Annotated in this window: 117 protein-coding genes, 12 pseudogenes and 1 other annotated feature (2 of these 130 only partly in view); of the genes and pseudogenes, 83 read left to right on the top strand and 46 right to left on the bottom strand. The window is 41.5% G+C overall.

Annotated elements, in window-relative coordinates:
* The 3 genes from ssb to AC4MDD_RS13930 all read left to right on the top strand — a co-directional run.
* Positions 1-31, top strand: partial view of a single-stranded DNA-binding protein gene (gene ssb, locus AC4MDD_RS13940; protein WP_491881889.1) — the end only. It extends 296 nt beyond the left edge of the window; 31 of the gene's 327 nt are visible here — the last part of the coding sequence; its start codon lies beyond the left edge, outside the window; its stop codon occupies positions 29-31.
* Between the two features lie 2325 nt (positions 32-2356).
* Positions 2357-3502: a phage integrase central domain-containing protein gene (locus tag AC4MDD_RS13935; protein ID WP_178927756.1), complete on the top strand. Its 1146-nt coding sequence runs from the start codon at positions 2357-2359 to the stop codon at positions 3500-3502.
* Positions 3503-3839: 337 nt separating this feature from the next.
* Positions 3840-5183, top strand: coding sequence for an aspartate aminotransferase family protein (locus tag AC4MDD_RS13930; RefSeq protein WP_096911423.1), 1344 nt, complete (start codon positions 3840-3842; stop codon positions 5181-5183).
* A gap of 68 nt (positions 5184-5251) precedes the next feature.
* Here AC4MDD_RS13930 and qhpR read toward each other — a convergent pair whose 3' ends face one another.
* The gene (qhpR, locus tag AC4MDD_RS13925; protein WP_491881888.1) at positions 5252-6286 is read right to left on the bottom strand and encodes an AraC-like transcriptional regulator QhpR; all 1035 of its coding nucleotides are present in this window, start codon (positions 6284-6286) and stop codon (positions 5252-5254) included.
* Positions 6287-6384: 98 nt separating this feature from the next.
* Positions 6385-7389 (bottom strand): phosphotransferase enzyme family protein, encoded by a 1005-nt coding sequence (locus tag AC4MDD_RS13920; RefSeq protein ID WP_178927754.1) that lies wholly within the window; start codon positions 7387-7389, stop codon positions 6385-6387.
* A gap of 181 nt (positions 7390-7570) precedes the next feature.
* Here AC4MDD_RS13920 and eat point away from each other — a divergent pair, with 181 nt between their 5' ends.
* From eat to AC4MDD_RS13895, 5 genes and pseudogenes are all read left to right on the top strand, one after another.
* Positions 7571-8992: an ethanolamine permease gene (eat, locus tag AC4MDD_RS13915; protein WP_491881887.1), complete on the top strand. Its 1422-nt coding sequence runs from the start codon at positions 7571-7573 to the stop codon at positions 8990-8992.
* A gap of 333 nt (positions 8993-9325) precedes the next feature.
* Positions 9326-9832, top strand: a complete 507-nt coding sequence (locus AC4MDD_RS13910; RefSeq protein WP_491881886.1) for a hypothetical protein — start codon at positions 9326-9328, stop codon at positions 9830-9832.
* Positions 9807-10549: pseudogene (locus AC4MDD_RS13905) on the top strand (IS3 family transposase); the annotation flags it as partial. The gene AC4MDD_RS13910 and the pseudogene AC4MDD_RS13905, both read left to right, overlap by 26 nt.
* Positions 10082-10198, top strand: a sequence feature (AL1L pseudoknot). Its footprint overlaps the pseudogene before it by 117 nt.
* A 504-nt stretch (positions 10550-11053) precedes the next feature.
* Positions 11054-12295 carry a group II intron reverse transcriptase/maturase gene (gene ltrA, locus AC4MDD_RS13900; protein ID WP_004826931.1) on the top strand — a complete coding sequence of 414 codons (1242 nt, stop codon included), beginning with the start codon at positions 11054-11056 and terminating at the stop codon, positions 12293-12295.
* 79 nt (positions 12296-12374) lie between these two features.
* Positions 12375-12860: pseudogene (locus tag AC4MDD_RS13895) on the top strand (IS3 family transposase); the annotation flags it as partial.
* A 302-nt stretch (positions 12861-13162) separates the two neighbouring features.
* Here AC4MDD_RS13895 and rarD read toward each other — a convergent pair.
* Positions 13163-14068 (bottom strand): EamA family transporter RarD, encoded by a 906-nt coding sequence (gene rarD, locus AC4MDD_RS13890; RefSeq protein WP_491881885.1) that lies wholly within the window; start codon positions 14066-14068, stop codon positions 13163-13165.
* Between the two features lie 108 nt (positions 14069-14176).
* Between rarD and AC4MDD_RS13885 the strand changes: the two genes are divergently transcribed.
* The 6 genes from AC4MDD_RS13885 (at position 14177) to AC4MDD_RS13860 (ending at position 19543) form a co-directional block, all read left to right on the top strand.
* Entirely contained in the window at positions 14177-14638 is a 462-nt protein-coding gene (locus AC4MDD_RS13885) for an Lrp/AsnC family transcriptional regulator (protein ID WP_125275109.1), read from the top strand.
* Between the two features lie 295 nt (positions 14639-14933).
* A complete protein-coding gene (locus tag AC4MDD_RS13880) occupies positions 14934-15755 on the top strand; it encodes a hypothetical protein (RefSeq protein ID WP_317113535.1) in 822 nt (273 codons plus the stop codon).
* A gap of 69 nt (positions 15756-15824) precedes the next feature.
* Positions 15825-17477, top strand: coding sequence for a nitrite/sulfite reductase (locus tag AC4MDD_RS13875; protein WP_491881884.1), 1653 nt, complete (start codon positions 15825-15827; stop codon positions 17475-17477).
* A 1-nt stretch (position 17478) separates the two neighbouring features.
* Positions 17479-17895 (top strand): CidA/LrgA family protein, encoded by a 417-nt coding sequence (locus tag AC4MDD_RS13870; RefSeq protein ID WP_491881883.1) that lies wholly within the window; start codon positions 17479-17481, stop codon positions 17893-17895.
* Complete coding sequence (locus tag AC4MDD_RS13865; RefSeq protein WP_491881882.1) at positions 17888-18598, top strand: LrgB family protein; 711 nt, start codon at positions 17888-17890, stop codon at positions 18596-18598. The genes AC4MDD_RS13870 and AC4MDD_RS13865 overlap by 8 nt, the downstream gene beginning before the upstream one ends.
* Positions 18599-18616: 18 nt before the next feature.
* The gene (locus AC4MDD_RS13860; RefSeq protein WP_491881881.1) at positions 18617-19543 is read left to right on the top strand and encodes a hypothetical protein; all 927 of its coding nucleotides are present in this window, start codon (positions 18617-18619) and stop codon (positions 19541-19543) included.
* Positions 19544-19676: 133 nt separating this feature from the next.
* Here the strand turns inward: AC4MDD_RS13860 and AC4MDD_RS13855 are convergent, their stop codons facing one another.
* From AC4MDD_RS13855 to pdxR, 8 genes and pseudogenes are all read right to left on the bottom strand, one after another.
* Entirely contained in the window at positions 19677-21083 is a 1407-nt protein-coding gene (locus tag AC4MDD_RS13855; RefSeq protein ID WP_491881880.1) for an aminotransferase-like domain-containing protein, read from the bottom strand.
* 79 nt (positions 21084-21162) lie between these two features.
* A complete protein-coding gene (locus AC4MDD_RS13850) occupies positions 21163-21285 on the bottom strand; it encodes a hypothetical protein (protein ID WP_004694789.1) in 123 nt (40 codons plus the stop codon).
* Positions 21286-21299: 14 nt separating this feature from the next.
* Positions 21300-22304, bottom strand: a complete 1005-nt coding sequence (gene cydB / locus AC4MDD_RS13845; RefSeq protein WP_491881879.1) for a cytochrome d ubiquinol oxidase subunit II — start codon at positions 22302-22304, stop codon at positions 21300-21302.
* A pseudogene (locus tag AC4MDD_RS13840) lies at positions 22297-23756 on the bottom strand (cytochrome ubiquinol oxidase subunit I). The gene cydB and the pseudogene AC4MDD_RS13840 overlap by 8 nt, the downstream one beginning before the upstream one ends.
* Positions 23757-24306: 550 nt before the next feature.
* A pseudogene (locus tag AC4MDD_RS13835) lies at positions 24307-25001 on the bottom strand (alpha/beta hydrolase).
* 444 nt (positions 25002-25445) lie between these two features.
* Positions 25446-27554, bottom strand: coding sequence for a TonB-dependent receptor family protein (locus AC4MDD_RS13830; protein ID WP_491881878.1), 2109 nt, complete (start codon positions 27552-27554; stop codon positions 25446-25448).
* Between the two features lie 399 nt (positions 27555-27953).
* Positions 27954-29399, bottom strand: coding sequence for an amino acid permease (locus tag AC4MDD_RS13825; RefSeq protein WP_058952237.1), 1446 nt, complete (start codon positions 29397-29399; stop codon positions 27954-27956).
* Between the two features lie 413 nt (positions 29400-29812).
* Entirely contained in the window at positions 29813-31315 is a 1503-nt protein-coding gene (gene pdxR / locus AC4MDD_RS13820; RefSeq protein ID WP_279676802.1) for a MocR-like pyridoxine biosynthesis transcription factor PdxR, read from the bottom strand.
* A 578-nt stretch (positions 31316-31893) separates the two neighbouring features.
* On the opposite strand from pdxR, the gene gabT reads away from it, so the two are divergent.
* Positions 31894-33156, top strand: coding sequence for a 4-aminobutyrate--2-oxoglutarate transaminase (gene gabT / locus AC4MDD_RS13815; RefSeq protein WP_491881877.1), 1263 nt, complete (start codon positions 31894-31896; stop codon positions 33154-33156).
* Positions 33157-33172: 16 nt separating this feature from the next.
* On the top strand, positions 33173-34621 hold the full coding sequence (locus AC4MDD_RS13810) for an NAD-dependent succinate-semialdehyde dehydrogenase (RefSeq protein WP_491882626.1): 1449 nt from the start codon (positions 33173-33175) through the stop codon (positions 34619-34621).
* A 205-nt stretch (positions 34622-34826) separates the two neighbouring features.
* On the opposite strand, the gene AC4MDD_RS13805 is transcribed toward AC4MDD_RS13810, so the two are convergent.
* Positions 34827-35759 carry an IS5 family transposase gene (locus tag AC4MDD_RS13805; protein ID WP_490792120.1) on the bottom strand — a complete coding sequence of 311 codons (933 nt, stop codon included), beginning with the start codon at positions 35757-35759 and terminating at the stop codon, positions 34827-34829.
* A 56-nt stretch (positions 35760-35815) separates the two neighbouring features.
* Here AC4MDD_RS13805 and AC4MDD_RS13800 point away from each other — a divergent pair.
* Together AC4MDD_RS13800 and AC4MDD_RS13795 are read left to right on the top strand one after the other, a co-directional pair.
* A pseudogene (locus tag AC4MDD_RS13800) lies at positions 35816-37909 on the top strand (membrane-bound PQQ-dependent dehydrogenase, glucose/quinate/shikimate family); the annotation flags it as partial.
* Between the two features lie 94 nt (positions 37910-38003).
* Complete coding sequence (locus AC4MDD_RS13795; protein WP_491882625.1) at positions 38004-40169, top strand: TonB-dependent receptor domain-containing protein; 2166 nt, start codon at positions 38004-38006, stop codon at positions 40167-40169.
* Positions 40170-40268: 99 nt separating this feature from the next.
* Here AC4MDD_RS13795 and AC4MDD_RS13790 read toward each other — a convergent pair.
* Positions 40269-40550 (bottom strand): annotated as a pseudogene (locus AC4MDD_RS13790) (carboxymuconolactone decarboxylase family protein); the annotation flags it as partial.
* Positions 40551-40738: 188 nt separating this feature from the next.
* On the opposite strand from AC4MDD_RS13790, the gene AC4MDD_RS13785 reads away from it, so the two are divergent.
* Positions 40739-41878 (top strand): tyrosine-type recombinase/integrase, encoded by a 1140-nt coding sequence (locus AC4MDD_RS13785; RefSeq protein WP_491881876.1) that lies wholly within the window; start codon positions 40739-40741, stop codon positions 41876-41878.
* On the opposite strand, the gene AC4MDD_RS13780 is transcribed toward AC4MDD_RS13785, so the two are convergent.
* The 11 genes from AC4MDD_RS13780 to AC4MDD_RS13730 form a co-directional block, all read right to left on the bottom strand.
* Entirely contained in the window at positions 41862-42140 is a 279-nt protein-coding gene (locus AC4MDD_RS13780) for a pyocin activator PrtN family protein (RefSeq protein ID WP_491881875.1), read from the bottom strand. The genes AC4MDD_RS13785 and AC4MDD_RS13780 overlap by 17 nt on opposite strands.
* A complete protein-coding gene (locus AC4MDD_RS13775) occupies positions 42137-42544 on the bottom strand; it encodes a hypothetical protein (RefSeq protein ID WP_491881874.1) in 408 nt (135 codons plus the stop codon). Before AC4MDD_RS13775 ends, AC4MDD_RS13780 begins: the two co-directional genes overlap by 4 nt.
* Entirely contained in the window at positions 42541-42750 is a 210-nt protein-coding gene (locus tag AC4MDD_RS13770; protein ID WP_491881873.1) for a hypothetical protein, read from the bottom strand. Before AC4MDD_RS13770 ends, AC4MDD_RS13775 begins: the two co-directional genes overlap by 4 nt.
* Positions 42743-42928 carry a hypothetical protein gene (locus AC4MDD_RS13765; RefSeq protein WP_491881872.1) on the bottom strand — a complete coding sequence of 62 codons (186 nt, stop codon included), beginning with the start codon at positions 42926-42928 and terminating at the stop codon, positions 42743-42745. Before AC4MDD_RS13765 ends, AC4MDD_RS13770 begins: the two co-directional genes overlap by 8 nt.
* The gene (locus AC4MDD_RS13760; protein WP_491881871.1) at positions 42921-43274 is read right to left on the bottom strand and encodes a hypothetical protein; all 354 of its coding nucleotides are present in this window, start codon (positions 43272-43274) and stop codon (positions 42921-42923) included. The genes AC4MDD_RS13765 and AC4MDD_RS13760 overlap by 8 nt, the downstream gene beginning before the upstream one ends.
* A gap of 81 nt (positions 43275-43355) precedes the next feature.
* Entirely contained in the window at positions 43356-43553 is a 198-nt protein-coding gene (locus tag AC4MDD_RS13755; RefSeq protein WP_104852049.1) for a hypothetical protein, read from the bottom strand.
* Complete coding sequence (locus AC4MDD_RS13750) at positions 43553-43897, bottom strand: hypothetical protein (protein WP_491881870.1); 345 nt, start codon at positions 43895-43897, stop codon at positions 43553-43555. Before AC4MDD_RS13750 ends, AC4MDD_RS13755 begins: the two co-directional genes overlap by 1 nt.
* Entirely contained in the window at positions 43897-44202 is a 306-nt protein-coding gene (locus tag AC4MDD_RS13745) for a response regulator (protein ID WP_308954791.1), read from the bottom strand. The genes AC4MDD_RS13750 and AC4MDD_RS13745 overlap by 1 nt, the downstream gene beginning before the upstream one ends.
* Complete coding sequence (locus AC4MDD_RS13740) at positions 44199-44480, bottom strand: hypothetical protein (protein ID WP_491881869.1); 282 nt, start codon at positions 44478-44480, stop codon at positions 44199-44201. The genes AC4MDD_RS13745 and AC4MDD_RS13740 overlap by 4 nt, the downstream gene beginning before the upstream one ends.
* Entirely contained in the window at positions 44477-44695 is a 219-nt protein-coding gene (locus tag AC4MDD_RS13735) for a hypothetical protein (RefSeq protein ID WP_428871395.1), read from the bottom strand. The genes AC4MDD_RS13740 and AC4MDD_RS13735 overlap by 4 nt, the downstream gene beginning before the upstream one ends.
* Positions 44692-45369, bottom strand: coding sequence for a 3'-5' exonuclease (locus AC4MDD_RS13730; protein WP_491881868.1), 678 nt, complete (start codon positions 45367-45369; stop codon positions 44692-44694). Before AC4MDD_RS13730 ends, AC4MDD_RS13735 begins: the two co-directional genes overlap by 4 nt.
* A gap of 62 nt (positions 45370-45431) precedes the next feature.
* Here AC4MDD_RS13730 and AC4MDD_RS13725 point away from each other — a divergent pair, with 62 nt between their 5' ends.
* Complete coding sequence (locus AC4MDD_RS13725) at positions 45432-46460, top strand: IS701 family transposase (protein ID WP_007116247.1); 1029 nt, start codon at positions 45432-45434, stop codon at positions 46458-46460.
* A 27-nt stretch (positions 46461-46487) separates the two neighbouring features.
* Here the strand turns inward: AC4MDD_RS13725 and AC4MDD_RS13720 are convergent, their stop codons facing one another.
* Genes AC4MDD_RS13720 through AC4MDD_RS13705 form a run of 4 tightly spaced genes read right to left on the bottom strand, consistent with a single transcriptional unit; the run spans position 46488 to position 48549 of the window.
* Positions 46488-47225 (bottom strand): hypothetical protein, encoded by a 738-nt coding sequence (locus tag AC4MDD_RS13720; RefSeq protein ID WP_130234750.1) that lies wholly within the window; start codon positions 47223-47225, stop codon positions 46488-46490.
* 30 nt (positions 47226-47255) lie between these two features.
* On the bottom strand, positions 47256-47930 hold the full coding sequence (locus AC4MDD_RS13715) for a hypothetical protein (RefSeq protein WP_058869364.1): 675 nt from the start codon (positions 47928-47930) through the stop codon (positions 47256-47258).
* Between the two features lie 44 nt (positions 47931-47974).
* A complete protein-coding gene (locus tag AC4MDD_RS13710; protein ID WP_491881867.1) occupies positions 47975-48283 on the bottom strand; it encodes a hypothetical protein in 309 nt (102 codons plus the stop codon).
* Positions 48283-48549 (bottom strand): hypothetical protein, encoded by a 267-nt coding sequence (locus tag AC4MDD_RS13705; RefSeq protein WP_491881866.1) that lies wholly within the window; start codon positions 48547-48549, stop codon positions 48283-48285. Before AC4MDD_RS13705 ends, AC4MDD_RS13710 begins: the two co-directional genes overlap by 1 nt.
* 581 nt (positions 48550-49130) lie before the next feature.
* Here AC4MDD_RS13705 and AC4MDD_RS13700 point away from each other — a divergent pair.
* Complete coding sequence (locus AC4MDD_RS13700; RefSeq protein ID WP_279742705.1) at positions 49131-50393, top strand: N-6 DNA methylase; 1263 nt, start codon at positions 49131-49133, stop codon at positions 50391-50393.
* Positions 50394-50416: 23 nt separating this feature from the next.
* Here the strand turns inward: AC4MDD_RS13700 and AC4MDD_RS13695 are convergent, their stop codons facing one another.
* The 4 genes from AC4MDD_RS13695 to AC4MDD_RS13680 all read right to left on the bottom strand — a co-directional run bounded on the left by AC4MDD_RS13695 (position 50417) and on the right by AC4MDD_RS13680 (position 53662).
* Positions 50417-51340: an MAE_28990/MAE_18760 family HEPN-like nuclease gene (locus AC4MDD_RS13695; protein ID WP_279742706.1), complete on the bottom strand. Its 924-nt coding sequence runs from the start codon at positions 51338-51340 to the stop codon at positions 50417-50419.
* Positions 51337-52581, bottom strand: coding sequence for a GmrSD restriction endonuclease domain-containing protein (locus AC4MDD_RS13690; protein ID WP_279742707.1), 1245 nt, complete (start codon positions 52579-52581; stop codon positions 51337-51339). Before AC4MDD_RS13690 ends, AC4MDD_RS13695 begins: the two co-directional genes overlap by 4 nt.
* Positions 52582-52691: 110 nt before the next feature.
* On the bottom strand, positions 52692-52907 hold the full coding sequence (locus AC4MDD_RS13685; protein ID WP_279742709.1) for a hypothetical protein: 216 nt from the start codon (positions 52905-52907) through the stop codon (positions 52692-52694).
* A 2-nt stretch (positions 52908-52909) separates the two neighbouring features.
* Positions 52910-53662 (bottom strand): S24 family peptidase, encoded by a 753-nt coding sequence (locus AC4MDD_RS13680; protein WP_431189703.1) that lies wholly within the window; start codon positions 53660-53662, stop codon positions 52910-52912.
* A gap of 94 nt (positions 53663-53756) precedes the next feature.
* Between AC4MDD_RS13680 and AC4MDD_RS13675 the strand changes: the two genes are divergently transcribed.
* The 46 genes and pseudogenes from AC4MDD_RS13675 (at position 53757) to AC4MDD_RS13450 (ending at position 90026) form a co-directional block, all read left to right on the top strand.
* The gene (locus AC4MDD_RS13675) at positions 53757-53945 is read left to right on the top strand and encodes a helix-turn-helix domain-containing protein (protein ID WP_078425844.1); all 189 of its coding nucleotides are present in this window, start codon (positions 53757-53759) and stop codon (positions 53943-53945) included.
* A 58-nt stretch (positions 53946-54003) separates the two neighbouring features.
* Positions 54004-54504, top strand: coding sequence for a phage regulatory CII family protein (locus tag AC4MDD_RS13670; protein ID WP_062034641.1), 501 nt, complete (start codon positions 54004-54006; stop codon positions 54502-54504).
* 166 nt (positions 54505-54670) lie between these two features.
* The gene (locus AC4MDD_RS13665) at positions 54671-54907 is read left to right on the top strand and encodes a hypothetical protein (protein ID WP_491881865.1); all 237 of its coding nucleotides are present in this window, start codon (positions 54671-54673) and stop codon (positions 54905-54907) included.
* Between the two features lie 65 nt (positions 54908-54972).
* Positions 54973-55908, top strand: a complete 936-nt coding sequence (locus AC4MDD_RS13660; protein ID WP_491881864.1) for a replication protein — start codon at positions 54973-54975, stop codon at positions 55906-55908.
* Positions 55905-56648 carry an ATP-binding protein gene (locus tag AC4MDD_RS13655; RefSeq protein ID WP_491881863.1) on the top strand — a complete coding sequence of 248 codons (744 nt, stop codon included), beginning with the start codon at positions 55905-55907 and terminating at the stop codon, positions 56646-56648. Before AC4MDD_RS13660 ends, AC4MDD_RS13655 begins: the two co-directional genes overlap by 4 nt.
* On the top strand, positions 56645-56875 hold the full coding sequence (locus tag AC4MDD_RS13650) for a hypothetical protein (protein WP_178905409.1): 231 nt from the start codon (positions 56645-56647) through the stop codon (positions 56873-56875). The genes AC4MDD_RS13655 and AC4MDD_RS13650 overlap by 4 nt, the downstream gene beginning before the upstream one ends.
* Positions 56872-57300, top strand: coding sequence for a hypothetical protein (locus AC4MDD_RS13645; protein WP_491881862.1), 429 nt, complete (start codon positions 56872-56874; stop codon positions 57298-57300). The genes AC4MDD_RS13650 and AC4MDD_RS13645 overlap by 4 nt, the downstream gene beginning before the upstream one ends.
* Positions 57297-57881 carry a hypothetical protein gene (locus AC4MDD_RS13640; RefSeq protein WP_491881861.1) on the top strand — a complete coding sequence of 195 codons (585 nt, stop codon included), beginning with the start codon at positions 57297-57299 and terminating at the stop codon, positions 57879-57881. Before AC4MDD_RS13645 ends, AC4MDD_RS13640 begins: the two co-directional genes overlap by 4 nt.
* Before the next feature lie 165 nt (positions 57882-58046).
* The gene (locus AC4MDD_RS13635; RefSeq protein ID WP_491881860.1) at positions 58047-58442 is read left to right on the top strand and encodes a DUF559 domain-containing protein; all 396 of its coding nucleotides are present in this window, start codon (positions 58047-58049) and stop codon (positions 58440-58442) included.
* Between the two features lie 4 nt (positions 58443-58446).
* Entirely contained in the window at positions 58447-59142 is a 696-nt protein-coding gene (locus tag AC4MDD_RS13630) for a metallophosphoesterase (RefSeq protein WP_131230216.1), read from the top strand.
* 11 nt (positions 59143-59153) lie between these two features.
* On the top strand, positions 59154-59651 hold the full coding sequence (locus AC4MDD_RS13625) for a hypothetical protein (RefSeq protein ID WP_125273144.1): 498 nt from the start codon (positions 59154-59156) through the stop codon (positions 59649-59651).
* Positions 59652-60634: 983 nt separating this feature from the next.
* The gene (locus AC4MDD_RS13620) at positions 60635-60808 is read left to right on the top strand and encodes a hypothetical protein (RefSeq protein ID WP_165382154.1); all 174 of its coding nucleotides are present in this window, start codon (positions 60635-60637) and stop codon (positions 60806-60808) included.
* Positions 60809-61073: 265 nt separating this feature from the next.
* Positions 61074-61703, top strand: coding sequence for a putative metallopeptidase (locus AC4MDD_RS13615; protein WP_130234767.1), 630 nt, complete (start codon positions 61074-61076; stop codon positions 61701-61703).
* 46 nt (positions 61704-61749) lie between these two features.
* Complete coding sequence (locus AC4MDD_RS13610) at positions 61750-62217, top strand: DUF2280 domain-containing protein (protein WP_130234768.1); 468 nt, start codon at positions 61750-61752, stop codon at positions 62215-62217.
* Positions 62207-63610, top strand: coding sequence for a phage terminase large subunit (gene terL, locus AC4MDD_RS13605; RefSeq protein WP_279731191.1), 1404 nt, complete (start codon positions 62207-62209; stop codon positions 63608-63610). Before AC4MDD_RS13610 ends, terL begins: the two co-directional genes overlap by 11 nt.
* Position 63611: 1 nt before the next feature.
* Positions 63612-65048 (top strand): DUF4055 domain-containing protein, encoded by a 1437-nt coding sequence (locus AC4MDD_RS13600; RefSeq protein ID WP_491881859.1) that lies wholly within the window; start codon positions 63612-63614, stop codon positions 65046-65048.
* 2 nt (positions 65049-65050) lie between these two features.
* On the top strand, positions 65051-66175 hold the full coding sequence (locus tag AC4MDD_RS13595) for a minor capsid protein (protein WP_491881858.1): 1125 nt from the start codon (positions 65051-65053) through the stop codon (positions 66173-66175).
* 128 nt (positions 66176-66303) lie between these two features.
* The gene (locus AC4MDD_RS13590; RefSeq protein WP_491881857.1) at positions 66304-67002 is read left to right on the top strand and encodes a hypothetical protein; all 699 of its coding nucleotides are present in this window, start codon (positions 66304-66306) and stop codon (positions 67000-67002) included.
* A gap of 111 nt (positions 67003-67113) precedes the next feature.
* Positions 67114-67863 carry a DUF6651 domain-containing protein gene (locus AC4MDD_RS13585; RefSeq protein WP_491881856.1) on the top strand — a complete coding sequence of 250 codons (750 nt, stop codon included), beginning with the start codon at positions 67114-67116 and terminating at the stop codon, positions 67861-67863.
* A gap of 20 nt (positions 67864-67883) precedes the next feature.
* Positions 67884-68840: a major capsid protein gene (locus tag AC4MDD_RS13580; protein WP_491881855.1), complete on the top strand. Its 957-nt coding sequence runs from the start codon at positions 67884-67886 to the stop codon at positions 68838-68840.
* A 50-nt stretch (positions 68841-68890) separates the two neighbouring features.
* Positions 68891-69517, top strand: a complete 627-nt coding sequence (locus tag AC4MDD_RS13575) for a HeH/LEM domain-containing protein (RefSeq protein WP_491881854.1) — start codon at positions 68891-68893, stop codon at positions 69515-69517.
* A gap of 4 nt (positions 69518-69521) precedes the next feature.
* Complete coding sequence (locus AC4MDD_RS13570; RefSeq protein ID WP_491881853.1) at positions 69522-69896, top strand: hypothetical protein; 375 nt, start codon at positions 69522-69524, stop codon at positions 69894-69896.
* Complete coding sequence (locus AC4MDD_RS13565; RefSeq protein ID WP_491882624.1) at positions 69896-70270, top strand: glutamate 5-kinase; 375 nt, start codon at positions 69896-69898, stop codon at positions 70268-70270. The genes AC4MDD_RS13570 and AC4MDD_RS13565 overlap by 1 nt, the downstream gene beginning before the upstream one ends.
* Positions 70267-70524, top strand: coding sequence for a hypothetical protein (locus AC4MDD_RS13560; RefSeq protein WP_491881852.1), 258 nt, complete (start codon positions 70267-70269; stop codon positions 70522-70524). The genes AC4MDD_RS13565 and AC4MDD_RS13560 overlap by 4 nt, the downstream gene beginning before the upstream one ends.
* Positions 70525-70526: 2 nt before the next feature.
* The gene (locus AC4MDD_RS13555) at positions 70527-70901 is read left to right on the top strand and encodes a hypothetical protein (RefSeq protein ID WP_491881851.1); all 375 of its coding nucleotides are present in this window, start codon (positions 70527-70529) and stop codon (positions 70899-70901) included.
* Positions 70898-71389: a hypothetical protein gene (locus tag AC4MDD_RS13550; protein WP_491881850.1), complete on the top strand. Its 492-nt coding sequence runs from the start codon at positions 70898-70900 to the stop codon at positions 71387-71389. The genes AC4MDD_RS13555 and AC4MDD_RS13550 overlap by 4 nt, the downstream gene beginning before the upstream one ends.
* A 66-nt stretch (positions 71390-71455) precedes the next feature.
* Positions 71456-72370 (top strand): phage tail tube protein, encoded by a 915-nt coding sequence (locus AC4MDD_RS13545; RefSeq protein WP_491881849.1) that lies wholly within the window; start codon positions 71456-71458, stop codon positions 72368-72370.
* A gap of 41 nt (positions 72371-72411) precedes the next feature.
* Positions 72412-72918, top strand: a complete 507-nt coding sequence (locus AC4MDD_RS13540) for a phage-derived protein YdaY family protein (RefSeq protein ID WP_491881848.1) — start codon at positions 72412-72414, stop codon at positions 72916-72918.
* Between the two features lie 332 nt (positions 72919-73250).
* Positions 73251-73772, top strand: a complete 522-nt coding sequence (locus AC4MDD_RS13535; protein WP_491881847.1) for a hypothetical protein — start codon at positions 73251-73253, stop codon at positions 73770-73772.
* An 86-nt stretch (positions 73773-73858) separates the two neighbouring features.
* Positions 73859-77839, top strand: a complete 3981-nt coding sequence (locus AC4MDD_RS13530) for a tape measure protein (RefSeq protein ID WP_491881846.1) — start codon at positions 73859-73861, stop codon at positions 77837-77839.
* On the top strand, positions 77836-78177 hold the full coding sequence (locus tag AC4MDD_RS13525) for a phage tail protein (protein WP_491881845.1): 342 nt from the start codon (positions 77836-77838) through the stop codon (positions 78175-78177). The genes AC4MDD_RS13530 and AC4MDD_RS13525 overlap by 4 nt, the downstream gene beginning before the upstream one ends.
* A gap of 51 nt (positions 78178-78228) precedes the next feature.
* Positions 78229-78465 carry a hypothetical protein gene (locus AC4MDD_RS13520; protein WP_491881844.1) on the top strand — a complete coding sequence of 79 codons (237 nt, stop codon included), beginning with the start codon at positions 78229-78231 and terminating at the stop codon, positions 78463-78465.
* A gap of 9 nt (positions 78466-78474) precedes the next feature.
* On the top strand, positions 78475-78630 hold the full coding sequence (locus AC4MDD_RS13515; protein ID WP_491881843.1) for a hypothetical protein: 156 nt from the start codon (positions 78475-78477) through the stop codon (positions 78628-78630).
* A 20-nt stretch (positions 78631-78650) separates the two neighbouring features.
* Positions 78651-79901, top strand: a complete 1251-nt coding sequence (locus tag AC4MDD_RS13510) for a formylglycine-generating enzyme family protein (protein WP_491881842.1) — start codon at positions 78651-78653, stop codon at positions 79899-79901.
* Positions 79902-79970: 69 nt separating this feature from the next.
* Positions 79971-80315, top strand: a complete 345-nt coding sequence (gene avd, locus AC4MDD_RS13505) for a diversity-generating retroelement protein Avd (protein ID WP_491881841.1) — start codon at positions 79971-79973, stop codon at positions 80313-80315.
* Positions 80316-80606: 291 nt separating this feature from the next.
* Entirely contained in the window at positions 80607-81695 is a 1089-nt protein-coding gene (locus tag AC4MDD_RS13500) for a reverse transcriptase domain-containing protein (RefSeq protein ID WP_491881840.1), read from the top strand.
* Positions 81695-82138, top strand: coding sequence for a hypothetical protein (locus AC4MDD_RS13495; RefSeq protein ID WP_491881839.1), 444 nt, complete (start codon positions 81695-81697; stop codon positions 82136-82138). Before AC4MDD_RS13500 ends, AC4MDD_RS13495 begins: the two co-directional genes overlap by 1 nt.
* Before the next feature lie 12 nt (positions 82139-82150).
* The gene (locus AC4MDD_RS13490; protein ID WP_491881838.1) at positions 82151-82948 is read left to right on the top strand and encodes a phage minor tail protein L; all 798 of its coding nucleotides are present in this window, start codon (positions 82151-82153) and stop codon (positions 82946-82948) included.
* Positions 82948-83697 carry a C40 family peptidase gene (locus AC4MDD_RS13485; RefSeq protein ID WP_491882623.1) on the top strand — a complete coding sequence of 250 codons (750 nt, stop codon included), beginning with the start codon at positions 82948-82950 and terminating at the stop codon, positions 83695-83697. Before AC4MDD_RS13490 ends, AC4MDD_RS13485 begins: the two co-directional genes overlap by 1 nt.
* On the top strand, positions 83681-84259 hold the full coding sequence (locus tag AC4MDD_RS13480) for a tail assembly protein (protein WP_491881837.1): 579 nt from the start codon (positions 83681-83683) through the stop codon (positions 84257-84259). Before AC4MDD_RS13485 ends, AC4MDD_RS13480 begins: the two co-directional genes overlap by 17 nt.
* A 14-nt stretch (positions 84260-84273) precedes the next feature.
* Positions 84274-84540 carry a hypothetical protein gene (locus AC4MDD_RS13475; protein ID WP_436905885.1) on the top strand — a complete coding sequence of 89 codons (267 nt, stop codon included), beginning with the start codon at positions 84274-84276 and terminating at the stop codon, positions 84538-84540.
* Positions 84541-84597: 57 nt separating this feature from the next.
* Positions 84598-87132: pseudogene (locus AC4MDD_RS13470) on the top strand (TipJ family phage tail tip protein); the annotation flags it as partial.
* An 884-nt stretch (positions 87133-88016) separates the two neighbouring features.
* The gene (locus tag AC4MDD_RS13465) at positions 88017-88580 is read left to right on the top strand and encodes a DUF4376 domain-containing protein (RefSeq protein ID WP_491881836.1); all 564 of its coding nucleotides are present in this window, start codon (positions 88017-88019) and stop codon (positions 88578-88580) included.
* Positions 88581-88622: 42 nt separating this feature from the next.
* Positions 88623-89177 carry a coiled-coil domain-containing protein gene (locus AC4MDD_RS13460; RefSeq protein ID WP_491881835.1) on the top strand — a complete coding sequence of 185 codons (555 nt, stop codon included), beginning with the start codon at positions 88623-88625 and terminating at the stop codon, positions 89175-89177.
* Positions 89174-89461, top strand: coding sequence for a DUF7940 domain-containing protein (locus tag AC4MDD_RS13455; RefSeq protein WP_279042716.1), 288 nt, complete (start codon positions 89174-89176; stop codon positions 89459-89461). The genes AC4MDD_RS13460 and AC4MDD_RS13455 overlap by 4 nt, the downstream gene beginning before the upstream one ends.
* On the top strand, positions 89442-90026 hold the full coding sequence (locus tag AC4MDD_RS13450) for a glycoside hydrolase family 19 protein (protein WP_491881834.1): 585 nt from the start codon (positions 89442-89444) through the stop codon (positions 90024-90026). The genes AC4MDD_RS13455 and AC4MDD_RS13450 overlap by 20 nt, the downstream gene beginning before the upstream one ends.
* A gap of 174 nt (positions 90027-90200) precedes the next feature.
* Here AC4MDD_RS13450 and AC4MDD_RS13445 read toward each other — a convergent pair.
* The 5 genes and pseudogenes from AC4MDD_RS13445 to AC4MDD_RS13425 all read right to left on the bottom strand — a co-directional run.
* Positions 90201-90323: pseudogene (locus AC4MDD_RS13445) on the bottom strand (carboxymuconolactone decarboxylase family protein); the annotation flags it as partial.
* A gap of 253 nt (positions 90324-90576) precedes the next feature.
* The gene (locus AC4MDD_RS13440; protein ID WP_491881833.1) at positions 90577-91224 is read right to left on the bottom strand and encodes a CoA transferase subunit B; all 648 of its coding nucleotides are present in this window, start codon (positions 91222-91224) and stop codon (positions 90577-90579) included.
* Positions 91225-91226: 2 nt separating this feature from the next.
* A complete protein-coding gene (locus AC4MDD_RS13435; RefSeq protein ID WP_491881832.1) occupies positions 91227-91931 on the bottom strand; it encodes a CoA transferase subunit A in 705 nt (234 codons plus the stop codon).
* Between the two features lie 235 nt (positions 91932-92166).
* Positions 92167-92292, bottom strand: a pseudogene (locus AC4MDD_RS13430) (LysR family transcriptional regulator); the annotation flags it as partial.
* Between the two features lie 43 nt (positions 92293-92335).
* Positions 92336-93266 (bottom strand): annotated as a pseudogene (locus AC4MDD_RS13425) (IS5-like element ISAba12 family transposase).
* 346 nt (positions 93267-93612) lie between these two features.
* On the opposite strand from AC4MDD_RS13425, the gene sbmA reads away from it, so the two are divergent.
* From sbmA to AC4MDD_RS13405, 4 genes are all read left to right on the top strand, one after another.
* A complete protein-coding gene (gene sbmA, locus AC4MDD_RS13420; protein WP_178928804.1) occupies positions 93613-94806 on the top strand; it encodes a peptide antibiotic transporter SbmA in 1194 nt (397 codons plus the stop codon).
* Between the two features lie 143 nt (positions 94807-94949).
* Positions 94950-96002 (top strand): hypothetical protein, encoded by a 1053-nt coding sequence (locus AC4MDD_RS13415; RefSeq protein ID WP_491881831.1) that lies wholly within the window; start codon positions 94950-94952, stop codon positions 96000-96002.
* Positions 96003-96061: 59 nt separating this feature from the next.
* On the top strand, positions 96062-96925 hold the full coding sequence (locus tag AC4MDD_RS13410) for a hypothetical protein (RefSeq protein ID WP_491881830.1): 864 nt from the start codon (positions 96062-96064) through the stop codon (positions 96923-96925).
* Positions 96926-97035: 110 nt separating this feature from the next.
* A complete protein-coding gene (locus AC4MDD_RS13405; RefSeq protein ID WP_491881829.1) occupies positions 97036-97554 on the top strand; it encodes a hypothetical protein in 519 nt (172 codons plus the stop codon).
* A gap of 172 nt (positions 97555-97726) precedes the next feature.
* Here AC4MDD_RS13405 and AC4MDD_RS13400 read toward each other — a convergent pair whose 3' ends face one another.
* Both AC4MDD_RS13400 and AC4MDD_RS13395 read right to left on the bottom strand, forming a co-directional pair.
* Positions 97727-98305 carry a DJ-1/PfpI family protein gene (locus AC4MDD_RS13400; RefSeq protein WP_491881828.1) on the bottom strand — a complete coding sequence of 193 codons (579 nt, stop codon included), beginning with the start codon at positions 98303-98305 and terminating at the stop codon, positions 97727-97729.
* 224 nt (positions 98306-98529) lie between these two features.
* Complete coding sequence (locus tag AC4MDD_RS13395; RefSeq protein WP_491881827.1) at positions 98530-99003, bottom strand: hypothetical protein; 474 nt, start codon at positions 99001-99003, stop codon at positions 98530-98532.
* A 243-nt stretch (positions 99004-99246) separates the two neighbouring features.
* Here AC4MDD_RS13395 and AC4MDD_RS13390 point away from each other — a divergent pair.
* The 5 genes and pseudogenes from AC4MDD_RS13390 to AC4MDD_RS13370 form a co-directional block, all read left to right on the top strand.
* Positions 99247-99783, top strand: a pseudogene (locus tag AC4MDD_RS13390) (IS5 family transposase); the annotation flags it as partial.
* A 35-nt stretch (positions 99784-99818) separates the two neighbouring features.
* Positions 99819-100124 carry an IS630 transposase-related protein gene (locus tag AC4MDD_RS13385; RefSeq protein WP_000122230.1) on the top strand — a complete coding sequence of 102 codons (306 nt, stop codon included), beginning with the start codon at positions 99819-99821 and terminating at the stop codon, positions 100122-100124.
* A gap of 47 nt (positions 100125-100171) precedes the next feature.
* Positions 100172-100666 (top strand): IS630 family transposase, encoded by a 495-nt coding sequence (locus tag AC4MDD_RS13380; protein ID WP_491881826.1) that lies wholly within the window; start codon positions 100172-100174, stop codon positions 100664-100666.
* A gap of 2 nt (positions 100667-100668) precedes the next feature.
* Positions 100669-101067: pseudogene (locus AC4MDD_RS13375) on the top strand (IS5-like element ISAha2 family transposase); the annotation flags it as partial.
* Entirely contained in the window at positions 101064-101411 is a 348-nt protein-coding gene (locus AC4MDD_RS13370) for a hypothetical protein (protein ID WP_491881825.1), read from the top strand. The pseudogene AC4MDD_RS13375 and the gene AC4MDD_RS13370, both read left to right, overlap by 4 nt.
* Before the next feature lie 48 nt (positions 101412-101459).
* On the opposite strand, the gene gatB is transcribed toward AC4MDD_RS13370, so the two are convergent.
* From gatB to gatC, 3 genes are read right to left on the bottom strand one after another with little or no spacing between them, the layout of a single operon-like run.
* A complete protein-coding gene (gene gatB / locus AC4MDD_RS13365) occupies positions 101460-102935 on the bottom strand; it encodes an Asp-tRNA(Asn)/Glu-tRNA(Gln) amidotransferase subunit GatB (protein WP_491881824.1) in 1476 nt (491 codons plus the stop codon).
* Positions 102935-104413 (bottom strand): Asp-tRNA(Asn)/Glu-tRNA(Gln) amidotransferase subunit GatA, encoded by a 1479-nt coding sequence (gene gatA, locus AC4MDD_RS13360; RefSeq protein ID WP_491881823.1) that lies wholly within the window; start codon positions 104411-104413, stop codon positions 102935-102937. Before gatA ends, gatB begins: the two co-directional genes overlap by 1 nt.
* 53 nt (positions 104414-104466) lie before the next feature.
* Positions 104467-104781 carry an Asp-tRNA(Asn)/Glu-tRNA(Gln) amidotransferase subunit GatC gene (gene gatC, locus AC4MDD_RS13355; RefSeq protein WP_004694671.1) on the bottom strand — a complete coding sequence of 105 codons (315 nt, stop codon included), beginning with the start codon at positions 104779-104781 and terminating at the stop codon, positions 104467-104469.
* Positions 104782-104914: 133 nt separating this feature from the next.
* On the opposite strand from gatC, the gene AC4MDD_RS13350 reads away from it, so the two are divergent.
* From AC4MDD_RS13350 to AC4MDD_RS13325, 6 genes are all read left to right on the top strand, one after another.
* The gene (locus AC4MDD_RS13350) at positions 104915-105961 is read left to right on the top strand and encodes a rod shape-determining protein (protein ID WP_004694670.1); all 1047 of its coding nucleotides are present in this window, start codon (positions 104915-104917) and stop codon (positions 105959-105961) included.
* Positions 105962-105976: 15 nt separating this feature from the next.
* Entirely contained in the window at positions 105977-106834 is an 858-nt protein-coding gene (mreC, locus tag AC4MDD_RS13345) for a rod shape-determining protein MreC (RefSeq protein WP_004694667.1), read from the top strand.
* Positions 106821-107312: a rod shape-determining protein MreD gene (gene mreD, locus AC4MDD_RS13340; protein WP_176537295.1), complete on the top strand. Its 492-nt coding sequence runs from the start codon at positions 106821-106823 to the stop codon at positions 107310-107312. Before mreC ends, mreD begins: the two co-directional genes overlap by 14 nt.
* Positions 107300-107866: a Maf family nucleotide pyrophosphatase gene (locus tag AC4MDD_RS13335; RefSeq protein ID WP_491881822.1), complete on the top strand. Its 567-nt coding sequence runs from the start codon at positions 107300-107302 to the stop codon at positions 107864-107866. The genes mreD and AC4MDD_RS13335 overlap by 13 nt, the downstream gene beginning before the upstream one ends.
* A gap of 38 nt (positions 107867-107904) precedes the next feature.
* Positions 107905-109359 carry a ribonuclease G gene (gene rng / locus AC4MDD_RS13330; RefSeq protein WP_004981336.1) on the top strand — a complete coding sequence of 485 codons (1455 nt, stop codon included), beginning with the start codon at positions 107905-107907 and terminating at the stop codon, positions 109357-109359.
* A gap of 131 nt (positions 109360-109490) precedes the next feature.
* A complete protein-coding gene (locus tag AC4MDD_RS13325) occupies positions 109491-109664 on the top strand; it encodes a PA1571 family protein (protein WP_004981331.1) in 174 nt (57 codons plus the stop codon).
* A gap of 63 nt (positions 109665-109727) precedes the next feature.
* Here AC4MDD_RS13325 and AC4MDD_RS13320 read toward each other — a convergent pair whose 3' ends face one another.
* On the bottom strand, positions 109728-111107 hold the full coding sequence (locus AC4MDD_RS13320; protein ID WP_125274523.1) for a WS/DGAT/MGAT family O-acyltransferase: 1380 nt from the start codon (positions 111105-111107) through the stop codon (positions 109728-109730).
* A 162-nt stretch (positions 111108-111269) separates the two neighbouring features.
* A complete protein-coding gene (locus tag AC4MDD_RS13315; protein ID WP_491881821.1) occupies positions 111270-112004 on the bottom strand; it encodes a phosphoadenylyl-sulfate reductase in 735 nt (244 codons plus the stop codon).
* Between the two features lie 202 nt (positions 112005-112206).
* Between AC4MDD_RS13315 and thrH the strand changes: the two genes are divergently transcribed.
* Positions 112207-112824, top strand: coding sequence for a bifunctional phosphoserine phosphatase/homoserine phosphotransferase ThrH (gene thrH / locus AC4MDD_RS13310; protein WP_279731468.1), 618 nt, complete (start codon positions 112207-112209; stop codon positions 112822-112824).
* Between the two features lie 78 nt (positions 112825-112902).
* Here the strand turns inward: thrH and AC4MDD_RS13305 are convergent, their stop codons facing one another.
* On the bottom strand, positions 112903-114063 hold the full coding sequence (locus AC4MDD_RS13305; protein WP_491881820.1) for an OmpP1/FadL family transporter: 1161 nt from the start codon (positions 114061-114063) through the stop codon (positions 112903-112905).
* 329 nt (positions 114064-114392) lie between these two features.
* On the bottom strand, positions 114393-115343 hold the 3' portion of the coding sequence (locus tag AC4MDD_RS13300; protein ID WP_491881819.1) for an OmpP1/FadL family transporter. The gene runs 321 nt beyond the window's last position; the window shows 951 of its 1272 coding nt (coding positions 322-1272); the start codon falls outside the window, past its right edge; the stop codon is at positions 114393-114395.

Below are 115343 nucleotides of genomic sequence, written 5' to 3'. Positions count from 1 at the left end.
GATTCGAGCCGATGAGCTGCAATTGCTTTAATCGAAGCTCCCTAAATATGGGGAGCTTTTTTATTGGCTGAATGGTCAAGATAACCATGCAGATTCAACTATCACGGAAATCGTGACAATAGAATAAACAGCTTTAGATCGGTGCAGTCTAATTAGATTAAAAGCATCTCTTTCATAGGGTGAGTTTTGCAAAAAATCATTTCTTCCATAGGGTTTGTTTCGCAAAAGCATTTCTTTCATAGGATTGTTTCGCAAATTGAAGAAATAGAGTGATTGCACCCCCTATTTTGTATAGCTACGTAAAGAATTTCTTGTGTTACAGCACCACATTAAAAAGACTATGAAAACCATGCTCAAAACTAAGCACAGCAAGGTTTACGCCGTTTTTGAGGAATACCTATCTTGTATCACTACGTATCACAAATATCAGGTTTTATAAGGTTTAATCGTTGGGTTTTGCTGGGTTCTAATTTCAAGTTTTATCAGGTTCAAAGGTTAAGTTTTGTTAGGTTCAATCTATCAGTGACGGCTAACCAGTCGGGGGGGAGCTGATAAGTTGAGGGATGACATAAAGCGGATACCACTCCCAACCGCACCAGCAAAAAAAATTCTGTTTTAGCTAATAAGTTAAAGTTGTTAAAGTTAAAAAATCACTACAAAGGCTTATATATAAAGGATTTACCTAGTTGTGAGCCGATTTTCAAAAGTTAAAATAATGTTAAAGGTACTTACTATTGCTTACAGCTACGGCGTTCTAAATGTCAGGTTTTGTCAGGTTGTGAACTTAGGATTACTTAGGATTTACGCTGCTTGCAATGTTAAGTTTTGATAAGTCAGAGCAGTAAACGGAAAGTAGTATTTTGTAGTAGTCCAAACCATAACAATTGATAACAGCATGGCATTTTTGAATAACAAGTTTTAACAGGTTTACCTTTTTTAAAGCAGTCCGAAAAACTGAAGTTTTATGAAGTCCTAATATTAGGTTTTATAAGGTTCTATTCTCTTTTAAAGCAGTCCGCAAAACTAACATTTACTAACAGTATGACGGCGCAAAATTGCGCTGGCTAAATCCATGTTTTAAAAGCAAAGCTCAAAATTGAGCAACGGTATTCACTGGACGAAAACTTGACCACACTTCAAACGCGACCAAGTGAGTAACTTAAAGTAACTCAGTCAACAAAACGCGCGCGCGCGCGAGGGATGGGCGGAAATGTGGTTTTAAGGCTTAAAATCCCAATAGAATTACAGCATGATTATTCGTGCGGTTTACTGCTACAAATAGCCTGAACATAGGACTACCCCCCACTGGGGGATATAAGCAAAATTGCGTTGGCTAACCTGAGTTTTCCGTAGTAGTGATGAACTACGAAACTTTCGTACAGTCATACAGTGTGGTCATGGTCAAGATGACCACCCCGATACAGGATTTCCTGTACTGATACCGATAGCGGATTTCCATTATCGCTATGCCCATGCTCAAAAGTGAGCAACGGCATTCAGCCAGCGCAAAATTGCGTTCAGTGGGTGCGTCCAAATATGGACAGACCTCAAAAGTGAGTTTTGCGCGTGACTATCGGTCACTCACAAAGATAACCCCAGCTTTGGGGGAATCCCTTAACTACCTTTAAAGTGTAGTAGCGGATCGGGAACATTTACCCCACTGGGGGATATGCTCAAATTTGAGCGCATCTAAACAACCTAGCTACTTAATCAACCACTTGGACGGCTAAGTTAATTTAGGATTACGTTATCGTTTCGGCAACCACCGAAACCCATGCAAGTGAGTAGCTCAAAGATACTCAGTGAGTAACTGAGTTACTTAAAGTCACTCAGTCCAACATGCCTGATCTTATGGGAAAGCCTGCAACATACCAACTCACAGTGGGTAAGATTCTAAATCTAATCCTACCTTAGCCACCAATAAGATGAGCAGATCGAATATTTAGTTTTTCGCTCCACCAAAAGGAGGAAGCCAAATAACGAGCCTCATAATTCGATCCGCTAAAAGGAGTGTTTTTAACTCCTGAGTTTGTCACCCAACATGGCAACTAAACTCAGGGAAATGGCCTAGCAACAGATAATCTGTACACTGTGGTGTACACTGAGATTTTTGTATAAATATTAAATTACATAAAACAGCTATTTAGCAAATTTGTTCAATTGACGCCACCCCAAAATTCTTTCCGAAGTAGTCCATCGGAATATAAAAAAGCCTTTAAACTCAATGTTTAAGGGCTTTTTTATTGGCTGTATTGTCCGATACTGTCCTAAGCGATTTGACCCTATTTTTGCTTTGTGTGGGTAAAAATTGGCAAAATTTACCCAGAAATTAACACAACAAATTCTGGTTAAAGATATGTCACTCACAGATGCAGAATGTAGAAAAGCTCAACCGAAAGACAAGCAATATCGTCTATCAGATTCACATGGTTTATCGCTGATTATTACGACTAAAGGTCAGAAGTATTGGAATGTCCGCTATACTGTTCATGGGCAGCGTCAATCTGAGTCACTAGGACCATACCCAGAACTTAGTTTGAAAAAAGCTAGAGAAATGGCTTATGAACTTAAGTATAAACATTCAAAATCAGTACTTCATGAGGACATAAAGCCTTTCTTTAAAGAAGTAGCTGAAGATTGGTTTGAGAATCAGAAAGAAACGTGGTCCCCGAAGCACATTAGCAATGTCAGAGCATCTCTAGATGAATTGTATCTTTCATTAGAAAATAAGCGTATTAATCAGATTCAAGCACCTGAAATTTTACAGATCATAAAAAAGATTGAGGCAAGAGGCTCACTTGAAGTAGCCAAACGTACCTTATCTCGCTGTGGCATGGTCATGAAGTACGCTATTGCACACGGCTATCGCTACGATAATCCTGCAGGTGATTTGGTCTATGCACTAAAAAATAAGCGTGTGAAAAATTTAGCATCATTACCTGCTTCAGATATGCCTGAATTTCTAAGAAAAGTTAGAGCTTATCCAAGTGATGCTCAGACACATCATGCCATCATTTTAATTATGCTGACTGGTGTTCGAGTCAGTGAGTTACTACAAGCACATTGGGATGAATTTGATTTGGAAGGGCGTAAGTGGGATATTCCTGAAGACCGCATGAAGAACCGATTGCCACATCGTGTGCCATTGACGGACATGATGATTGAGGAACTGAAAGCTTTAAGACTTACTCATAATCAGGAACTGCTATTTCCACATCGTTTAAATAATAAAGAGCCTATGCGTAGTGAATCGATCTTAGCTGTGATTAAGCGTTCAGGTTATGTAGGACGAATGACTACACATGGGTTCAGATCATTATTTAGTACTGTCGTGAATGAGTCCAATTTATTTAACCCAGATGCCATTGAACGCCAGCTTGCCCACGTGCCACAGAACAGAATCCGCTCAGCCTATAACCGTGCGCAATATTGGGATGAGCGGGTAAGGTTGATGGAATGGTACGGGGAGCAAGTAAAAAATTGGATGAGTATTGCTAAATAGCTCAAAGTTCAGTTTGTATGTTGATAAATGAACATTACTAATATAGAGCCTGTAAATAAATTTCAGTAGTTTTATCATTTATTAGGGATGATGGAATTCAATTTTATTTTTTGTCAGGCTTCTTTAGCGAATTCATTTAAAGACTATTTATTCACTTTTTATAGTAAAAGTGCTCAGATAGATATCCTATCGCTCGTATTGTGAAGAAATTATCTTATAAGATTTGACTTCAAAAATTACATATCGCGCTCTAAAGTCAAGTCTTTAAAATGAGCACTGTGCAATATAAAAATCATTCAAATGCACTAAAAAACAGTTTGTGAGAGAGGAATAGTAGATGAATACACGATCTACCATTATGGATACCAATAGCTTCCGTGCTGAGCATGCGAGTGCACTAGATTCTGAAACCCGAAAACTGACCGATCGACGTAGTCAAAATTTAGGCGAATCTTACCGCCTGTTTTATCGAAACCCTGTGCATCTCGTAAAAGGTCAAGGGCAGTATCTTTGGGATGCCGCAGGCAATCAATATTTGGATGCTTATAACAATGTTGCCAGTATTGGGCATTGTCATCCTGCGGTCATCAATGCTGTCAATGAACAAATGCAGATGTTAAATACACATACTCGTTATTTACATGAGCGCATTTTAGATTATACCGACGAGCTTTTAGCGACCACACCGACTGAAATTAACAAAGCCATGTATATGTGTACGGGTTCTGAGGCGAATGATTTGGCTATTCGTATTGCCCGTGAATACAGTGGTGGTACGGGCATTATTGTGTCTCAAGAAGCCTATCATGGTACTAGTGATCTTACTTCGGGCTGTTCGCCTGCGCTTGGTACAGGACAGACCTTAGCTGCTACAACTCGTTTGGTGTCAGCACCTGATCAATATCGTTTTGAGGGCGAAGATTTAGGTGACTGGTTCGCCGCGCAAATTCAAGCACAAATTGATGATATGAATGCCAATGGCATTAAGTTTGCGGGCTTCTTAGCCGATTCCATTTTTTCATCAGATGGGGTAATGCCAAATCCTATTGGTTTCCTGAAAAAAGCAGTGGATGTAGTGCATGCCAATGGTGGTATTTTCATTGCTGATGAAGTACAGCCTGGTTTTGCTCGTACAGGCGATTCTTTTTGGGGTTTTGGGCGTCATGGTGTGGTGCCCGACATCATTACCACAGGCAAGCCTATGGGCAATGGTATTCCAGTATCAGGTTTACTCGCGAAAGATCATGTGTTGTCTGCCTTTAGTCAAAAAATCCCTTATTTCAATACCTTTGGGGGGAATCCTGTGGCGATGGCAGCGGCGCAGGCCGTGCTGAAAACTATTCAAGAAGAAGAGTTACAAGCCCATAGTCAGCGCCTTGGTGGTCTACTTTTGACAGAATTGCGTAAGCTGATGGAAAAGTATGACTGTGTTGGTGATGTGCGTGGTGCTGGTTTATTTATTGGTTTCGAATTGGTACAAGATCGTTTCACCAAAATGCCTGATAAAGCTCTGGCACTGGATTTGATTGAAGAATTGCGTAATACGCATCGTGTGCTGACCTCTGTTGCGGGACCATATGGCAATGTCTTGAAGTTACGTCCACCATTGGTGTTCCAAGAAAAGGATATTGATTGGTTGGTTGGAGCGTTGGATCAAGCCTTAAGTAAACTGCAAAAATAAACTTAAATGTCATACATATTTAACCCCGCTCAATGAGCGGGGTTTCTTTTTTATTGATGTCTTACCACTTAATGTCGTAATTGGCGTGGTGTACAGCCAAACCAACGCTTGAATGCACGGGAAAAGGCACTGACTTCGGAATAGCCTAATAAAAATGCTACTTCAGAAATCGGTAAATTCTTCTGTTGAATATAGTGTTTGGCCAGTTCATAACGAACTTGATCAATTAGTTGAGTAAAGGTGATGTCGTGTGATTTTAAGCGCCGTGATAAGGTACATGGACTCATATGTAAATCTAGTGCAACTTTTTCCAAGTTGGGTTCACCATGAATCAAATCTTGCTGAATGTGTGCACGGACTTGATTGGTTAAACTTTGTGACTGCGATTGCGTATTCAGAATTTTTAAAGTGTCGAGCATCATGGTGAGCAGCAACGGGTCTGACTGTGGCATTGCGGTTTTAAGGTCTGATTTGGCAATCAAAATTGAATTGAATGGCTGATCAAAAAACACTGATGCATTAAACAGTTTACTGTGTTCTTGCCAAAACTCGGGACGTGGGTGTTCAAAATGAATTTCGCGTGGTGAATAGTGTATGCCCAAGACTTCACGAATTACATTCATAAACATGCCCACTGTGAGTTCGGCATCTTGTCGTCGCGATAAAATTGCACCATGCTGGACTTGGTAGTCGAAACGATAGGCATCATTGACTTCAACCATACGGCATAAAGTATCTTTTTGATGCAGATTAAAATGTGAGGTCATGTTCTTTAATGCATCTTCCAGCGATGCTGAACATAAACCAATATAGCCAATCAGTCCTAAAGCTTTGGGATGAAATTGCTGTCCATAATGCAGTCCGAAATTATCGCAATGTGATAGTTTTGCGGATTGTTCCAAGACTTCGCAATAATTGGTGAGTTGCAAACTGAGGGTGGGGCTGAGCAATAATTCAGGATTAATACCACTGATCCCAAAAATGCGATCGACATCGGCACCTTTCTGCAGAATAAAGTCACTTAGGCCTGTCGCGGCAGCTGATAAAATGCCTTGGTTGCTGATGTCTTGAGCGTTGATGGAGAGAGGATTAAATTGAATCATGCATAGCCTCTTTTAATACAGAACCGATATTGTTCTAAATTAAGCAAGAGCTATGCCATTCAATGCTTTACGGTTTGGTTCTGCCTACAGGTATTTTTTTATATACCTGCTGGAATTTGGTTGTTAAGATATTTTTTGCAAAGTCGCACAGTTTCATCCGACCATTGCGCTCCCAAACTTTTGGCCATGTCGGTATAGGCATGTGAACCGAACCAAGCCATCAATTGGATTCTACGTTGCATAATAAAGGTGGGAACCAACGCATACTCTTCTGCACTCACATGCCCAATTTTTTCATAACCATTCAACCATTGTTCGACCCACTTGGGTGCAGCAGTATAGTGTTCATTAAAACTAATTGCTGCAGCTAAGTCATGCATAAACCAGCCCATGCCGCAGTCGTCAAAATCAATCACACCCACCTTTTTTTCATTCAACAACAGATTGGTAAGTCTGAGGTCAGCATGGATCAGCCCATAGTGATCTTTGGACTTCCCAAATTGATTTAGCTCGGTGGCAACACGGCAAATTGCCTCATCAATCACGGCATGATCTACCGATTTTAACTGTGGGGCATGACGCCAGTCACCCCAATGTCCATCGGCAAAAACCATACTTTCATGATCCCAAACAATACGTTGGAAGTCGGCTGGCATCTCCCATGTTTTACTGTGCAGGTGCAGTTGTGCTGTGATTTCACCCAACTGCTTAAAATCACATGGATCGACATTATCTGCTGTAGGCATTACACCTTTCACCCAATGAAAGAGCACTGCATGCCTTGAAATATCTGGACTGAGTGCCAATGTTTGGACTTTATCTCCATGACAGTCGGCAATGGCAATCGGCACCGCGATGCCATGCGCATTTAACGCATCTAACCATGCTAGTTCACTTTCGATTTGTTGTTTGGAATGATAATTGGGACGATGAATGCGTAGTGCATATTGTTGTTGAGCGGTTTTCACAACAAAGGTGGCATTTTCAGATTGGCAGAGTAATTTGATCTCGCCTTGATAGCATGCTGGATAGGTTTGCATGGCTTTTTTTGCCAATTCGTAGAGTTGTTGAATGCTTAAATATTCATTTTGTTGGACGCTCATGTTGTACTCCTTTTCATGCTGATCTTGGGTGCGGAGTCCCAGACTTTGAGCTGATCTTATAAAAGAAAAAAAAGAGCAACTTGACTTCAAGCGACTATGCTCATGATTTATTGTCAAGTTTAAAGCCGATATTTCACCGATATTAAAGTGGTCGAATTTGGTGAAAAGGTGATCGAGCATCATGAAAAATGAAATGATAATGACGGAGAGTGTCGCAGATAACACCGAATATTTTGCCCAACGCCAACTGAAAAAGGGTGCCGTCGGTTGGTTACTGTTGGTGGGGTTAGGGGTGTCTTATGTGATTTCGGGTGACTTCGCAGGTTGGAATTTTGGTATTGCGCAAGGTGGTTGGGGCGGATTATTTGTTGCTACGATTGTAGTGGCATTTATGTATCTATGCATGAGCTTGTCGATGTCAGAAATGTCGACCATGCTGCCAACAGCAGGCGGGGGCTATAGTTTTGCGAGAGTGGCGTTTGGGCAATTTGGTGGTTATCTTACAGGGACTGCAATTCTGATTGAATATGCAGTCGCACCTGCCGCAATTGCTGTTTTTATTGGCAATTATTGTGAAGCTTTATTTGGCATAGGTGGCTGGCCGATTTATCTGTTTTGCTATGTGTTTTTCATGGCAATTCATTTAAAAGGTGCAGGTGAGGCTCTGAAAATAATGTTTGGCATTACCGCAATTGCTTGTGTGGCGCTGTTGGTGTTTATAGTGGCAATGGTTCCACACTTTAATGCTGCCAATTTATTTAATATTGCAGTAATGCCAAATACTGCGGGGGCGAGTTCATTTTTGCCTCTCGGTTACATGGGCATTTGGGCTGCTGTCCCGTTTGCAATCTGGTTTTTCCTTGCAGTTGAGGGCGTGCCTTTGGCTGCTGAAGAAGCCAAAGATCCAGTCAAATCTTTACCACGTGGTTTAATTGGTTCAATGTTGATTCTGGCTGCATTTGCCCTGCTGATTTTGTTTTTAAGTGCTGGTGCGATGGGTGCAGAGCAAGTGAAAAACTCAGGAGCACCATTGGTTGATGCATTAATTGCAGTCTATGGACAGCATTCATGGATTGCCAGTTTTGTGAATTTTGTGGGATTAGCAGGTTTAGTAGCAAGCTTCTTCTCGATTATTTATGCTTATTCGCGTCAAGTGTTTGCCCTATCGCGTGCGGGTTATTTACCGAAAATATTATCGCTCACCAATAATAAACATGCGCCGAAATGGGCGATTGTGATTCCTGGGGGAATTGGCTTTGTATTGTCATTAACGGGTGAAGGAGATTTGCTGATTTTGATTGCGGTGTTTGGTGCCACCATTTCTTATGTGTTGATGATGATGTCGCATATTAAATTGCGTTTTTCCCGTCCAGATTTAGCACGACCATATAAAACACCCGGCGGCATCGTCACTTCAAGTATTGCATTGGTTTTGGCCTGTGCTGCAGTGGTTGCTGGTTTAATGGTTAATCCAAAAGTATGGTGTTTGGCAGCACTAATTTATGGTTTATTCATTCTGTATTATCTGCTGTATAGCAGACATCATCTAGTGGAAGGCACGCCTGAACAAGAGTTTGCATCTATTGAAATCAGAGATGAATAGTTGAGTGAAATTTACCTAATTTTTAAGAATATCAAGCCCATTTTTAATGGGCTTGATATTCTTAAATGCTCATTAAATTATTTATGGATTGATTCAACGACATTAGCTGTTTGTAAAAACCAGCGAATGTAACAGCATAAATTCCAAGTAGTAATTGCAATCCGTAGTAAAAATCTATGGAGTAATTCTTTGGTTATAGGCGGCATGTACTATTGTGGGCAAATCGATTTTACATTGTTTCAATAAATTCGGAGTCATTTTTCGATTAATTTTCCTTTTATAATCAGAAATTAGAGATTAAATTATAACGAAACGAAATGGTTTTATTACGCTATGCTGAAACATAAACGCTATCAGGTTGATGCTAGCCATCAGATCATTAATGATATTTCGAAAATTTCTGAAATACTGGGGCACTTGTCTTTAGGTGATGTTAATGACTCAAAACATCAACAATATATTTCAATTCATCCCTCAACTCAGAATCTAAAACAATTGTTCTTAAAGTTTGGTGTTAGAGTTTCAAATAAAAATGTTGCCACATTTCTTGAAAAAATGAGCAATTGGAAACTTACAAATTTTGATGACTTTTTAGAAGCTGCAAGAATTATTGCTAATCGTGATCATCTTCTATTTAAGCAAGTTGAGGTTCCTTATCAAGTTGCACATCGGGGCTTTTCGCAGATGTCTAGAATGAATAATAGTTCACCTGATTTTAGTGGTATTTTTCAAGTGTTAGACAAGCAAGATTATCATCCATTAATTGAACCGTACCAGGTTTGTCGGAGAGTCAATATTCTGAGAGACTATCCCGATGACAAAATTAAAATATACCCCTGAAATCAGAGAAAGAGCGGTTCAATTACTAATTGAATCTGAAAAAGATTATCCTTCTACTTGGGCAGCAATCACAGCTATTGCTCCTAAGATTGGTTGTACTCCTGAAACATTGCGTGTTTGGTATTTAAAGCATATGGATCAACTAAATCCTGCCAAAGTACAACAGATATCTGACCAAGAAAAAATGAAGCAAATGGAACGTGAAATTAAAGAATTAAAGCGTGCCAATGAAATTCTACGTAAAGCAGCCGCTTTTTTCGCCCAGGCGGAGCTCGACCGCCCATACAAATAATGGTGGATTTTATCCATAACAATAAAGATCGATATGCTGTTGAAGCGATTTGTAGAATTTTACCGATCGCAGCTTCAACCTATTACCGAACTTTAGATCTCGCTGACAATCCAGAACATCGAGCGAAACGAGATCTACATGATGAGCATCATGCTGAACAAATTAAACGAATTTGGAAGGAAAGTTCAGGTCGATATGGTGTACGTAAAGTTTGGCAAAAATTGAAACGTGAGGGTTATGTTATTGCACGTTGTACAGTTGCTCGATTGATGCAAAAGCTAGGTATACAAGGTGTTTGGCGTGGTAAGAATAAACAAACCACATGTAGTAGAGATGATCAAAAAAGAGCACCTGACTTGGTGAAACGGAATTTTAGAGCTGATCAGCCTAATCACTTGTGGGTTGCTGACTTTAGTGTGCCGCAGCAAGCGGCGTAAGAGATGAGGGTATGGCCCCTCGCTATCGGCTTGCAGGAGCAGGTAGCAAACCACCATAAGCGGCTTGGATCAAAAGTCCCGGTCGTGAGCGTTATGGAAAAGGTATCGTAGAGATGTCAGGTAAGAATTAGGAAGGCGAACAACAGTGAACTGCCGTTCAAGTGTCGAAAGTACTCAAATGACATCAAAACCGGGGATGGAAGTTACCCCGCGATTAGTTTGGCCGTTACCTGCTTACGGGCCATTCGGTGTCCGGCGTAGAGGCAGCGCGATCCTAATTCAGGCTCTTACGTTGAACTGCGGGAACCTTCGGTGGCGATGTCAAGCGAAAGGCACAAGCTCAAAAGGCAAGGCTGATAATAGCAATGCGTCACCAAGGGGCGGAGCAACTCGTAGTAGTGTTGAAGTTACTGTAATGGTAATGGAGCGAAGGGGTTGCATTATCCAGGTCTACGGATTTGTCAACTGTGCAAGCAGGAGGAGCAAAACTTTATGACCAAACCATTTAATATTCCTAAAGCGTTAATTTGGGAGGCATTTAAAAAAGTCAAAGAGAATGGTGGCGCTCCAGGCGTTGATCATGAATCTATTGAGCAATTCGAAAAGCATTTAAAGAACAACCTATACAAACTATGGAATCGACTTTGTTCTGGCAGTTATTTTCCACCGCCAGTTAAGGCTGTTCCGATTCCAAAGAAGTCAGGTGGCGTGCGTATACTAGGTATTCCAACAGTTGCAGATCGAGTCGCGCAAACAGCAGTTAAGCTCTTATTAGAGCCGAAAATTGATCCATTATTTCATCCAAACTCATATGGATATCGTCCGGGGCGTTCTGCCCATGATGCAATTGCGATAGTGAGGAGACGAAGTTGGGATTATGACTGGGTTGTGGAATTTGATATCAAAGGTCTCTTTGATAACATCGACCATGATTTACTCATGCGTGCACTCAAGAAACACTGTGAAATTCCATGGATTCTTTTATATGTGCAACGTTGGTTAAAAGCACCAATGCAACACATAAATGGCCATCTTTTAGAAAGGAATCGCGGCACACCACAAGGTGGTGTTGTGAGTCCTTTATTGGCGAATTTATTTATGCATTATGCTTTTGATATGTGGATTACGAAACATCTTCAAAGTGTACGGTTCTGCCGTTATGCAGATGATGGCGTAATTCATTGTCGGAGTTTATCTCAAGCCAAACTTGTTTTACAAAAGATCGATGCACGATTTCGTGAATGTGGTCTCGAATTGCATCCAGACAAGACAAAGATTGTTTATTGCCAAGATATTAATCGTCGTAAAGCATATCCCGATGTTCAATTTACTTTTCTCGGGTACACGTTTAGGCCCCGTAAGGCTGTGGACAAGTATAAAAGAGTTTATGTAAATTTCTCTCCTGCAGTCAGTCGTGATGCACTTAAAGCAATGCGACAGACTATTCGGAAATGGCATCTACATCTGATGTGTAATCGCGAATTAAGTGATTTATCTGCAATATTCAATCCAATTCTTCAAGGTTGGCAGCAATACTATGGTCGATTCCATGGTTCAGCAATGTCAGCGATCTGGCAACACATGAATGCTTATCTTATACGCTGGATGAGGCGTAAGTATAAAAACTTGGCCCGTCATAAAAGACGGGCTAGATATGCCTTAGGGCGACTTGCGCGTGATTTTCCAAATGCCTTTGTGCACTGGAAAATGGGATGTTTACCATCGGTTGGATAATGGGAGCCGGATGAGCTGAGAGGTTCATGTCCGGTTCTGCGAGGGGCTAAGGGTGAAATTCCCTTGGTCTACTCACCCGTATATTCAAACAAATTCAGGCTGGGTATATACCGCATTTGTTATTGATGTGTTCTCACGAGCAATTGTTGGATGGAAAGTATCTACACGGATGAATACAGATATGGTGCTTGATGCATTAGAACAAGCATTGCATGATCGAGGTATGCCAAAGAATGTGATTCATCATTCAGATAGAGGTGTTCAATATCTTTCTATTCGCTATACCAATCGTTTAGAAGCAGCAAATTTACGAGCATCAGTCGGTACAACTGGTGATTCATACGATAATGCTCTGGCTGAAACGGTGAATGGCTTATACAAAACAGAGGTGATTGAATATTTAAAAGCAGATTGGCAAGGTTTAGCGGATGTACAACTTGCGACATTAAATTGGGTAGATTGGTTCAACAAAAAGCGTGTACACAGTGCACTGGGTTATGTATCGCCTTTTGAGTTTGAAGCAATGTACTATGATAAGATTAATCCGTTAGGTCAGGTGGCCTAACTTAAATAAAAAAGCCTCCGACAAACCCGGTACGGTTCAGTATTGCCTTCAAGGCAGATTTGCATAGCCAACCTGCAATCAATTTTTCCAGCTTATTGAATAGTATTGTGAGGCAGCATCATCATTTAAAAGGTTCACTGTAATTCACTCTATGTCGTTTTAAATATGAATTGCCAGCACGTAACTCGCGGAGTCAAATAGCCATTTAAATACAATCAGATAGTCAGTTCTCGATTCAGCACCAAAACATGTCTAGACGGCTAAATTTGAGTAATCTAGAGTAAAATATGCATAAAAAATGCCTATGTCGCTAATTTACGATTCTTTTTAAAGCTGCGTAATCCTTCCAGCATGAGGGTAAAAACTGCGAGCCAAATGGCGATATAGGTTGGCCATTCTGCTGAAGTAATGCTTTCCCCTAAGGCGATTGAAACGGCCACTAACAATATCGGTTCAACATAAACCAACAGTCCAAACAGGCTTAAGTTTAAATGCGGGGCAGACAAGGACTGAAATGCCAAAGCCAGTGCACTGATTAGTCCAAGTCCTGAAATGAGCCAAAGCGTATGTGAGCTTTCAGATAGGCTTTCTGTGACGATACTGCCTTGCATGATAAAGAAAATACAAACAGGGAGGCTCAACATCATGTCAAACCAAAGTCCGCCTATATTATTCGTCTCCGTTTTTTGTCTGAGCCAAAAATAGATTGGATAGCCTAAGCAAATCAGCAGAGTGGGCCAACTCAGTGTTTGAGAAATCGCCAAGAGGTTCAAGATCCCCAGCACTGCAAAAATACAGGACAGTTGCTGAAAGCGTGACATTCGCTCTTTAAAGGCAATCCGACCGACAATCACCATGCTAATCGGCATCATAAAATAACCGAGTGAAACATCCAGTCCATAGCCATGACTGGGTGCCCACATAAATAGCCACAACTGAATCCCAATTAAAAACGAAGATAAAATTCGCGTTAAAAAGAAAAAGCGCTCTTGGTAGAAGCGGCGATAAATAACAACCACTTGAGACCAATTGCCTTTGAGCCAAATAAAAAGTGTTAGACATGGAATAGTCAATACAATGCGCCAGCCGTATATTTCTGTACCCGCCAACGTGCCCAAAAGTGAGGTATAGGCAAACATTAAAGCAAATAATACCGAGGCCGTGACATTTAAGCTAATGCCAAGTGCTGTATTGGGATGCGTAGACATAGGTGGTTCTAAAACTGTATGTATAGATGCTATTTTATTGCAATACTCTTGATAAAATAGCTTGTAATCATTAGCTTGAATGAGAAAATTTCTCGTAGGACGCTACTCATGCAATTGGATAAATTTGATTTCGCTTTATTGGAGCATTTGCAAAAAGATTGCTTAACGCCACTTCGAGAATTGGCAGATTTAGTTCATTTATCAACGGCCTCGGTACAACGTCGCATTCAAAAATTAAGAGACAGTGGCTATATTATTGGTAATACCGCGGTGCTTGATCCAGACAAATTGGGACAAGTGATTACGATTTTTGTCGAGGTTCGCGTCAACCAAACCCACGTGACAGACCTTGAGGAGTTGAAAGCAAGTTTTTCAATTCCAGAAGTACAGCAGTGCTATTACGTAACAGGTGAGGCGGATTTTATGTTGGTACTTTTGGTGCCAAGTATGAGTCGGTTTCAAGCCTTATGTGATCAGCTTTTTCATCATAATGCCAATGTGCAATGGTTTAAAACCACTGTTGTGTTAGAGCGTATCAAAACAACTTTAGAGGTGTCTTGTCAGCCCTAAATTTTGTTTTCATTTCTATCTTCCACTTTAGATTCAATGGCTAAACAGTCAGCTTGAAATAGGAAAAGAGAAGAGTAGTTTCTGAATTTTTAGGGACTCAAAATAACGCCATGATAGGATTGCCTTCTATTTATATAACGAATTTATTTTTCTAATTTTTATGGTTTTGTGTCCATAAAACTTGAGAAGACGGCATGCTGTTATAGTTTTTTCAAGCCTTACTGTAGCTACTCATCCACACCAAACTAGCTGAAAATTTGACTCAAGAAGGGATCACAATCTTGATGGTGGCGTAATGTTTATAACACAGCAACTAAATACAATTTCTGAATTGGTTGAGGGGCAGGGTCTATCAGACCAACTGCAACATCTACTTGCGCAGCAGTATTTAAACTTAGAAGCGACTTTGTTACGTGCTAAAGTTTTACGTGATTTTTCAAGCGCTAAAGTTCAGTATATTGTGCAGTCTGCCATTCAAGCAGAACATGCCGAGGTCGCATTTTTATTTGCGCCTTTTATCTTGGCAAATTTGAACCATCCTGTGATTTATAGCAGCCCTGCAACGCCAACCGTACTCAATATCCTCAATCGTTACTATCAAGCAGAGCAAAAACAAAACCTAAAAATAGATGATGTGCTTGAGGCACTCAATGTTTATTTAGATTTGAGTGATAGCATATTCAATGATGTCGATTTTTTCTATTTTTCATTGATCAAAGCACTATGTCGAACTGATGTCTCTCAGATTTTTTTGGTGACATCATTAGCGCTCAATACACAAAAACTTGCGGAGCTGGAACAGTTTTTTAAAATCAAAATTAATTATATTTCTACCCATCCACAAGATGCCATCATCGACAGTAGGGAATGGAATATGCGGAAATTGTTCTTTAAAAACAAAGATCAGCAATATATCGATTTATGTGAAAAATTCGCCACATTGAATGCGCAGTTACTGTTGAGTTATGGCAGTTATAACCAGCAGCAAGCGACCCAGTTGGTTGAAGATATGTTCTATGCCGAGCATATTTATGAAAAGTTATCGGTCTATGCCGAGTATATGCAGACCTGTCTACAACATGGCGTGTCCCGAAAGCAGGCGACTTTCTTCGCCTAACTTGCATTTTTGATCTCCCATTCAAAACAGCTTTTCTTTCATATTGATGCATATACCTAGGTCATCCCCATGTTTTTATATACAGACTTTGATCAAAATTTATTGAATGAACGTGTCGCACAGTTTCGCGACCAAACCCAGCGTTATTTAGAGGGAAAACTGACTGAAGAAGAATACCGTCCCTTACGCTTACAAAATGGTTTGTATGTTCAACGCTATGCACCCATGCTACGTTTGGCAGTGCCTTATGGCTTAATGAACTCAGTACAATTGCGTAAGGTGGCTGAGGTTGCGCAGAAGTATGACCGTGGTTATGCGCACATTTCTACACGTCAAAATATTCAACTGAATTGGCCGCAGCTTGCAGATGTCCCAGATATTTTGCAGGAACTCGCTACGGTACACATGCATTCTATTCAGACCAGTGGCAACTGTATTCGAAACACCACGACAGACCAGTATGCAGGTGTCGTTGAAGAGGAGCTCACAGACCCGCGTCCCACCTGTGAACTGATTCGCCAGTGGAGTACCTTCCATCCTGAGTTTTCATTCCTTCCACGTAAATTTAAAATTGCGGTTTGTGCACACCCTGAACAAGACCGTGCTGCCACGACTTTTCATGATGTTGGGGTCTATCTGGTTAAAAATGAGACTGGAGAGTTGGGTTATCAAATTAAAGTCGGTGGTGGACTTGGGCGCACCCCTTTAGCGGGACATGTCATTAAACCATTTTTAGCCCGTGAAGATTTAATTGCTTATTTAGATGCCATCATGCGCGTATATAACTTGCATGGTCGCCGTGATAATAAATACAAAGCGCGTATTAAAATTTTAGTGAAAGCCCTCACTCCAGCGGGCTTTGCGGAAAAAGTTGAAGCTGAGTTTGCACATACTCAAACACTGCTCAAAGTTCAGCCTAGTGTTTTAGCGCAAATGGATGCAGTATTTCGACCGTTTGCCTATGAATCTTTAGATGCGGAAAATTTTGAGGCGTTGTTCCAACAGTATCCGAAGTTTAAACACTGGTTCAATATCAATACCCAAGCACATAAAGTCACGGGCTACCGCATAGTCACAATCAGCTTAAAACGGGCGGGTGTAGCACCGGGGGATATGACTTCCGATGAAATGCGTTTAATTGCAGATTTGGCTGACCAATATACCTTTGGTGAGCTGCGAACCACGCATGAGCAAAATATTGCCTTAACCGATATACGTCAAAAGGATCTGTTTGAACTGTGGCAAGTCTTAGATCGTGGCAATTTGGCTCGTGCGCATATTGGCTTTCTGACTGACATGATTTGCTGTCCAGGTGGCGATTTTTGCTCCTTGGCAAATGCCAAATCTATTCCGGTGTATGAAGCGATTGTTCGCCGTTTTGATGATTTGGATGCTTTATATCAGTTAGGCAAGGTCGATTTGAACATTTCAGGCTGTATGAATGCGTGTGGACACCACCATGTCGGCAATATTGGCATTCTAGGTGTCGATAAAAAAGGCGCTGAATATTACCAAATTAGTTTAGGCGGTAACTCAGATCATGATGCATCCATCGGTGATATTTTAGGACCATCATTTCCTGCAGAAGATATTCCCGATGTGCTTGAAGAAATTCTGAATACTTATGTGGATTTGCGTTTGGAGCATGAATCTTTTTTAGAAACCTACAAACGTGTCTCGATCCAGCCGTTTAAAGAGCGGGCTTATGCGGACATAAATTGAGATGTTGCATGACCCAACTCGGCTGAAGAAGTTAAAAACTGCGAGCTACCAAATCATCATTATTTTGGCCGTTTGGAGCTGTGCTGATGTCTTACAAAAGTTGCTGAATTTGCCTGTGGCATCAGGGGTACTTGGGTTTTTTCTGCTGTTGTTTTTACTTGAAATGAAATGGTTGAAATTAGCCCACGTTGAACGCGGTGCCGATCTGTTACTGGCTGAACTGCTGCTGTTTTTCATTCCGCCAGTGGTTGGCGTGATTCAATATCAGGATTTATTGATTGCCAGTGGTTGGAAAATTCTGCTGGTGATTTTAATCAGCACCGCTTTGGTGATGATGGTTTCTGTATATAGCGTGCGGTTGTTGTTAAAGCAGCCAGTGCTAAATCAAGAACCAAAACTGGAAGATCAGTATGACTGAATTCTGGGGAATTTTTTACTTGGTTTGGACCGTGCTGTGCTATTTCATGGCAAAGCAGCTTTTTGTTCGAACACAAAAAATCTATTTATCCCCCATTATTGTTGTTCCTAGCTTGAGCATCGTACTGATCTTTCTTTTACAGCATCAGTTCCAAGACTATTACTTTTATACACAATATTTGGTGGCCTTGCTCGGCCCAATCACGGTGGCTTTTGCGATTCCTGTATTTCGTTATCGCCGCATGATTCAGCAACATTTTAAAGTGTTGCTCTTCAGTTCCAGCCTCGCCATGTTGGTGGGTATTTTCAGCAGTTGGTTTTTGGCGAGCCTATTGGACTTTGATGACATCGTTAAAAATAGCCTGTTGGCGCGTTCCATTTCGATTCCTTTTGCTTTGGTGCTCACCGAAAAAGTGGGGGGCTCTATCAGCCTGATTCCACTCTTTACCGTGATTACAGGTTTGGTCGGTATGTTGTTGGGAGACCTCCTCTTGCTTTGGATCAAATATAAAAATCACCTTGCCTCAGGTGCAGCACTGGGTAATGCCGCACATGCTATGGGCATAACTCGGGCAAGACAGCGGCATGAATTGGAAGGCGTCATTGCCAGTCTTTCGATGATTATTTCAGGAATCATTATGGTGCTATTTGCGCCATCGCTGATAGCAGTGACGAAGTATTTACTTGGCTTTATATCGTTTTAAATCAATAAGGAATCGAATATGAATCCTATGTCACATGCAAAGGCACTCTTAAACCCCAAAAGTTATCTCGCGGCCTTTGTCTTTATAGGTCTTATAGTGGCGGCTGCCTATGGACTGAATGATCGTGAAATTATTCTGCCTGAAATAGCGGCGATGGCCGTTGGACTATGGGTCTATCGAGATAAACAGTGGCTCAATCAGCCAGATAAAATTTTTATTTTACCCAGTTTGACCGCTGTAATCGGCTTCAGCATTAACTTAATGCCAATTTCATATTTGTTCAAACTGGTTTTGGTTCTCTGTGCTATGTTGCTCGTGATGCGGATGTTTAACTATATATTACCGCCCGCACTGGCCACGGGTTTCTTGCCGATTGTGACCCAAGCCTATGAAATATCGTTTTTGATTTCGATTTTTGCCACTAGTTTTATCCTAATGTTGGGCGTTGTAATCTTTAAACTAAACCAAGGCGTAGAAAGGAAAGACAATTTTGATCGACGAAAAATAGGTGTGTATGCCATTATTACTTTAATCGGTTTTGCACTCGCTGCTATTTTCAAGATTGAAGCGATGGCACTGATCCCACCCATTACAGTAGTGGTGTACGAATCATTAAATATGATGATGTATTCGTTGAAAATGTGCCTTAAGCAGGTTGCTGTGTTGACACTGTCGATTTCAATTGCCGTGCTTATGCAGTTGTGGATTCAAGATTGGATACTGCTCGCCCTAATATACATACCCTTGATGTTTCTTTTGCTCAAGCTCTTTGATATGCGCATTCCTGCGGTATATGCCTTTCCATTTTTGGTTTTTGTCTTTCCACAAGACAGTGTGATGCATTTACCTATGGCATCTGGCCTGATGGCTGGGTTTTCACTTGGCTGTGTCTATATCTATCGCACCTATTTTCAAAATATGAGTGCTGAGAAATCTTATACCTAGCTTGAGAGGAATGACATGATCCGATCTGATCATGTCATTTTATCTCTGGGATAGTGATATTTGCAGTATGGGCAGTGAGTCTCTTCAAATAAAAAGATGGTTTAAATCAGTCTGGATTTAAACCATTCAACTTTTATTCAAAGGCTTCTGGATAAATACATTGGATCAAGGCATCTAAGGCATTTTGAATACGTTCATTGCTTTCAAATGAACAATTGATCCGAATATGATGTGGAATATTATCCGTTTGATAAAATAATGAACCGGGCGCAATGCTGATATTTTTCTCTAAAAGCTGCTCATAAATCAAATTTCCATTGATCTGCTCGGGCAAAGTAATCCATAAAAAATAGCCCGATGGATAATAATGAATTTGATAATCTTCAGACAAATGTTCAGATAAATAAGTGTAATACTGATTTTTGAGACGTTTTAAGGTGTTACGCAAAGTTTTTAAGTGCTTTTCATAGTGTCGATGCGATAAATAATCGACCAAGGCATTTTGAATAAATGAGTTGACGGAAAGCGTGCTCATCAGCTGTAGATGCTGAATATGCTCCGAAAATTTACCCGCATAGACCCAACCAATCCGAAAACCCGCACCTAAAGTTTTTGAAAAAGAAGAGCAGTGTAAAACCAAATTTTTCTGATCAAAGTATTTCATCGACAGCGGTTTTTTATGATCAAAATAAAGCTCTTCATACACATCGTCTTCAATTAAATAAATATCGCGTTCGTGCAGTAGCTTTGCCAGTTGGTATTTGATGTCATCACTGACCGTAAAACCAATAGGGTTGTGACTGTTGAGCATCAGCAAACAGACTTTAATTGGATAACGTTCAATTGCATCTTTAAACGCCTCAAGGTCAATACCATGTTCTTCATGTTCAGGAATACTAATGACTTTCAAACCCAGATGTTCAGCCGCTTGCCAAGCGCCATAAAATATTGTTTTTTGGAGTAAAATGTAGTCGCCGGGTTGGGTCATGGCTTGTAAGGAGAGGTTTAAAGCATCCAAACCGCCCGAAGTAATTACGATATCGGACGGGTCTGTTGGGATCCCTTGCATGCAGTAGCGCTGCGCAATCAGTTTTCGCAGTTCAAAGTTCCCCGGAGGTAAACTTGGCATCTGTTCATAACTAAGACGGTGTTTGGCACGTTGTCCCAACGTTTGCATCAGCTTGGCAGAGTAGAGCAGTTGGCTGTTGGGAAAGGCAATGCCAAAGGGAACCATTTGTTCAGATTGGATCGATTTTAAATATCTGAAAATTTTAGAGTTGATTTCAATTTTTTCGTTGAGGATGACGCTATTGGAGTTGCTTTCTGAGCGTGCATCACCTGTCACAAAGTAACCGAGTTTTTCTTGTGAATAAATCAGACCTTGCGCTTCGAGTTCCTGATAGGCATTCATCACGGTCATCAGGCTAAAACCCGATGTTTCAGCTTGTTGACGGAGTGAGGGCAGTTTATCGTTGGCTTTCCAAAAACCACTTTCGATCAAATGTTTCAGGCTGAGCGCAAGTTTTTCTGATTTATACATATGGGTTCGCTGCAATTAAAAGGCACAGGACATGTATTGAAAGTCCCGTGCCTAATTCATAAAAAAAGTTTGGCTGGCTTTAGTAAGCAAAACTCAGCAACAGCTTAAAGAAACCCGCAATCAGTGCGAGAGAAATAAAGCCAAAGCACCACAATAAAATAAACCATAATCGTGGGCTGAGTCGATCAACAAATTTTTTCATGTCTATCTCCTCAATTAATGATAACCCTGATCCCCTATACGTACTTTGTCACGGAACACCCAATAGGACAAGAAGGTATAGGCAATGATGATTGGGATTAAAATTGCAGCTCCGACCAAGGTGAACTTTAAACTTGACTCAGGTGCAGCGGCCTGCCAAATAGTGACCGATGGCGGAATAATATTGGGCCATAAGCTGATGACGAAGCCAGTAAAAGCCAAAAAGACTAAGGCCAAAGTATAGATAAACGGTTTTAGTTCATGCTGCTTTTTGCACGCCGATAGAATCAAGCCAACAAACAGTAAAACTAAAATTGGCACGGGGCTAAAATAGTATAGATTCGGCAGAGAGAACCAACGCTGCGCAATTTCAGGATTGGTCAGTGGCGTATATAAACTCACGGCACCGAAGATAATGAGTAAAGCAATAATCAGCCGAGGCATGAGATGAAACATCCGCTGCTGTATCTCTTTTTCGGTTTTCCAAATGAGCCAACCACACCCTAAAGTGGTATACATCACCACGACACCTAGACCGGTAAAACATGTAAATGGCGTGAACCAGTCCCATCCACCACCACTGTAAATACCATTGGTGGTCTGAATACCTTGGATATACGCCCCTAAAATCACGCCTTGGAAAAAGCTCGATAAGATAGAGCCCCAGATAAACGCGAGATCCCAGAGGTATTTAGTGCGCGTGGCTTTGAAGCGAAACTCAAAAGCCACACCGCGGAAAATTAAAGCCACCACCATAAAGATAATCGGTAAATACAGTGCCGATAAAACGGTTGAATAGACCAAAGGAAATGCAGCGAATAAGCCAGCACCACCTAGGACCATCCATGTTTCATTACCGTCCCAAACGGGCGCGACGGTATTCATCATCACATCGCGTTCTTGCGTTCCGTTCATAAAGGGAAACAGAATGCCAATGCCTAAGTCGAAACTATCCATGACCACATAGATGAGTACCCCGAGCCCGATAATACCGACCCAAACCAAAGCGAGATCAATCATGTGGTTTCTCCTTACTATTTTGAGCAGAGGGATCAGTGGTATCGATAGACTCTTCAACAGCACTGAGTGGACGTAGAGGGGTTTTAAAATGCCCCGGGCCAGTATCTTGTACGGCATCTAAAGGCGTAGAAAAAGCAGGGCCTAGTTTGATCAAGCGCAGCATGTAGTAAATACCCGCGCCAAAGACGACGGTATAGACCAGAACAAAAATAATCAGGCTCAAGCCGACTTGATCTGCGGTGACTGTATGCGATAAACCGTCTTTAGTTCGAATCACGCCATACACCACCCAAGGCTGGCGACCAACTTCTGTAGTGACCCAACCTGCTAGGAGCGCGATATAACCTGTAGGCCCCATGATGATGGCAAATTTATGAAACCAACTGCTTTCATATAAAGAGCCTTTTTTACGCAGCCACAGCGCTGTTAATGAGAGTAAAACCATTAACATACCCAAGCCAACCATGACACGGAAACTCCAGAATACAATCAGTGCATTCGGACGGTCTTCAGCTGCGAAGTCTTTTAAACCAGTGACCTGACCCTCTAGGGAATGCGTCAGAATCAAACTACCCAGATTGGGAATACCAATCTCAAGATCATTCGATTCTGTTTCCATATTCGGTAAAGCGAACAGTAATAAAGGCATGCCATGATCACGATTGGTTTCCCAATGACCTTCAATGGCTGCCAATTTTGCAGGTTGGTGTTTTAAGGTATTTAAACCGTGGTTGTCCCCAATCACAACTTGTAAGCAAGACGTGACCAGGACCATCCATAAGCCCATGGAAAAAGATTTTTTCACTAACTCATCACGACGACCTTTCAGCAAATGCCATGCTGCGGTGCCGACCACTAAAAGTGATGAGACTAGGAAGGCCGCTGCTGCCATATGGGCAAATCGGTAGGGGAAGAATGGGTTAAACACAATTGCCCACCAATCTGTGGGGACAATAATGCCATTTTCAATGGCAAAGCCTTGAGGTGTCTGCATCCAACTGTTGGAGGATAAAATCCAGAACATGGAAATACAAATACCGATAGCGACCATTAACGTGGCAAAAAAGTGGGCTTTGGGGCTGACCCGTCCCCAACCAATAGCATAATGCCCAAGAAACCGGCTTCTAAAAAGAAGGCGCTCATGACTTCATACGTGAGCAATGGCCCTGTGACGCTGCCTGCGATGCGTGAAAACTCACTCCAGTTGGTGCCGAACTGGTAGGCCATGACAATGCCTGAAACAACTCCCATAGCAAATGCCACGGCAAAAATCTTAATCCAATACTTAAATAAGTCCTTATAAATTGGATTTTGGGTGCGCAGCCACTTCCATTCCAGCATGGCAAGAAAGCAGGCTAAACCAATAGAGGTTGCAGGAAAAATAATATGAAAGGAAACAGTAAAGGCAAATTGAATTCTTGCCAACTCAAGTGCGGTTAATCCGAGGCTCATTGCATCCTTCATGGCTGGCAGGAATATCGACGGTTCGATACCCAGTTGCTGTCTAGATCGGAATGATAAAAAAGCATAGATCGTTTCATTAAAAACTACCTACTTAAAATACTGATGATGATCTTGCATCAGGATGTCGAGAAGATGTAGGTACAAGAATTGGAGAGAAAAAATATAACAAAATAGAAAATTGCACTTAGTCTGTTATATTTTTTGAACTGTTTTTATGATCTATTCATTTTTATTACTTCATTAAAATATACAGAAAGTTTGGACGCTGAGTTAGTTAAAAAATGTTATTCAAAACCCGCATAACGTATGGTTTGAAATAGCGTCGTTTGAAGCGAAACTTTAACGAGGGAACTTCATTATGAAGGACAGCTTCAGTAGCAAAAGCTGAGGTTTTGCTGAAGGCAATCGAACCGAGTATGTGCGAATATTCACACCTATAGGATAATGATATTGCGCTATCTATTGTGATTTGAAGGTAGTTTGAGATATAAAAATAGCTCTAAAAAGGGAGTCTGTAGACTCCCTTCAATATAATAGTTTAACGCACAAGGAAAGTTGCGGCTTCATCAATTAAATCAGCAACGGCTTTAGGTTGAGATGCGAGTGAAGCATGACTGGCATTTAAAGAAATGACTTTTTGAGCATTTAAGCGTGAAGACATCATGGCTTGGTTTTCAGGGTGAATCATGCGGTCTTCAGTTGAAATTTGGTACCAAGATGGTTTGTTTTTCCATGCTGGGTTTGAAATGGTATCGCCAAAAGTACTCGCAACAGGGGCTTTCTGGGTGATGCCCATGACCAGTCCTTCATCATTCGTTAAGTCCTGACAGAAGCTTTCATGGTATTTATCGGCTTTGACCCAAAGGTATCCGTCACTGTCGGGTTCTAAGTTGGGGGCACCAACGGGTAAATGTTGCTGCGTAATGCCACCTGGACTTTCACCAGCATCGGGTGCAAAAGCTGCAATATAGACTAGACCCACAACATTGGGTTGATTACCCACTTCGGTAATGACCGCCCCCCATAGGAGTGGCCAACTAAAAGTACATCTCCTTGTACTTGTGCAATCATTTTACGGGTTCTTTCGACATCATCCGCCAAAGAGGTGAGCGGCAGTTCAACGGCACGTAAGGCTTCGTAACCTCGGTGAGATAGGTCAGTAATGACTTTCGACCAATGGGCAGCGCCGCCCCAAAATCCATGTACTAAAATAATTGTAGGCTTCTTATTCATCTTCTCATCCCTAGAGTAAAAATATCATCTTATCGTGAAAATTTAGTGAGACTAGCTTGGTTTTATGCTTCTCTGTATTGTTACAATCAACTGATTGTAAGTTAAAGAGATGAGTGGGCTAAATTTTCGCAGTCATTTTTGAAAACATATTTATTATTTAAATACTTAATTTTTATATTGAATCTAAGATTTAGTAAAACGTAGGGCATAACCTTTTATCGGTTTATTTTAAGGGATTCTAGTATCTTTTATTAGATTTGAAGGTTGTAGGTTGAGCTGAGCAACTTATGCCGAGGGGCTGACATTTATCAGACAGAGTATCCATTTCAGCTTTCGGTGCTGTCTAGAAATAAAGGGAAAGTTGTTTCAGGCGAGGACATCACTTTTGCAAAGATGAATGAGAGGTGTCCCTGCCTGAATATTTGCTTTTCTAGAATTGAATGTTTAGAAATCAAATGAGGTTTGTAGATAATACGTTTGTGGCGCACCTACATACATTCCACCGACTTGATCTGCTGAACGAGTGTAGTATTCACGGTCAAATAGGTTCTTCACACCGAAGCCCACTTTGAGACCATTGAGTTGTGTGTTGGAAAAATCATAGGATGCCCGAACACCCACTAAACCATAACCAGGAATGTTGCCATAGCGTCCAGTAGCATCATGGGTGCCCGATGCGGTTTGACCAGATTGACCGTAGAAATTAGTGTTTAGTGTCCATTGATCAACTTTATAGTCTATTCCAGCATTACCTACCCATTGTGAATAAAAGTCGAGATCTTGTCCTTTATTTTCCCCAGCAGATGCGGTTGCTTTGGTGTAAGTGGTATTGGCATACAGCGAAATACCGCTGAGTTCGTCACTGATTGCACCGAGATTATATTTAAATCCGAACTCGGCTCCTTTGTGTTCAGTGGCACCTAAATTTGAGTAAGTTTGAGTTGCATCATCTCGTTTTAATTCATCAGAAAAATCAATATAAAACAGGGTGAATTCTAGGGATAGATATGGGTCTAAATAGTGTGTACCAATTTCATAATTATTGGCTTTTTCAGGTTGTAAGCCCTGCATGGTCAGATAGGCACCTGACGCATTGGTATTGGCCATTTGGCTATATTGTAGTGGTGCAAAAGATTTACCGTAGTTTGCAAAAATATTCCACAAATCATTGGCTTTATACATGAATGAAAAGCTTGGTAATACTGCATCATAGGATTTTTCAGTATGTACTCCGTTGAGTACCGATGCATCTTTATTTAATTTGTACATATTTTCGGTGGTTTTGATTTTCTCAAAACGAACACCATGAATCAGAGACCATGCACCCACATCTGTGCGGTTGTCAATGAACAATGCATGTGCATCTGTTTTCCCGTCTGCTTTGGTCCAAGCATATTCATTTGTAGGGCCTGTGACCGTGTTATAGCTTGCACGATTAACCGCTTCTTCACTGGTTTCATGTAGATAGCGATAGCCCACAGAAACTTCATTTTCAGTAGTCCCAAGTTGGTATGCATGCGAATACCGCGGCTCGATTGCCGTCACTTTATAATTACGTGGCGCCGTTTGGTACAGTTTTGATCCACTACGTTCCATTCCTGCATCACGGAAGGTGTCAGTGTGATAGGCCAAAAGCTCAAAGGCATTGTCATCTTTTTTATAGCTGTATTTAACTGAACCGTCAGTACGATGCCCTTTCATATAATCATGATTGCGCAAGGACTGATATGGATTTTCAGCAAATTGAGCAGGGGTTAAACCTCCAGGCATATCTACATCTGCATCGTAGCGGTGTAGATTGGCTTCAATTTTTGCATATTCATCTATTGCATAAGCTGCTTTTAAGCGAATATCGTTGATGTCAGAGTCATCATTTTTATCGCGATAACCCTCTCCATTAACGCCAGAATATAACAGCGCTAAGCCTAAACCGTTGTCTAAGGTTCCACCCACAAATAAGTTGGGGCTAAATTTTACATGACCGTTTTCTGCAATTTCTGTAGTGAGGTCTACCGTTCCAGCAAAGGTTTCAGGAATTGTACGCGAGTTAAAGTTAATAATCCCGCCTACATTTTGTGGCCCAAAGCGAACAGAGCCCGCACCACGCACCACGTCGATGCTTTCAATATTGCCTAAGCTAGTGGGTGCTAAGGAGAGTTGTGATTGACCATAAGGGGCAAATGAAAGTGGAACACCGTCCACGAGTACCTGTGAGCGTGGTGAAAACCGTGACGTTAAACCACGGACACCGATGCTTAACGATGCATCACTCCCAGCTGTTCCTGCATTTTCAGGAGCTTGAATACCAGGCACAGTGCGTAAAGCCTCTTTGACAGAAGTTGCGCCTCGGTTAATCAACTCATCACGCTGAATGACTGTACGCGCTCCAGCATGATTTAGTACTTTCTGTGCATTGGCTTCATCTAACCAGTTGCCTTCGGCTTGCACAGTTATCGGGTTAAGCGTCACAGTAGGGGCTGTATCGGCTGCATAAAGTATGGAGGGAAATAAGCAGAGTGCGAGGACTGATTTTTTGAACTGAGGGAGCGACACAAGAGATCCTTAAAATGATGTATAGGTTAAATGTGAAGAAAATATGGAGAATTTGTGAGTTTGTGAAATGATAAGCTGACTAGCGAGATCTGTAAATGATAATCGTTTGCTTTTTATTCAAGTGTTATATAAAAATTATTAGAATAAAGGGAATAGTGAAAGCACTTAAAAGTGAGGCGGCAATCTATACAAAATTTTTTTCTGAAAGGGCTCTGCAATATCAAACAGGCTGACAGTTTTCTAGAATATGAATACAAAAAGATAGATAAAAACGGCGGCTAACATTTGAGTGAAAATTAAACTTATTTCTGAGTTTAGCCTAAAAAACCGATGGCTCTCACTTGAAAGCCATCGGTCTAATCTGGTTTGACCTTAGATCATTACCAGATTATTTTAAAATTAAAGGTTATTGCTCAAATCGGCTTGAGTGTTCATCGGCTTATCTTGAGCATGCTTTCCCCAATTAAACTTCTGTGCACAGATGCCCAATCCAACAATAAACAGAGCAAGTAAACTGGTGTAAGTCACTTCTTTGAAGTAGGTGCCTTCCACAAGCATGGTAATGAGCGCGCCAATGATAAAGACGATGGCAAGATAAGTAAGCCAAGGGAATAACCACATTTTAAAGTCAATCACTTGTCCTTCGGCTTCTAATTTCTTACGCATACGTAATTGTGAGAAGGCAATGGTCAGGTAGACATACAGCGCTGCTGTACCTGTTGCTAACATGAAGATGTCATAGACATTCATACTTTCAGTTGCAGTAAGGTACGTTGCTACCAGAGCAAATAATGACGACACCAGAACGCCCATCCACGGACTACCATTACGGTTGATTGAACCGAAGCTTTTAGGTGCGTCGCCACGTTTTGACAGTGAAAATAACATCCGTGAGCAGGTATAAAGTGCCGAGTTAAAGCAGCTACATACCGAGGTCAGAACCACAAAGTTTACAATGTGTTTTGCTTCTGGAATGCCAAGTGCTGACAAAGTCACACTGTAGGTTCCCCAAGTTGGATCTTTTAACAGTGGATTGTTATGTGGAATTAGGCAGACGGTAATAAACATTGAACCGACATAGAACAACATAATCCGCCAAACCACCGAGTTAGATGCTTTACGGATTTCACGGGCAGGATTTTCTGATTCTGCCGCCGCAACCGTAACAATTTCAGCACCAATGTAGGCAAACATAACCCCAAGTAAGGCGGTGATGACTGCCGAGAAACCATTCGGCATGAAGCCGTCCGCAGTTAAATGTGTGATTCCTGATGCAGTTGCTTGACCCCATGGCCATAAATGCATGATGGCTAAGCTACCAATTACTAAGAAAATCACAATCGCAATTACTTTGATGAGTGCAAACCAAAATTCAAATTCACCATAGTTTTTGACATTTTGTAAGTTAACCAAAACTAAGGATACAATTACGACCAGCATGTAACCCCAGATTGGGATAAAGGGAAACCAACTGTTGAGAATTTTACCTGCGACATAGGCTTCCCAACCCATCAGCAAAGCCCAAGAACACCAATACAGCCAGCCAATGGTAAAACCAGCCCAACGACCAATGGCACGATCTGCATAGGTTGAAAACGACCCACTGTCTGGATTGAGAACGGCCATTTCACCTAGCATACGCATGATTAACAGAATGAGTAATCCACCAAACGCATAGGCCAAAACTGCAGCAGGGCCTGCCGAATAGATAACATTTCCCGAGCCGATGAACAGTGAACCACCAATGACACCCGCAATCGAGATCATTGTAAGATGACGCGACTTAAGTCCATTTTTTAAGCCTTGAGATGCATCCGGCACAGCGCTTTGTTTAGGTGCTTCCATATAATTTTCCTTAATCTTAAGGAGGTAGTTTCAAAATGGGCAAAGCCTTTTTCGGACTACTCATCCTTTAAAACTGTAACCGAATGATCAGAGGCTTTATCATTATTAAGGCAAAAATGAATAAATCTGATATTTCTGCCAAAGCGTTAAAAATCACACTTTGGCTACAAAACGGTTACATGTTGTTTATGTATGCACCTAATCTCTCTTTTTTGTTCTCAGTAAACGAGAGCCATTTTTTAGCATTTGGAAGGAGCCAATTGCAGCTAAAATGTGAAAAGCTGGGGAGCCAATGTTTACTCTCATCTCAATAATTTATAGAATGAAGCAGCAAAACTTAGCTTTGTAACTGCGGCTTTAGTCGCAAGTCGAATGGTTTTAAAAAAACTTAAGTATCTAATTTATAAAAATAATCAACTTAGAGTACGAACTCCTGCATTTCGCAGACATTTGAGTAACACACCAAAAGCCACCAATATTTCCTGTTCACGGACACAGGCAAAGCCTAATAGTAGTCCTTTCTGCCGTGTTGAATAATGCTTGGTATAGTACTGTGACAGCGCTCGAACTTTTACGCCTTGATCAAGTGCATTGCTGGCAATCAACACATCATCCATGTTGCTCGGCAGCTTTAAAATCAAATGTAAACCAGCAGCGGTATTGTATTCATGCAGGAAATCTGCCCCAAGATGACGTGTAATCAGATCGATTAAAAAGGCGTGACGCTTGCTATAGAGTAAACGCATACGACGAATATGTGCTTCATAATGGCCCTCACGGATGAACTCTGCCAAGACTTTTTGATCCAGTAAATGCCCGCCCCGATATAGTTCCGATGCCACAATACGCAGCGGTGAAAACAGCTTTTTAGGGACCACCAAATAACCAATGCGCAACGCAGGGTAGATAGTTTTACTGAAGGTTCCCATATAAATGACAGGTGCATCTGGCTCCAAACCTTGTAAAGAAGGGAAGGGCTGACCCGAAAAGCGGAACTCACTGTCATAGTCATCTTCCACAATCCAGCTTTTATGCTGGCGTGCGATGGCAATCAGTTGTTTACGACGCTCTAAACTTAAGTGAGAGCCTAAAGGGTATTGATGTGAAGGCGTCACAAAAATCAGTTTAGGTGGGGTTTTAGGGTCTAGGTCAGGAATAATGCCTTCTTGATCGACAGGCAAGGAGCGTAGATTTACGCCATTAATGCGTAAAATATTACGTGCCCCCCAATAAGCAGGATCTTCAATCCAAACTTCATCGCCAGGGTCACTTAAGGTCCGTGAAACCAAATCGATCGCCTGGTGTGTCCCTTCAGTAATAATGATTTGGTCTGCATCGCATTGCACCGAACGTGCAATTTTGAGGTATTCCGCCAGTTCTTGGCGCAGCTCTAAACAACCGCCCGCATTGCTATAAATGAGACTGTTGATTTCGGGTTCACGGCTGAGGCGGGTCTGAATACGGCTAAAAATATGGTGCGGAAATTCTGTGACATCGGGTGCACCGGGCACAAACGCGCCCCATTGGTAAGGCGATGCAGCTGAATAGCCGATGAGATAGGAACCGCGTTGCGACAAATTATAATTCTGCTGGGGCTTTTTTTCTTGAGTTTGGCTATTGGTATTTTCAGCTTTGACCAAAAAGGATTCAGGTAGTTTTTCAGCGACCCACGTGCCTTGGCCTGTACGTGCTTCAACATAACCTTGCGCTTGTAATTGTTCATATGCACTGAGTACGGTATTGCGTGAGACTTTAATTTCTTTGGCTAAGTCACGCGATGCAGGTAGGCGAGTTTTGGGTGCGAGTACACTGTCAATAATGGCGTTGCGTAAGCAGCGAAACAACCGCAATTGTAGGGTTCCGTCAATATCTTGCTGTAATCGTTGCAGTAAATAATCTCCAAGCAAGCTACGCAATTGGCTCTCTCCTACAATATTAAAATGGCTTTTCGTGAGCGATTACCATAAATGCAAAATTATCTCGTCAGGCAGCCGTTGTAAAGCATTTCACTTGTAGACGTTGGGAGCAAATGCCCGCGACTAAGGGGCTGGAAATATACACAAGTCGCATCCAAAGCAAAAGTTTTTTTAGATGATTTACATAATCGAATACAACGGCTTGAAAATACAATTAGAAAAGCCTAAAGAAGGACATAAGTGGTTTCTATGTTGGCATAGTCATTTGCTGAATTTTGGGCTTCTTTAGCATTTGGGGTGATTCGGTTGAATACCGTAATGGCCCTCTTGTATAAGTATGCCTTTTCTAAATTTATATTTTTTAAGTTATTAATTTTTAATAAATAAATATTTTATATGGAAAATGGTTATAAAGGGGTCGGGTGAATTGGCTCCATCTGTCTGATGAGAAGTGGCTCTCGTCTAGTGCCAATAAAAGCGCAAAATGCAATAAACCCCACGTCCTTTGTATATCAGCAAAAAGCATGATCGGGACGCTGAAATTTTATAAATGTATGAATCAAGAATGAGGATACAAAATGGACAGTAAACACTCTGCACTGAACGCACGTAAACTAAAAGCGACTCCTCGTGGCGTTGGTGTCATGTGTCAATGGTATGCGGAGAAAGCAGAAAATTCTACCATTTGGGATGCTGAAGGAAATCAATATACTGACTTCGCTGGGGGTATTGCGGTACTCAATACAGGTCACCGTCATCCTAAAATTATTGCTGCTGTTACTGAACAATTGACTAAATTCACCCATACCGCGTACCAAGTTGTACCGTATGAAATTTATGTTTCTTTGGCTGAACGTATTAATGCACGTGCGCCAATTGCTGGTGAAGCGAAAACAACATTCTTCTCTACAGGTGCTGAAGCTGTTGAAAATGCAGTGAAAATTGCACGTTGCTATACAGGTCGTCACGGCATTGTGACTTTTGGTAACGGTTTCCACGGTCGTTCATTTATGACGATGGCAATGACGGGTAAAACTGCACCGTACAAACGTGACTTTGGTGTGATGCCTTCAGGTGTTTTCCATGCACGCTACCCAGTAGAGTCAAAAGGCATTACTGTAGATATTGCGATTGAAAGCATTGAAGACATTTTTGCAGAAGATATTGCGGCACATGATGTAGCCGCTATTGTACTTGAACCTGTGCAAGGTGAAGGCGGTTTCAACGTTGTTCCTGCTGAATTCTTAAAGCGTTTACGTGCGCTGTGTGATCAACACGGTATTTTGATTATTGCAGATGAAGTACAGACAGGTTTTGCGCGTACTGGTAAGTTATTTGCCATGGATCACTACGAGACCAAAGCGGACTTAATCACTATGGCGAAAAGTCTTGGTGGTGGTTTCCCAATCTCTGGTGTGGTTGGCCGTGCTGAAGTGATGGATGCACCGAACCCAGGTGGTCTAGGTGGTACTTATGCAGGTAATCCAGTGGCTGTAGCTTCTGCACATGCCGTACTAGACGTGATTGAAGAAGAAGGCCTTTGCGAACGTGCAAATGTATTGGGCGCAGAGTTGGTTGAAGTTCTGAATGAACTGAAACAGTCTTCGTCTACAGTCCAAGAAATTCGTGCGTTGGGTTCGATGGTCGCGATTGAGTTGGAAACGGCGGATCAAGCGAAAGCAATTCAAAACTATGCAATGCAAAATGGCTTGCTTATTTTGACCTGTGGTCGTTATGGTAATGTGATCCGTTTCTTATATCCTTTAACGATTCCTGCAGAACAATTCCGTGCTGGCTTAAACATTTTAAAACAAGGTTTTGCACTTTCTGCTGCAGCATAATTGAAGAGTAATGACCATGCTTCAAGCGCAATATAAAGATTTATTACAGCATCCAGATATTCGTTTTGATGTGCCTGAAAATGGCGGTTACATCGAAGTCAAAGATGCGGCAACACATGACACTTTGGCATGGGTGAAATCCCATGACCGCGCGTCAGTTGAGCAAGTGATTGCTCGTTCTCAAAAGGCACAAACTGCGTGGAAAGCGCAAACAGCGCTACAACGTGCTGATGTACTTTGGGCTTGGTTTGATTTGATGCAGGAAAATAAAGAGTCATTGGCTCAGATTTTGACTGCTGAACAAGGTAAGCCTTTGGCTGAAGCACGTGGTGAAATTGGCTATGCTGCTTCATTTATTCGTTGGTTTGCAGAACAAGCGCGTCGTATCGATGGTGAAGTTTTAACACCAACACTGCCGAACCAGCGTTTGTTGGTGATCAAACAGGCGATTGGGGTGACTGCTGCGATTACGCCGTGGAACTTCCCAGCGGCGATGATCACACGTAAAGCAGCACCTGCAATTGCAGCGGGTTGCTCAATGATCGTGAAACCTGCTGAGCAAACGCCTTTAACGGCTTATGCTTTAGAAGTGTTAGCGCTACGCGCGGGTTTGCCACAAGACGTGTTATTACACATCAGCGGTGTCTCAAGCGAAGTGGGTAAAGCCTTGTGTGAAAGCGACACGGTGAAAAAGTTGAGCTTCACTGGTTCAACCCAAGTTGGTCGTATCTTGATGCAACAATGTGCACCAACCATCAAAAAACTGTCTTTAGAATTAGGTGGTAATGCACCTGTTTTGGTGTTTGATGATGCCAATCTTGAGCAAGCGGTACAAGGCATTATGGCCAGCAAGTTCCGCAATAGCGCACAGACCTGTGTATGTGCCAACCGTATTTATGTACAAGACGGTATTTACGATGCCTTGGTTGAAAAACTGGCAGTTGCTGTAGCGAACTTAAAAGTGGGTGATGGCCGAGTTGAGACTTCAACCCAAGGCCCGTTGATTGATGAAGCCGCGATTGAAAAAGTACAATCGCATATTGCCGATGCCATTAGCAAAGGTGCGCAGGTTAAAACCGGTGGCCAACGTTCAAGCTTGGGTGGTACTTTCTTTGAACCGACACTTTTAACCGAAGTGACGCAAGAGATGAAAGTCGCGAAAGAAGAAACCTTTGGTCCATTGGCACCCTTGTTCCGTTTTAAAACAGAAGAAGAAGCAGTGCAAATGGCCAATGACACTGAGTTTGGTCTGGCAACTTACCTATTTACGCAAAATACCGCGCGTCAGTGGCGTGTTGGTGAAGCGCTTGAGTACGGTATGGTTGGCATCAACACGGGCGCGATTTCAAATGAAGTGGCTCCGTTTGGAGGTGTGAAGCAGTCTGGCTTAGGTCGTGAAGGTTCTAAATTTGGTATCGACGAATATCTCGAAATGAAATATTTGTGCGTGGACTTATCTGTTTAAGATAACCCCGCAACCATCAGTTAAAGAATCAGCCTTGCCCATTCAAGGCTGATTTTTTTTGGGCGTATAGATGGGGGAGTATTATTGGGGGATTTATTTTAAGATATTGTAATATCTAACATTAGTCTGACCCTGAAACTTATAGTTATGAGAGGCTTTGTTGCACAAAGATTTGAAATGCAAAGCGCCCCTAATTGAGCCAAATTTAAGGCGTAACTTGGGTAAGTGGTCGACCTAATTCCGTAAATCTGTTAAGGACTGCTACACGTGCATGGATCTCATTCACTTGGCTATCAAAACTCCTTGCACTGAGTTTATCTCCTAATAATTTGATGCAATGCATCTTAGTTTCAACCAAACTTCGACGATGATAGCCTGACCATTTTTTCCATAGTGTCCTGCCTAAACTTTTAATTGTTCGAAGTAATTCATTTCGCTCTAGCGAGCTACTCTTTGTATCTTTCCATTGTTTCGCATTTTTTCTAGGTGGAATCACCGCATGCCCTTGCCGATCTGCAATGACCTGACGGCATTGCTTGGTGTCATAAGCTCCATCGGTATAAACAGAGTTAATCTGCTCATCTTGTGGAATCTGATTAAGTAAATCACCAAGCACCTGTGAATCACTGACATTATTGGTTGTAAGCTGAACTGCTCGTATTTGTAGGGTTTTAGCATCTATACCAATATGAAGTTTACGCCATTGGCGACGATATTCAGGTCCATGTTTCTTGCGTTTCCATTCGCCCTCACCTAGAAACTTCATGCCTGTAGAGTCCATGAGTAGATGCAGCCCATCGCTACTTTTTTGGTAGCTGATTACAATATCAATATGCTTTTGTCTTCTACAAAGCGTGGTGTAATCTGGAGCTATCCAATTTAATCCGCAAAGTTTAATCAGACTTTGCACAAAGCCAGTGACCATACGTAAAGACAGACGGAATAAGGATTTAATCATTAAGCAGCATTGGATGGCTGCGTCGGAGTAGGTTTGATTTCGCCCTTGTTTGCCTTTTGATGGCGCATACCATTGCGTAGCAGGATCAAACCAAATGGCAATATTTCCGCGACTCATGAGTGCTCGGTTATATGCGGGCCAATTGGTTGTGCGGTAGATTTTGTGTGTAGGCTTCTTCATTTGAAAATTATATCGCTGAAAAACCCTTTACAGATAGGTTTGTGCAACAAAGCCCTTTACCTGCTATTCGTAAGTACCAATTTCAAATTGCGCCTTCAGCACCCGCTTATGCCTTAGGTGGTTTAACGGTGTTAGGTATGCTCGGTGGTTTGTATGGCATGTTTATTCCACATCCAACCGTTGAAGCATCGGGTCAAGAATTGCCACTTGTACCAGTGGAACCAAGTAAACAGCAAGTGAATTGGGATCACTACGGCAGTGATGCAGGCGGTAGTCGTTTTGCTGCGCTTGATCAAATTAACCGGAATAACGTATCTAAGCTAAAAGAAGCTTGGCGTTTCCAAACGGGTGACATGACCACAGGTACGGGTAATGGTGCAGAAGACCAGCTCACGCCTTTACAGGTGGGTGATAAAGTCTTTTTATGTACACCGCATAACAACATCATTGCTTTAGATGCAGATAAACAAATCTGTAAGGCTGAAGTGAACTCAAAAGCCGATGCTTGGGAGCGTTGCCGTGGTGTGGGTTACTTTGACTCGACCCAAGCCTTGGTACAACCGACTTTAGCAGGTGCAAGTGCGGTGACAGCGGTGGCAAACAATACCGCATGTCCACGTCGTGTTTATACCAATACACCTGACGGTCGTTTAATTGCAGTCAATGCAGATACAGGCGAACGCTGTAAAGACTTTGGTGTCGATGGAACGGTGAACTTACTGGAGGGTCTAGGTGCGGGCACGCAAGCGCCTCGTTTTGAAGTGACTTCGGCGCCAACCATTGCAGGCACCAGCATCATTGTCGGGAGTCGTATTGCTGACAACTTTGCAGTCGATATGCCGGGTGGTGTGATTCGTGCCTATGACGTGATTACTGGACAGCTACGCTGGGCTTTTGATCCACGTAACCCAAATCCAAACTATGTCCTCAAACCGGGTGAAATCTACAAACGTAGTTCAGCTAACTCTTGGGCGGCAATGTCCTATGACCCACAAATGAACACGGTGTTTTTACCGATGGGAAGTTCATCGGTTGATGTCTGGGGCGGAAATCGTCAACCTGTCGATCATAAGTACAATTCTTCTGTTTTGGCTTTGGATGCAACCACAGGTAAAGAAAAGTGGGTTTATCAAACCGTTCACAATGATCTTTGGGACTTCGATTTACCCATGCAGCCAAGCTTGGTCGATTTTCCGATGCAAAATGGGCAAACCAAACCTGCTGTCGTCATTGGCACCAAGTCAGGTCAGTTCTTTGTACTCGACCGTGTGACAGGCAAGCCTTTAACCAAAGTGGTTGAGCAACCTGTAAAAGCTGCAGATATTCCTGATGAGCAATACAGTGCAACTCAGCCACGTTCAGTTGAAATGCCACAGATTGACAATCAAACTTTGACTGAATCGGACATGTGGGGCGCAACGCCATTTGACCAGTTGATGTGTCGTATTAACTTTAAATCGATGCGTTATGAAGGTCTCTTTACAGCACCGGGTTCTGATATATCTTTAAGTTTTCCGGGTTCGCTGGGTGGGATGAACTGGGGCAGTATCGCATTTGACCCAACGCATCGTTATATGTTTGTCAACGACATGCGCCTAGGTCTGTGGATTCAGCTGATTAAACAAACGCCTGAAGACTTAAAACTTGAAGCCAGTGGCGGAGAGAAGGTCAACACAGGTATGGGCGCAGTGCCAATGAAAGGTACACCGTATAAAGTGAATAAAAACCGCTTTATGTCGGTATTGGGCATTCCATGTCAAAAACCACCTTTCGGAACCATGACGGCGATTGATATGAAAACCCGTCAAGTGGCCTGGCAGGTGCCTTTAGGTACGGTTGAAGATACTGGTCCAATGGGTATTAAAATGGGCTTAAAAGCGCCGATTGGTATGCCAACCATTGGTGGCCCAATGGCGACTCAAGGTGGTTTAGTGTTCTTTGCTGCAACACAAGACTTCTACTTGCGCGCCTTCAATTCATCTAATGGTGAAGAGTTATGGAAAGCGCGTTTACCTGTAGGTAGCCAAGGTACACCGATGAGCTACATTTCTCCAAAAACAGGCAAGCAATATGTGGTCATTTCCGCAGGTGGGGCACGCCAGTCGCCTGATCATGGTGATTATGTGGTTGCGTATAGCTTAGCCGATTAAAACGTTTTATTGTATGGGAAGCCTGTCGAGATGATAGGCTTCCCATTTTTATGGTAATAACAAGCAAGGAAATATTGTGCGATTAACTTATTTGATGCCTGCGCCTTTTAAACAAGCCTTATTGACTGCGGTTATTTTACAATCTATGCATGCTTATGCAGAAGCGACAGAATATCAACTTCCTGTCATCACCGTCCAAGCGGTACATACCGATAGCGAGTTGTTATCGACTTCTGCATCCATTCAAAAAGTCCAAGCGGCTACAGTACAAAACAATGCCAATGTGAACCTATCCGAAGTATTACAAGGGGTTGCAGGCTTACAAATTAATAACCGCGAAAACTATGCGCAAGACTTACAGATTTCGATGCGTGGCTTTGGCGCTCGTTCGGCTTTTGGCGTGCGTGGCATTCGGATGTATGTCGATGGTATTCCTGCGACCATGCCTGATGGTCAAGGGCAAAGTTCCAATATTGACCTCAATAGTTTGGATCACATCGAAGTGCTGACAGGGCCATTTTCATCTTTATATGGTAACTCATCAGGTGGAACCATCTTGGCTGAGACCAAAGAAGGACAAGGGAAAGACTCAATTCAAGTGGGACTCAATGCAGGCAGCCACCATAAGCAACAAGCCAATATCCAATTACAAGGGGGTTCTGAACAGGCCAATCAACCCGCTTATGTGATTAGTTCCTCTTATTTTGATACCGATGGTTTTCGAGACCATAGTGCAGCGCAAAAAGTACTGAATAATGCCAAACTGACATGGAACTTAGAGGATGGCAGTAAAATCAACTGGGTGATGAACCGTGTCGATATTGATGCCGACGACCCACAAGGTCTAAAGCATGAGCAGTGGAAAGCCAATCCAAAACAAGTCAATGACAGCAAAAATACCTATAATGTCCGTAAAGAAATTGAACAAACCCAAACAGGACTGACGTGGACTAAGCCGCTGAATGATCAGCAAGAGCTATATAGCATGTTCTATTTGGGCAACCGACAGGTCGTACAATATCAGTCAATTCCTAAATGTGGGATAAATAAAGTTACAGGGGAATGTATACCAAACTCTTCACAACTTAATCCTCGCCATGCAGGTGGCGTAATTGACTTTGACCGAGATTATTATGGTGCGGACTTCCGTTGGACAGGGAAAGAAGTTTTACCGAATACAACCTTGGTTGCAGGTGTGGCTTTAGACCGGATGGTTGAAGACCGTAAAGGTTATAATAATTATAACGAGCAAAATATATTTGGGATAAAAGGTGCGGTACGCCGTGATGAAAAGAATACCCTGTGGAATTTAGATCCTTATGTGCAGGCCTCATGGCAGTTCTTACCTACGTGGCATCTTGATACAGGCTTACGCTATAGTAATGTGCATTATGAGTCGGAAGACCATTACATCATTGATAAAAATGGCGATGACAGTGGTTCAACGGATTATCAGAAATTATTGCCTTCTGTGGCTTTAGGCTGGGAAATTTTACCTGAACTTTATGCCTATGCCAGTTATGGCAAAGGCTTTGAAACACCAACCTTTACTGAAATGGCTTATAACACTGATACTTCGAAATCGGGTATGAATTTTGCGTTAAAAGCAGCAAGTAGTGATAACTATGAGCTGGGTCTAAAGGCGCAGAATCCATTCGGGCTCTTCACTTTTGCTATTTTCCAGACAGATACAGAAAACGATATAGTGACAGCGGGAACACGTGATGGTCGTGCGACTTTTCGTAATGCAGATCAAACCACACGACAAGGTTTAGAGCTTTCATGGCAACAAAAGATTTGGAAAGAGCTCAACATACAATCGAGCTTTAGTTATATCGATGCTGAATTTGATAGTTATACAGCAGAAATAGCGAATCCGGATGATTCAACAAAACCTTATGCTAAAGCCATTAATAAAGGAAATAAGATTCCCGGGATTGCCAAAAACCAAGTGTTTACTCGTATTGCATGGCAGCCAGAGCAGGGCTTTCAAGCAGGCTTAGAAGCACGCTATATGGATAAAATTTATGTCGATGATATCAACTCAGATACTGCACCAAGTTATACCGTTGTGGCTGCAAATGTCGGCTATTTATGGGTAAACCGTGACTGGAAAGTAAACAGCTATGCCCGAGTCGATAACCTGTTTGACCGTAACTATGTTGGCTCAGTGATTGTGAATGACGGCAATAGTCGCTTCTTTGAACCTGCCGATGGTCGAAACTTGAGCGTTGGCATGAGTGTGACCAAAGCCTTCTAATTGAAATGGTTTGGCTAGGCAAAAAATGCTGCATAGCCAAACCAGATGAATCGCGCCATGCGACTGTAAAAGACGCTTTTGTATAGGCGCTAAATCTATTTATGAATTGCTTTGATATTCCTGAATCACTTCGAGCGCAGCGCGGAACGCCTCTTGAGTCGCAGGTGCGCCGCAATAAGGCAAACTGTGTAAAAGGACTTCTTGAATTTCTTCAACCGTTGCACCGTTATTCAACGCACCACGAACATGGCCTTTCAGCTCAGTTGGACTCTTTTGTGCCGTCAAAAATGCAATGGTAATTAACGAGCGATATTTACGCGGTAAAACACCTTCACGTTGCCATGTTGAGCCCCAAGCATGTTCATTAATCCAGTCCTGCATCACATCAATGTAAATGCTAAATATCTTTTAACTATCAATATCTTATGTATTTTATTATAAATTACAGTACTTTAATTTAATAACTCTCTTGTCGATTAATAACGATTAATGCAGATTAACGAGTATTAAAGCATATCGAATTACGCCATAATTTACGCCATCTGAGAAAAACATTAAATGGCGTAAAAATGGGAACAATCACACAGCGCAAAAGCGTCAGCGGTGTCATTCGTTATCGTGCTGAAATACGCATTAAACGCTCTGGTTTGCCTGAACACAGGGAAAGTAAAACTTTCGGAACCATGCGCACTGCTTCAAACTGGCTCAATAAGCGTGAGCAAGAGATAGCAGACAATCCTGATATTTTGCTCGGTATCAATAATAAGTCAATGACGATTGCTGCTGCCATTGCGAAATACAAAGAAGAAGTCGGTGATGAATTTGGTCGCACTAAAAACAGGTCGCTTGATTTAATTGCGAAGCTGCCTATTGCTAGAGTGCATTTAGAGCAAATCAATGCTACCCATGTTTCTGAACATGTGGCCTTACGAAAGAAAGGTTATAGCAAATTAGGTCTTGATCCAGTCCTACCATCAACCATCTTAAATGAGCTTCAAAACATTAAATCCATCTTGACCCATGCTTCTGTGATGTGGCGTATTAATGTCAATTTGAATGAATTTAATAATGCCTGCCTGCAACTCAGAAAGACACGTCAGATCAAGAAATCAGACAAGCGGGATCGACTGCTATCAAATACCGAATTAAAAAACCTGTTGCTGCACTACCTTGATAAGTGGAATCGCGGACGCACAGCATACCCGATGCACCTGATAGTCTTATTCGCTATTTTCTCATGCAGGCGACAAGCAGAGATAACCCGAATACGGTTAAGCGATTACGATAAAGAACATCAATCATGGATGGTTCGAGATTTAAAAAACCCCAATGGCTCAAAAGGAAATCACAAGCATTTTAATATGCTTCCAGAGTGTCAAAAAATCATTGAGCTTTTAATGCAGGATGACACAAGAGCGAGAATGCTAAGAATGGGTGGTGATAGTGATTTACTTGTACCACTATCTGCTGTTGCTATAGCGTCCGAGTTTAACCAGTCGTGCCATATTTTAGGTATGAGCGACTTTAGATTTCACGATTTAAGACATGAGGGAGCAACACGACTTGCCGAAAGTGGCTTAACTATTCCACAAATACAGCAAGTCACATTACACGACACATGGAGCAGTCTTGAGCGATATGTGTCAGTAAAAAAGAGGGCAAACATTTTGCAATTGGATGACCTGCTACAGATCATTGGTGAAATGTAGCAAAGTCTTTTGATGCGCTTTGATGCTCTTTGTCTAGCGCATCTGCCAAATCCCGCAAGTTTACGAAATATGGCGCTGTACGGCTTTTTTGATCTAATTTGAACACTGGAAAGGGAAACTTGTTTTCAGTCGCCATTTGATGCACGGTTGCTTTTTTTAGGGATGGGTAATACTCATCCGCGACATCAAGCAACTTCACAACAACTGAGCGATGCTTTAAAAACAAGTAGTCATAAGTTGAAAACTGCAATGCTCCCATCATTTCACCTCCAATCTTTTACCTGCTTTGATTTCTTCATCACTGTTCAAAATAGGAAACCATGTAGCCTTTAAATTTTTTGACTTTTGAATTAAGTATTCTTTGATTCGAGGCTCATCTTCTTTAGTCACATTAATATGCATAGTCACATGGAAGCCTTTGCGCTGCCTAAAAAAGTACAGCTTGAGATGTTCGGGTATTGATTCATATCCGCTATCTTCATCAATCCATTCAGACTCCCAATCCCATCTGAATAAATAATTCCAATCATCATCCCAATCCTTTGCTTCCTTATGGAAATCTTCCCAGCAATCAAATCTAAAATAAGTTTCAGTAGGTGAATCCATTCGCTGAAAATAATTTTGAGATTCGCAGTAGTAGGGGTGTTTTGCCTCATAAAGTTTCACGACACCTCTCCCAAACTCTTCACCACACCAATCGGCAGCTCCACATCAACACTGGCTTCTTCTTTTCGCATCCAAAAATCAACAGCGATATGATAAAGCGCAGATACTTGCTCAGCTGTAAATGTTTTGACTGTGCCAGTCTGACTGATTACATGCGGAGCCAAGTCCTCAGCAAAGTCTTTTGCGATTTCTAGAATTTCAGTCATTGGCTGGCTCCATCTCCAAGTGCAACATGCCAATACATGCGCACCAAGTCGTCCACTGGTGGTTAATGCTCTCAACACCATCTCCGGTGTATAGCTTTTTATCTTCATCAAAGCCAAACAGTTTTGCTTTTGGGTGCATCCCTTCAAAATCACCACGTCTTAAATCAATTTTAGTCATTGGTTGGCTCCTGTGCTTCGATCATGGCTTGGTAAGCTATATAAGCCTCACCTTCAGAAAGAAAAATATCTGCATGATCGCAAAGCAAATTAACCTCAATGGGTGTGTTGATCATGCGGGCAATCGTTTTATCCGTCGGCTCTTTCGGTACCAAAACAAATCCTTCAGGCACCGCTTGGGCTTTGGCTAACCAACCTTTTTTAAACAAATTAAACGCTAGGGCAGTATCACTGTTTTCATAAGGGTTTTCATAATCTCCCCATAATTGATCTAAGCAGAAACCAATTTCCTCTGCTTCAATTTCAAAAGCCTCTTTGATTAAATCATCTTGTTTTTGAACATCCATCACTTCACCTCACTGAGCAAACATCTGCGCAAAATCCTGATTTATTGTGGAAATTGCGCAAATAATTGCTCTAAATCTTTATTAAGCTATTTCTTCAATAGCATTTTTTAATTGCTGTTTTTGCACTGGAAGCAAGGTTATTTGACCTTGAGTTAAATCTTCCACAAGCTTTGTGAAATAACCAATTGCATTACCTAATGTTGTTTCATCAGCTTGAGCAGGGCGCTTTATCAAAATATCAATCGCTTCTAAAAGTTTTCGCTTTTCATGCACTTCCATCACGCCACCTCGCATTCACGTTTATTTCGAGCGAAAACGGCATAGGCATCATCTTCACTAAAATTGATATCAATTAAGAAAAAGCCGTTTGGTGCAATCGGGTCCCACTTGGTGATATCACAATCATCCATCATGATTTCCCAATCATCAGAATTAACAAGGCTCTCCATCCAGAACATCACAGTGTCTACACCAAAGTGGCTTTTAAATTTTTCCCACTCTTCACGACTTACGTATTCTTCGTTTTCCAGATGCTCATTCATGTATTTTGAATAAACTGGATGTGTCCAAGTTCCCATTTCACTGCGCACAATTTCAGCTGGCTCTAGTTTGTTATCTCCCATCACGCCACCTTCATTATTTGATTAGCCACAATTTCAGCCAATTTTTGACTCGATTCATCGGATATAGCAGGGCAGCACAAATGCATTTCATATTCTGCACCAAGCTCATACGCTGCCTTGTTCCCGCCCAACTCATCGGTAACTAGCACATAATGATGCGACTTTTTGATCTGCTTCATTAGCTCACGATCTTCTAACCGCGCTGTGAATCCTTGACCCGCTAAATCTTTGATTTTATAGCCAAGCAACTTCACCCAAAGTTTTAAGCCAAGTGCGTTTTTATTTTTGACAACTTGTTTTTTCATGCTGCAACCTCCTTATTTCCAAGCTCATAAATAGATTTAATGGTCTGCTTATTGGTTTTTAGGCGTTCAGGTTTATATTTCTCTATGTAACAACCCTTGCATGCACCAGTGGCTCTTAATACAAATCCATTTCTTGAAGTGCGCTTTTGGAAAAACCAAAATTCATTAGTTAAAGGCCAGTAATCACCACAATGAATACAAAGTTTTTCTTTACCAAGTTCGGAAACTGAATAACGAGGTAATGCTTTGGAATTGATAACAGCAAACTGATTATTCATGCTGCAAGCTCCTGCCAAGGTTCAAAAGCATATAAACGAGCATTTACAGAACGATCAATTTTCACGTTTAAAACTGCATCAACCATTAGATTGTTGCGCTTAATTTCCTGTTCAGCTTGAAAGCCGTTTGGAGCTTCAACACGGCCACGGATAAAACCGCGACCGCCTTGAACTTTTGCTTTATATGTCCAGATGTATAATTTAGGAGTGTTCATAGAGTCACCAATGCTTTACGGAGGTAAGGATCTAAGTCATCTTGACGTAGTAACCAAGTTACATAACTTGGATCAAGGTCTTTAATCGCTGTGCCTTTATGCTTTCCAAAAGTTATGTACTTCGGTATACGGGCAGTTTCTGACATGATGTACAGAGAGTTCATGTCTTTAATGCCCAGCTGCTCTACTAATGTTTTTAGAATTACACCAGTGAAATAGATGTCTGCTTTAGCGTTGTGGGCATGTCGAAGGTGTTTACGTGCAAGCTCCAAATCATCCATAACGTGGTAGTACATAGCGCCTAATGTGTGTGGCAATTCAGGCCATACCATGCGACATAAAGCCAATGTGCAAATTCCTTTGACAGTGAAGTCTGGCTGGCATTTCTGAATAGCTGTAATGTCATAATCAATATTGTGGCCAATCAGGTATTGAACACCTTGAGGCATCTTGAAGGTATCAAAGCTTGGCTTTTCAGCAATATCAGTTTCAAGAATGTGGTGCGTTGCTAAAGCACCCAGAGCGATAGGCTCAGGGCATGAGAAGTACTCATCAAAAACTTCCCCTTGGTTGATTACCAACACCCCTTGCTCAAAAGAGCAAGGTGCGTAAGCAATCTCAATTGGGTAACCATTCAAGTCGTGAGTTTCAGTGTCTAAAATCAATGCATTCATAGCCAATAGGACTTACGCATTGACGGATTCAAAAAAGTATTAAAATACTTTATAAAGTATCTGTGATCAGACGAATTAAACATGCTTCTACAGCAACTTGTACATTACCCATTTATATGGGCTTTCTCATGACAGAACCGAACTCTATTAGCTGCACACAACTTGCCGAGACTTATAACATCTCGCATGATAGTGTAAATCGCTTTCTAGAACGTGAAGACTACACACCTCACGACCTATATCAAGAAGCAATTCAACATATTGATAATAATAAACTTATAGTCAGTATTGATGATACTGTTTTAGATAAACCCTATAGTCAACATATGGACTTGGTTAGCTATTTTTGGTCAGGCAAACACCACCGATCCGTCAAGGGTATTAATCTCATTACCTTGTATGCGACAGATCAGAATGGTCAAAATATTCCAATTAATTTCCGAATTTATGACAAATCTGAAAGTAAAACCAAGAATGATTACTTTATGGATATGTTAAGTGAAGTACTCAGTTGGGGTGCAAAGATTCAATTTATTACAGGTGATAGTTGGTATTCATCGACTGGAAATCTAAAAACCATAAGAAAATATGGTATTCGATTTATGTTTGGTATCGACTGTAACCGTAAGGTTTCCCCAGAAAAAGGACAATGGTTTCAACTGCGTTTATTGCCAAATTTCCATCAGGGTCAAGTGGTCTGGCTCAAAGATTTTGGCTTTGTACAATTATTTAAGACTCAGTTAAAAGAACAGCAGAGGTTTTATATTGTGCATCAAGATGAAGATGATTTATTGTCCTTTGAGGGTTTTCATGAATTACATTCAAGTCATTGGAAAATAGAGCAATATCACCGGGTGATTAAACAGGTTTGTCATATTGAAAAGTTTCAAGTAAGACGATCTAAACTGATTTTGAATCATATTTTTTCAGCCTTGATGGCCTACGTCGAGATACAAAAGAACCAGTTTGAGCGGATCTTTGAAAATGTATATCGTTGGCAGAAGAAATTATTTAGACCAGTTATCAAAAACTTCATTGATGACTTTATTCTCGATAAAAATCATCTGCTACCACAGAGAATCTATAAATAATAGTGCGTAAGTCCTAGCCAATTAACCTCAGTACGGAAAATCATCTTGCTGGTTGGCACCTAACACTGGTGGCACATCATCGTAATAACCATCAAACCCGCCTTGGTTGTAACCATTGTTCTGGTTAAAACCCTGGTTACTTCCACCATAACCACCACCATTATTTTGTTGGTAGCCACCACCATTGTTGTTTTTAGGCTTACGTGTCGTGATAGGGTTAGACATAAGCGAAGCAAGTGATTTTGGTAGTGCTTCAGGTGTAGTTTTACGTTCAATAATTTCCTTGGCCATCAACTCACTTTGAGCGTGAAAACAAGAGAAGAAATTCATCTGGTGTTTCCATTCACCGTTGTCATTTTGGTAGTTTTCACGCTGCAGAAGAAAACCAATACGCTGGTTAGCCACTTCAGGGGCTACTACACAATTTTTAGTAATACGCTCTTTAGCGTCAAAGTCGTATTTCTCTAAAGGTGCATTTGTTGGTGTTAGACCACGAGCACCAACACAAGCAAGCAGTGCATTAATTTTGTGAACTCCACCCAATGGAGTACCGTCTTTTTTCTCGGTCCAAATAGAAAATGAAGCAGATTCTTTATTGTCTGTTTCAAATTCAATTTCAAAACCAGTTGTACCTGATTTCGCTGTGATAAATTCCATATGCTTAATCACACCAACATATTTACCAGCTTCTTCAATACGTAGACTGCTGTCTGCTTGCTTTGCTGAGTCAGGGTTAAAGCCAAATTGTTTGTATTGCTGATTCATGAGTGTTACTCCAAGTTTAAATTTAGGTTATTAAGCAGATTGGTCTTGTGTTTGAATTTGAGGGTTCGGGATGCCATAGAATTCGCAAATCGCCACATCCACATGGTTTAAATCGTTTTCAATATGGTCAGTTTCAAACAAGCCATCAGGGGACTTAACAGTCGAATTGCCATTGTTTTTAGTCTGGAATACGTATTGACCATTAATCACCGCAGTCTGAAGGCAAGTGGTTACCATGCCCTCAAGAGTGATTTTCTCGTCTAGCATCTTCCCAATAGTTTTGATCTTGGTTTTACCTTGAGCGTCTTCTTCGGTATGACTTAAAAGGTATACGCGCTTATGGTCATGGGCATTAATTGCTGCGTTGAACACATCCCATGCATTGCGGCCGATTTCGGTGAACTTATCAAAGCTCTTTTCAGAACTGCGACGCATGAACTCATTCGCCATAACATACTGAAAGTCATCAATAATAATGATTGGGCGCTTAGATCCATTAATTACATTAATGATGAATTGAGGGTTATCAGAGACCAAAATCGAACCCTGTTTATTTTCGGGTGTGATGTATTTCCAATTAGGCGAACGAAACGGCAATGGCTTTTTGATTACCTGAATTAACAACACATTTCGCGGGTCCAAGTTTCTTAGGCTTGTAGATTTGCCAGTACCAGACTGGCCAAGGATTAAAGTTGCAATACTCATTATTCATTACTCACTATTCATTATTTAAAGGGGAGGATTGGTTGCTATCGAGCACCAACCCAACCTGCGCGACGTTTGTACTCACGTCGTTCACGAAGTGGAATATGTGTACGTTGTAGGGCGATTGCTAAGTTCTTCTTACGCTGGAAAGCTCGTTCACGTTCAAAGTTTTCACGGATCCAAGGTTTAGCAGCATGAACCTCAAGCGTGATTAACTGTTCGGTACCATCCTTATTGACCACATAGATATGGCGACCTTTTTCAAAGTAGGTTGAATGGCCTAGACGCATACGAATGTTGCCTTCGTCATCTTGGCTGATGAACTCGGAAAACTTTTGAGTAGAAGTAGTCATTAGCCTGCCTCCACTAAACGATGTTTTTCGATATAACCCTTAATAAGAGCATTGAAGTTCTGATGGTCGATGTGGTTTGTGAAATCGCTGTATGGATTGCCTAAGGCATCTGAAACGGTCACTTCATCAAGGCTGGTTACGTCTACAGCGGTGAATTCACTACCTGGTACGCCGTAGCTGTCTTCAAATGCCTCAACTTCAAAACGTGCAGTAACACGGAAACCATCTAAACGAATAATCGCTTCGCCGTGGTTATCACCAGTCATGCGTAATGCAAGGAGTTGATATTCGGATGGGGCTACGTTGGCAACTAGAGGTTGAGCAGCCTGTGGGGAGGTTTTAAATCCACAGCTAAGCACGCCTATTGTTACAGCCGCTACACCAAGAGATATCTTGATGGTATTGAAAGGGGATAAGGTTTTGTTCATAATTGATCTCGCAAAGTTTGCAAAGCCCAGTTCCCGTCTAAAGTAGCTGGGCTTTTTTGTTGTTTACGAGATTTAGTTTACCAAAGGAAACTTTTATGTCAATTAAAAGTTTATCAAGGGAAACATTAAATTCATTAAAGGAAACTTATGTGCTTTAATAGACAAAAGAAAACCCACACAGGGTGGGTTCGTCTTCAAGTACTAATCTTATTTTTTATATTCAGTAATAGGGTGCTATTTATTGTACCGAATATTCAGATTGTCTTTGTTGTAATCTAGTGCCATTATAAAATCTATATCTAATAGACTGTTTTTCTGCAGTTTTTTGTTTTTAAAAATCTTTTATATTCAATAATTTAAATATAGTTTTTTTGTTAAAAAAGTGGTATAAATAGTTCAAGTTTCTGCAGTATTCAAAGATGAACCAACTTTCCATTCATAATCAAAATCTTCGAAATCTAATTGATAATTCTTGCTTGGAGCCAATCAATTCCATTGTAGATTTAGATTCTATAGATACAGTTTTAAGGGAGTGCCTTACTTTAGATCAAATGAGAGAGGCGGGAAGTTTTTTTACAGGTCAGATGCTAGCAACTAAAGCAATCAGTTCATTTGAAAAAGCTTTAACTTTAAACTCAAGAGTTTTGGATCCAACATGTGGGGCAGGGAACTTACTGATAGAGTGCTCCAGAAAACTTGGTGTGCGAGATACATTAAGTGAAACACTTGAGGAGTGGGGGGGGATTTTGTGGGGATTTGATATACACGAATCATTTATTGAAGCCACCAAACTAAGATTAATTATTGAAGCATTAAATCGTGGCGTGCAAAAAAATTGTTCTATTGAGCAAGCTATATCATATTTTAAAAATATAAAAGTAATGGATGCACTATTAGTTACCAAGACAGACTTAAAGAGCATAACTCATGTGGTAATGAATCCTCCATTCTCCATTTGGAAATCTCCCAATAAAAACTATTGGAAACAAGGAAAAATAAATGCTGCTGGTATTGTTTTTGATCTCTTTCTAAGAATTTTACCAAAAAATTGTGTTGTGGTTGCCATTTTGCCAGAAGTTTTACGATCGGGAAGTAGATATAGTTTATTTCGTAATTTCTGCTCTATCAATATGTTTGCAAAATGTATTCCTTGGGGTAGGTTTAATACTAAAACCGATGTAGATGTGTTTATTCTTTCTGGAATAATTGTCGCAGATGAAAGTCAAAAAACAATTTTGTGGCAGGAGGAATTAGGGGAATATAAAGCTTTATCAAGTAAGTTTGATGTTTGTATTGGGCCACTAGTTGGCTATAGAGATATCGAGATGGGTAGTGAATATCCCTATTTTCACTCCAAAAATACTCCAGGATGGGAAGTGTTGGAAGACATAAGTGAGACAAGGAGATTTCAAGGAAAAGTAATCTCACCACCATTTGTAATCATTAAAAGAACCTCCAGCCCTGGAGATAAATATAGGGCAACTGCAACAATTATCAATCTAAAATCTATGGTAGCAGTAGAAAATCATCTAATAGTTATAAAGCCTAAAAATAACTCATTGGCTGAATGTAAAAAACTCTTAAAAATTTTACGGGCAGAGAAGACAAATGACTTTCTTAATAAAAGAATTAGATTGAGGCATTTAACGGTACAAGTAATTAAAGACATCCCAATTAATTAAGTAACCGGGATGTCCTTTAATTTTTACATAGTTGAATCCAGTATTTCTAATGGGGGAGCTTGAAGATGAATTATGTTATCCTCATTTTCATCTTCAAAGTCAGCAGCATTAGTCTGCTTATCTATATTTGTAAAGAACTCATCGACAAGTACCTTTTGGGAGGCAATATACTCATTCATAATTAAAAAATTAGCTTTTTTATAGAATTTTTTGTAGCAGAACTCCTGAATATCTAACTTATGTTGATTCATTATAAATAAAATTTTTTCTTCAAGAATTCTATAGTTTTCAAACGATAAATCTGGTAATGAACTCCCCCCATGAGCGATAGAATTTCTTAACATTAATAGATTAAAGTCTAATAAGTAAGTCAAATATTCAACTTTTTGTATTTCACCATTTACATCTTCAACTTCTATTTTATTATTTATATTATTGAAGAAATCATGTAGCGGCAAATTTAAACTATTGATTATATTTTTATAGTTTTTGTAGTTTAAGTTTGAAAAGGTTTGAATGAAACCATCATCAAAGTCTTGATCTACTTTAACATCAACCTTGAATTTTTTACGTAACTTACCTTCATGTTGTTCGACAAAATCTAAATAATTGCTAATACTTAGGCTCTGTAGGGACTCCTTTTCAGAGCATATGTTAATGGTTTTTTTTAACATTAAAGCTGTAAAATTTTTTGTTAACTCAGATGCTACAACCTTATCTTCATTAATATATTTAAGATACATTTTAGATGTTTTCTTTACAAAACCTTCCCAGTGGCTATAAAGCAATAAAAATAAAGTTTTCATTACCGTTGTATATAATACTTTATCATTCGTATCATCTGATTGAGAATCAATATTTAAGGCAATTGAATTCAAGCTACTAATCTCTTTTTTACGCCAACTCAACTCGCTATCTAGTTGACTATCAAGGTCTTCAATTCTCATTCGGAGAAATACTCCTTAGAAAATTTGATTAATTTTTCAAAACGATTTAAGACTTTAATACCTCTTCCAGAAGCATATAGATAATCTTCATGCGCATAAATATCCTTAATTTTCTCTTCAATTTGATTTTTTTCTAGTTGTTTAATCTTATCAAGATTGATTGCGATGCCAATTAAAACTGCTTCAAATGCACTTAAATTAAAACTTCCATAAAATCGTTGATTTTTTGTATTATACTTTTTAAATGTATTAATTCCTATTGTTTCATAAAGAAAATTAATTGCTTCTTGCAGCAAAAGTATAGCATTATCAATTTTAAAATCGGGGTTATCTAATAGTTCTAATGTTTCATTATCTATAAAATCACTTATTTTAGTATCGTATGGGTAATTATTAAAATTAATTTGATCATAATTAATAGAGATAATAAACCTATTAATTAGTTCCATATCATATGCTTCTTGCATTTGCTTAATAGTTAAATTTGTTATTTTAATGAAATTAGTATTTAGTCGATAATTATCTATTTGATTAAAAAAATTAATATCATTCATAATAATAATACAATTACGAACCTCTTGCGGTGTTAGTGCAGAACCACCAGTATTTAGTCTTTGAAATAACTCATATTGAGCTTTTGTATTATTTTCTAAAAAAATAATATTAATATCGAAAAAAGATCTTCTTACTATTCTTCTGTAATCAAGGGGCAATTGTTGCCAAGTTAAACCATTTAACTCAGTTATTTTTTTTAGTCCAGAAAAATGAAATAATTGTAAATGTTCTTCAACTTGTAATATCTCTTCAATTTCCTCCTCCACATCTAAAAATTCATCATCTTGTTCAATTATCTCATGTTTTTTGTTTAGGACATGTTTAATTGAATCTTCTTGGTCAAATTCTAAAAGGCCTTCGATATTAAATAATGTAGATAGTCTTTGTAAACCATCAACAACCGTCCATTTGGCATTAGCCTGTTGTGCGATAAAGATAGGTGGCAATGGAATACCAAGTAATATTGATTCTATTAATCGTGATTGTTGATTGATATCCCACCTAAATACACGTTGAAAGTTAGGATTTAAAACAATCTCTTTTTTCTTAAATAACGAGCAAAGTTCACCGATAGACATGGAAAGTTTTTGAGTTTTAATTTCTTTCCTTGCATCATTCAACTCTTTATCAAGTTTAGCAAGCTTATCATTTAACTCTGATTTCGATGAAATTTCTGTATTTTGCATCTAATAAATATCCTCTTTTATATATTTAAACTGTTCGCTTTTTAATTAAAATTAACTCAAGCATCCCAATAAACCCAACCACTAGTACGGAGTAGCTTTATCTTTTTTAATCACACAAAAATCTGAATGCGCTTAAACTTTTTATTCGCTTCAATTTCTGTTTTATAAAATTTATCTCTATCATCAGAATCTATAAACTTAGTAAACGTACTTGATTCAATAAGTCGGTAAAGAAACCTTTCACCAGTCTTAAGCACCACTGTCAATAAGAAGTGCTGATACAGAACATGGCTGATCTTGCGGGAATTTACTTCAATTCTTTGCATGTTTATCCAGCACGCCAGAACTGGCGACCCATTACACGGAAATTCAATCCATTCTGTTCTGAGACTTCTCTATCGCGATACTTAGGATTAAGGCTATGAAGGCTTAATTTTCCTCCCTCCTCCTTAAATATTTGCTTAATCATTCCTTCACCTTCGAAATAAACTGCATATATACCGCCGTCCACAATTTCTGTTTGAGAAATATCAATACCGACTAAATCACCATCATGGATAAAGTCAGCCATGCTATCGCCTTTAGCTTTGATTATTCGCATGCAGCTAGGGTCAACGTATTTTTTCTGAAAGAATGAAGGGGGGAATGGGAATTTCCCGTTTATCACATCAAAATGGAATTCTATAGATTCACCCGTACCACAAGAAAAATTAGCTTCCACAACATCAATCCAAATAAATCCATTTTCAGTTTCATATTCAACAACAGTTGGTTTGTGTACATCATTTGCATCGAAAGATGCTTCCTCTTTTTTATCAAGACCATGTTTATCCATAAAGTCTTGCATATTGAAATTACTTAGAGGTTTTTCTTGATTTCCTGTCAATAGCCAGTTTTGAGATGTTTTCAAAACAGTTGCAAGTGAATGTAGGAACTCAGCCTTAGGAATATTTGTTCCTGCAACCCATTTTGATACAGCCCCTTTTGTCGCACCTGTTGCTTCAACAATATCTACTTGGCGAATATTCATTTCTTTCATTCTTTTAATTATTCGATCGCTAATAGTGTCCATAAAACAAATCCTCTTTTAATGTTTCCTATAGTAAACATGCATGTTGATTAACGGAGAAACTTATGGTTTACTAACGGAAACTATTAGTTTATTAGAGTAAACCATGACTGTTGATGATTTAAAAAATCACTATGGTGTCAAATCTGATGCTGAACTGGCTAGAAAGCTAAAACATACACGAGGAGCTATATGTAAATGGCGACATCGTGGAATTCCCTTGGACACACAAGCACGTCTTCAGATTTTAACCAATGGTGAAGTAAAGGCGAACATGGCTGTGCTTATTGCATAACCAATTATTACTTAGTCGAAGCCTTATAGAAACGTGAAAAAAATCAAGGATTTCACAAATGCAAGAAATAACACTAAGCCGTGAAGCTCAAACGGCAATTTTTAAAATGATTAACCAGACGCAGGGGATTTCGCCAAAGGAAATTGCTCAGGTTACTGGTGATTCGCATAACACAATTTGCAACTACGGCAACGTAGGGATGCCAAACCATTTACCGAGCTTAAAGAAGCTTGAAACCATCATGATGTATACACAGAACCCTGAAATTTTAAAGGTGTGGGCGCATCAGATGGGATATGCATTAGTGCCAGTGGATTGCGACTCAAGCAAACATCATGAGTTATCAATCTTTGAAGCAATGATGCAGCACAACATTAAAAGCGGAAAGGCAAACCGAGTTGTGTATGAGGCTTATGAGGATGGGGTGATTACACCAGCGGAATACGAAGAGATCCACCAGATTACCCAGGGCTTGATCGAGTTGATTACCGCAGTGGATCAGGCAGCGCTTAAACAAATGCAGAAGTACACAGCAAATGCTCAAAAAGAAAAAGCCTGATCGCAGAAATCAGGCTTTTAGTGTTCAAAAAACTAATAGAGGCAATCTTGTGAACAAAACCAATCTAACACAACACCCATGCGCTAACAAGTGCAGCAATTTCAAAGAAGAGCAGTGCAAACATTGCTTAGTACAGATCAACTGCTATCAAGATGAAGATCAATCTATGGGTACGCGAACAATGATTGAGTCTGATTTCGCGAAAGGCGACACGGTTGTATTTATTGATGCATTTATGCCTGAGCACCTTATGGAGGTTCATCAGATGCAAGGTGACGGAATTTTGTTGGATGGTAATCGCAAATTTGCATTAGCTGATTTATTACGCCACGCCACAACAGTTGAACTTAATGCTAAACGCCGTCTGTCATTGACTGAGCAAAGTTTGGGTGAAGTGTCGTGATGAAAAAAGGAAAAGCCCGAGAGTTGAGGTCGGGCTTTAGTATTCAATTCAGAGGGTAAATCTTAATGAATAACTCAAATTTAGCACATGAACCACCAATACCTCAAGGGCAAGTAGTTCATTTTCCAAAAAATGAGCGCAAAGCTATGTCGAATAAAGAAGAGCGCTACACCAAGATGCCTAACATGCTAATTGACAGCGAGATTATGGCTCAACTGAACGATAAGGCATTTAAGTGTCTAATGTTTGTTATGCGTCAAACCGTTGGATTTGATCGCGTATCTCACCCAATTGCTATCACTCAATTTCAGAAATATTGCGGCATCAAAAAACGCGATACAGTCATGTCATGTATTCGTGATCTGGAACAACTTGGTTTGATCAAAGTTGAGAGAGCAACAGGCTGCCTAAATGAATATGCATTCACTCCTGACCAGTACCGCGAAAAAGGACTAGTACCAAATGAGGGTAGTACCTTTAAAGGTGACGGGACTAGTACCAACAAACGGGACGGGACTAGTACCGTGAAAGGTGACGGGACTAGTACCGTTGAACGGGGCACTATTAAAGAAACACTTAAAGAAACATTTAAAGAAAACTTTAAAGAGAGAAACACGCAGGAAAATTCGGTTGATCAGGTGTGGAATCCAAATACTGAAACTTTGAGTTCAATTCTCAAAACTACCAAACACTCACACCGTGTTTCTGAAATTCTTAGTCTGGAAGATTTTCAATTCCATCTTGGAAACTTCAATACACACCATGAGAAAAACTTTCAACTGACTGACAACCAAAAACACCGAAAGTTTGCACAGTGGATTATTCAAGAGTTTGAAAGAGTCTTGGAAAAAGCTGAACGCAAAAACAAACAGCCATCAGTTTATCCACGTTCTGAAAAACAAAATTCTGATCTAGACGTGAATACAGCTTGGGCAGACCAAGCATCGCAACATCACGTACCTGTGAATTCATCAGTCCATATCCCGGAGGACTTTCTATGAACGCAATGTCAATGCTGGCTCAGGGATTAAAACAAATACAAGCAATCTGTTCAAAACACAAAATAGCAATGGTACAAGCAGGGCCATTTCAGAAGTGCCCACAATGCGCCGTAGAATTTTTGGAAGAGCAAAAGCGCGATGCACAAGCTGAAATTGATCGTGCTGTACGTGAAAAACATTTTGCTGGAGCAATGCTTCCAGAGCGACATGCAACATCAGGTTTTAAAAATTACAAAGTGCAACATGTTGGACAACAGAATGCATTGAATCAGGTTGTTTCATTCGCAAAGAACATGATTCATGGCCATAAAAACAACTTTGTGATGGTTGGACCTACTGGTACAGGGAAAACTCATCTGAGTTGCGCAACGGCTCGGACATTACTAAACAAAGGTAAGTATGCACGGTACATCACCAGCGAAGATCTGGCACAGAGAATTATGAATGCGTGGGAGCAGCCGGACGCTACAGAAAAATCTGTGATTTATGATTTCAGCCAGTACGACTTACTGATTTTGGATGAATATGGCTTGCATGACCGTGATAAACGCCGTGAGCTGGTACACAAAGTTTTATATGCACGTTATGACCGAATGAAGCCGACCATGCTGATTTCGAATCTGACATTAGCTGAGCTGCAGAAAGATTTGGGCGATCGTCTTTGGTCTCGATTTCAGCAAGGTGGACTGAGTGTAGTTGCATGCAACTGGGCAGACGCTCGGGTAGGAGGTGGGGTGTGAGTAATTATCTAGAAATGAATCTTGAGCAGCTTCAAAAAGAACATGCTGAGTTGCTTACCTTCAATGAAAAGCTAGACCGCGAGCGTAATGGATATCGTAAAGATGCCCAGAAGTACGCCAAGAAAGTTCAAATGATTGCAAGTCTATTTGTTGTGCCGAGTGACGACCACGAATTAACGCTTAAGGCCATTAAAACGATTGTGGAACGAGTAGGGGGTGCAGCATGAACGAAATCCTTCAACAAAGAATTGAATCGGTACAAGCTGGCAAAAACATAACTCATGCTCAGATTGAAGCAAAACGCAGTCTACGTGAGCAACTTGATAGTGATCTTGAGGCTTTCTTAAAAAACGGTGGAAAGGTGGAAACTCTACCACGCGGTTATTCGGGATTAAGCGATGAGCTTAAACCAACTCAAAAAATGCGATCAATCATGTCTGCATCGGTTGCTCAAGCTAGAGCATTGAGCGACAACCCAAGCGTGATTGCTTGGAGAGAGGCGAAAGAAAAGGGCCTTAAACACTTTAACGGAACAGCGTGTATCACTTGTGGTTCAACGCTTCGGTATACAAGCACAAGAAGCTGCTTCTCATGCAACAAGGCTTCATCGCTACGCAGAGCAGAACGTATTAGAAAGGAGCGAGTGGTATGAACTTAATCGAAAAATTGGGATTGCCTATGGCTGAGGCGATAGCTTCATGCTTACTAACAACAGCTAAGAGCCCTGAATATTTTTGCTTGGATCCGAAACAGTATTTCTGTGTGGTGGATGGGGTGGTTTGTTTTTATCACGATAAGGAGCAGCAATTTTTGGAATACAAGCCATTAGCTGAATGTGATTTTGAATATGTATCTATTGCAGACCTCCGCAAAGCCATCGCCGACCACGACCGAACCGACCATGTAACCGATATCCAAAATCACATTAGCCCGAATACGAGAGTTTCAGAGCATAACAATATGCATTGCCAACACGGTTACGACGTTGCTTGTCTAATTTGTGGTTTCGGTACCGTTGATGGTAAGCGCGTTTGGCACAACAAGACAGAACCTAAAAAAGGGGACCGCGTCAAAGTAGATTTCATAAGTGAATCAAGAACGATTTATTCAGGCAAGCGATTCACAGGTTATGGCGTATTGGATCGTGTTGAAGATGGGCGTGTATTTGGACGCTTAGAAGATGGTATGCCTTTCATGTGTCTATGTGTGGATGTAGAGGTGGTTGAGGGGTGAGTGAATTATTTAAGTATCTCCTAATTTGGATTGGCAAATTTCACGTGTTCTTTGCTGTTTTGGGATTTCTCGATGTTCTTCATTACCGACTCTACATTGGCGTTGAGGATAAGGTGATTGTAGCCAAGACGGAGTGGGAAGAGCTTAAAGCTCTGCGAGGTGCCAGTGACCAGCATCTCCCTCGCTGAATATCGAAGAATCTACAAGCCAAAACGCAAGGCTAAACGTCCTGCATCGGTTAAGAAAGAGCGAGTAGTGAGTGAGGGTGAAGCGATTTTATCGCAGCATCTGAGAACTCTAAAGATTGAGTTTGAGCAGGAGTTTAAGTTTCACCCCACACGCAAATGGAGAGTTGATTTCCATTTGAAGGGCAAAAAGGTATTGGTCGAAGTGGAAGGCGGGATCTGGAGTAATGGCAGACATACAAGGGGTAAGGGGTATTTAGGGGACTTAGACAAATACAACGCAGCAACAATGATGGGTTATCAGGTAATAAGGTTTAGCACCGAGCAAGTGAAAAGCGGCAAAGCGATTGAGCAAATTTTAAAATTAATAGGGTGATGAAATGGCAATGGTTAAGGTTTGGAACAAAGAGATAAAAGGCAAGCTTTATGCGGTTGGTGATATTCATGGCTGCTACAACTTGCTTATGAGTCGTCTAGAAGAAATTAACTTTGATTTTGAAAATGACTTGCTTGTTGCTGTTGGGGATTTGGTGGATCGAGGTAACCAGAATGTTGAATGCGTAAGTCTAATTGATGAGCCTTGGTTTACATCCGTAAAGGGTAATCATGAAGATTTGGTCATTATGGGTGATGTTAATCGTTCCTATTTTAATTGCCATATTCAAAATGGCGGTGAGTGGTTTTATGACTTGGATTATCAGGTTCAGCGCGAAATCATTAAAAAATTAAAAACTCTACCGATTGCTTTGGAGATTAATCACAAAGCTAGAAAATTTGGCTTTGTTCATGGCCATATCGAACAGAACAATTGGGATGAGTTTAAAAGCATTCTAAATAATTTTGATCAAGCTCAGCACATTATCAAAAAGGAACGCTTCCCTACTGAATTAGCAATGTGGGGTCGTGATCGACTGGATGAAGAAAACCAACAATACACCCATGTTTCAGGAGTTGATGCGGTAATCATGGGGCATACGGTTACTCAGAAGCCATGCAAGCGCGATAACTGCTACTGGATTGATACTGGTGCGGTTCACTGGGGAACCATGACAATTTTAGATTTGAGTTTGATTTGAGGGGATTTGGGATGAATGCGATGGTGAAGGTTCAAAATATTATGCAGGCGGTAGACTGGTCGAAGCACTCACTGGAGGAGTGGCTTTATCAATTTGGGGCATGGATGAATAGCGTATCTGGTGTGTGTGGTAATAGCGTCAATCCGATTGCTGTTGCTATGGATCAAGCAGTAGTTAAGCAAAAGATTGCAAAACTTACCGAGCAGCAAAAGAAGGAAATTATTGCGGCTCACTTTCTTGATAGCGAAAAGCCAAAGCTCACACGAAGCAATATTACTTGTTTGATCGATGACAATGAAGCGCGAGCAGTACAGCGCTTAATTTTGGATATGCAGGGCCAAAGTGAAATCATGGATGAGTGGATGGATGCGATTATCTGCCGTTATTTTTATGGGAATTCGTGGTCGCAGATGGTTACCGAAGAACGATCTAAGCATGCGGCTGAACAAGATGTGAAGTGTGGATTGGCTGCACTGCATTGCCGATATAAATTTATTGAATATAAGTGATTAGAACTTGACCTTCCGGAAAGCATCTGTTAAATTCGTGGTATAATGGTGCGAAGTGTAAGTAAGTCGCACTACTGATAGAAGGCTCATCGAAAGATGGGCTTTTTGTTGCCTTGAGAAATGTTCCGTGAAAGCAATATCAAGGCACCCAATGGCGGCTTAACTTTATTCGTAGTGGTTTAAGTTTTAATGCCGCCACCCAGATATTTAATTACATCAAAGCTCGGTCAAATGATTGGGCTTTTTTGTTGCCGAAATTTGGCAACCATATCCTGTGAGTGTGCCGACTTACAGAACATGCCTTGTGTAAACGCCTAGATGTTTTAGGCAATTTTAGCTAGGGCTTGTCAACCCGACCTTAAAGAGAATGAAAGCAAGTGAAGTTGACCGTGCATGTAAGGTTAATGTGATTGTGAGTAGCGGTAGATCAGTTGCCGAGCTGATTAATATCGAACTATAGGCAGGGGTGTGGCAGATCACCACATCCTTATTTAGTTACATAGTGAACAATAATTCATCAAAATGAGATTGGATAGATACAATTTCGGGTGATATTTTTAATTAAATATTCTACATGGATGGAATTAAAGATGAAGCTACTAACTTTATTAGGTATTGGTGTTATGGCAAGTTGCTGCTATAGATCAAAGCGCATTGCTAGCAAACACGCTTCACACTCAAACTTCGATAAAATTGTTCAAAAAGCTGCTCTGCATGGCTTCTAAACAATTTAGTTAGTGTTGGGTTTTGTAATAAATATATGATTGTAGGAGAACGAAATGCTTCAATTGTTAATTTGTTTATTTGGCCTTCATGGTGCAACTGAGATTGACGGTGAAGTCAAAGAATGCCGTGATTGTTTGAAAGAAATATAAGGCCTTTCGCTACGTTTCCTTAGTCATTTGCCGAACGGATTACGGCACATAAAACCCCGCTCAATATGCATTATTGGCGGGGTTTTTCTTTTCTTATTTGGGGTTCTTATGACAGATAAAGTACAAGCGAAAAAAGACTTAGAATTTTGTAGTGCTGAACTGTCTAAGTACCAAAACTTAAGCCGTTCGGGTTTGACTCGGGATGAGATGCTGGCGATAGATGGCATCATGATTAAGTTGAAACAGCGGGTTAAGAATTTAAGAACAAGCCTGTACGAATAATTAACAAATAAACGGCTCTTGTATAATTTCTTACATATCTATCACTGTAAATTGTGAGAAATGTATTCTTTTAGTGTTGATAATTTTTTTAATTGTGAGAGTATAAAAAAAGAACAATAAAGGGAGAAAAGTATGGCTTCACAAGATGTGCTTATAATCTCGGTTTCGGCCTTTGTCCTTGCATTAACGATTTATGAGTTTGGGCAGATGTCGATGTTGTTTTAAACTAAACCACCTTCGGGTGGTTTTTTAATGGGCGCAATATATGAAAAGGCCACAACCACCGGAACGACTTCTAAATATAGACCCTTTAGATAATGTTGATTTTGAGCCAGCAAAAGAGCTTGAAGAGTGGATTATCGATACTTTCATTTCCAGTGATGGAAAGCTCTACAACCCTGATCATGAACATATATCGCCGTGGTCTAGCACCTTATTTAAAGTACTATGGGCATCTTCTGCATTCATCAAAGCTGACAGAGTTGTATTGGGTCAAACTGAGAAGTTTTCGCCTATGGCAGGTGGCTGGCGAAAGTTACGACAAGAAAAACAAATGATTGATTGGTTTGGCTGTGTACCAGACTTCATCATTACTATCGATGCAAAGTTTGCATCGCAGGCAAGCGATACAGAATTTTGCGCATTGATTGAGCATGAGCTTTACCACCTTGGTGCCAAGCGGGACGAAGATGGGAATTACTTAATAAGTCCTTCAACGGGTGAATATAAATACTATTTAAGACCACACGATGTAGAAGAGTTTCATGGTGTGGTTCAACGCTATGGTGCATCAGAAGATGTGCAGAAGATGGTAGACCTTGCTAATGATGGGCCAACAATTGGAAAAGCTAAAATTGCACACGCTTGTGGTACCTGTCTTTTAAAATTGGCTTAAATTTTTTTGCCTATTTTGTGATACGTAGTGATACAAAGAGGTGGTTATGGCAGCCCTAAAAGAGCCTGTAAAAATATTTATAGTTCAAGCTCTTGCGTGCCGTGACACCCCACAAGAAGTAGCGGAGCTTGTATCACAAGAATTTGGGGTGAAAATTGATCGAGTACAATGCTCAACATACGATCCCACAAAACAACGCGGTAAAAATCTTTCCAAGAAATTTGTCGACCTTTTTTATGAGACCCGTGAGAAGTTTGATGCTGGATTGATTGATATTCCGATTACTCAAAAGTATTACCGCTTAAAGCAGTATCAAAAGCATCTTGAAAAAAATGCCAGAAATACCGTGATGTCACTAAACATCATGAAGCAAGCAGCACAAGACTTGGGTGGTCAATTTACCAATCGACAAGAGATCACAGGCAAAGACGGCAAGCCAATAGAGACTGTGAGTTCTAATGTTTCAACTGAAAGCTACCTTACAGCAAGGGAGCAGGCGTTAAATGATTATTGACCCAGCGCGCGAGCTTGCGATCCAAATTGAAGCGCAGCAAGACCTGTACTTCTTTTCGCGGTACATGTTCAAAGAGCGCCGCAAGTACAAGTGGATGCATAACTGGCACCATCGTGTGGTTTGCGATGCTTTAATGAAAGTATTCCGTGGTGAAACTAAGCGTTTAATCATCAATATTCCACCACGTTATTCCAAGACTGAATTGGCTGTGATTAATTTCATGGCTTGGTGCTTTGGCAAGGTGCCTGATTGTGAGTTTATTCATATCAGCTACTCTGCGACATTGGCAGCTAATAACGCATTTCAGACGCGAAATTTGGTACAGGAAACAGCATACAAACGCGTATTTCCTGAATTTCAGCTACGCGATGACAGTAAGGCTAAAGATGATTGGCGCACTCAAGCGGGCGGTGTCTGCTACGCACAGGGTACAGGCGGTACGATCACGGGTTTTGGTGCTGGTAAGATCCGAAAGGAATTTGGTGGGGCTATCATCATTGATGACCCACACAAAGCCAGTGAAGCAAGCTCTGACACAATTCGCGGTAACGTTATTGAGTGGTTTCAAAACACGCTTGAGTCGCGGACAAATTCACCTGATACACCAATTATTGTCATCATGCAGCGCTTACATGAAGAAGATCTTGCAGGTTGGTTGCTTGCTGGCGGTAATGGTGAAGAATGGGAACACTTATGTCTGCCAGCGATTCAAGATGATGGCACAGCGCTATGGCCTGCTAAGCATTCAATTGAACGCCTAAAGGTGATGGAGGATGCGGCGCCTTATGTGTTCTCAGGTCAGTATCGACAATTACCATCACCGCCAGCAGGCGGTTTTTTTAAACCTGATCGAATTGAAATTGTTGATGCGATGCCTGCGGAATTTATCAAAGAAGTCCGCGCTTGGGATTTGGCTGCTTCTGAAAACGAAGGTGACTGGACGGCTGGTCCACGAATGCTCAAGACCAAAGAAAACATCATTTACATCGTGGATATGGTGCGCGGCAGATGGGGGCCTGATGGTGTCGAAAATACAATTATTCAGACAGCTCAGATGGATGGTAAATCAGTAATGATTCGGTTGCCGCAAGATCCAGGTCAAGCAGGTAAATCACAGGCTAAAAACTTTGTGACGAAGCTTTCTGGATTCCGAGTAAAAGCTGAAACAGTTTCAGGTGACAAGATTACTCGTGCACAACCTTTTGCAGCACAGGTCAACATCGGGAACGTGAAGATGCTTCGCGGTGATTGGAACAAAGCGCTCGTTGATGAGTTACGCAACTTTCCCAATGGCAAACATGACGACCAAGTGGATGGCTGTAGTGATGGGTTTAACGAGTTAAATGAGGCCCCTCAAGTCACTCACATCGACCTACCAATGTTTGGATTCTAATATGAGCATTACAGCAACACATGCTGACTATGATAAGCACATTGCGACTTGGAATAAGTTGGATGATGCTTGTGGTGGTCAGGAAGTAATTAAAGAAAAACGTGAAGTTTATTTGCCACTACCTACACTATTTAAATCCCCTAAAGATTTAGATGGTAAGGGGCGATATGGGGAATATCTGCTCCGTGCAATCTTTCCAGGTGTAACAAGTCGAACGCTTGCCAGTCATATCGGATTGGCATTTGGGAAAACACCTGTATTCAATCGTCCACGTACGCTGGAATATTTAGAACGCAATGCCGATGGTGCTGGACGTTCAATTTGGCAATGTGCACAGCGTGCGACACGACTGGTAAATAAAAACTATCGCTGTGGGGTTTACGTTGACTACCCAGCAGTGGCACCCAGCAAAAATAAGGAAGAGGAAAAGTCAAAAGGCGCTTTTCCGATGATTCATATTATAAAAGCGGGTGCAATCAAGGATTGGGATTACATCATTGTTGGCAATCAAAAAAAGCTTAGCTTTGTAAAATTGTTGGAAACAGTGAAGGTTCGCAACGGCTTTACTGTTGAGTCAAATGATCAGTATCGTATTTTGCTGTTGGAAGAAACGGCTAATGGGCATGTTTATACAGTGCAGATCCACTCAAAGGATGAGAAAGGACAATGGGTAGAAGGTGAGAAGTTTATTCCAACTGACTACCACGGCAAGCCATGGGACTACATTCCTTTTACGTTCTGTGGCGCCGTGGATAATTCAGATGAGATTGGAACTGCTCCGCTGTATGAATTAGCTTCAATGGAGCTTTCATACTATGCCAGTACTGCGGATGTGGAAGAGTCTGCATTTATTGTTGGTCAGCCTACGTTGTGCTTCCCAAGCATCACATCAGAGCAGTATGCCATGGTGAAAGAATCTGGTGCCAGTGTCGGTAGCCGTTCAGGAATTCCAACAGATGCGAAGATGGTCCAAGCAGAAAAGAATGGTTTGGCCTATGAGCGTATGAATGACAAATGGAATCAGATGAAAGAGCTGGGTGCACGCTTGATCGAGGTTGGTTCCGCCAATAAGACTGCTACACAGGCAGACAATGATAGTTCGGTGCAACATTCTGTTTTGTCGTTGGTCGTGGCCAACGTGTCTGAAGCATTCACCATAGCATTACGTTGGTGTGCAAAGTTTGTTATCCCTGAGCATGATTTAAAGGTTGATGAGCTAAGTTTCACAATTGCTCAGGATTTTAATAAACCTAAATACGATGCCACACGCTCTAAACTCATTTACGAAGCTTGTTTAGCTGGTGAGCTGCCGATGTATGTGTGGTACCACTATGAGCAGACTGGTACATTCCCTGAAGATAAATGGGAGGACATCGTAAAGAAAATTGAAAAGCGGGATGATGGTGGAATGAATAATCCACCAAATGATGAGGAATAAAGATGGATAAATCAGCGCAGAAAGCCCTCATTGATGCGCTGAGCCAACATCAAGCGTATCTGTATCGTGCATCATCTCAAAGCGTAAACGAGCTGACAGCTCAATTTAATAAGCTTTCCAATGTTCAATTACTTAGATTAAGTGAATTACTTGAAAATTTGACGGATTCTGAGCGTAAAGCATTACAGAGTATTAATTTTTCGAGTAGAGCTAAAGCCAGTCGTAAAATTGAGGAAATTAAAGCCATTCTGAATGAGTGGTTCAAATCAATTGATGAGGACCTAAGTTCAGAATTTGAAAAGTCTGCAGTATCACTCGCAGTTTATGAGGCCTCTTATTCATCAAATATGATTGCTGGTAGCACTGCAGTAGTTTCTGGTGAGAAAATTTATAAGACCATTAAGAAAACGCCGTATTCGGGCGGTCAGTTGGTTGATTACTTATTTTCTGATATTGCTGCATCACTGCGAAAGAAAGTGGAATATGTCATCCGTGATGGTATTTCGCAAGGTCAAACCAATCAGCAGATTATTCAGCGAATTAAGGGTAAAAAATCACTTGATTATAAGGATGGAATTCTAAGTAAGACTGAGTCTGAAATTGAACGTCAGGTGCGCACTGCACGAAGCCATATCAGTAATGCGACTTACATCGACACATACAAGGCTCTAGGGTACGAGTATGTGAAGGTTGTAGCAACATTAGACGGGCGCACGTGTAAGTATTGCGCTTCTATTGATGGTGATGTCTATCCAATTGACGATCCGACGCGTCCACTGTTCCCTGTGCATCCAAATAACCGCACAACCTACGTACCATGCAATAAAGATGGTGAAATTGCAGGGTTGCGGCCATTTGTAATGGATGAGCGAAAAGTTAAAGATATTCCAAAAGATGAACGTAGTCAGCTGATAGGTCAACTTGATGCAAATACGTCATTTAAAGAATTCTTTGAGCAGGCTGATGAGTTTTTTCAGCGTACATGGTTGGGTAAATCAAAGTATGAGCTTTACAAGAAAGGCGAATACAGCATTGATAAGTTTGCCGATCCACTGAATAAGCGCGGTTATACATTGGCAGAACTTAAGGCTTTGGATGAGAAAACATTCGTAGCGATGGGGTTATGAGGCCGCAAGGTTTTTAGTAGGGCTAATTTATAGATTTTTTTGATAAAATAGAAAAATATCTATTTTATTTTGTGACTATGGCTAAAGTATTTCTGCTATTTACGATCTCAATGATGGTTTGCGTATCTTTGAGCGCGGATGTTTCTGTTCGGGGTTACTATCGTAAGGATGGTACTTATGTTCGACCACATATGCGATCTTCACCAGATGGTAATTTCTATAATAATTGGAGTACAGCGGGAAATGTAAATCCATATACAGGGAGGATTGGGACGAAGACAACCCCATCCTATTCATCAAATTATGGATACACGAAGTCGCAAAACTATTCCAATCAGGCGCAAAATTACAACAATGTACCATCGGGTGGTTATGGCTCGGAATACCAAATCACCAAAAATAATATGACTATTCAACTAAGAAAATCGCCATCTTCTGGATATATAAGCAATCAGGCATATACTTCAAGCAACATGCGAGTAAACGGCATTCAATGGAATTTTCTTGGGCAAAATTCTTCTGATGCTATGTATGTAGCTCAAGCCAAACGCGAGTACTCAAGTGATGGTTTGCCTGTGGTGGCTGCTATGTACACAGGTATAATGAAGAGTAACGGCAGGCCAACATGGTTAGGAAAGCGGTTTGTAAAGGTTAAGGTTAATTGTTACAGCAATAAGTTGGCTGTTGTTGCGGATGCTATTGTCAATTCAAGCGGCCATGTGGTTAAGGATGTTGTTTTAAAGGATTTTGATGAGTTGACTTGGTATCAGGTTGGTGAATTATTTAATCAAAGTAAATTCTACTCAGCAGCTGAAATTTGCATGTAATAAACATAAATTTTTTTTAAGGCACCCAACAGGGTGCTTTTTTATTGCCTGCTGAAAGCGGATGCGGACAGCGTAACGAGCGGATGCTCACTTAAAAGGGTCGGATGACTTATGAAATTGAAATTAGACGAAAATGGTCATGTAGTGGTTCAGGATGGTAAGCCTGTTTATGTTCATGATGATGGTAAAGAAGTGGCTTTTGATGCACCGCAGACAGTGGCAACAATCACACGTTTGAATGGTGAGGCGAAAACCCATCGTGAAGCCAAAGAACAATTTGAAGCACAAGTTAAAGCCTTTGAGGGACTTGATCCCATCAAGGTGAAAGAGGCACTTGGAATTGTTCAGAACTTGGACGCTAAAAAGCTTGTGGATGCAGGCGAGGTAGACAAGGTTAAGGCTGAAATTACTGATGCACTTAAAAAGACCTACGAACCTCAAATTCAGCAATTAACCACTGAGCGTGATGCTGTACAACAGCAATTACATAGTGAGTTGATTGGTGGTGGCTTCGCTCGCTCTAAGTACATTCAGGACAACATTGCTGTACCCGCAGACATGATCCAAGCCCAGTTTGGGAAAAGCTTCAAAATCGAAGAAGGCAAGGTTGTGGCCTACGGTACGGATGGTCAAAGAATCTATTCACGCGCGCGCCCTGGTGAAGTCGCTGACTTTGATGAGGCTTTGGAGTCTTTAGTTGGTGGATACCCACATAAAGATTCAATTTTAAAAGGTGGTCAAGGTTCAGGCGGTGGGTTCCAGGGCGGTGGTGGAAATAAATCAGGCCCTAAATCTTTGGCTGAATGCAAAACCAAAGAAGAGAAAATTGCTTACATGAAGCAAGTGGGCGAACAAGCATAAATTAATTTAAGGAGAGGCTCATGCCTTTTGATTTACAGGTTTTTAATAAGCAAACCTATGCTGCAATGACTGAAACAGTGGCACAGGATATTGAAAAATTCAATGAAGCATCTCAGGGTGCCATTCAATTGATTAATGAGCCTTTCGGTGGTGACTTTAATATCGAAGCATCATTCAAAGCAATTGCAGGTATTGTTCGTCGTCGTAATGCATACGGCACCGGAACCGTGGCGGCAAAACGCTTGGAACAAATGCTTGATGTAGCAGTTAAGGTTGCAGCTGGTACACCTCCAATCGAGTATGAAAAGCAGCAGTATTCCTGGATTCTTCAAAATCCAGAGCTTGCAGCTTTGACCATTGGTGAGCAGCTGGCGAAAGCTCGTCTAGCGGATATGCTGAATGCGGGTATTTTGGGAGCATCTTCCGCTATTTCAGGCAATGTAAACACGGTGCACGGTAATGGTACTGATGCTGCATCATTCCGCTTGCTTAACAAGGGTGCTGCGAAACTTGGCGACCGTTCAAGTGCAATTCGTGCTTGGATTGTTCACTCAACCACAATGCATAACCTTTTTGATAATGCGTTGGCCAACTCTGAAAACCTTTTCCGCTATGACGGTGTAAACGTTGTGCGAGATCCGTTTGGTCGTGTATTTGTGGTAACTGATGCGCCTGCACTGGTTGGTGATAATACTGGTACAGCTTTCTACAACACGCTTGGTTTGGTTGAGGGTGCTGTAGTTGTAAACGATAACAACGACTTTAATGCTGAGCTTGTACCGAGTACTGGTGGTGAAAACATTAAATACACCTACCAAGCTGAATGGACCTTCGGTGCTGGCGTTAAAGGTTATGCATGGGATACAGCAGCAGGCGGTAAGTCACCTACTGATGCGGCAATTGGTACACCAACCAACTGGGATCTAATCGCTGCAAGCGTAAAAGATACCGCTGGTGTATTAATCAAATCTGCCTAATTGAACTGCCCCGAAAGGGGTAGTTCTTTGCCTGATTGGAAGTTAAAAACATGAAACAAGAATCAAATAAGCGACTGTATTTCACGAATGACTTTTCGCCAGAGAATGTGGCAGAACTACAAGCTCAAGGTTATACCTTACGCAAGGCGAGTGCCTATCATGAAGCCGACACACTGGAAGCGTGTGCAGAGGTAGCTGGTGATGTGCCTCAAGCCTATCTCGACCTGATAAAACGCAATAAAGCCAATATCGTTACAGCGAATGTACAGGTGAGTATTACTCCCGAACTGCAAAAGGTTATTGATGATGCAAAAGCCGAATGTGAAAAGGTGGTTGCTGAAAATGATGAGCTAAAACAACAAGTGGAAACATTAAAGGCTGGGCTGATTCAGGGTGAAACTGCTGATTCGACTGGTTTGATACCTGTAGAACAATTTGATGCGGTCGCGCTTGATTTAACCAACACAAAAGAGCAGTTGGCCACAGCACAAGGTGAACTGATTTCTTTCAAAAACGATGTTGGTGCAATGCAAGTCCGTATCGCTGAACTTCAATCAGTGGATTATTCAAAACTTAAAGTGGATGAGCTAAAAGATGTTCTGAAATTGAAAGGAATTGAATTCTCATCTGATGCCAAAAAGGATGAACTATTGGCACTATTAACCCCAAAGGAATAACACCATGAGCTTTATTACCCAAGAACAGGCTGAGCAGATTCTAGGTGTTGACTTTGCACCAGTTGGTGATAAAGCTCGCCTCATTAAATTAGCAAACACTTGGATGCGAAACGAAGTTGGATATGTTCCAGATCCGATTGACTCACTCCTGATCGATGCTGCATGCGAAATTATCAAGGGCATTATCGCTGGGGTGATCTATGCAGGTATTGCACGTCAGACTACAAGTGAAAGCGTTAAGGCTGATACAGTCCAAGTCACTGAAAGCTTTGCCGAGGGTAGTGTGGAAATATCAGAATTTGAGCAGATTGCGAGGGCCTTTATTGACTCATTGAATTTAAAACCTAAAGTATTTGGATTTGAGGTGTTTCGAGCATGATCAAAAAGAAAATCCAATCCAAAGTAGCAAAAGCCTTTGATAAAAAGCTTGCCGATGCAGTTGACACCTTCACCTGTGAAAAGCCGATTTATTCAGGCGAGTTTGATTTTGAAACTCAAACTTATCCAGTTGTAAGTAGTGAATCTTATTCAGGGCGTGGCGTCCTGTTTGGCTCATATTTAAAAGACTTAGTGAAACCTGCTGATTATCAAGCCGAAGATGCAAAAGCTATTGTTCTGCAAAATGAAGTAACTGCGGTGCCACAGATTGATGATGTTTGGGTGACTGATAAGGGTGATTTCAAGGTGGTGAATATTGGTGCTGACCCAGCATCAGCCACCTATTCAATTCAACTAAGAAAGGTGGGTGCATGATTTACATTGATGATTCAAACCTAATCCAACGTGCAGTTGATTCAGATCAGGCGTTTCATGTTGATGTTCGCGCTACTAACATTAAATCGGTGTTTTTAAATGGTGAGCAGATTCGAGATGCCTTTTATGTGGATTTGGAAAAAGGCTTCTTAATTCGAATCAAGACTGATATTGAATGTCGGCCAGTTGTGATTAGTGGTGAATTGGCGCATGAAATTTTATTTGGTGATGTGACTGTTGAATATCGAGAATAGCCATGGCATGGAAAAACAAACCGACTAATTTTGCGCTTGAAGTGGTGAAGAATGCAGACGACCATCTCAAAAAGATTGTAGGCGAAACATTGCAGCAAGTTATTGTACGCTCACCTGTAATGGATGGTGAATTTCGGGCATCGCATAAGGTAACGCTTGATTCGCATCAAAACAGCTATGAGAAAGGCTTTGATCTATCAGGTGGTGCAACACTAGCAGAAGGTTTGAAAGTCGCATCTACAGCGAAAATAGGCGGTCTTGTTTATATTCAATCATTAAGTCCATACGGCACACGTTTAGAAAATGGTTGGAGTCAACAAGCTCCAAATGGCGTTTATGCATTGTCCTACCAATCAGTAGTGAGTAAATACAAATGATGACACTTACTCAGGCTGAAATAGAGATATACAAGCGTATCGGGCAGTTTGCAGATAGAAGTAAATATCTAATCGGCAGCACGCTACTACTTATCGGCGACAACAGCAAGAATCTAGGCACAGAGCTAAATACAACACTAGAAAACATCGCGGTTCGCACTGAGAACCAAATGAGTGAAAAAGGGCAGCCATTTAAAGCGCCAGCAAATAAGCCGTGGTGTAAAGTTTCTATACAGTACGCTGACAGCCAAGTTGCGTCTATCGGTGATGGCCCATGTATCCGTGATTACGGCATTATTTCAATTCAGTGCTTTACACCAAAGAGCAATGGAACGCTTGCCATGACCGCATTGTGTGACCAGTGGCGAGAATTACTGCAATCATTCGGTGTATCTCATCTTGAAGTCTATAAGGTTCATGCACCACAAAGCATGGATGACCAAGATTTTTACGCAAAAATAATTAGAGCTGAGTTTCGAGTGAACTAGCTTAAATCCAATCAAAACCAATGCCACCGAAAGGTGGTTTTTTTATGCCTTAAATAGGAGAAAACCATGAGTTCGGGCGCAAAACAATTAGTGCAGATTGCAAAAGAAACTGTTATTGGAACAGTGCCTTCGCCATTTGCGCGTCAAACCTTGGCATTTACTGATATTTCATTAAACCAAAGTGTCGAAAAAACAGAATCGGCTTCAATTACGGATAGCCGATTGCAGCAATCATCTATGATTACTTCGGCGGAGTATTCAGGTGAATTGAGCGCAGAAGCTCAGTATGGTGCTTATGATGACTTGATGGCCGCAGCAGCTTTTAATGCTTGGGCAACCAATGTTCTGACTTTTGGTGGTACGACTCGTCAAACATTCAGCGTATTGCTTGGTTATACCGACATTGCGAACTATCACACTTTCTCAGGCTTGCATGTAAATACATTCGGTATTGATATTCCCGAAGCTGGTCTGATTGGCCTAACTTTTGGCTTCATGGGTACTAAGCGAACCACAGCCGCAGTTGCACCTGTAGGAACAATTACGCCAGCGTCAACCAATCCGCGTATGTCGAATATCTCAGTAGGCGATCTGCTTGTTGATGGTGTATCTGTTAAAGGCACGGCTTGTATTACTGCATTCTCATTCAATTGGGATAACTCGATGCAGGTGCAAAAATGCTTAGGTGCTGGCCTTGAAGTTGGTGCAATTCTTGAAATGTCAGCGAAAGGCACAGGCAGTTTTACAATGGCTTGGTCTACTAAAGCGGCAGAGCTTTATGAGAAGCAGTTCACCAATGGGAATATCTCGCTATCAATTCCAATTACGGATACTGCTGGGAACAAGTACGTTTTAAATATTCCTAAAGTTGAGCTTACAGCACCACTTGCAACTGGCGGTAAAGATGACCTCTTGAACACAACATTTGAATACACAGTTGTGGATCAAGCGCCAACACTTACGCGGACACCTAAAGTTTAATCAATAGCCGCCTTCGGGCGGTTTCTTTTGGAAGATCAAACATGGCTTTAAAAGTAGCAATCCAACAAAGCAAAGAAGTCACACTTTGGAAAGAATACAAAGATAGCGAAGGGAATGTATTAGCTGAATTTAAGATTCGTGGCTCTGACTACAAGGCATATCGTGTAGCGGTTGAACGCGCACAGAATCAATTGTCATCGAGAGGCTATGATGTAGCGACTGCGGGTAGTGATGATAAGCTTTATCATGAGTTATTGCTTGAAGCTGCTGCATGTCATTTGGTGGCCGACTGGAAAGGTGTGGTCTTTGTTGAAGATGGTAAAGAGGTTGAGCCTGAATGCACACCTGAAAACGCAACCAAGCTTTTCAACATGGGTGACATCGGTGTGGCGATTTGGGCATTTGTGAAGATGCAGTCTGACCAGATTCAAGTCAAAGCAAACAGCTATCGAGATGAAGTTTTGGGAAAGTCCGAGAACTCTACAAATACCTCCAGTTCGCCAGTGAAGAAGAAGCGGGCGAGTACAACCAAAAGCAGCGAGCAATAGCTGAGGCGACAGGCAGAAAACCACCAGAAGAAGTTAAAAAGCCTGAGTATAGCTATACAGCCAATGCTTTAATTGAAGCCTACAATGTCATTTCACGCTCACGCAGATATGAGCAAGGCACACCGTTAGCGTTGGGCATTGCTGATCTAAATGCCTATTGTGAGCAGTATGAGTTACCAGTAGAGCGTTATATTTTTAATGCTGTTATTTTTGATCTGGATAATCGCTTTATTGATGAGGCTTATAAGAGAATGCAGAAGAAATCGGCTTAGGTTGGTTTCTTTTTGCTCGGTTAATTAGTATCTTGTGATTACTTATAAGAGGGTATTCACATGAAAAAAATATTAATTGCGGGAGTTATTGGTATTGCATCCATTTTGGCAGGGTGTTCAACAACATCTGGATTGGGCGCGCAAACAGGCGTTAGTGGATTTGATGGTAAAAAGCATGTAAGAATTGCCCCTCATGGAGCAGCATGTACATCAATGATTTGCCCTGCAATTGGTGCAGTTTGGATTGAAGAAGCGCCAGACTTAGTAGGGTTAAATTTTGAGGTTGTAAACGACATACGATCCATTGATTCGGCTGAGTTCAATATTGATGGCGAGATAATTAAACTTAAAAATACAGACCTCACTCGCTTTAATACAGATATTGGGGTTTCATCAGCAAAAACCTACACCACGGATTTTAAGGTGGTAGATAGAATTATTAATTCAAAGCGCACATGGGTGAGACTTAGCACTTCAAAAGGTTATGTTGAGGCTGCAATTATTGATGGTGGTAAAGACAGCAAGGCGTTCAATGCATTGAAAAGATTCAAAGACCAAGTGGAAGCAACACGAAATAATTAACAACCCAGACCCGCGCAAGCGGATTTTAAATACTTAAAACACAGCTCGCATCTTGCGGGCTTTTTTATTGCCCGCAGGAAAGTGAAATGGCCCAAGAATCTGTATTAAGAATCGTAATCGACTCAAGAAATGCTGAGCGAAATGCGCGCGCCTTGGCGAATGAACTAGACAGCATCGAAAAGAAAGGTGATTTTGCTAGCAAGTCTATGGATTCGATGTCTGTGGCAACTCGTCAACTTGCGGGCTACATGGCTGGCGTTGTGACTGTTGGGGCTGCCATCTCTAAAATGGATGCCTACACAGGTATGCAGAACCGCTTAAAACTGGTTACTCAGTCACAAGAACAATTAAACCTAGCGATGAGTGATACCTTCAGCATTGCGCAAAAGTCTTATCAGTCGTGGGAATCTGTAATTCAGGTGTATCAACGCTTTAGTGATAACGCGAAAACACTAAGAATTGATATGGCTAAGACAGCCGAGCTTACAGAAACAGTATCAAAAGCTGTGGCGATTAGTGGGGCTTCAACTCAAGCAGCCGAAGCCGCATTAACACAGTTTGGTCAGGCATTGGCATCGGGCGTACTGCGTGGCGAAGAACTCAACTCGATCTTAGAGCAAACACCAGCACTCGCAAAAGCCATTGCTCAGGGTATGGGTATCACGGTTGGCCAGCTTCGATCTGTGGCTGCTGAAGGTAAAATCACTGGCGAAGTGCTTGTCGATGCATTAACAAAGTCAAAAAAATCAGTAGATGAATTATTTGCAAAAACCGATGTGACAATTGGTCAATCCCTTCAACTATTAAGCAATGAAGTCACTAAGTTTACAGGTGAGGCGGGTAAGGCTTCAGGTGTTGCAACAACCTTAGCTAGTAGCATCCAAATATTAGCCAATAATCTTGATGCTATTGCAGGCATTGCAGTAGTTGGTGGTGTAGCTTTACTAACCAAAACTATTGCTGCTCAAACAGTGGCGATTCACGGTTCGATCACCGCAGTAGTGGCACGACGAGCAGCAGATACCGCCGCATTGCAGTCACAAGTACAACTTGCAGCAGTGGAGGTGCAACGTACTCGTCAAGTAGCAGCTTTGGCAGCGCAAGAAATCCATCTTGCACGCCAAGAATTAAACAGCGCAACAACACGCCAAGCGCGTGCAGCAGCAACTATGCGCCTAACACAAGCAGAGGTTGCGCACAGTATTGCATTAAAGCAAAGTGCATCCGCTGTAGTTGCTCAAACTACTGTTGAGAACGCACTCAATGCTAGTCGTTCACGTTCAGCAATGTTGCTTGGTTTGGTTGGTGGGCCAATTGGTGCGCTAACGATAGGTGTAGCTGCGCTTACTGCTGGCTATATGTACTTAAAAAGCCGTACAGCCGAAGCAAATGCAAAACTTGAAGAACAAGCCGCTGTAGCGAAAAAAGCAAAAGATGAATTACTAGCTTTAAAAGGTCTTGAGAAAGATAACGCTGTTAATGATATGGCGGCAGCTTTCGAGCGTCAGAACGCAGCATTGTCTGAATCCAGCAGCAAGATCAACATGCAGTTGAATGCAATTGAGCAACTTTACAAGGGAAATAAGGAGGTTGTGCAGGTTGTGCAAGATGCCCGCAACGGCACGATTAGCATGACTGAGGCAGTACAGCGGTTTAATGAGCTTCGCATTAGTAAAGAAGTTTATGAATCAATCAAAGCGAATACTGTTGAGTTTGAAAAAAATGCAAAAGAGGCAACCAACACAAAATCAAAACTGAATTTATTTGGTATTGAGGTTGAGTTATCTGGTCGCAAAGCACAAACCGCAGCAGTTGGTGTGGATGAAAACTCCAAGTCTCTTAGCAAGAACAAGACAGCGGCAGAAGAAGCAACAGAGGCTCAGAAAAAGTTCAAAGCATCTTTGTTTGATCGTGAGTTTGAGGCTCGTTTGACAAAAGGCTTGCTTGCAAAAGGTTATACACCTGAGCAAGTAGCAAATATGGTTCAAACTGCGAACTGGGCGCAAAAAAACAATGTGAAGCTCACCAATGAATTATATCAAGCTGGGCTACAGGTTCTCTCAATTGAGGAGCAAAACAAAAAGGTTATTGAATCCAAAAACGCTGCTGAAAAAAAGGTCACTCAAGAGAAAGAGAAGCAACTAAAGCTAGGCCAAAGACTAATCGGTATTTCTGGAAATTCAGGCATCGGTACTGGTGCGCACCTTGATGTCCGTTATGGTGGTTCGCGGGATGGGCAAAAAGTATCAAAAGAGCATTTGGCTAGGTTGGAGGCGGGAGGTAAATCGCTTTCAAATTACCGAGTTTCTTCTGACTATGGAAATAGAAAAGCACCCACGAAAGGCGCTTCTTCTTTCCATAAGGGTATTGATTTTGCAATGCCTGTCGGCACACCAATTACCACGAAAGTTGCTGTCAAAGATATAAAAACAGCTTACGACTCAAAAGGCGGTGGCTATTACAGCACAGTTACTTTTGAGGATGGTGTGGTGCTCAAGTTATTGCACCAATCCCCTTCCATGATGGGTAAAGTGAAAGGCGGAGCTAGTGACGGAACCCTAAAGTCGCATCAGGATATTGAGAGACAGGCAGAGCAACAAGCGAACTCACAGCTGCAACTGCAAATGACAGTAGCGACTGAAAGAAAGCGTATTGAAACTCAACTTCAAAATGATATTGAGGAAATCAACAAGGCTGGCTTCTCACCAGAAGAAACCAAGCGCCTTACTGCTGAATACCAAGCTCGAGCTGACAATGATATTGCAATTGCTGAATACGCCTTAAAAACCAAGCTAGATGATTATGAGTCTTTCAGAAAGACCGAATCTCAATTATTGGAGGATAGTTTTAATGAGCGAAAATTCTATGCTTCTCGTGATTTAGAGCTAACCAAAGAGCAGCGGGATAAAGCAGTTGTTTTGCTTGATGAGCAATTGAAGCAAGAGCAGGCATTAATCAAGCTTGCTTACGAAACTCGCTTATTCCAGCTACGCGAAAACCTTATGTCCGAAACCACAGCCATGCAGGAGCGTTATCGCTTGGAGCGTGAGCAGATTCTTCTAAACTCCAAGTTAAGCCAAGAGCAAAAACTGCGTGAAATTGCTTTAAGCAAAGCCTTGCAAGAGCAAGAAAACCGCAAGCGCCTAAATAGCGCAGTTCAGCAATGGGGTGGTATACAAGCTGAAATGAATGGTACTGGCGATCAGTATGCTTTAGAGCAGCAGAGGTTCAGCCGGTATGACGCTTCTCAACAGGTGTTTGATGCGCAAATTGGTCAAGTGGAACAAGCTGCCCAAGACCCTAATGCCAACATGGAGGAACTTGCAGCACAACGTGAAGCAATTTGGCAGGCACACCATGATCGAATGACGGCTATTGAGTCGGATTACTACACTAGCTCACAAGCCTTACAACTTGCTGGCATGGGTCAGATTGCAAGTGGATTAACGTCCATTGTTGGCGATATGGCGGGGGAGCAATCATCCGCATATAAAGCCATGTTTGCCATAGAGAAAGGCTTTGCGATTGCTCAGTCGGCACTTGCTATTCAAACAGGTGTATCTAAAGCGATAGCGCTAGGGTTTCCGCAAAACATTCCTGTCATTGCTCAAACCGTGATGGAAGGTGCGAAAATTGCCAGTGCTATCAGAGCTATTACGGACACAGGCTTCGCCAGCGGTGGCTACACAGGTCACGGTGGTAAATACGAGCCAGCAGGTGTCGTCCATAAAGGCGAAGGTGTTTTAACCCAAGAAGAAGTCAAAGCTCTCGGTGGCCCACAAGGCTTTGAGGATTTGCGAAAGTCGATCCGTCGGGGTTATGCGACAGGTGGATTGGTTACAGATACTCACCGTGTCGGTATGGGTGCTGTGAATGCGATTAATTCGGGTGAGGGTAATGTCGGCGGATCAAGTGGGGATGTTTATTACACGCAAACCATTCATATTGCGTCTGATGGGTCTGTAACCAGTGAATCGGATGCTAAGCAATTAGGGAAAATGATGGAAAATATGACTCTAGCTGTAATTCGCAGAGAACAACGTCAAGGAGGCTTATTATCTAAATGAGCAACGAAAAATTTACATGGTGCAATGACCTAGACGGAAACTCCCAAACTTCAAGCTTTAAAGTTCTTCAGTCCAGTTTTGGCGATGGATACACACAGCGAACGAGTGTCGGGATTAACAATCGGTCATCCACATGGGCATACAAGAGAACAGGCAAGAAGGCTTTGATACAAGAGATCAAGGCCTTTTTTGATGCACACAAAGGTGCTGATTCATTCCTCTGGGATTCACCGCTAGATGGTGAAGTTCGAGTGGTGGCAGGGGGTTACACCCCAGTCAGTTTAGGCGGGGATGTCTGGTCCATCTCCACAACCTTCACCCAAGATTTTAAACCTTAACTTCAATCAACTTTATGCCCTCAATTGAGGGCTTTTTTGTGAGTGCAAATCATGCCGACCCAAAAAGTCAAACTAACCACAACACCACAAAAAATTGCTACAGCCAATTCGCCAGCATATATCCAGTCACATCACAACCGTTTCAGATTTGCTTTTGGGCCTAGTCAGCCCACCAACTTAGAAGCGTCCCATCAAGACATGCAGGTTTATACCGACGGGGCGCTGGGTGACTTGTGGGCTTGGGTGAGCTACCCATCAAACAACGACACCATCATTGTCTCAACATAAGGGGAGCTAATGAAAACAACTAATCTTGCTGCGGGGTTATACACACCGCGAACCACAAGAATTGCACAGGGGCTTATTGATAAAGGTTTGAGAATCGGATCAACAACTTACTTAATTGGCTCGACAGAAGGCTTTATTGGAAATCGCCTACCTGTAGCAACTTAATTTAACTATCGAGAATCGTTATGGCTAAACAAACAATTAATCAAGGCACAGCACCTACTGGCGCAGGTGGGGATACGTTCCGAACAGGTTCAGCAAAACTGCAAGCGAATGACAATGAGCTTTATACGCATCTTGGGGCAGCCGACGGCACTCTCACTGTAGATAAAACCCGAGCCGCATTAGGAATTGATGCAAATAAAAGCGAACTCACAATCCTGATCAAAGACTCATTGCGTCAATCGGTAGAGCTGGCATCTGGTGGCTTGCAAACCGTACTTTATACAGCCAAAGGTCAGCCGACTTATATGAACATCATTCAAAAGTACGATATGAGTACGATTGATGCTTCATTAAGTGGTACGCACCCAGCGTTTATCGTGGACGGTGTGGAAAAGCCTGAAATCTTTATTGGTACATACCAGGGTCGAATCGTTAATGGTGAGTTGCTCAGTCTGCCGAATGTAGAGCCAAGTCACAGCACTAACTATGACAACTTTTTAACAGCAGCGCGAGCGTGTGGTAACGGCCATCACTTAATCACTAATGCTGAATGGAGCGCCGTGGCTCTGCAATGCTACAAAAATAACACTCAGCCAATGGGCAACAGCTACTATGGCCGAAGTTCAGAAGATCCGCTGTTAATTGGTCGTCGTGCTGATGGTTTAAATCCGGGTAATACATCTGGATCAGCACGCACACTGACTGGGTCAGGACCTGTGCAATGGCGACACAACGGTAAAGAAAACGGCATTGCTGACTTATCCGGTAACGTATGGGAATGGAATTCTGGAATGCGTATTCTTAACGGTGAAATTCAGGTTATTGCAGACAATAACGCGTCAAAGCTGGCGATCAATCTTGGCGCAGCTTCGACCGAATGGAAGGCAATTGATGGTGAAACTGGCAACCTGGTCACACCGAACGGCAGCGGAACCACGGTAGGCACAATCAAATATGCTGATGGTGGCACAGCAGACTACACAATTAACGGTGGTAGCTTTGGAGCAATCCGAAACCTGTCAACAACCAAGCCTGTGACTGCGGCAGCTTTAGCTCGACTGAAAGCATTGTGCTTATATCCGCATACTGAAAATACCGCTTCATATAACGGTGATTACTTCGCCAAAGCAATGACTGATGAGTCCCTTCCCCTCCGTGGCGGCCTTTGGGGCAGCGCAGCCAATGCTGGCGTGTTCGCCTTGTACTTGAATTACGCTCGTTCGAGCACGGGTACGTATCTCGGGGCGCGTCCAGCTTTCGTGAATCTGTAATCTGTCTTGTGTTATCTGTATGCGTGCGCGATAGCGCACGTTCTTAGTTTTATTTTGTAGAGATTTATTGTGTCTAGTGATTTATTAATCAGACAAAAATGCGAAGAAATGATTGCCTACGGCTATATCGCATTGCGTCAATTTCCAAAATTTGAAAAGCATGTGCTTGCAGCAGAAATGAGGCAGGTCATGTGGGGGATATTGAGGTTGATTGTTGTTTGTAATAAGCGCTACCACAAAAAAACCACACTACAAGAGTTAGACGCAGGGCTAGACCTATTACGCGCTCAGGTTCGAATTTCAAAAGAATTAGGCTATCTTGATTTTAAGAAGTATGAACACTGGTCCAGACTGAACAATGAGATTGGCCGCATGGTAGGCGGCTGGATCAAAGTATTTGCCGTAGGCAAATAGGGGTGTGCGTTACAACGACGGTCCCTTCCCATCCGTGGCGGCAATTGGAACAACGCAGCCAATGCTGGCGTGTTCGCCTTGAACTTGAATAACGCTCGTTCGAACACGAATACGAATATCGGGGCGCGTCCAGCTCTTAGAGCGTGTCAGAAGCTTAATCCCTAATGGGGATTAGGACAGAACACTTTAAAAGGATGCACACTCCTTAGATGAAAATCTAAAAAACTAAACAGGCGGCATAGCTGAGTAGCAATTTGCGAAAACTTATGCCGCTTTTATTTTGAGATATACATGGCAATTACATACAACAATCTGTTTAGTCAGATTTACGACTTTGAAAATTTGTATAACGCATATTTGAAGGCCCGGCGCGGCAAGCGTGATCGGCGTGAGGTTTTAAAGTTTGAATTAAATCTGGAAGAAAACCTGATCCAGTTACAGAACGAATTGATCTGGGGAACGTACAAGACAGGTGAGTATCGAATCTTCAAAGTGTACGAACCTAAAGAGCGCGATGTTGCAGCTTTGCCGTTCCGGGATCGTGTGGTGCAGCACGCTATCTTGCTGGTCATTGAACCCATCTGGGAAAAACGATTTATTGACGACAGCTATGCCTGCCGAGTTAATAAAGGTACGCATGTTGGCGCAGATCAAGCACAACGCATGATGCAAAAGGTACTAAGAAATCACGGTGTTTTGTACGCATTCAAGGCAGATATATCCAAATTCTTCTACAGTATTGATCATGAGATCATGAAAAGCCTGATCAGAAAGAAAATATCATGCAAACAGCTCCTTACCCTGATTGACGACATCATAGAATCATCCGGTGGCGGTGTCGGAATACCTATCGGCAACCTAACATCACAGCTATTTGCAAACATATATCTGCATGAGCTGGATGAGTATGTCAAATACCGACTATGTGAGAAGCACTATCTGAGATATATGGATGACTTCTGTATCTTTCATCACAACAAGGATCACTTGCGTCATTTACGCATTGATGTAGAGCGATTCCTATTTGAGAAGCTAAAGCTCCAAACCAATGCAAAAACACAAATATTTCCAGTGTCCGTCAAGAACGGACGAGCATTGGACTTCCTTGGCTATCAAATGTGGCCCACTCATCGACGTGTAAGAAAAAGCTCAATTTCCAGAATTTACCGAAAAATAAGGTTTATGAAGAAACAGTACAGCGAGGGCAGGATTGAGGCAAAGCGCATCCAGGCATCCATTAACTCTTGGCTTGCACATGCTTCTCACGCAGACAGTCTAGGCTTGCGAAAATCAATACTCAACAAGGCTGTTTTTGTTAGACAAGAGGACAAGAACACAACCACTACTGTTTTATTACCCAAAATAGAGGATTTAACCTAATGCTTAAGCTTGTATCAAACCGAAACGGCGCAGAGATTCACCAACTCGAAGTCACACAAGATGGATGCACAATTACACCTAATATGGATGGTGTTGTGGATCTAATCAAAGACCTCAATTGCGACAAGGGAAAGATCCTAAACGCACTATCGCAATTCAACCCTGATTACGTGTGGGCAGTCACCTACGAAAAACCGCCATTAAAACCACTAACACGCCGTCAATTCCGATTAGCACTTGTCATGAATGGCTTTGCTCTTGCTGATATTGAAGCGCTTATTAATCAAATCGAAGATGATATGCAGCGTCAAATTATTCAAATCGAATGGCAAGATGCTACGGTGTTTGAGCGAAATAATAGCAGTCTTTTCGCAATGGCAGCGCTGATGGGGTTATCTTCAGCTCAAATTGATGAACTTTGGTCGCAAGCACTAACACTCTAACGAGATTTCAACATGACATTAAACAGTGATTTTCAAAAGCTGTATGTAGATGGTCTGATCACGCTGTTTGAACTGGATGCTCGCGCTTTAGGCGCGGGCATTTTACGTTTTCATGGTCATATCTCTTATGAAGATTGGGAGCGTATTTACAGCTATATCGGATCAGACGGGTTGCTCGGGGATACAGCTCAATTAATTGGTGAAGTGTTTGAAAACACCGAGTCAAAAACATGGTATCGAAACATCATCTGGCAAGGTCAAACCTTTGAGCCGATGGCTTTAGAAGTATCGGGCTTAGAAATGCGCTCGGATGGTAAAGCCTCAGCGCCAACTTTAAGCATGGCGAACAATATTGGCGGTATTCAAAACGCAGTTTCTGCTCTTTGTTTACAGCTTGGTGACTTTGCAGGCGCAAAACTCAAAGTTATTACCACACTTGCCAAGTACCTTGATGCTGAAAACTTTAGTGCAGGCAATTCATCCGCTTCAAATGAAGCCAAAGAACAGCTTTGGTATATCGAGCAAAAGACTTCCGAAAATGCCAACGCAGTAACTTTTGAGCTTTCAAACCCTATCGACTTTGAAGGTCTGAAAATTCCAGTTCGACAGATTTCCAATTACTGTCATTGGTGTGCGATGGGTAACTACAGGGGGGAAGAATGTCAATTTACAGGTGCGGCAATGTTCACTGAAAAAGACGAGCCGACAGACAACCCTGCATTAGATCGTTGTTCAGGTCGCTTATCTTCATGTCGTATTCGCAACAATGAAATCCGCTTCGGTGGCTTTCCAGCGTCGAGTTTAATGTGATGAAACTAACCGCAAAACTTAAAAAAGCAATTCAAGCGCATGCTGCTGAAGTCTATCCGAATGAGTGCTGCGGTGTGATTGTAAATAAAGAATACATTCCATGCCGCAACATTTCAGACAATAAAGATCAGTTTGAAATTCATCATGAAGATTTGGCTAAAGCAGAAGATTTAGGCGAGATTCAGGCTTATGTGCATTCACACCCGAATGCTTCTGCACGTGCATCTGATATTGATTTAATTCAGATTGAGTTACATGAAAAGCCATGGGTGATTTGTGCTTATCCCGATGTTGAATTTCAAGTGTATGAGCCGTGCGGATATAAAGCGCCTTTGGTTGGTCGCAATTATATTCACGGCATACAAGACTGCTATTCAATCGTGCGGGATTTTTACGAGCGAGAGCTAGGCATCACATTGATCGACTTTGAGCGCGAGGATGCGTGGTGGGAATCCAAAGAGAATAAGTCGTTGTATTTAGATGGTTTTGGTGAAGCAGGCTTTGTTGAAGTGAGCGACATGCAATACGGTGATGTTTTATTGTGCCGTGTTGGACGTACTGAGCATGTGAACCATGCAGTAATTTGGTTAGGCGATCAGACCGAATTGAAGTCTGAACAAACAGAATCGTGTGTTGGCTCGTCAATCATTTTACATCATCCGTATGGCCGCAAATCAGTGCGTGAAGTGTTTGGTTCACAGTGGCAAGAACGAGTTGCAAAGGTGGTTCGATATGCTCAAAACAATTAAGTTATACGGCATTTTAGCCAAGAAGTTCGGCAAAGAATTTCATTTAGCTGTTGATAACACCCGCGAAGCCATGCGTGCTTTATGTGTGCAGGTGCAAGGCTTTGAACACTTCATGCTGCATGCGCATGAGCAAGGTTTGGAGTTCGCAGTATTTCAAGATGAGCAAAATATCTCTGAAGCCGAACTCGACATGAGCACCAGTGCCAAAGTGATTAAAGTGGTGCCAAAGGTAAAAGGTGCGGGTGGCAATGGGGTTCTTCAGGTTATTTTAGGCGCAATACTGGTAGTGGTTGGTTATTTTACATTCGGCGCTACATCCCCGTATGGTGTTGCATTAATCGGCGCGGGTATTGGCACAATGGTCGGTGGCGTAGCACAAATGCTGATGCCCCAAGCGGATACGCTCCAAGACGAAAACCAAAACGGCAACAAGGCAAATAAAGGCTTTGGTAGTGCAGTGACCACAGTTGCACAAGGCAATCCAGTGCCAGTGCTTTATGGTCAGCGTGAAGTCGGTGGCTTTATCGCAAGTGCTGGACAATACCCAGAAGATTTAATGTAATTAAGAGGTTTATCATGGAAGTTATTTTTGAAACAGATTCTGCGGATGTTGTTGATTTAAAGAAGAAGCTAAACAGCCTTCTTGAACACATTGAGCAGCAAAAATTGCCAAACATGCGTCAAGCGGTTATGGCTGAAAAGTCAATCGAGGCGTTTTTTAAGACAAAAGATGAAACCCATCTCAATCGTGCAATTGTTCACCTGAAAGTCATTAAGGGTGAAATTACAACACGAGATCAAATTGACCACATGATTTATGGGTTAGAAATTCCTAAAAAGTAATCAAAAATCAAAAAACACAGGCGCAATGAGCGCCTTTTTTATTGTCTGAGGATAAGTATGAACGCAGTAATTAAGGGCGCAAAAGCAGGTAGTGGTGAAACAAGAAAGGCGGTAATCGCACCCGACTCAGCACAATCAAAAACCTACATCAAGATTCTTTATGGCTTGTCTGAAGGTGAAGTCGAGGGCTTGGCGAATGGCTTACAGTCTGTTTATTTAGAAGAAACGCCACTTCACAACCCGAATGGCGGATCAAATTTTCAGGATATTCAGTTTGATTTTCGTCACGGTACCAATGATCAAACACACATCGAGGGTTTTCCTGATATTTCGTCTGAAACATCGATTAATGTTGAATTGGTTTCTGGCACGCCTTGGGTTCGCGCTATTTCAAACACCGATTTAAATGCTGTGCGTGTTCGCTTTAAGTGGGGACCATTACGCCAACAAAATGCTGATAATGGCGATGTGAAAGGTATCACGATTCGATATGCAATTGATTTGCAGACAGGTGGTGGCACATGGGTAGAAGTTTTAAACACTAAGATTTCAGATAAAACCTCAGCAAACTATGAGCGCTCACACCGTATTGATTTGCCAAAGTCTGACACTGGCTGGACTATCCGTGTCCGTCGCATAACACCAAATTCCACCTCAGAATATATCAGCGACAAAATGTATGTTGATGCACTAACAGAAGTCATCGACCTAAAGCTCAGCTATCCAAATACAGCTATGCTTGGCTTGCAATATGATGCTGAAACATTTTCCAATGTTGCAAAAGTTGCAGTCGATTTAAAAGGGGTTAAGCTTCAGGTTCCATCGAACTACGATCCAGTGGCGCGTACCTATGCGGGCATGTGGGACGGCACATTCAAGCGCGCTTATACCAATAACCCTGCATGGATTTATTACGACATTTGCACATCAAAACGCTATGCTTTGGGTGATCGATTAACGGCTGCAATGCTGGACAAGTGGTCTTTATATCGCCTTGCCCAATACTGCGACCAAATGGTGAATGATGGCAAAGGTGGTCAAGAGCCACGCTTTACTTGTAACGTATATCTGCAATCTACCGAAGATGCTTATGTAATTCTCAGTAAACTGGCAGGCGTATTCCGTGCAATTTCTTATTGGGACGGCAATTCAATTGTCTGTGATGCTGATATTCCACAAGACACTTACTTCACCTACACTCGCGCTAATGTCATTGATGGCATGTTTGAATATTCAGGAACTCGTGCACGCGATCGACACACTGTTGCAAAAGTGGCTTGGGATAACCCTGCGAATCACTATAAAACAGAATATGTCTATGTGCGTGATGAAGCGGCTATTGCAAAGCTCGGTGTGCGTATTGCTGAGATTGACGCATGGGGTTGTACTTCTGAGGGTCAAGCGCAACGTGCAGGTCTTTGGGCATTAAAGTCTGAACAGTTAGAAACCCGCACTGTATCTTTTAAAGTTGGTTTAGATGGTTATATTCCGCAACCGGGCAAAGTAATTGAAATTGCAGACGAGTTGTTAGCTGGTCGTTCAAACGGTGGGCGTATTTCTGCTGTCAGTGCCGACCGTAAAGTTATTACTCTGGATCGTGATGATGTGGTGTGTCGCGCAGGTGATCGACTGGTTGTAAACGGTGAAAATGGTAAAGCACAAGCTCGAATTGTGTCGTCAAAAATTGGGCGAAATGTCACAGTCACAGTGGCGTTTGACTCTGTTGCAGCAGAAAATGTTTGGGTCGTTGATGCTCAAGACTTAAAAACCATGAAGTTCCGCGTCATGAGTATCACTCAAGATGAAAAACATCAGTTTTCAATCACGGGCTTGCAATATGAGTCAGCAAAATATGATGCAATCGACTTTGGTGCTTTCATTGATGAGCGCCCAATTTCAATCGTCAATCCAACGACTCAAGCACCTGTCACCAATGTTTTAATTTCATCTGAAAACATGGTGCAACAAGGTCTATCTATTGAAACCATGCTTATCACTTGGGATCAAGCGCAAGGTGCTACAAAGTATCAAGTGGAATGGCGTAAGGATGATGGTAACTGGATTAAATTGCCAATCACAGGCAGCAACTCAGTAGAAGTACAGGGTATTTATGCAGGTAACTATGAAGCGCGTGTTACTGCGATTTCTGCATTTGATATTGCTTCTTTACCGACTTATTCTGTTTTAACAACTCTATCTGGCAAACAAGGCTTACCACCAGCGTTAGCAAATATTGCTGCGACAGGTATTTTGTTTGGTTATCGCTTGAATTGGAACTTTCCTGCGACTGGTGCGCTTGATACCGCTTATACGGAAATTGAGATTGCAAGCACTGCAAATGGTGCTAATGCTGCTCAGCTCGGCTTGTTTGCATATCCGACAACAACGCATGATATTCAGGGAATGCAGCCAAATCTGACCCGTTATTTCCGTGGTCGTTTGATTGATCGTATTGGGAATATTGGCCCATGGTCGCAATACGCGAATGCAACCACATCAGCCGATGCGTCTGCTGTACTTGGTATTTTGTCTGGCAAATTAACCGAAACTCAGTTGAGCCAAGGCTTGATGGAAAAGATCGAGAATTCTGACTTGGAAAATAATCAGGCTTTTATTGATGTTCAGCAGAAAATAGAAGGTTTGGATGCTCAATACTATTTAAGAATCCAGTCAGGGAAATATGTTTCGGGCTTTGGCTTAGGAGTTGAGGGCGATCGTTCGGATTTTATTGTCCATTCCGACAGCTTTGCATTGGGTAATCCTGCGGGTGGAGATGATGGTGTTAGTTACCCATTCATTTTCCGCAGCACACTATACACAGATCCAGATACAGGCACTGTTTTCCCTGTTGGCGCTTATATGAAGTCTGCGTTTATGGATTATCAGTCTGTCAAAACTTCGCATATTGAAGATCTCGCGGTCAAGTCAGCCAAAATTGACAGTCTAGCAGTAACGACAGCCAAGATTGATAACGCTGCTATTACTACTGCGAAGATAGATGATTTGGCAGTGACTGCTGCGAAGATTGGCGATGCACAGATCACTACGGCAAAAATTGGAGACTTACAGGTTGATACTTTAAAGATTAAGGATGACGCGGTATCTATCGGTATTGGTGCTCAAGGTGTGTCAACAATTACCACTATAAGTAATGGTGGCAAGTTGAGGCTTGATATTGGTTTGCAGGCTTACTATTCCAGTACCTACATGGCCACAACAATGGGGGTGCGTGTATTGCGTAATGGCGCAGTTATCAAAACTTTTAGCTTCCCTGCTACGTATTTAGGGTCAGAAGGCTTAACGCGCTTTAGCTATACATGTGCATTACCTCCTGTAATGGAGACTATTGCCGCAGGAACGACTGTAACCTACAGGCTTCAGATTACGGACTATAATGGCAACTGGATGGAAGCAGGTTCTAATGGTGTATGGGTGGGAAATAGCGGGCTTTCAATGGCGGTTACGGAGTTAAAAAAATGAAAGTAAGGGTTTTACTCAATACTGATGGCAGCATTAAATCGATACTTACTGGAGCACCATCGCTTGTAGACTTAAACACTCCAGCTCAAGCATATTTCGTAGATGATCCAAACCATATCGTTGATCGAACAGATTACTTTGATTCTGATATGCACGATTTTGTTTCTATAGGTGATGCGCCCACCGACAACCACACGTTTGACTACAGTTTTAAGCAATGGCGTGATACCAGATCACTAGATGACCTCAAAGCCCAGAAATGGACTGAGATTAAGTCTGAGCGCGACAGTCTTGAGTTTGGTGGTTTTGAGTTTGAAGGGAATATCTACGACTCAGATCAGGTTTCACAAGGCCGAATTATGGGGGCATCTTCTTCTGGAATAGATCAAACATGGACTTTAGCTGACAATACAACAGCCGAGTTAAGCGCATCACAATTGCAGCAACTCTATGCAGTATTACAAGCCCACATTGCAAGCGTTCACGAAAGAGGGCGCATTGCAAGACAGTTAATCTATGAAGCCGAAACTAAAGAGCAAGTGGAAGAAATCAATCTCTAGCACCTTCGGGTGCTTTTTTATTACCAAAATTTAGGGGGCGCAATGTCGAATGACTACTCATCCGATCCACCGATAGCAACAGCAGGGCAGTTGCTTGCTATCTCAGACAAGATCAGCGACATATCCAAAAACATGGATAAGTTAGCTGAGATGCCTCAAAAACTTGACCGCATGAATATGCAGTTGGAGCAGCTTAATAAAGACCATCAGCAGACCAGAAGTGATTTGTCGCAAACACGTGACAATCTTCAGGACGAGTTGGATCGAGCAAAGTCAAACTTCAAAAGTGAGATTAAGCAACTCAGAAATGAAGTTGAGCCAAGATTTAAGGAGGTGGATTCACAAATCAGGGTACTGCATGAAAGTAAAACCAAGATCGACAGTATCACCAACCTTGTGCGCTTTGGTGGCATTTTCTTGGCAGGCCTATTTGTAGTCGCTTGGAATACTCAAACAAGCAAAACAGACACGGTAAACACTCAGGCCACAACCAACGCCCAAAGTATTCAGGTTCTTGAAAAACAGTCTGATCAGCTTTTAAGAACGGTTGAGGAAATCCGAAATAAACTTTATGAACGAAATGTGAGAGAAAAATGAAATTGATTGATAACTGGAAACAGGCTTGGAAACTCAAGTCAGTACAAGTAGGCGCAATTAGCGCCTTTTTTTACGTCTTCATGTATGCAGCTTTTGAGTTTCTTTGGCAATTTGGCACATATTTCCCACAAGTATGGGCTGTGGTGCCAGAAGAAATTAAGCAGTTAATGCCGCACTCATGGGTTGCTTGGCTGGGTTTTTTAAGTAGTGTTTTAGGTGTTTTTGCACGGTTAAAAGCGCAGCCTGAATTGCATGGAGAGTCGGATGAATCCAGCCCAAATTAAAAAACTTCAAAAAGCTGTTGGTGTGCATGATGACGGTATCATTGGCCGTGGCACCTTGACCGCTGTATTTAAAAAATTAGGTGCCAGTCAAGCGCGGGCTGAAGAACTTGGTCTTGCTGCTAATGTTCATCTGCGAAACTTTGGTATCCTAGACAACTCACTTCGCCTTATTCACTTCTTAGCACAGTTGGCACACGAGTCTGGCAACTTCCGCTACATGGAGGAAATCGCGTCAGGTGCCGCGTATGAAGGCCGAAAAGATTTAGGTAATACACAAGCAGGGGATGGAAAGCGATTTAAAGGTCGTGGCCCTATTCAATTGACTGGTCGTGCTAATTATCGCAAGTATGGTCAGCAGCTTGGTATCGACTTTGAAAACAATCCTGATATTGTGGCACTACCAAGTGTGGGCTTATTGGTTGCTTGTAAATTTTGGGCAGACAATGGCTTAAATGCTTTGGCCGATAAAGACGATGTATTAACCATCACTCGTCGAATCAATGGTGGTACGAATGGTCTAGCGGATCGTAAAGCTCATTTAGCAAAATTACACCTATGGGTTTAAGAATCATTTTGCTGTGCATCCTTCTATCAGGTTGCACAGCTCATTCGATTACGACGAATGTGAATGTGGGGATTTGTGTGAAGGCTCTTTGATGGGCCTTTATTTACACCAAGTTTACGCCTTAAAATCGCTATACGGTTTTATAGTGTTGATTTTAAATTGTTTTTAAAATTAATTAATCCAGTCCTGCAAAGGTTGGGTGAAAGGTACAGTATTGTCCTGAGCACGTTTAACAAAAGATTCGCCCATGACTTCTGTGCGAACTTTTAAACCATTTTCATAATCTTGTTGTGACATGGGAACCTCTGAATGTGGAATGCAAATATAGTAGCCGAGCGGCTTAGTTTTTCATCAGCTATTTGGGTTAAAAAGATGTGCGCTATAGTCATCCTTCAATATATTTGGAAGTATAGAGATACTCTTGATCAAGCTGATGATGGTTTTTATACTTGATTGAAAGGCTATAAAAATGCCTATTGGAACTGAAAACCTTTTTGATTGAACTCAATAACAAAGCAGCCGAAGCTGCTTTGAATGATGTCGTTTTGTACTAAGCGGCTTTAAAATCATTGATGATCAGTGCTAAGCCAGTCGCTTTCTGGATTTGTTCTAGGCTTACATCGCGTGCCAGTTCAACTAGTTTCACACCTTCAGTAGTGATATCCATCACGCCTAAGTCAGTAATGATACGGCTGACGACAGCTTTACCCGTGAGTGGTAGGGTACATTGAGGCACGATTTTTGGTGTGCCATCTTTGGCACAGTGTTCCATCAGAACCACAACTTTTTGTACGCCAGAAACCAAGTCCATTGCACCGCCCATGCCTTTGACTTTTTTACCCGGAATCATCCAGTTTGCCAAGTCGCCTGTTTCAGAGACTTCCATTGCACCTAAAATAGCAATATTGACATGACCACCACGAATCATAGCAAAGGATTCTGAGCTTGAGAAAAATGCAGCCCCTTTACGTGCGGTGACAGTTTGTTTTCCTGCATTAATCAAGTCTGCATCGACGGCATCACGGGTTGGAAATTCATTAATACCGAGCAAGCCATTTTCTGACTGTAACCAAACATTGATCCCTTCTGGCAGATAATTGGCCACTAAAGTCGGTAAGCCAATACCTAAGTTGACATAAAAACCATCTTCGAGTTCAAGGGCAGCACGCTGCGCCATTTCATTACGTGTCCAAGCCATGATTAAGCTTCCTCTGCTTTAATGGTCAGTTGTTCGATCTGCTTTTTGGGGGTGGCGTTCAGTACCACACGGTTGATGTAGATACCCGGCAAATGAATGTCATCTGGATCGATTTCACCAATTTCAACCACCTGTTCAACTTCGGCAATGGTGAATTTGCCTGCCATGGCACAGTCAGGGTTAAAGTTACGGGCTGTTTTACGGAATACCAAGTTACCGGCTTTATCGGCTTTGTAGGCTTTCACTAAAGCAACGTCCGCAGTGAGAGACATTTCTAAAATATGCGGACGACCATCAAAGTCGCGGACTTCTTTGCCTTCGGCAATGAGGGTGCCTACACCTGTTTGGGTGAAAAATGCAGGAATACCTGCGCCGCCTGAACGTAGTTTTTCTGCGAGTGTACCTTGCGGGGTGAGCCCAACTTCAAGCTCACCATTGAGATACTGTCGCTCAAACTCTTTGTTTTCACCGACATAAGAGGCAATCATTTTTTTAATTTGTTTGGTTTCTAATAATTTACCTAAACCGAAGCCATCCACACCTGCATTATTTGAAATACAGGTTAAACCTGTGACACCTGTATCTTTTAAGGCATCAATTAATGCTTCTGGAATACCACAGAGGCCAAAACCACCCACGGCAACCGTTTGATTATTGGCAACTACATCAGCTAATGCTTCGGCTGCATTTGCGACGACTTTATTCATCTTTTATTTCCTGATCTTCCTTGCTTGTTATTTTTTTAGCATTGCGCTGCACTTTTTAGAAATTGAATCTTTCTAACGTATAATAAGAAAAACTCATTAATGCAGAATATTTACAAAGAAAAATAGATAAAAGAAGAGTCAAAGCATGTGCGAAAGCTATGCAAATAATCATACAGTTTATTTTGAACTATAAAGGTTTAGCTTCAGTTTCGCCTAGAGAAAGGGAGAATTTAGCTTAGAAATGATGCCAAAGTGTGGTCTCAATAAATTGAGACGACATGTTAGACAGTTCATAATCTTTTTTATAAATAATGCCCACCGCGAGTTGCGCTTGATTGTCCTCAATTTCAACGGCTGTGTTGCACAAAGATTTGAAATGCAAAGCGCCCCTAATTGAGCCAAATTTAAGGCGTAACTTGGGTAAGTGGTCGACCTAATTCCGTAAATCTGTTAAGGACTGCTACACGTGCATGGATCTCATTCACTTGGCTATCAAAACTCCTTGCACTGAGTTTATCGCCTAATAATTTGATGCAATGCATCTTAGTTTCAACCAAACTTCGACGATGATAGCCTGACCATTTTTTCCATAGTGTCCTGCCTAAACGTTTAATTGTTCGAAGTAATTCATTTCGCTCTAGCGAGCTACTCTTTGTATCTTTCCATGGTTTCGCATTTTTTCTAGGTGGAATCACCGCATGCGCTTGCCGATCTGCAATGACCTGACGGCATTGCTTGGTGTCATAAGCTCCATCGGTATAAACAGAGTCAATCCGCTCATCTTGTGGAATCTGATTAAGTAAATCACCAAGCACCTGTGAATCACTGACATTATTGGTTGTAAGCTGAACTGCTCGTATTTGTAGGGTTTTAGCATCTATACCAATATGAAGTTTACGCCATTGGCGACGATATTCAGGTCCATGTTTCTTGCGTTTCCATTCGCCCTCACCTAGAAACTTCATGCCTGTAGAGTCCATGAGTAGATGCAGCCCATCGCTACTTTTTTGGTAGCTGATTACAATATCAATATGCTTTTGTCTTCTACAAAGCGTGGTGTAATCTGGAGCTATCCAATTTAATCCGCAAAGTTTAATCAGACTTTGCACAAAGCCAGTGACCATACGTAAAGACAGACGGAATAAGGATTTAATCATTAAGCAGCATTGGATGGCTGCGTCGGAGTAGGTTTGATTTCGCCCTTGTTTGCCTTTTGATGGCGCATACCATTGCGTAGCAGGATCAAACCAAATGGCAATATTTCCGCGACTCATGAGTGCTCGGTTATATGCGGGCCAATTGGTTGTGCGGTAGATTTTGTGTAGGCTTCTTCATTTGAAAATTATATCGCTGAAAAACCTTTTACAGATAGGTTTGTGCAACAAAGCCGTTTGAAACCCAAAAGTTATAAGCAATAAAATATCATTTTAAATCTGAGGCAAAGCCCGTTCGTATTTTCATAAGTTATTGAAATAATTTATTTTGATTGTGATGTGACTGATCAAGTCGGAAAATAATGTCCTGAGCTCTTGTGAAGGGGCATACAAATCAAATAACGTATAACCCAATAAGGATAAGTAAAGTGTACAAACTTGCTGTAATGCGATTGTACTAAATTAAGAAATAAGGATTAGTATGCACGGATTGCATACCTGAAACATAAAAGGGATATATATCGTTCATGTTTAAGTCATTTTTCCCAAACCCTAGATGGTTCTTCATTTCAGTATTACTTTGGTCGGTGATCAATGTCGTACTGTGGTACACAGGGGGAAATACATGGGGAAGCGCCATAGGTTGGCCGCAAGGATATGCAACGGCTGAATTAGCTATTGGGGTAAGCCGTTTTTGGTCTCCGTCTTTTCTGTGGTTCTATCTCTGGTTTTTTATAGCAACAACACTCTTTGCCTTATTTTGGCGTTTTGTCTCAGACAATAAATGGCAAAGATGGTCGATTTGGGGCTCCGCATTTATTCTGTTTAACATCTGGTTTGGTGTACAGGTCAGTGTTGCCATCAACGCATGGTATGGACCATTTTGGGATCTCATTCAAAGCATGCTTGGTAAAGGCGGTAACATTAAAGACCTATATATGGGTACTTTAACCTTCTTGTATATTGCGATGGTTGCGGTCACTTTCGCAGTGATCAATGCCTTTTTCACCAGCCACTATGTATTTCGGTGGCGTACAGCGATGAATGAATACTACACCCAACACTGGGAAAAATTGCGTCATATAGAAGGGGCATCACAACGTGTGCAAGAAGACACTATGCGCTTTGCTACCATTTTAGAAGATTTGGGCGTTGAGTTGATCAAGGCTGTGATGGTATTGGTGGCTTTCTTACCAATTCTATTTGAGCTTTCAAAGCATGTTCCTGAATTGCCTATTGTGGGTGAAGTAAAGCATTCCCTAGTTTGGGCTTCTATTATTTGGGCTATTTTTGGTACGGTCTTGTTAATGGTAGTAGGAAGTAAACTACCAGGTTTAGAGTTTAACAATCAAAAAGTAGAAGCAGCTTACCGTAAAGAATTGGTTTATGGGGAAGACCATGCAGACCGTGCCCAACCTGCAACATTGGTCGAACTGTTTAGCAGAGTAAGAAAGAATTATTTTAGACTTTATTTTCACTATGCTTATTTTAACTTAGTCGCGACATGGTATCGACAACTGGATATTTTATACAGTTTGGTGGTGTTATTTCCCGCAATTGCAGCAGGGAAAATGACTCTAGGTTTAATCAACCAAATTGGTAATGTGTTTGATAAAGTACGAGAGTCATTTCAATATCTAATTTTGTCATGGAAAACCATTATTGAACTGCTCTCGATTTATAAGCGTCTAAAAGCTTTTGAATCGACTTTGGATGACTAAATATTTTTGATGTATCTCACCTGCTGTTCACGGCAGGTTTTTTATGTGTTCAAACATCGTTTTGTCTGTAATTTTTGTTGTATGGGTCAAACTAAATTTATGAAATGTTGTTGAGGTTATCATAAAACAAAGCAGAATGATGTGTGCGTCAAGCTAAAATAAATAATAAAAACAGTTGTTTAAGTTTGTTATTTTATGAGCTTTCCGCTAATGTTTTTGTGCGGGTGTTTAAGAGTGAAGTCGTAGTGAATTATAAAATTTTATGTGTATTTGGGGTTTTGGGGAGTGTGTTGCAGGGCTGTACCAGTCTGGGAAATATAGCACAAACAGCTTTTACAAATATTGCATCACCACAAGAACTAATCGTAGAACGAAAAATTAATGATACCGATAAAAACAGCAAAGAATACGTCTATCACACGGTAGGCGTAAAAAATGAAAAAGAGGTCGAGGCGTTATACCCACGCAGCATGTTTAGTCAGTATTGCCAATCACATGGCGGCCGTTTTAGTCAGATACAAAAAAGTAGTTTTAGCTTAGTGAAAGATCCGTGGGCGAAAAAATTACTTCGCACTTATAATAGTTTAAAACAGGGCACGGGTGCTTTTCGTTGCCAGCTCAATAATGGCGAACAGTGGCTGGTGAGTATTGAGGCATTGTCTGAACGCAAACTGCCTAACTCAAATGATACTCGTGTAGTGAATCTACAAAGCAAAGTATTGACTGAGCCAGCACCACGAAGTATGACCCCTATTACGCCAAGCAAAAAAACGGTGACGAAAGCACCTGCCACCAAGGTAGAGGTGAAGAAAGAGGAAGAAAGCAAAAAAGAAGTTGAGCTTAAAAAAGAAAGCAAAGTTGAAGTACCACCTAAAGCTCCCAAAGCTTTAGAAACACCACAGCAGCAACAGGCCAAACTGTATGTGGCTGCACGCCGTGATATTAACAGTGGACGCAACCAAGTCGCTGCCTGTAACAGTGCACAACGCGCATATAACTATGGTCGTTTGCCGGGGTCGGATGCCTCAAATGTCTATACCGAATCGGGCATATTAGTTGCACGTTGTTTAACGGGTATTCCAAGTTATAGCAGTCGTTTTTCCAACCCGAAAGGGCAGGCAAAATATGTTTTGCAGAACTTAGCCAAAAACCATAACCACACAGGTGCTAAAAATATGCTCAAGCAAATGAAGTAAGATTTTCGGCTGTTTGCGACCCAACTTCATGTGAGCACCTCAACCAAAGGAATAACATCATGAGTAATGTCCAAACACCAGCCACCTATTTTACTGCGCCTTTGCTGGATCAGACCGTGCAAGAAATAGACGTTGATATTTCAGCTCAGCCTTATTTTTACAACAATGGCGGAACACCCAAGTATTTAGCCGATGTATCAGATGCTATTGAGCTGATCCAAGCATCCTCAACCAACGCCCATATGAGTATGGGCCATGTTTATGATGTACCCAAAGAAATAGCAACGATCCAAACCCATTGGGGAGAGCAGACTCAGTTAGCATTCGCGGGAAACACTTTTGAGTTTATGCCACTCAAAGCCACGCCAGAAACTGCTGCTGCATTTGGTATGACTTTAGTGAAAGCTGGACAGGCGATAGAGGTGCAGGCTACGCAGAAAAAGTTGTCTCAAATTGAATATCAATATGGCATGTTGGCGGGCCATTTTTTTCCTTATGACCCAACTCAAATCAATCTAGTCGCAAAAACCTTATACCCCTTTGTCGTCACAGACCTAGAGCATCATGACTTTCCGCATGTATTTGCTTCAACCGATCTCAATCATTTGCCGTTGGTGATTTCAGCAGGGCGATATTTTCTCAAAGACCGAAAAATTTACTTGGCTGACTTGTGGGTGGAACATGGTGATGCACTTTATATTCCTGAAATGCCGAAGCAAGTTGCTCCTGAATTTATCGATTTACACAATAACCGTAATGCGGCTTTAGCCTGTTGGAAGGGCGAAAGTAGTCAGTCTACGATTCATATGCATACTTTGCTTGATCCCAAAGGTTATTTTTATTGGTTTTGGAATGCATGCCCGACCATACACCCACAGCTCACTGCATTTGAAACTGCTGAGTTGGATAGGGAAATCGCTTGAATTGAGCGATTTAATTTTCTCCAACTAGGCGGTAATTTTACAGTTCCATAACAGGCTGATAGACGGGCTTTGTGATACAAAGAATGCAATTGTTGATTGGAGTTGAGTTTATGTCACAGCCTGTTTTAAGCGTTTTACGTGGTCGATCTTCTGTTCTTTTTCGTCATGCTGTTTTGGCAGTAGCATTGTGTGGTTCAGTCCAAGTTGCTACGGCTAGTACTACAGTCGACCAACTGAGTAATTGTTTGGTGAAGTCAACGACAGCAACAGATAAAACAACTGTGTTGCAGTGGACGTTTGCGGCACTCGCTGCACATCCTGATCTGAAGGTGTATAGCAATGTCACCGATACACAGCGTACACAGCTAGATAAAAACCTCGCACAGGTTTTACAACGCATTTTAGTGGAGCAATGTTCAGCGCAAACCAAAGCGGTGATTCAAGCTGAAGGCTTACAAGCGGTTGGAGACAGTTTTCAGGAACTTGGACAGATTACGGGTGAAGAAATTTTAAAGAACCCTGAAGTGAAAGGGCAGTTGCAAGGTGTACTGCGCTATGTGGATTTGAATAAATTGGTTACGACTTTTTTAACCCCAGAGATTTGGAATAAGTTGGGTGTAACGAGGTAGTTCGGTCTTTGAAGATTATGAATAGTGAGAGCGATTTATAAACTGAATCGAAAGCATTAATATTATAAAAAAGTCATTAAAAAAGCTCCTTGAATCGAAGGAGCTTTTTTATTTTTGAATCTAAAAAGATGATAAACCATGCCATAAAAGATTCACTTGAGGAACAACACAATTAAATCGTCACAGTCGCCCCTAAAGCTTGAATAAACTGCGCCATCCAAGCAGGGTGTGCAGGCCAAGCCGGTGCTGTGATCAAGTGCCCATCGGTTACAGCTTCCGTCACTTCAATGTCCGCATAAGTTCCACCTGCTAGTTTCACCTCGGCTGCGCATGCAGGGTAGGCTGAACAAGTACGGCCTTCGAGTACATCGGCTGCCGCAAGAATTTGAGCACCATGACAAACAGATGCAATTGGTTTTTTCGCAGTATCAAACTCACGTACGATTTCAAGGATACGTTCATTCATACGTAAATATTCGGGCGCACGACCACCGGGAATCACTAAACCGACATAGTCCGCAGTGTGTACCGCTTCAAAGTTGTAGTTGATGGCAAAGTTATGACCACGTTTTTCACTATAGGTTTGCTCGCCTTCAAAGTCATGAATAGCTGTAGCGATACTTTCACCTTCATTTTTATCGGGGCAGACGGCGTGTACGGTATAACCGAGACCTGTTAAAAACTGAAAAGGCACCATAGTTTCATAGTCCTCGGCATAGTCACCGACGAGCATTAAAATTTGTTTTGACATCTTTAAACCCTCTTTATTGTTTGTGCATATTTATGTTCACTTTTGATCTAAATTAGCACAGTTACGATGTCGTTTTTAAGTCATTCAGTGCTCTTTAGTCGTATAACTGAATTCATTTTTTATAAAAAAGCCCCAAGTAATTGAGGCACTTTAACTGTATAGAAAAGCATGATAAATCAATCAGTTTATATATTCATTGATATGAAATTTACTATGCTGAGGTGTTAATAGTCCAATGTGCAGGCTTTGCCGTTATATTCATAACGGCTGACATCATATTTTTGACCATTCCAGTGGTAAACAGCAAAACAAATTCCAGGGCCACCATTTTCAATATCTGGCCAGCCGTCTTTTCCTTTGGTTTTTAGAAAAGTAGGGATGCCCATGTTTTCAAAAATGAGTTTCCAATTTCCAGTTTTTTGCTGAGCAACGATATGGTAGCCGACACCTGTGTTGCCATAGCACATGGTGCTGTAGTCTGAAAGGACTGCGTCTTTTAGGCCGTCACCATTGAGGTCTTTATATGTGGTGATTTCACCTGTGTCGCAGCTACCCTCCCAGCCATGTTTTGTTGTTGAAAAGCCTGCTGCTTTAAAAATTTGGCTAGCTTCTTTGGTAGGAACATTGGGTTTGGTTTCTGCAAAGGTAGTGGTGCTGAGAAAGGCAAGGGTAGAAAGTGTGAGAATGGTTATTTTCATTTTTGTCCTTTGATTTTTTGCAAGTGGTTAATTTTTAAAAATAGAATGTGGTTAGTGTAGTGGATCTTGGAAAATTAGTTAGAGGGTATGGTTTAGCCCTTTCTTCTAAAGCAGTACTTCTCATCACTTATGATTGATTTTTAAGTGAGATAGATCCTAAATGACAATTTTAGTAATTGAGTTTTTAAGGGCTTTGTTGCACAAACCTAGCCTATAAGGTTTATTCAGTCCTATAATTTCAAAATGAATAAACCTACTCCTAAAACTTATCGTACAACCAACTGGTCTTCCTATAATCACGCTCTCATTAATCGGGGCAACATTTCCATTTGGTTTGATCCAAACACTCAGTGGTATGCACAACCACAAAACAAGCAAGGTCGAAATCAAACTTACTCCGATACGGCTATTCAATGCTGTTTAATGATCAAATCTTTATTTAGACTCTCTTTACGCATGGTCACAGGTTTTGTTCAAAGTCTGATTAAACTTTGTGGATTAAATTGGACCGCACCAGATTACAGTACGCTTTGTCGAAGACAAAAACATATTGATATTGCGATTAGCTATCAAAAAAGTAGTGATGGGCTACATCTACTCGTCGACTCAACTGGCTTAAAGTTTCTAGGTGAAGGTGAGTGGAAACGTAAGAAACATGGACCTGAATATCGTCGCCAATGGCGTAAGCTTCATATTGGCATCGATGCTGAAACCTTGCAAATACGTGCAGTACAGCTTACTACAAATAATGTGAGCGATTCGCAAGTACTCGGTGATTTATAGTCAAATCATTATAAAACCAATACAATGGTGCAATGAGTTATTCAGAACATTTTAGACGTAAAATTTTAGCTAAGCTTGAGGAAGGTTATTCTATTCGAGCGGTAGCTGCACAATTTGAAATTAATAAAAATACCATTGTTGAATGGAAGAAACGTATAGAGATTAAAAAAACTCGTGTACGTAAACCTTCTAAAATTAACGATGATGCTTTACGTGAAGATGTTGAAAAGTATCCTGATGCTTATCAATATGAACGTGCTGCACGTTTTAATTGTGGTGTTTCATCTATTGGTGCTGCATTAAAGCGCTTAAATATTACAGTTAAAAAAAGACGTTAAGCCATCCTAAAGCAGATACAAAGCTTAGGGATAAATTTATTCAGCAAGTGAATGAATTAGAAACAAACCACCCGATTATTTATCTGGATGAAAGTGGTTTTAAGTCACATGATTACAGACCTCATGGCTACTCACGAAAAGGTGTGCCCTGTTTAGGGCAATATAATTGGCAATTAAAGAATCAGACCAATGCCATTGGAGCAATCCATGAGGGTAAGTTATTTTCAGTCGGTTTATTTGACTGCAAAATCAATTCAGATGTTTTTCATTTTTGGATTGAGCAATTCCTCATACCAGCATTACCAGAAAATAGTGTAGTGGTTATGGATAATGCAGCATTTCATAAAAGAGCAGATATTCAGGAGTTATTGGAACAACAAGGGCATAAAATTCTTTGGCTTCCTGCATACAGCCCTGATTTAAATCCTATAGAACACATGTGGGCATGGGTTAAACGTAAGCGTAAAGAATGGTTGATCGACTCAGTCGATGAGTTATTTCGAGTTTTTTTCGAATCTTGTATGAATAATAAAGTAGTTTGACTATACTTGCTCAAATTCCCTTAGATGAACGAATTGATTCGGTCTATACCGATGGTGCTTATGACACGAAGCACTGCAGACAAGTCATTCTAGATCGAGATGCACATGCGCTCATTCCGCCAAGAAAAAATGCAAAACCATGGAAAGATCAGAAATTGAGATCTTTAGAGCGGAATGAGTTACTGAAAACAGTTAAACGTTTAGGAAGAACGCTTTGGAAAAAATGGTCTGGTTATCATCGTCGAAGTTTAGTTGAAACCAAGATGCATTGCATCAAACTATTAGGTGATAAATTAACAGCAAGGAGTTTTTCTAGTCAGGTGAATGAGATTCATGCACGCATAGCCGTATTGAACAAATTTACAGAATTAGGTCGTCCTCATACCCAAGTTGTCACTTGAATTCTGTTCAAATGAGCAGAGTGTTATCTTTTAAATCTTTGTGCAACAAAGCCGAGCGCTATAGACGTGTTGGAAAATTTTACATAACGAATATTTTAGAGATGCCAGAGGGATTTAGCTTTAGCCCGAGTGCAATAGACCAAGATAATTTAATTTTAAAATCAGAGTTAATTGTTAAAACTTTAAAAGATGTTTTAAAAGAAAAGAACAAATCTCTGGAGTGGGCTGCGATAGTCCCTAAAAAACTTAAATCTAATAAAGATGTATTTAAATCTATAAAGCAGAAACACGAAAAGGAAAAACGCAGAAAAAAATCAAAACTCAAGAAAAGGTTAAAAAAATAGAAGAAACCCGTCCTAAGACGGGTTTCTTTATTCAACAATCAATTAGCCTTAACCAATCAATTTCTTCATTAATTCATTCACTTGCGCAGGGTTAGCTTTACCCTTAGACGCTTTCATCACTTGACCAACAAGACCATTGAAAGCTTTCTCTTTACCAGATTTAAACTCTTCAACCATCTTCTCATTGGCAGTAAGCACGTCTTTAATAATCGCTTCAATCGCGCCTGTATCAGTTTCCTGCTTCAAGCCTTTTTCCGCAATAATTTCGTCCGCAGTTTTGCCTTCATCCCACATAAAGCCGAATACTTGCTTCGCAATCTTACCGCTAATGGTGTTATCCACTATACGTGCAACCATGCCACCAAGCTTTTCAGCAGAAACAGGAGAGTCTGCTAGTTCTAAGCCTGCTTTGTTTAAAGCACCAGAGAACTCGCCCATCACCCAGTTTGCAGACACTTTACCTTGTGCAGCGCCGCCAGCAGCAGCCACAACCACTTCATAAAAGTCTGACATTTCACGGGTCAACGTCAACACATGCGCATCGTACTCAGTCACACCAAAGTCCGCTACGAAACGCTCACGACGTGCCGCAGGAAGTTCAGGCAACGCAGCACGAGCTGTTTCAATTTGCGCATCTGAAATAATCACAGGCAACAAGTCAGGGTCTGGGAAGTAGCGATAGTCGTTCGCTTCTTCTTTCGAACGCATCGAACGTGTTTCCATCTTCACAGGGTCGAATAGGCGCGTTTCTTGGTCAATCGTGCCATCCCATTCCAAAATTTCCATTTGGCGTTCAATTTCAACATTGATCGCTTGTTCAATGAAACGGAATGAGTTGAGGTTTTTCAACTCGCAACGTGTGCCGAACGGTTGACCCGGACGACGTAACGACACGTTACAGTCAGCACGGAATGAACCTTCTGCCATGTTACCGTCAGAAATACCCAACCAACGCACTAAAGTGTGAATCGACTTGATATAAGCCACGGCTTCTTCAACCGAACGCATATCAGGTTCAGACACGATTTCAAGTAAAGGTGTACCTGCACGGTTGAGGTCGATGCCTGACATACCTTCAAACTGGTCATGGATCGATTTACCTGCATCTTCCTCAAGGTGGGCACGCGTTACGCCAATGCGCTTTACCGTACCATCTTCAAGTTGAATGTCGATATGACCCAAGCCCACAATCGGGTTGTCCATCTGGCTAATTTGGTAGCCTTTTGGAGAGTCAGGGTAGAAGTAGTTTTTACGTGCAAACACAGACGCTTGGTCAATGTAAGCATCGATACCCAAACCAAAGCGAATGGCTAAATCGACCACTTCTTTGTTCAATACAGGCAGTACACCCGGCATGGCCAAGTCAACGAGGCTGGCTTGTGTGTTTGGGTCTTGACCAAATTCAGTCGAAGAACCTGAGAAGATTTTAGATTGGGTTGCAAGCTGAGTATGAATCTCGATCCCAATAACGACTTCCCAACCATCAATCAATAACGATTTTGGTTTAGCAGCATTTTTAGCCATTATGCATTCTCCTCAGCAATTGCCGCACGTTTCGTATGCCAATCCGTCGCTTGTTGGTACTGATGTACCACAGACAACAGTTGAGATTCTGACCAATAGTTACCAATCAGCTGTAAGCCCACAGGTAAGTTGTCTTTGTCAAAACCAACAGGTGCATTAATCGCAGGAAGCCCCGCAAGGTTAACCGCGATGGTGTAAATGTCGCCCAAGTACATTTCAACTGGAGACAAGTTCGCGCCAATTTTATAAGCCGTGGTTGGCGCAGAAGGTGCAGCAATCACATCAACCGATTCAAACGCTTTTAAGAAGTCTTGTTGAATTAGACGACGGACTTTTTGTGCTTTGACATAGTAAGCATCGTAGTAACCCGCAGACAACGCATATGTACCAATCAAAATACGACGTTGCACTTCTGCACCAAAACCTTCAGAACGTGAACGTTTGTATAAGTCCATCAGATCAACAGGGTTCTCTGCACGGTAGCCATAACGTACGCCATCATAGCGCTGTAAGTTAGAAGATGCTTCAGCAGGGGCAATCAAGTAATACGTCGGCACATAAGCTTCAGTCATGTTGAGATCAATCTCAACCAAGGTCGCGCCCATGTCTTCTAACTTTTTCAATGATTCTTCAACACGCGCTTTCACGTCTGCGTCTAAACCAGCGACATTGAAGTATTGTTTTGGAATACCAATACGTAGACCTTGAATCGCTGTGCCGTTTATGTTGGCTACATAATTATCAACATCTTTTTCGATAGAGGTTGAGTCTTTTGCGTCATGACCTGCCATCACATTCATGAGGTAAGCACAGTCTTCAGCCGAACGTGCCATTGGTCCGCCCTGATCCATAGACGATGCATACGCAATCATCCCGAAGCGCGAGACACGACCATAAGTTGGCTTAAGACCCGTTAAGCCACAGAAGGATGCGGGTTGGCGAATTGAACCACCTGTGTCTGTGCCTGTTGAAAACGGAGCAAGGTCTGCTGCAACCACTGCCGCAGAACCACCTGAAGAACCACCCGGTACGTGTTCTAAATTCCAAGGGTTTTTAGTCGCACCGTAAAAAGGGTTCTCAGAGGTTGAGCCCATTGCAAACTCGTCCATGTTCACTTTACCCAAAGTGACTAGACCAGCGGCTTTGCCTTTCGCTACAACGGTGGCGTCGTAAGGAGAGATAAAGTTATCCAACATTTTTGAGCCCGCAGTGGTTTTAATGCCTTGGGTACAAAAAATGTCTTTGTGTGCAATTGGCACACCTGTCAATGCGGTTGCTGTGCCTGCTTTAATTGCAGCATCGGCAGCATCGGCTTGTGCAAGCGCTTGTTCTGCAGTCACGGTTACATAAGATTTAACTTGTGTATCCAGTTTTGCAATGCGCTTTAAATAATGTTCGGTCAGTTCGCGAGATGAAAATTTAGCCCCAGCTAAACCCTCAGAGAGTTCACGAATCGATAAGCGATGTAAATCTGTCATGAGAAATGTCTTTACGTTAATTTTTACAAAATAATGGTTTAACTGAATAGAAATTATTCAATCACGCGAGGAACAAGGTACAAACCGTCTTGCACTTGCGGTGCAATAGCTTGATATTCATCACGATGATTGGTTTCTGAAACCACATCTTCACGTAAGGGTTGTGGGTGATCAAATGGGCTTTTAAGCGGCTCAACACCATCGGTGTCGATGCCTTTTAAGGTTTCCATCATGCCTAAAATTTTATTTAGACTTTGAGCATATTCAGCAGATTGCGTATCATCTAGCGACAATCGAGCAAGATTGGCGATTGCTGAAACTGTTTGTGCATTTAAATCTGCAGAATGCTGTGCATCCGATGTAGACATAACATCACCTGAGTCAGTATTAAAAAATTTCAAAATATCGTGCGTTATAATAAGCGATTGACTTGTTCAAATCATCACATTTAGTTAAAGTTGCCACCTTGCGTCCACATAAAGTTTAATCGAGAACGTCTCCGTGATTCTAAAAAGACTAATTGGCTTGTTTTCGCCCGATCTAGCCATTGATTTAGGTACAGCAAATACACTTATTTATGCACCAGGACGAGGCATTATATTAAATGAACCGACAGTTGTGGCAATTCGTCACAGTGGTTCACAAAAAATCGTTGCCGCGGTAGGTCTTGATGCAAAGCAAATGCTGGGCCGTACACCTGCAAATATCTCTGCCATTCGTCCAATGAAGGATGGTGTGATTGCCGATTTTGAAGTGACCGAAACTATGCTGAACCAATTTATTGGTAAAGTACATGAAAAACGTCTGTTCCCACCTGCACCTCGTGTTGTGGTGTGTGTGCCTTGCAAATCAACTTTGGTTGAACGTCGTGCTATTCGTGAAGCTGTATTTAATGCAGGCGCGCGTGATGTTCGTTTGATTGAAGAGCCAATGGCTGCTGCAATTGGTGCCGGTATGCCAGTTGAACAAGCATGCGGCTCTATGGTGGTCGATGTTGGTGGTGGTACAACTGAAATTGCGATCATATCGCTTCAAGGTTGTGTCTATGCTGACTCACTACGTATTGGTGGTGATGTATTTGATGAACAAATCATTAACTACGTACGTAAAGCACATGGTTGCGTGATTGGTGAAACCACCGCTGAAATTATCAAGAAAGAAGTGGGTATGGCTTTACCAGAAGCCGATGCCAAAGCACTTGAAATTGAAGTTCGTGGCCGTAACCTTGCTGAAGGTGTACCACGTGCGATCACTGTGACTTCGGACGAAATCACGCAAGCGATTTCTGATCCATTACAAAGTATTGTTTCAGCTGTGAAATCTGCACTTGAGCAAACGCCTCCTGAGCTGTCTTCAGACATCGCTGAGCGCGGTATAGTGTTGACAGGTGGTGGTGCATTACTACGTAACCTCGATAAACTGCTTGCGCAAGAAACAGGCTTACCTGTGGTGGTTGCAGAAGATCCTCTAACTTGCGTCACTCGAGGTGGTGGTAAAGTTTTAGAATTCTTTGATAATCCAAATCACGACATGTTATTTGTAGGCTAATAAAGGAATCGGCGGGTGCAAACAAATCTGTTTTCCAGACAACCGCCATCTTTTCGCTCATTTATCATTGCAGTGATCACATGCTTGGTCGTGCTGTTTTTTAACTGGCGCATGCCACATGTGATTCAACCTGCAAGAGATGTCTTGTACGCCGCTTATAATCCAATTTATGCCGTAGCAAGTTATCCCGTGTTATCGCGAGAGTGGCTGAATCAACAAACCAAGTCTGAAGCTCAATTGCGTCGTGAAAATACCGCGATGCAAGCCGAGTTATTACAGGCGCAGGTGCGTTTACAAAAATTATCTGAATTATCTGCGGAAAATACGCGTTTACGCGGTCTGTTAGATACCCCGTTGATCATTGATGGTCGTATGGAGATTGCAGAAGTCATTGGGACAGATGCCGATCCATTGCGTCATATTATTGTGGTAAACCGTGGTGCCAACAGTCAGCTAAAAGTTGGGCAAACCGTGCTCGATGACAAAGGGATTATGGGGCAGATTATCAATGTCTATCCGCATAGTAGTCGCGTCATGTTGCTTTCAGATAAAGAACATTCTCTTTCGGTTCGCTTAGAACGATCTGGAATGCGTGCCATTGTTTCAGGGACTGGAGATTTGGGTCATTTGAAAATGGAATACGTGCCGACCAGTGCCGAAATCAAAGTGGGTGAAAAAGTGTATAGCTCTGGTTTAGGTGAGCATTTTCCAGCAGGTTATCTGGTGGGCACCATTTCAAAAATCAGTCGTCATAATTCAGGCGAGTTTGCTCAAATTGATGTTGTTCCTGCTGCGCAGTTAGCGGGTGGGCATCATGTCGTTGTGTTATTTTCCGATTCTTTAGCGATGGAGCAACCGCATGCCGATCGCTAAACTTCGTGCTGCCAAACAGCGTGACCCGTTATTTCCGATCATTTTTTCGGTGATCATTGCTTCAGTGTTGATGGTTTATCCCTTGTCTTATGCGCTCTCTGGCTGGCGGCCACTGTTTATGATGATGGTGATGCTGTTTTGGGTGCTGTGCCAGCCGACATGGAGCGGGATTTGGTTTGCCTTTGCAGTCGGGATTTTCACCGATTTACTACTTGATGCACCTTTGGGCTTAAACGCGCTCAGTTTTGTTCTGATTACTTTTGTGTCCCGTTTTTTAACGCGTGAACGTCGGATTATGACCTTTGCCAATATTTGGGTCATCACCACCTTGGCTGTGGTCGCGCATTTGTTTATTACGTGGATCGCACAAATTATGATTGGGGCACAGTTTTCCCTTGCACGTCATTGGCAACCGTTGTTGAGTAGTGTGCTGACTTTCCCTATGGTCTATTTCATCTTGAAGAAATGGCGCGTTTAATTTTAGCGTCCAGTTCGCCCCGTCGCCGAGAGCTGCTTGAACAGCTCGGTCTAGTCTTTGATATCTATAGTCCAGATATTGATGAAGCTGTACAAGCAGGCGAGTCGGTAGCCGATTATGTAGAGCGACTGGCATGTGCCAAAGCTGAGGCAGTACAGCTTCAATATCCTGATGCAATTGTGATTGCTGCCGATACCAGTTTAGGGGTCGATCAAGAGATTTTAGGTAAACCTGAATCTAAGCAGCATGCATTTGAAATGTGGGAAAAAATTTCTGGGCGCAAGCATGATGTATATACTGCGGTTTGTGTCCGTACAAATACGCAAATTTCAAGTATAGTAGTTCGTACTGAAGTCGAATTTCAGCATTTGAGCCCGAATGATATGGAAGCATATTGGGCCACATCTGAACCTCTTGGCAAGGCAGGAGCCTACGCCATACAAGGCATTGCAGCACGTTATATTCCACGCATAGAGGGAAGCTATAGCAATGTCGTGGGGCTACCGTTGCATGAAACGGTACAGTTATTACAGGCAGTTAAGGCACTAAATTAACTGTCTCAAAAGATTTTTTATAATGTTTTGAGTTTGTTATGTCTGACGAGTTATTAATTAACGTCACGCCTATGGAATGTCGCGTCGCGTTAATTGAAAACGGCACGGTCAATGAATTATTTATTGAGCGTACGGTGAAACGTGGTTTAGTGGGCAATATTTATAAAGGTAAAGTGGTGCGTGTTCTTCCGGGAATGCAGGCTGCTTTTGTCGATATTGGGCTGTCACGAACTGCTTTTTTACATATTAATGATATGGTTTGGTCACGTAATCAACCCACCCCCAATGTTTTTGAGCTCTTACAGCCGGGACAAATTCTTACTGTTCAAGTCATGAAAGACATGCTGGGAACCAAAGGGGCTCGGCTTTCAACCGACCTTTCTATTCCTTCGCGCTACTTAGTGATGATGCCTTATGGCAATCATACGGGTGTGTCTCAACGCATTGAGTCTGAAGCTGAACGTGATCGTTTACGTTCGATGATTGAGCGTATTCAAGCGGAACATAAACTTCCGGGTTCAGTGATTGTTCGTACCGCCGCTGATGGGATTGCGGAAGCTGCTATTGCACAAGATATGGCTTATTTGGCAAAACTTTGGGAATTTATTCAGCGCAAGCAAATCAGTATAGCGGTGCCATCATTAATTTTTGAAGAACTGCCTTTACCTCAGCGTATTATTCGCGATCTTGCGAGTGAAAAGACCGCTAAAATTTCAGTCGACTCACGTGAAATTCATGGCAAGCTCCAAGAGTTCGTAGAAGAATTTGTCCCGAATATTAAAGAACGCCTCATTCATTATCCGGGTGAGCGCCCAATTTTTGATTTGTATAATGTCGAAGAAGACATTCAAAGAGCATTGCAGACGCGTGTTGCGTTGAAGTCTGGCGGTTATTTAATGATAGACCAGACTGAAGCTATGACGACTATCGATGTCAATACAGGGTCATATGTGGGTGGCCGCTCTTTAGAAGATACTGTGTTTAAAACCAATATGGAAGCGACACAGGTCATTGCGCGCCAGCTGAGACTACGTAATTTAGGCGGTATTATTATTATCGACTTTATTGACATGCAAGAGCAGGAGCATCGAACTGAGGTCATGACTCAGTTTGAACGAATGCTTGAGCAAGACCATGCAAAAACCAAAATTACACAGGTTTCTGAGTTAGGTTTGGTCGAGATGACGCGTAAACGTACGCGTGAATCATTAGAGCACTTATTATGTGAATCTTGTCCGACCTGTCAGGGACGGGGTTATGTGAAAACAGCTGAGTCTGTATGTTACGAAATCTTTCGAGAAATCATGAGATATACACGTGCGTATCAATCTCAGACTGGCTTTACTGTCGTTGCGCACCCTTCGGTGATTGACCGCTTGTTAACCGCGGAAGCGCCAGCAGTCGCGGATTTAGAGCATTTCATTGGTCGTGTGATTAAATTTCAGGTGGAAAATTTATATACGCAAGAGCAATACGATATCATTCTGAGCTGAAATTGTAACAATATATGGTTAAATAGTTGTTACAACTGAAATTTTACTTTCGATCTTAGATTTTTAATACTAGAAACACGGAAATAGCCAAAGCTTATTCTCCCAAATAGGTTTAGCAAATGAGGTGTGATATGGGTGTTAGAGAAGCAATTATTCAACCTAGTTTGAAACATTTATTAGATACGAAAGTAACGCATAATGCGTATATTGTGGATGATCAGGGTAAAGAAGTACAAATTACAACTGCCATGATTCGTACTGCGTGTCATCAATTATTAAAACAATGTCGTAGCATTAAAAACTAAGGGGCTTATCGAAGCCCCTTAGTTTTATTGATTATTCTTGTATTTCTGATTCGTTTTGCGGCATCAACTGACCGCTTGCAACTTTGGGCCTTCGACGCCCACAATCGCTTCAAAGCGTTGAATCTCTTCTTCTAAGTGTGTGAGTAGATTCTGCATCTTCGGCAGCGCATTTCGACAAGCCGTCAAACCAACTTCAAGTTTATCTAAATAACTGGTCATGGTGATGTTGAGTGCCTGACCATCTAAAATGATTGAGGCAGGGTATAGCGCATCGAGTCGTGCCCCGTTCCAATACAATGGTTCACGTGGGCCAGGAACATTCGAAATTACCAGATTAAACGCTTGGCGCTTAGGCAGTAAGCCTGAGGCAATATTGAGACCAGCAGCACTATAAACAAACGCACTATAGTTCAAAATTTGGTTTGAGTTCATGCGTTTGAACTTTTCTTTGGCATTTTGCACACTACGACGAACAATTGCGAGGCGCTCTAGTGGATCTTCTTTATGCGTGCCTAAATTTGCCAGAATCATGGTGATACGATTCGACATAGACGAATCATCATCGCGAACAGAGGCAGGTACCATGGCAATTAAAGGCTTTTTAGGAAGTGCGTCTTGGGACAAAAGATATTCACGCAAGGCACCTGAACAAATCGCCAGTACGATGTCATTAATCGTGACACCCAAACTTTTAGAAATATGACGTAAACGGTCAAACTCAAAAGATTGTGCTGCAAAACGGCGCGAAGAGCTAACCCGTTGGTTCAGAATAGAGCTGGGTGCTTGAAAGCTTGAAACATAATCAGGATTACGTCCCATATCTTTCATGACTGTTTGTGACAACTCATACATGACACGTGGTGTTGACCCAAGCTGGCCCATTACGCCATTCATTATTTTCTTAAAGCGACTAACATTCGGTTCTTTTAAACGCTTCGCACGAGGGCCTTCAACACACCAAGGTGGTACAATACTCTTTGCATTTGGATCTTGTGATAATGATTTTTCCACCAAACGCATACCCGCAATACCATCCACCATCGCATGGTGAATTTTGAAGTACATGGCAAAACGATTCCCTTCAATCCCTTCAATAATATGACAGGTCCATAACGGTTTAGCGCGATCAATTAAACTACTGTGTTCCTGTGAAATATAGGTGAGCAGTTCAAGAATACGCCCCGGTTGTGGGAGTGCGATATGACGAAAATGGTGATCAAGATCAAACTCTTCATCTTCATCCCAAAATAAGCCGTTGAGTTTGTTGTTAAATGGAGGAATAGGAATAGATTTGGAGTTACGAATATCTGCAACTAAATTTTGAATGAAGCTGGCAGGTGCATTTTCCGGGATTTGGAATAAGAATAATCCACCGACATGCATGGGTTGCTGGCGTTTTTCAAGTGATAAAAAAATAAAGTCAATCGGATGTAATGGACGCATAGTCTGGATTGCCTCACTGCAATATCTGACCGCTCCTATATGAGCAATCTTGTTAGAATTATAGAACTTAAAGCTAGTATATCGATTTTTTTTAACAATGGGAGCGCTTTGTGTGTATCCATTGGTTGCGAAAAAACCACTGCTTTGCAGTGGTTTTGATCTTTACTTTTTCAAATTACCTGCATGTAGGCCACATTCTTTGTGTGTCGCTTCCTCCCACCACCAACGTCCTTCACGTTCATGTTGGTTTGGTAACACTGGACGCGTACATGGTTCACAGCCAATAGAAATAAAACCGCGCTCATGCAATGGATTATAAGGCACTTCCATCATGCGAATGTAGCTCCACACATCGGCACTGGACCAGTTGGCAAGAGGATTGTATTTAATCAATTGTTTGCCTTCGCCTGAAAAGCCTGCATCTGCTTGAATAACTGGAATCTCAGTTCGTGTGCCTGGGCTTTGGTCTTTACGTTGACCCGTAATCCAACCATCTAAAGTCGCTAATTTTTTACGTAAAGGCTGAACTTTACGGATACCACAACACTCTTTATGATCATCTTGATAAAAGCTGAATAAACCTTTTTCATTGATCAGTTGTTGAACGGCATCTGCTTCTGGGAAGCAAATTTCGATATTAATGTTGTAGTGTTTACGCACAGTTTCGATAAATTGATAGGTTTCTGCATGTAAACGTCCTGTGTCTAAGCTAAAGACACGAAAAGGTTTACCAAAGTTAGCAGCCATATCAATAAGTACGACATCTTCTGCACCTGAAAACGAGATGGCAATTTCACCCGTTTGATTCAGTGCAAGTGCTAAAATTTCACTTGGTGATTTGTCTGCATATTCAGCTGCGAGAGCATCAACAAGATCAATAGTTGGAATGGTTGTCATAAGTATCCTGGCAATAGGCTTGGAATCTAACAAGACCTATATTACGTTATTTGCTGTGCATTTTAATAGAGTTGAAATAAACCACTTATCACTAAAAAATAAATGCTTATGAAAAAAATAGATTTAAAAAACAGCAATGCATTAGACAAATATTAAGCTATGATAGTTCAAAATTTTTCCACGTAAATAAAAGGGAGTATTCATGGAAGTTGTTTGCCTTGATCTAGAAGGGGTGTTAGTTCCAGAGATTTGGATTAACTTTGCTAAAAAAACAGGCATTAAAGCGCTTGAAGCAACCACACGTGATATTCCTGATTATGATGTGCTCATGACGCAGCGTTTGAATATATTAAAAGAACATGGTTTAGGTTTAAATGATATTCAAGAAGTCATTGCTGAGATGGGCCCATTTCCAGGCGCAAAAGAATTTGTTGAATGGTTACGTACACATTTTCAGCTGATTATTTTGTCAGACACTTTCTATGAGTTTGCGCACCCATTAATGAAACAGCTGGGCTGGCCAACGATTTTTTGTCATAAGTTAGAGACTGATGAAAAGGGTATGATTACAACCTATAAGCTGCGCCAACCTGACCAAAAACGTGAAGCAGTTAAAGGATTGCATGGACTAAATTACCGTGTTATTGCCGCAGGTGATTCTTATAACGACACCACTATGCTGGGTGAAGCGGATAAAGGCTTTTTGTTTGATGCACCAGAAAATGTGATTAAAGAATTCCCACAATTCCCTGCAATTCATGGTTATGAAGCTTTAAAAGAAGCTATTCGTAATGCTTCAGTTCGTGATATTCCGGCTTAAAACAAACAGCTATATCTACGAAAACAAAAAGGCGCATCTCAATAGATACGCCTTTTTTGTTGGATATAGTGCTACGTTTTAGAATTTATAACCAAATTTTAGACCATAAGCGATAGCATCATTATCGCTGAAGTCGCCAGCAACTGTACCGCCAGTTTGAGCTTTTGCATCACCCAACCAGAAGTATTTTACACCCGCTTGTAAGAAATAGTTCTCAGCTGGGCTGTATTGTCCACCTAAACCTACGCTCCAGAAGCCTTCAACAGGGCCTAAAGTGGTTACAGGGTTACCTGCACCAGAATCCCAACCTACAGATGCAGAACCAGACCATTTGCTAGTAAATTTATGACCAACACCAACGGTTGCAGAAATTTGATCATCTGAGTAGTCAATTAAATTCTGAGCTTTACCTTTAGCGAGTTTACTAGCACTTGCTAAAGCTGCTGGGCTTACGGCAAACTGATCCCAATGTGCCCAACGTAAATTGGCAAAAGCTAAAGTATCTTTTGCAATACCCGTTTGGAAATCAAGGTTCACAGATTGTGGTGTAACCACTTCTGTTTGGCTTGTCGCAGAACGTAGATCAATACCGTATGATGGAATATAGATATTTGACGTTTCAGTTGTATCTAATTCATGTTTAATTTCAGAGCGATACGTAATCGCTGCTTTCAGTGCAATTTCAGGGATTTGGTAAGCTGCACCAGCTAACCAACCAAATGCATCGTCTTCTTTTAGGTCAATGTTGTAGCCAGAAAGTGAAGAGTAGGCGGTACCGCGTAAAGATACATTACCTTTAACTGTTTGGTAAACAGGACCTGCGTAGATATTCCAGTTTTCGGTTGGTTGGTAACCTACAATTAATGAAAGATTATTGGTGCGTACTTTTACACTTGTTCCTTCAGTACCATCACCAAAAGCGCCTAGATCTGATGAATATTGTGAGTCAGCACCATAAGGTTGGTCATAAAGTAAACCGAAAGAAAAATGGTCGGTTGCTTGAGCTTTAAGTGCAGCAGATGGGAAATAATAATCATCAGCCATGTCAGTAACAGTTGCGCCGTTGTTGCTTTTGCCACTTACACTTGGGTCGAGCACACTAATCGATGCTTCTGCATAATTTCCAGATTGTAGAAATGGCAGAATAGATTGGCCTGAGCGATCAAGACCTGCAGCAAATACTGAAGTTGTTGGGATTAAGCTGAGCAAAATAGCCGAGCGAAGAGCTGTAAGCTTCATAGGGAACATTCCTTGTTGTAGCTTTATGTAAGTGATTGGCACGAAAAGTAACATAAATACAAAAAGAGTAAATGCTCAACTACGGTTATAAAATGAACTGAAAAGTTAAAAAATGTACTTGTGTAGAGTAAAAACACTAAAAAAAAATATTAATTTTATGATTTATATAGATTTATTTTTGGATGCTGAGTGGCTGATTGAATATTATGCAAAATGTTTAAGTGTTTATTTGTTGCTCAAATGAATCACAAGTGTATAAAAAAGAGCGTAGATGTCATTGTTGAAAAAGAAAAAACCATCTTTACAGATGGTTTTTTCAGCATTAATAATTAGAATTTGTAGCCCATTTTTAGGCCGTATGCGATTGCATGGTTATCTTTGAATTCTGCTACATAACCTGCTGTATCAAACTGAGCGCCAGTTTGGGCTTTAGCATCACCTAACCAAAAGTATTTCACGCCGCCAGCAATGAAAGTTTGTGGTGTTGGGCTAAATTGAGCACCTAAACCTACATTCCAATAACCTTCTGTTGGACCTAGCGTGGTTACAGGATTACCTGCACCAGAGTCCCAACCTACAGAAACGTTACCTGCCCATTGATCATTTAACTTACGTCCAACACCTACTGTTGCAGAAATTTGGTCGTCAGTATATGCAACAAGATCAAATTCAGGCTTACCACTTTGACTTTGTACAAGTGCATTTTTACTTGCTAAACCAAACTTATAAGGTTGAATAGAGAAATTTGACCAATCAACCCAACGAACATTAGCAAAAGCAACTGTATTTGCCATGATGCCTGTTTGGAAATCTAGGTTTACAGATTGTGGGGTCGTGATATCTGTATTTAGAGAAGGTGCTGCATTTAAACCAGCAAATAGACCAGCTGAATTAAAACTTTCTTTAACATTTACAGAGTGCTCAATTTCAGAGCGATATGTAACAGATGCTTTTAATGCAATATCAGGAATTTGGAAAGCCGCACCAGCTAACCATCCAATATCACCAGTTTCTTTAATACTTGCATTATAGCCACCAAAAGTAGCATTTCCACCATATGCTAAACCACGAAGTTGAACATCACCTTCAACTGTTTGATAGACAGGGCCAGCATAAAAATTAAAATTTTCAGTTGGTTGATAACCAAATATCATTGAAATACTTTGCGTTTTGACTTCAACTTCTGTTGACTCAGTACCATTATGAAAAAGGCCTACACCACCAGCAGCAACTGATACTGTATCAGATAGTGAGTAAGTAGCATCTGCACCAAATGGTTG

Source organism: Acinetobacter sp. CAU_H_29a_1, from assembly GCF_058599505.1.
This window is presented reverse-complemented; position numbering and strand designations above follow the sequence as displayed.

Coding starts and splice junctions, on each gene's coding strand:
- AC4MDD_RS13935 (WP_178927756.1), top strand. CDS start 2,357: ATGTCACTCACAGATGCAGAATGTAGAAAAGCTCAACCGAAAGACAAG.
- AC4MDD_RS13930 (WP_096911423.1), top strand. CDS start 3,840: ATGAATACACGATCTACCATTATGGATACCAATAGCTTCCGTGCTGAG.
- qhpR (WP_491881888.1), bottom strand. CDS start 6,286: ATGATTCAATTTAATCCTCTCTCCATCAACGCTCAAGACATCAGCAAC.
- AC4MDD_RS13920 (WP_178927754.1), bottom strand. CDS start 7,389: ATGAGCGTCCAACAAAATGAATATTTAAGCATTCAACAACTCTACGAA.
- eat (WP_491881887.1), top strand. CDS start 7,571: ATGAAAAATGAAATGATAATGACGGAGAGTGTCGCAGATAACACCGAA.
- AC4MDD_RS13910 (WP_491881886.1), top strand. CDS start 9,326: ATGCTGAAACATAAACGCTATCAGGTTGATGCTAGCCATCAGATCATT.
- ltrA (WP_004826931.1), top strand. CDS start 11,054: ATGACCAAACCATTTAATATTCCTAAAGCGTTAATTTGGGAGGCATTT.
- rarD (WP_491881885.1), bottom strand. CDS start 14,068: ATGTCTACGCATCCCAATACAGCACTTGGCATTAGCTTAAATGTCACG.
- AC4MDD_RS13885 (WP_125275109.1), top strand. CDS start 14,177: ATGCAATTGGATAAATTTGATTTCGCTTTATTGGAGCATTTGCAAAAA.
- AC4MDD_RS13880 (WP_317113535.1), top strand. CDS start 14,934: ATGTTTATAACACAGCAACTAAATACAATTTCTGAATTGGTTGAGGGG.
- AC4MDD_RS13875 (WP_491881884.1), top strand. CDS start 15,825: ATGTTTTTATATACAGACTTTGATCAAAATTTATTGAATGAACGTGTC.
- AC4MDD_RS13870 (WP_491881883.1), top strand. CDS start 17,479: ATGTTGCATGACCCAACTCGGCTGAAGAAGTTAAAAACTGCGAGCTAC.
- AC4MDD_RS13865 (WP_491881882.1), top strand. CDS start 17,888: ATGACTGAATTCTGGGGAATTTTTTACTTGGTTTGGACCGTGCTGTGC.
- AC4MDD_RS13860 (WP_491881881.1), top strand. CDS start 18,617: ATGAATCCTATGTCACATGCAAAGGCACTCTTAAACCCCAAAAGTTAT.
- AC4MDD_RS13855 (WP_491881880.1), bottom strand. CDS start 21,083: ATGTATAAATCAGAAAAACTTGCGCTCAGCCTGAAACATTTGATCGAA.
- AC4MDD_RS13850 (WP_004694789.1), bottom strand. CDS start 21,285: ATGAAAAAATTTGTTGATCGACTCAGCCCACGATTATGGTTTATTTTA.
- cydB (WP_491881879.1), bottom strand. CDS start 22,304: ATGATTGATCTCGCTTTGGTTTGGGTCGGTATTATCGGGCTCGGGGTA.
- AC4MDD_RS13825 (WP_058952237.1), bottom strand. CDS start 29,399: ATGGAAGCACCTAAACAAAGCGCTGTGCCGGATGCATCTCAAGGCTTA.
- gabT (WP_491881877.1), top strand. CDS start 31,894: ATGGACAGTAAACACTCTGCACTGAACGCACGTAAACTAAAAGCGACT.
- AC4MDD_RS13810 (WP_491882626.1), top strand. CDS start 33,173: ATGCTTCAAGCGCAATATAAAGATTTATTACAGCATCCAGATATTCGT.
- AC4MDD_RS13805 (WP_490792120.1), bottom strand. CDS start 35,759: ATGAAGAAGCCTACACACAAAATCTACCGCACAACCAATTGGCCCGCA.
- AC4MDD_RS13795 (WP_491882625.1), top strand. CDS start 38,004: ATGCCTGCGCCTTTTAAACAAGCCTTATTGACTGCGGTTATTTTACAA.
- AC4MDD_RS13785 (WP_491881876.1), top strand. CDS start 40,739: ATGGGAACAATCACACAGCGCAAAAGCGTCAGCGGTGTCATTCGTTAT.
- AC4MDD_RS13780 (WP_491881875.1), bottom strand. CDS start 42,140: ATGATGGGAGCATTGCAGTTTTCAACTTATGACTACTTGTTTTTAAAG.
- AC4MDD_RS13770 (WP_491881873.1), bottom strand. CDS start 42,750: ATGACTGAAATTCTAGAAATCGCAAAAGACTTTGCTGAGGACTTGGCT.
- AC4MDD_RS13765 (WP_491881872.1), bottom strand. CDS start 42,928: ATGACTAAAATTGATTTAAGACGTGGTGATTTTGAAGGGATGCACCCA.
- AC4MDD_RS13760 (WP_491881871.1), bottom strand. CDS start 43,274: ATGGATGTTCAAAAACAAGATGATTTAATCAAAGAGGCTTTTGAAATT.
- AC4MDD_RS13755 (WP_104852049.1), bottom strand. CDS start 43,553: ATGGAAGTGCATGAAAAGCGAAAACTTTTAGAAGCGATTGATATTTTG.
- AC4MDD_RS13750 (WP_491881870.1), bottom strand. CDS start 43,897: ATGGGAGATAACAAACTAGAGCCAGCTGAAATTGTGCGCAGTGAAATG.
- AC4MDD_RS13745 (WP_308954791.1), bottom strand. CDS start 44,202: ATGAAAAAACAAGTTGTCAAAAATAAAAACGCACTTGGCTTAAAACTT.
- AC4MDD_RS13740 (WP_491881869.1), bottom strand. CDS start 44,480: ATGAATAATCAGTTTGCTGTTATCAATTCCAAAGCATTACCTCGTTAT.
- AC4MDD_RS13735 (WP_428871395.1), bottom strand. CDS start 44,695: ATGAACACTCCTAAATTATACATCTGGACATATAAAGCAAAAGTTCAA.
- AC4MDD_RS13730 (WP_491881868.1), bottom strand. CDS start 45,369: ATGAATGCATTGATTTTAGACACTGAAACTCACGACTTGAATGGTTAC.
- AC4MDD_RS13720 (WP_130234750.1), bottom strand. CDS start 47,225: ATGAATCAGCAATACAAACAATTTGGCTTTAACCCTGACTCAGCAAAG.
- AC4MDD_RS13715 (WP_058869364.1), bottom strand. CDS start 47,930: ATGAGTATTGCAACTTTAATCCTTGGCCAGTCTGGTACTGGCAAATCT.
- AC4MDD_RS13710 (WP_491881867.1), bottom strand. CDS start 48,283: ATGACTACTTCTACTCAAAAGTTTTCCGAGTTCATCAGCCAAGATGAC.
- AC4MDD_RS13705 (WP_491881866.1), bottom strand. CDS start 48,549: ATGACTGGTGATAACCACGGCGAAGCGATTATTCGTTTAGATGGTTTC.
- AC4MDD_RS13700 (WP_279742705.1), top strand. CDS start 49,131: ATGAACCAACTTTCCATTCATAATCAAAATCTTCGAAATCTAATTGAT.
- AC4MDD_RS13695 (WP_279742706.1), bottom strand. CDS start 51,340: ATGAGAATTGAAGACCTTGATAGTCAACTAGATAGCGAGTTGAGTTGG.
- AC4MDD_RS13690 (WP_279742707.1), bottom strand. CDS start 52,581: ATGCAAAATACAGAAATTTCATCGAAATCAGAGTTAAATGATAAGCTT.
- AC4MDD_RS13685 (WP_279742709.1), bottom strand. CDS start 52,907: ATGCAAAGAATTGAAGTAAATTCCCGCAAGATCAGCCATGTTCTGTAT.
- AC4MDD_RS13675 (WP_078425844.1), top strand. CDS start 53,757: ATGACTGTTGATGATTTAAAAAATCACTATGGTGTCAAATCTGATGCT.
- AC4MDD_RS13670 (WP_062034641.1), top strand. CDS start 54,004: ATGCAAGAAATAACACTAAGCCGTGAAGCTCAAACGGCAATTTTTAAA.
- AC4MDD_RS13665 (WP_491881865.1), top strand. CDS start 54,671: ATGGGTACGCGAACAATGATTGAGTCTGATTTCGCGAAAGGCGACACG.
- AC4MDD_RS13660 (WP_491881864.1), top strand. CDS start 54,973: ATGAATAACTCAAATTTAGCACATGAACCACCAATACCTCAAGGGCAA.
- AC4MDD_RS13655 (WP_491881863.1), top strand. CDS start 55,905: ATGAACGCAATGTCAATGCTGGCTCAGGGATTAAAACAAATACAAGCA.
- AC4MDD_RS13645 (WP_491881862.1), top strand. CDS start 56,872: ATGAACGAAATCCTTCAACAAAGAATTGAATCGGTACAAGCTGGCAAA.
- AC4MDD_RS13640 (WP_491881861.1), top strand. CDS start 57,297: ATGAACTTAATCGAAAAATTGGGATTGCCTATGGCTGAGGCGATAGCT.
- AC4MDD_RS13630 (WP_131230216.1), top strand. CDS start 58,447: ATGGCAATGGTTAAGGTTTGGAACAAAGAGATAAAAGGCAAGCTTTAT.
- AC4MDD_RS13625 (WP_125273144.1), top strand. CDS start 59,154: ATGAATGCGATGGTGAAGGTTCAAAATATTATGCAGGCGGTAGACTGG.
- AC4MDD_RS13620 (WP_165382154.1), top strand. CDS start 60,635: ATGACAGATAAAGTACAAGCGAAAAAAGACTTAGAATTTTGTAGTGCT.
- AC4MDD_RS13615 (WP_130234767.1), top strand. CDS start 61,074: ATGAAAAGGCCACAACCACCGGAACGACTTCTAAATATAGACCCTTTA.
- AC4MDD_RS13610 (WP_130234768.1), top strand. CDS start 61,750: ATGGCAGCCCTAAAAGAGCCTGTAAAAATATTTATAGTTCAAGCTCTT.
- terL (WP_279731191.1), top strand. CDS start 62,207: ATGATTATTGACCCAGCGCGCGAGCTTGCGATCCAAATTGAAGCGCAG.
- AC4MDD_RS13600 (WP_491881859.1), top strand. CDS start 63,612: ATGAGCATTACAGCAACACATGCTGACTATGATAAGCACATTGCGACT.
- AC4MDD_RS13595 (WP_491881858.1), top strand. CDS start 65,051: ATGGATAAATCAGCGCAGAAAGCCCTCATTGATGCGCTGAGCCAACAT.
- AC4MDD_RS13585 (WP_491881856.1), top strand. CDS start 67,114: ATGAAATTGAAATTAGACGAAAATGGTCATGTAGTGGTTCAGGATGGT.
- AC4MDD_RS13580 (WP_491881855.1), top strand. CDS start 67,884: ATGCCTTTTGATTTACAGGTTTTTAATAAGCAAACCTATGCTGCAATG.
- AC4MDD_RS13575 (WP_491881854.1), top strand. CDS start 68,891: ATGAAACAAGAATCAAATAAGCGACTGTATTTCACGAATGACTTTTCG.
- AC4MDD_RS13570 (WP_491881853.1), top strand. CDS start 69,522: ATGAGCTTTATTACCCAAGAACAGGCTGAGCAGATTCTAGGTGTTGAC.
- AC4MDD_RS13560 (WP_491881852.1), top strand. CDS start 70,267: ATGATTTACATTGATGATTCAAACCTAATCCAACGTGCAGTTGATTCA.
- AC4MDD_RS13555 (WP_491881851.1), top strand. CDS start 70,527: ATGGCATGGAAAAACAAACCGACTAATTTTGCGCTTGAAGTGGTGAAG.
- AC4MDD_RS13550 (WP_491881850.1), top strand. CDS start 70,898: ATGATGACACTTACTCAGGCTGAAATAGAGATATACAAGCGTATCGGG.
- AC4MDD_RS13545 (WP_491881849.1), top strand. CDS start 71,456: ATGAGTTCGGGCGCAAAACAATTAGTGCAGATTGCAAAAGAAACTGTT.
- AC4MDD_RS13540 (WP_491881848.1), top strand. CDS start 72,412: ATGGCTTTAAAAGTAGCAATCCAACAAAGCAAAGAAGTCACACTTTGG.
- AC4MDD_RS13535 (WP_491881847.1), top strand. CDS start 73,251: ATGAAAAAAATATTAATTGCGGGAGTTATTGGTATTGCATCCATTTTG.
- AC4MDD_RS13530 (WP_491881846.1), top strand. CDS start 73,859: ATGGCCCAAGAATCTGTATTAAGAATCGTAATCGACTCAAGAAATGCT.
- AC4MDD_RS13525 (WP_491881845.1), top strand. CDS start 77,836: ATGAGCAACGAAAAATTTACATGGTGCAATGACCTAGACGGAAACTCC.
- AC4MDD_RS13520 (WP_491881844.1), top strand. CDS start 78,229: ATGCCGACCCAAAAAGTCAAACTAACCACAACACCACAAAAAATTGCT.
- AC4MDD_RS13515 (WP_491881843.1), top strand. CDS start 78,475: ATGAAAACAACTAATCTTGCTGCGGGGTTATACACACCGCGAACCACA.
- AC4MDD_RS13510 (WP_491881842.1), top strand. CDS start 78,651: ATGGCTAAACAAACAATTAATCAAGGCACAGCACCTACTGGCGCAGGT.
- AC4MDD_RS13500 (WP_491881840.1), top strand. CDS start 80,607: ATGGCAATTACATACAACAATCTGTTTAGTCAGATTTACGACTTTGAA.
- AC4MDD_RS13495 (WP_491881839.1), top strand. CDS start 81,695: ATGCTTAAGCTTGTATCAAACCGAAACGGCGCAGAGATTCACCAACTC.
- AC4MDD_RS13490 (WP_491881838.1), top strand. CDS start 82,151: ATGACATTAAACAGTGATTTTCAAAAGCTGTATGTAGATGGTCTGATC.
- AC4MDD_RS13485 (WP_491882623.1), top strand. CDS start 82,948: ATGAAACTAACCGCAAAACTTAAAAAAGCAATTCAAGCGCATGCTGCT.
- AC4MDD_RS13480 (WP_491881837.1), top strand. CDS start 83,681: ATGCTCAAAACAATTAAGTTATACGGCATTTTAGCCAAGAAGTTCGGC.
- AC4MDD_RS13475 (WP_436905885.1), top strand. CDS start 84,274: ATGGAAGTTATTTTTGAAACAGATTCTGCGGATGTTGTTGATTTAAAG.
- AC4MDD_RS13465 (WP_491881836.1), top strand. CDS start 88,017: ATGAAAGTAAGGGTTTTACTCAATACTGATGGCAGCATTAAATCGATA.
- AC4MDD_RS13460 (WP_491881835.1), top strand. CDS start 88,623: ATGTCGAATGACTACTCATCCGATCCACCGATAGCAACAGCAGGGCAG.
- AC4MDD_RS13455 (WP_279042716.1), top strand. CDS start 89,174: ATGAAATTGATTGATAACTGGAAACAGGCTTGGAAACTCAAGTCAGTA.
- AC4MDD_RS13450 (WP_491881834.1), top strand. CDS start 89,442: ATGAATCCAGCCCAAATTAAAAAACTTCAAAAAGCTGTTGGTGTGCAT.
- AC4MDD_RS13440 (WP_491881833.1), bottom strand. CDS start 91,224: ATGGCTTGGACACGTAATGAAATGGCGCAGCGTGCTGCCCTTGAACTC.
- AC4MDD_RS13435 (WP_491881832.1), bottom strand. CDS start 91,931: ATGAATAAAGTCGTCGCAAATGCAGCCGAAGCATTAGCTGATGTAGTT.
- sbmA (WP_178928804.1), top strand. CDS start 93,613: ATGTTTAAGTCATTTTTCCCAAACCCTAGATGGTTCTTCATTTCAGTA.
- AC4MDD_RS13410 (WP_491881830.1), top strand. CDS start 96,062: ATGAGTAATGTCCAAACACCAGCCACCTATTTTACTGCGCCTTTGCTG.
- AC4MDD_RS13405 (WP_491881829.1), top strand. CDS start 97,036: ATGTCACAGCCTGTTTTAAGCGTTTTACGTGGTCGATCTTCTGTTCTT.
- AC4MDD_RS13400 (WP_491881828.1), bottom strand. CDS start 98,305: ATGTCAAAACAAATTTTAATGCTCGTCGGTGACTATGCCGAGGACTAT.
- AC4MDD_RS13395 (WP_491881827.1), bottom strand. CDS start 99,003: ATGAAAATAACCATTCTCACACTTTCTACCCTTGCCTTTCTCAGCACC.
- AC4MDD_RS13385 (WP_000122230.1), top strand. CDS start 99,819: ATGAGTTATTCAGAACATTTTAGACGTAAAATTTTAGCTAAGCTTGAG.
- gatB (WP_491881824.1), bottom strand. CDS start 102,935: ATGGCTAAAAATGCTGCTAAACCAAAATCGTTATTGATTGATGGTTGG.
- gatA (WP_491881823.1), bottom strand. CDS start 104,413: ATGACAGATTTACATCGCTTATCGATTCGTGAACTCTCTGAGGGTTTA.
- gatC (WP_004694671.1), bottom strand. CDS start 104,781: ATGTCTACATCGGATGCACAGCATTCTGCAGATTTAAATGCACAAACA.
- mreD (WP_176537295.1), top strand. CDS start 106,821: ATGCCGATCGCTAAACTTCGTGCTGCCAAACAGCGTGACCCGTTATTT.
- AC4MDD_RS13335 (WP_491881822.1), top strand. CDS start 107,300: ATGGCGCGTTTAATTTTAGCGTCCAGTTCGCCCCGTCGCCGAGAGCTG.
- rng (WP_004981336.1), top strand. CDS start 107,905: ATGTCTGACGAGTTATTAATTAACGTCACGCCTATGGAATGTCGCGTC.
- AC4MDD_RS13325 (WP_004981331.1), top strand. CDS start 109,491: ATGGGTGTTAGAGAAGCAATTATTCAACCTAGTTTGAAACATTTATTA.
- AC4MDD_RS13320 (WP_125274523.1), bottom strand. CDS start 111,107: ATGCGTCCATTACATCCGATTGACTTTATTTTTTTATCACTTGAAAAA.
- AC4MDD_RS13315 (WP_491881821.1), bottom strand. CDS start 112,004: ATGACAACCATTCCAACTATTGATCTTGTTGATGCTCTCGCAGCTGAA.
- thrH (WP_279731468.1), top strand. CDS start 112,207: ATGGAAGTTGTTTGCCTTGATCTAGAAGGGGTGTTAGTTCCAGAGATT.
- AC4MDD_RS13305 (WP_491881820.1), bottom strand. CDS start 114,063: ATGAAGCTTACAGCTCTTCGCTCGGCTATTTTGCTCAGCTTAATCCCA.